We start from the raw sequence: 115,343 nt of genomic DNA, 5'->3' as shown, positions 1-115,343 counted from the left end.
GTCACCCGCGTCGCGCAGGGAGAGTTCGACAGCCTGTTCCCCGGCCAGCGCACCGAACCCATCAAGATGGTCATCGAGGGCGCGCAGGGTCCGACGCTCGGCGCGATCACCACGCAGGCGAACAACGCTCCCGGATTGATCGAGAAGTTCACTCCCGTCGGTGCCAGCAAGGACGGCGTCATCGTCTTCAAGGCCGGGTTGACCGATCGCAACGACTCGAAACCGGCCATCGACTTCCTCCGCAGCATCGACGTGCCGGACGGCGCGACGGTCATGATCGGAGGTACCCCGGCAATCGAGCAGGACTCGATCAGCGCACTCATCGACAAGCTGCCACTGATGGCCGTGCTGGTGGTGTTCATCGTGACGATGCTGATGTTCCTGACGTTCGGATCGCTGGTGCTGCCGATCAAGGCGGTGCTGATGACCGTCCTCGGCCTCGGTGCCACCATGGGCATCCTGACGTGGATCTTCATCGAGGGTCACGGGGCGGGGCTGATGAACTTCACCCCGGGGCCGATCATGGCTCCGGTGCTGGTGCTGATCATCTCGATTGTGTTCGGCCTGTCCACGGACTACGAGGTGTTCCTACTCTCCAGAATGGTCGAGGCACGCGAAAAGGGTGCCAGCACAAGCGAAGCCATCCGCATCGGAACCTCGCATACCGGACGCATCATCACCGCGGCGGCGCTGATCCTCATCGTCGTCACCGGCGCGTTCGCGTTCTCCGATCTGGTGATGATGAAGTACATCGCCTACGGCATGATCGCCGCTCTCATCATCGACGCGACGCTGATTCGCATGTTCCTCGTGCCCGCCACGATGAAGCTGCTCGGCGACGACTGCTGGTGGGCTCCGCAGTGGATGAAGCGCATTCAGCGCAAGCTCGGCCTCGGCGAGACCATCCTCGAAGACGAGCTGCTGCCCACCGGAGACGTGCCCGAACTCGCCCTCGCGGGCGGCGCACCCTCGTCGACCGTCGCACCCCCGATGCGTCCGACACCGCGCCGCGGTGAGCCCCTCACCGAACCCATTCCGGTGGTGGCACCGCACGGAGGCGGACCGATCCGTGCCACGCACGCCGCGAAGGAAGAGTCGCGTCGAAGCGTGACCGGCCGGCCGGCGACGCCACCCGAGCCGACCCGCGCGGCACCGACCACTCCCCCGAAGCAGGCCGAGCCCCAGCCCGATTCGGAGCAGCCGTACTCGTCGCAGCCGAACTCGTCGCAGGCCTATTCGCCCCAGGGTCGCTCGTCGCAGGCTTACTCGCCGCAGGCACCCGCGGCGCGTCCCACTCCGCCGCGTCCTGCCGAACCGCGCCCACCCGTATCCGGGCCGACTCGGGCTCAGCAGGTTCCGCCGCGTCCGCACGTCGAACCCGAACCGACTCAGGCAGCGGACATCGTTCGACCCGCTCCCCCGAGTGCCGCACCCGTACCCGAACAGTCGCCTCAACCGCCGAGTGCACCCCCGAGCCGTACCCGCAGCACGCGAGCGGGACGGGCCGAGGAACCGGATTCGCGATCCATCGAAAGTTGGCTGGCCGATCTGCGAGCCCCGAGCGCATCGCAGGCACCACGGCCGAGCACTCCGCGAAGCGAGTCGCTCAACAACGGCTCCCGCGGTTCTGACAGCCACACCTCGAATGGTCTCAGCTCGAACGGTCACAGCACCGGTGCCAACGGGTCGTCGTCCAACGGCTCGACCACCAACGGGGCTACTACCAACGGAGCCGCTACCAACGGAGCCGCTACCAACGGCGCTGCTACGAACGGGGTCGACAAGCACGGCACCAACGGCTCGGGCACCGGCACCCACGGCGGCACTGCTGCCGGAAGCAACGGTTTCGGGCGAAACGGCAACGCCGACAACGGGTCCGAACGCCGTGGCTCGAACGGAAACGGCATCGACCGCAACGGTTCGGACAGCAGTGGCTCCAACAGCAGTGGTTCCGTCAGCAGTGGTTCCGACCACCGCACTTCGGAACGACATGACACCGAAAGCAACGGCAACGGTGTCGGGGCCAGTTCGGAATCGGATCGCGAGGAGAAGCCGTCCGGTCGTCGTGCCGCTCCGTCCACCGAAGGCGGGGACAGTGGCCGCCATCGCGGCGGCGACAACGGCCAGGTGCTCAGTGTCAGCGAACTGTTGGCTCGGGAGCGCAACCGCTCACGCTGACGCGAGTCGTCACAGCCGGGAGGCACCCCTCCCCGGCAACGCGTGAATGGACCACTGCACACCGTCGAGACGTGTGCAGTGGTCCATTCACGCAGCGGGGGTCAGGAGGCAGCGGTGGTCAGGAGGTGACCGCTCCCTCTCGGTCCGCGAATACCTTGGCGTATCGGGTCCCCGCGATCAGCAGCAACAAGCCGACTGCGATGAAGGCGATGACGCGGAACAGGCCGTCCAGGGCGACGAGGTCGAACAGGAACAGTTTGGCGATGGAGGCGGCGGTCAGGGACAGTCCGGCCAGCAGAGCCAGGTGAGCGTGGGCGACACTCCGCAATCCGAAGGCCAGCAGGGCGAATGCGGCGATCATCCACTCGATCGTGGCGGCAGTGTGCCCGGCGGTGAATCCGGTGGTGTTGCCGCCGATCGAGGTTCCCAGGCTCACGGTGGCCGAGGTGAGGCCGTACAGGGCGAGCACTCCGGAGACGATGGCGAGGGTCTGCATTCCGTCGTCGAGGAGTTTCAGTTCGGTCAGGACATAGGCGAACGCGAATGCTGTTGCAGCGAGCAGTATTCCGCCGATGATGATGCCCGCGTTCCCGGCAGCGTGATCGGAGTCCAGGAGAGCCTCCGGCGGGGAGATCGAGACGAAGGTCAACGCACCGATCACACCGAACGCGCTTCCGATCAGGTACGCCAACGACAAGCGGGTGCGGTGGGCCGCGGCGAACAGCGCCAGGGCAACCGCGAACAGCACTACCGGACGCACGTCGACCGTCGTCGATTCGACTGCGGCCTGCAGCATTGCCACGGCACCGATGATCGAGACCGTGATGCGGGCATGCGCCGGTAGCCAGTGCACCAGCAACACGATCACCAGTGCCGCGGCCACCAGAACCAACTGCACGGTCACGGTGGTCCACCGATCGAACACGCTCGCCGAGATCAACAGCGGCAGCGCAGCCAGAGCCGTCATGACGGTGGCCACCACGTCGGAGACGTTGCGGCGCAGCAGTTCCAGAGACATGCTCATCCCGGACGCAGCCACCAGCAGGACGACGAGAAGCAGTCGATAGTCGGTCGGTTCGGACAGGTCGGTGCCGACCAGCGCTATCAGGACCGTGCCGACGAGGGGAAGGGTTCGGACGATCTGCAGCAGCGGCCAATCACGGCCGATCTGGGCCGGGAAGCTCGCAATGTAGGTGGCGATGAAGAACGCGATCAGGGCCAGGGTCGGACCGTCGGTCAGGATGGGGCCACACGCCGCGACTCCGGCGAGAATCAATACCGCCATCGGCTGCGACTTCCACTGCACTGCGAGAGCTGTTCCCGCAGCGGCGATTCCGAATGCAGCGATCAGGCCGATCACCGGATCGAGCCAGCCGTACAGGACGGACGTCGCCAGAACGTCGAGGTACAGACCCGCAATACCCGTAGCGGCCAGAGCAATTCCGCCGACGCGTCCTCCGGAGCGACCGAACACTCGCACACCGGCACCGATCAGTGCGAGGGAGAACACCCCGCCTGCGGCGACGCGCAGAGGCGGCCCGAACCAGCCGGCCTGTGCGGCCAGAACCAGCAGCATCACGACGCCGACGAGCGTGACACCCGCGCCTGCGACGGCGAGCAGGCGACTGATGACGCCGTCTCGTTGCCACCACGGCTCACGGGTCGGAGCGGGGGGCCGCGGCGCGACCACCGGCCCTCGCAACGGCGGGGCTGCCATGGACCGGCCGACCGCAGGAGGCGGCGTGACCGGAGGTGCCGACACCGGGCCGCGCGCGGCACAGGGCTGCTGCGGTGCAGGCATCTGGGGCGCCGAGAACGTCTGCGGAGGGACGGTCGGCACATACGACCGCGGCACCGGCTGTTGCCTGGCGGGAGCCGAAACGGGCACGGAAGTGGGTGCAGTACCGAGCTGCGACTGCAATGTCTGCAGGTCGACGGCCACCTGACGCATGTGGTCGCCCAAGGAATCGAAGCGGCTGGACAGGCGCGCGACGAGTTGCGGGTCCAGCCCGGAGTTCTGGGAAGAAGTCATGGGATAGATCCTGCGGGCCGGGCGGCTCGATAGCCTGAGTAGTGCTACCCGGATCCCTCGAGTAGTCCAGCCCGACTATCCGAAAATTTTACGGAACGAGCTACCGAAGGGGTGCTTGACGGTGAGGGAACCGAAGCGGACCTTCCCGGTGAGCACCACGTGCAGCGGTCCGTACGGCGGGCCGGTGCGCACCTTGTTGGTGACGGTACCTGCGACGGCCTCGGCACCGTTGACGTCGGCGGTGGCTTCGGTCGGGAGAATCAACGTGACCGAGCTGCAGTAGTCGTCGACGTGGATGTCGACGACCTGGCTGACCATGACGGCCTGCGTGAAGTCGAGTGTCACCGACGACAGCCGCGTCACCACGTTCAACCGGCGCGGTACGTTCCACGGGCCTTTGCGGGTGATGGTGGACATGCTGCCGCGCACCGTGTCCGGGGTACCGCCGCCGTGTCCCCAGTGCTCCTGCACGACGCGGCGCGGCGTCGGTTGTGGGGTGGGATCGGCGAAGGGTTTCGGCGACGGGAGGTGCTCGCCGGCGATCTGCATGCCCGGTAGATCGGCGAGCACCGAGTTCAGCTCGCCCCGGGTCTTCGACGCCAGAGCGGTGTCCATTCTTTCGGTGAACTCACCGAGCGACAACATGCCTTGGCCGACTGCTCGTTGCAGCAGCTGCCCGACGTGCTCGCGTTCGGCATCGGACACTCGCAGATCTCTGGCCTCCATGGGCCCAGGGTAGCGAAGTTCTCAGGCGGCGTGCCCGCGGAGAACCGACAACATTCCGTGTACCGATGCGGGCCAGCCGAACTCTTCGGCGCGTATTCTCGCCGCGATCCGGCGTCCGTCGGCCGGAAGTCGAAGCAGCCGTTGGATTTCCGCTGCGAAGCCGTCGGCGGTGTTGATCGAGGATCCACCGCATTGCGGGGTGACGATCTGGGCCAGTGCCGAGGTTTCGGAGACGACGACGGGTGTGCCCGCGGCGAGCGATTCCAATGCCGCGAGGCCGAATGTCTCGTGCGGTCCCGGCGCGAGAGCGATGTCGGCCGAGGCGAGCAGCTCGGCGACGGCCGACCTGCCGTCGACGAAGCCGAGGAAGTCGACGGGCAGCCCGCGGGCACGTCGTTCGAGGCCCGCTCGTCGGGGGCCGTCGCCGGCAATGACCAACCGAGCCCGCATACCCGAATCGCAGAGCGCGGCAAGCGAATCGATACTGGTCTCGACATGCTTTTCCACCGACAGTCGGCCGCAATGGACCAGCAGCCGGTCGGCGCTACCCAGCCATGCCGAGCGCGCGCCGGCTCGGCGTCGTCGGGGATGGAACAGCTCGAGATCGACGCCGAGCGGGACTCGATGGACGTTGGGCGTTCCGATTCGATCGAATTCCTGCTGTGCGAACTCGGTGGTGCAGACGACGGCGTCGTACGACTCGGCAGTGCGTCGGTTGGCCGCGTCGGCGAGGGACCGGGCGTACCGCATCGGCATCGTCTGAGCCAGCAGCCGGTCGAGGCGCTCGTGAGAGATCATCACGCTGCGGATGTCGCGACGAGACGCCCACCTGCCCATTCCGCGCAGGGTGAGCCGATCCGACACTTCGATCACGTCCGGACGTAGACCCGACGCGATCGAGGCCACTCGCCGCGGGTCGGCCACACGGTAGCCGCCGGTGAACGGAACTTTCGGCGCCGGCACCTCGACACGCGTCACTCCCGACTGCAGCGTCGTCTCACTCCACCGGGCACCCGGCACGATCAGCGTGACGTCGTGACCAGCGGCCACGTAGCCCGATCCCAGCTGGTCGACGGCCGTCCGCAGACCGCCGGACCGCGGCCCGTAGAAGTTCGCCAGTTGAACGATGCGCACCTGCTCAGTCTCTCCAGCCGGACGTCCACCCGATGCCACGGCGGTGGATGTTGACCGAACGTTCGGCGAATATCCGTGTGGAGACCGCTACCAGCGGGTACGTGAGAGCAATGCGAGTGACACTGCAATCCACCGGCGACGCCCCGGCACCCGAGGTCTGGGAGCGATACATGGACCCGACGATCTGGAAGACCTGGGCTCCGCAGATCATGGGCGTCGAATACCGGGGCGAACGCCTCGACTCCGACACCACCGGCCGAGTGCTGGGACCGTTGGGGGTGCCGATCGATTTCGAGGTGCACTCGGTGGATGAGCAGTCGTGGACGTGGGCGTGGTCGGCGTGGTTCCAGAACAGGGCCATCGGCGTGGATCTGGCTCATGGTGTCGTCTCCCGACCCAGTGGAACCAGGGCGTGGATCACCATCGACGGCCCGCTGCCGCTGGTTCTGCCCTACCTGCCGATCGCCAAATTCGCGCTCGGCAGGCTGTGTGCCCAGTAGGGGCTACTCGGACCGGGTGACGGTCTTCTCGTCGCTCTTGTCGGCCACCTCGGTCGGCTCCGGCGTCGGAAGCTCGGACTCCTCGCCCGACCCGTCCAGATGGCCGTCGAATTCGTCGATGGCCTCGGTGCGCTCGGCACCGGTCTGATCCTGGTCGGCGTCGACGCCCTTCGTGTGCTCGGCCGGATCGACTGTCGTGTCCACTGCTTCGTTGTCGGTCATGGGGTCAAGAGTGCCCGTCGGGCCGGGTCGCAAACCCCTACAGACCCTTTTCGATGGCGTACCGCGTCAATTCGACGCGGTTGGCCAGCTGCAGTTTTCGCAGTGTCGCCTGCACGTGGTTCTCGACCGTCCGGTGGCTGAGCGTCAAACGGGTCGCAATTTGCTTGGCGCTGAGCCCCTTTGCGACCAGCCTGAGCACCTCGGTCTCGCGCTCGGTCAACGTGGGGCGGGTATCGGACTCCGGCTCCGGTGACGACGACATCCGCCGGAATTCGCCGAGAACCAAACCAGCCAGACCCGGGGTGAACACCGCTTGTCCGGCTGCGGTGGCGCGGACGGCGTCGAACAGCTCCTCCGCCGATGCGCTCTTGACCAGGTAACCCGTCGCACCAGCTTTGATCGCGTCGAGCACGTCGCTGCGTTCCGCCGATGCCGAGAGCACCAGAATCGTGGATTTCGGGGACGCGTCCAGCACTGCGACGGTGGCATCGGCACCGTTCCCGTCGGGCAGATGCATGTCCATGAGGACGACGTCGGGAGTGGTCGCTCGGGCGCGGCGTCCGGCCGCGGCTACTCCGTCCGCGGTGGCGACCACCCGAAATCCGGCGGCCTCGAGATCCCGGGCGACGCCGTCACGCCACATGGGGTGATCGTCGACGACCATCACCGCGATCTCGGCGTTCGGATTCTCGTCGCCGGTCATCTCGCTCCTCTCGTTCGCGGAACCCGAATTTCCCATTCGGTGCCCTCGCCCTCTCCGGTGTCGAGTATCGCAGTACCACCGAGAGATTCGACCCGGCCGAGGATGGACTTCGAGACGCCCATCCGGCCCTCGGCCTCAGCGGCGGCGAGCCGTCCGGCGGGTATTCCGCGGCCGTCGTCACGAATGCTCAGGATCAGCTCTCCGTCGACGTCTTCGAGCAGTACGTAGGCCTTCGCATCGGCACCTGCGTGAAGCTCGACATTGGACAGGGCAGTGGTCACGACGGCAGCGAGTTCCTCGGCGACGTCGGATTCGACGAGCACCGGGTCGGCGGGAGTCGACACCGAGATCGACGTGCCGGCCTGAGTACGCAGCAGGGCGCGCACGTCGACGATCGATCCGGTGTGATCGTCTCGCGGAGCCGACTGTTCGGAGATCAGCACGCGTAGAGCGACTTCTTGCTCACCGGCGAGCTCCGCGAGTTCGGCTGCCGGCCCGCCTATTTCGAGACCTCGACGGCGGACGAGGGCCAGCACCTGCAGAACCCCGTCGTGCACCTGTCGGGCCAGCCGCTCCCGCTCCTCGGTGATCGCGGCCAACCGTGCCGCACTGCGCAATTCCTCGTGGGCGCGCCGGGCGGTGTTCGACGCCAACCCCAACGCGAGCCCGGCCGACAGCAGTACCGGGGCGGTGGCGTCCGACCACAGGTCGGTGTCGAACCTGTCTCGTACCAGGGCACTGACCAACGACATCACCACACCCGAGGCGATACCACCCTTGGGCCCCAACAGAATTGCGGCGGAGATGACGGCGTTGGTGGCCCACAGGGTTGTGGGCAGGGTCTGGCGGGTGCTGTACCAGTCGTAGTCGGCCACCAACCGCGTCGACGCCATCAGGGCGATCACGATGATCTGATCTGCGAGCACCACCTGCCAGCGCGGCAGGGTGGCCCGCGAGAGCAGGAGTGCCGAAGCTCCGGACCATACGGCCATCAGGGCGACCAACGCCCAACTCAGCCGCGGGTTGGTGTAGTTGTCGACGGTCGCGGCCTGATAGCTGACGGCGTACACGAGAGTGACCAGACGGAAGGCCTGCGAGGCCCGCCACAGCGGGCTGTCGGGATCGGCCGAGTTCAGCGTCGGCCGCACTCGGTCAGTCGTCCGCATCGGTCTTCGGGTCTGCAGTGTTCAGCTCCCCCTTGGCAAGTCGATCGGGCTCGGACGAACCGGGAGGAGTGTGCGGGTCGCTGGGTTCGGCCGAGTACAGCGTGTCGCTGACATCGAGTTCCTCGTACACCTCGTCGGGGTCGTCGGCGAGCAGCGACCGGACGGCGGTGTTCAGCACCGCGACGATCGGGACCGCCAGCAAGCCGCCCACGATGCCCGCGAGCAGAATGCCGACGGTGATGGACAGGACGACGGCCAGTGGGTGCAGCCGAACGGCGCGGCCGAGCAGAAGTGGCTGCAGCACATGGCCTTCGAGCTGCATGACCGCGATCACGATGCCCAGGGTGATGACGGCGGTGATGAGCCCCTTCGTCACCAGGGCGATGAACACTGCGACGAATCCGGTCAGCACGGCACCGATGATCGGTATGAATGCGCCGATGAACACCAGCGAGGCCAACGGAAGTGCCAGCGGTACACCGAGAATGGCGAGCCCGGCTCCGATGCCCACCGCGTCGGCTGCGGCGACGGCCACCGTCGCGCGGACGTATCCCACGAGCGACCCGAAACCTTGGATGCCGGCTGTGCGAATCTTCTTGCGCGCCTTCGTCGGTGCCAGCCGGGTGACGAACTGCCAGATCTGATCACCGCCGTACAGGAAGAAGATCAGCGTGAACAGCGTCAGCAGCGCCCCGGTCAGAATTTCGCCGATCACCGTCGCCGTGGTCAACGCCCCACTGGTGACGGCCTCCTGGTTGTCCTGGATAACCTTGACCAGATTGTCGGTCGCTTGCCGAATCTGGTCTTCGCTGATGTGCAGCGGCCCGTTGCTGAGCCACTCCTCGACGCTGTTGATCGATTGGGTGAACTGATCGCCCACCTGCGGCAGCCCCTCGATGAACTGCTCGACGATGAACGTCATGATTCCGGCGACGACGCCGATGCTGGCGATGATCACGATGATCACCGCAGCGACACGCGGCACTCCTCGACGCTGCATCCAGTCGACGATCGGCACCAGCAGAGCGGCCGCCAGCAGCGCCAGACCCAGCGGGATGACCACCGTGCTCAATTTGGCGATCACATAGGCAAAAGTGATGAATCCGGCAAACAGGACCAGCAGTCGCCACGTCCATTCCGCTCCAACCCGTACCAGCGGATGGACCGAATCTGCGGCCGAAGTGAGGCGCGGGGACGCCCCCGTACCTTGCGCCCGCAACTCGTCGGTGCTCACCCGCTAAATTTAACCTGTGCTGGCATCTTTCCGAGCGGTCTCGCTCACCCTGAAGAGTCGCTGGCCGCTCTATATGCTCTCGATGCTCATCGCCAATGTGTTCGGTGCCGTGCTCGTATTCGCCTTCGTTCGCTACGGTCTGCCCATTCCGGAGTCGCAATCGATCGTCGCCGATCGCGTCCGCAACGTGTACATCTTCGGGGCATACCTCGGTGTGGCGCTCGTGGTCAGCCTGATCTACGCGTACACACTGCTGCGCTCGGTCATCAGGTGGCAGCTCCGCGGCGGCCCGCCCACCCGCAAGGAACAGATGACGACGCTGCACGCGCCGCTGCGTCAGGCCATCGTGCACCTGATTCTGTGGATCATCGGCGGCATCATCTTCGTGCTGCTGACCATCGCGGAGATGCCGTCGCTGTCCATCGCCGTCATCGTCACCGTCGGCATGGCCGCCACCGTCACCTTCGGTTTCACCTACATGCTCGGCGAACGCATCCTGCGCCCGGTCGCCGCATTGGCACTGAGCGAAGGCCGCTTCGATCGCACGATGACGCCCGGCGTCGGTACCCGCATGGCCATGACGTGGGGACTGGGCACGTTGATGCCCGTCATCGGCATCATCTTGCTGTGTGCCACCCAGCTGACGACCGACCTGGTGTTCTCGCCGAACGCACTGGCCGTGGCCATCATCCTGCTCAGTGTGCTGGCCATCGTGCAGGCCTTCGTCCTGTCGATGCTCACGGCGAGCCAGATCTCCGACCCGATCAGCCAACTGCACAACGCCATCGAACGCGTGCAGCGCGGCGAGACCGACGTCGAGGTCGACGTGTTCGACGGCAGCGAGATCGGTCGCCTCCAGGTCGGCTTCAACCGCATGATGGAGGAATCCGCCGAGCGACGCGTCCTGCGTCAGCTGTTCGGCCAGCACGTCGGCGAGGACGTGGCGCGTCGAGCACTGCAGTTCGGTACCGAACTGGGCGGCGAGACACGATTCGTCGCCGTGCTGTTCGTCGACATGGTCGGATCCACCGCCACCGCGTCGGAACGCCCGCCGAGTGAGGTCGTGGTGTTGCTCAACGAGTTCTTCCGGGTGGTCGTCGACGTCGTCGGACGCCACCACGGCTTCGTCAACAAATTCATGGGCGACGCGGCGCTGGCGATCTTCGGGGCGCCGCTCGACCGTCCCGACGCTCCCACCGCGGCCTTGGCCGCGGCGCGTGAACTGCGTTTCGCTCTGGACGAGATCACCGGACTCGACATCGGCATCGGGGTGTCGGCGGGACTGGCCGTCGCCGGCAACATCGGCGCGTCCGAGCGCTTCGAGTACACGGTCATCGGAGACCCGGTCAACGAGGCGTCGCGGCTCACCGAACTGGCGAAACTGCGGCCCGGACGCGTTCTGGCATCCACCTCGGCCCTGTACTTCGCCGACGACGAGGAGCAGGAACAGTGGGAGTTGGGCGACCAGGTGCAACTGCGTGGCCGACGACGGGCAACCCACCTGGCCTGGCCGGTGGAGTATCCCGACTCCTCCTCGAGTGACGGTTAGTCTGACAGAATGCCCGACCCCAGCTCGACCAGCGGACCCGCAGCGCGGCGCCCGCGAAACCGGCTGAGATGGGTCAAGTGGATCGCCGCCATTGCCCTGGTCGCGCTGCTGGTGGGCGAGGCAATTTACCTGTGGCCACGGCTGCACGAATCCTGGACAGCAGTACGAGAAATCCATTGGGGCTGGCTGGCTGCGTGCGTATTTGCCCAAGCCGTGTCGCTCAGCGCGTTCGGCCGAGTCCAGAAGCAGCTGCTCGACGCGGGCGGCGTACAGGTGCGTCAACGCAAGTCCGTGGCCGTCATCTACGGCAGCACCGCAATGTCGCTCACTCTGCCCGCCGGCCAGGTGTTCTCGACGGCCTTCACCTACCGCGAGACCCGACGCTGGGGTGCGAGTCCGGTTGTCGCCTCCTGGCAGCTCGCCATCTCCGGCGTCATCGCTGCGGCCGGGTTGGCAGTGCTCGGCGTTGCCGGCGGACTGGTTGTCGGTAGTTCGTTCAATACCTTCACCGTGGTGCTCCCGATCATCGGCGTCATCGCGATCGTGGCCGCTGTCCGATACATCTCGAACCACCCGGAGTCCATCAAACAGTTCGCCCGCTGGGGTCTGCGCAAGTACAACGCGTTCCGCAACCACGATCTCGACGCCGGAGCCGAGGCCATCGACAAGGTCATCGGCCAGATCCAATCCGTACAGCTCGGCAAGCGGGACGGCGCGCTCACACTGTCCTGGTCGGCCGTGCACCGGCTCGCGGACGTCGCGTGCCTGGCGTTCGCGTGCTTCGCCGTCGGCGCAGATCCACGACTGTCCGGGCTGTTCATCGCATTCGCGGCGGGTAAGGCCGTCGGATCCGTTCCGCTCGCACCCGGTGGCCTCGTGGTCGTCGACGCCACCCTCATCGCGTTCCTGACCAGCGCCGCGTCCATCACCGCATCTCAGGCAGTGGCGTCGGCCCTGGTCTATCGCGGGGTCAGCTTCATCCTGGTTGCCATCGTCGGGTGGATCGTGTTCCTCGTCCTGTTCCGTAAGCACCAGCACGCCGATCTCGAATTCGACATCGCCCTCGAGCGGCAGGAGACCTCCGATCTCGGCCGAGCCGCCGAGCACGATCGCGACTCCAACGGCGATCCGGAGACCGCGTAGCCCCGTGCCGTTCGGTATGGCATCCGTCACTGTTCGTTCACCCGGAATATATACGGACCCCGGTCCGCTTGTGTACTATGAGTTTGAAACTTCAACCCAACAAGGAGTCCTCATGACCACCGCCATCGCGCTTCCCGAGCTCACCGCAGGCACCTGGGCCATCGATCCCACCCACTCCACCGTCGGATTCACCGTCCGCCACCTGGTGGTCAGCAAGGTCCGCGGCCGTTTCCAGAACTTCAGCGGCACCGTCACCGTCGCCGCCGACGGCACCCCGTCCGTCGACGCCGAGATCGACGTCACATCGATCACCACCGACAACGAGCAGCGCGACGGCCACCTCAAGACCGCCGACTTCTTCGAGGTCGAGAAGTTCCCGACCGCGACGTTCAAGTCCACCTCGGTCAAGGCCGACGGCGGAGACTTCGTCGTCACCGGAGACTTCACCCTCCACGGCGTCACCAAGTCCATCGACCTCAAGCTCGAGTTCAACGGCGTCAACGCCGGCATGGGCAACGGACCGGTCGCAGGCTTCGAAGCCAGCACCACCATCAACCGCAAGGACTTCGGCATCAGCATCGACATGCCCCTCGAAGGCGGCGGCGCAGTCGTCGGCGACAAGATTGTCCTGAACCTCGACATCGAGGCCGGCCTCCAGGCGTAAGTTTCACCCCCTCTACTCCTTCCGGATTGACCCCTCGCCTTCCGGATTCAATGCGCCTTTGTTGCAGTCCAACCGACTGAAACCCACATTGATCCGGACCTGGGGGCGGGATCCAGTGGCATCGAACGGCCCGCACCTGCACTCGTAGGCGCGGGCTGTTCGCGTCGGTGTCCTACAGTGGGCCGGTGAAGTTTCGTTCCCCGGCCGTCGCTGCCGTCCTCGATCTCGTCATGATCGTGCTATTCGCCGCGATCGGCCGTCGCAGTCACGACGAAGCCACCGCGCTGTCCGGCCTCTTCCGCACCGCGTGGCCGTTCGTCGTCGGTGCCGCTGTCGGCTGGATCGCTGCGTTCGCTCTGTACCGCAACAAGTTCGACGCGTTCCTCGTCGTTCCGACGGGCATTTTGGTGTGGGTCACCACGGTCGTCGGAGGCATGATCCTGCGCACGGCGACAGGTCAGGGAACCGCTACCGCGTTCATCATCGTTGCGACGATTTCCACCGCGGTTCTGCTGCTCGGCTGGCGCGCGATCGCCAGATTCATTCCCTCGGTTCGGTGACAGGGACCTTTTCGCGATAGGATCATTCACGGTGCGCCGGGAAGTCTGGTCGGCAATAGTTCTGTGCTGCGCACATGTCCGTCGACTCGGCGGACGCGCTCGGCACGACGTTGCTACCGAAAGGCGTTGTTCCCGTGTCTGATTCACCGATTCCCAAAGAGAGATTGCCGCTGTTCTCTCGCGGTTCCTGGTCCGAGGCCGACCGCATCGCACAGGTCTTGCGCAAAGAGACCGTCGGCGGCGCATTGCTTCTCGTTGCCACCGTGGTCGCGCTCGTGTGGGCCAACTCACCGTGGTCCGCCGCCTACGACACATTGATGAGCACTCGCGTCGGGCCGTCGGCTCTGCATCTCGATCTGACTCTGTCGACGTGGGCCGCCGACGGGCTGTTGGCCATCTTCTTCTTCGTCGTCGGACTCGAACTCAAACGCGAGTTCGTTGCCGGTGATCTGCGCGATCCGGCACGGGCGGCACTTCCGGTGGCCGCGGCGATCGGCGGAATGGTAGTTCCCGCAGTCATTTTCGTGCTGTTCAACCTCGGCACCGGGGATGGCGCTCTGCTCGGCTGGGCCATTCCCACCGCGACCGACATCGCGTTCGCCGTGGCCGTTCTCGCTGTGATCAGCACGCATCTGCCGACAGCGCTGCGAACCTTCCTGCTGACTCTGGCCGTGGTCGACGACCTTTTGGCCGTCAGCGTCATCGCGATCTTCTACACCGACGACATCAACTTCATTGCGCTCGGCCTGACGCTGATCCCGCTCGCGCTGTTCGCCGTCGCCGTGCAGATGCGCGTCCGCTCGTGGTGGGTGCTCATCCCGCTGGCCGTGGTGACGTGGGTGCTCATGCACGAGTCGGGTGTCCACGCCACCGTCGCAGGCGTTCTGCTCGGCTTCGCCGTCCCGGTGATCCGGAGCAAGGCGAACGGCGGCCCCGATGCGGGCCCCGGTCTCGCCGAGCATTTCGAGCACAAGATCCGACCCATCTCCGCGGGTATCGCGGTTCCGCTGTTCGCCTTCTGTGCAGCCGGTGTGACTGTCGGCGGCTTCTCCGGCCTGGCCAGCGCCCTGACCGACCCGATTGCCATCGGCATCATCGCCGGCCTCGTCATCGGCAAGGCCATCGGCATCTTCGGCACCACCTACCTGGTCTCGCGCTTCACCCGGGCCACCCTCGATGCCGGCTTGAAATGGCTCGACGTCTTCGGCGTCGCGATGCTCGCCGGTATCGGTTTCACGGTGTCGCTGCTGATCGGCGATCTGGCATTCGGTGAAGGAACAGAGCGCGACGATCACGTGAAGGTCGGTGTGCTGACCGGTTCGATCGTTGCCGCAACCATCGCGTCGATCATTCTGCGTACCCGCAACAAGGCGTACCGGGACTTCCACATCGAAGAGACCCGCGACGACGACCACGACGGAATTCCGGACGTGTACCAGCAGAAGAAGTAGACCGCGGCCGACATCTGGTCTGTTGCCACTGGTAAGGGGCCTCTACAGTTGTCGCCGTGATCGACATCCGGGTCCAGGCATGACCGACCCACAGCCGCTGGCCCGTCGACTGGGCCTTGTCGATGCAGTCGTCATCGGTGTCGGCTCGATGGTCGGGGCGGGAGTGTTCGCATCGTTCGCTCCCGCGTCGGCCGCAGCGGGTGCCGGCTTGCTGATCGGTCTCGCCATCGCGGCTGTCGTCGCGTTCTGCAACGCGACGTCGTCCGCGCAACTCGCCGCCCAGTATCCGACGTCGGGCGGGACGTACATCTACGGTCGCGAACAACTCGGTGAGTGGCCCGGCTTCCTCGCCGGCTGGACCTTCGTCATCGGCAAGACCGCAAGCTCGGCGGCCATGGCGATGGTGTTCGCGGCCTACGTCGCCCCTTCCGGCTATACGAAAGTCGTTGCGATTCTTGCCATTGTCGCGTTGACGGTGGTGAACTACTTCGGTATCACTCGCACGGCGCTGCTGACGAAGATCCTCGTCACCGCGGTGCTCGCCATCCTCGTCATCGGGGTGGTTCTGGGCTTCGCCGGCTCGCCGGGCAACGGCATCGGCGCTTCGGGATCCCTCACCGGGGACGGCTGGTACGGAATTCTGCAGTCCGCGGGATTGCTGTTCTTCGCCTTCGCCGGCTACGCGCGCATCGCCACCCTCGGCGAGGAAGTGGTGCGGCCCGAGCGCACCATTCCACGGGCCATCGTCTCTGCACTCGGCATCGCGTTGCTGATCTATGCAGCGGTTGCCGTGACATTGTTGACGGTATTGGGCCCGGACCTACTGGCCTCGTCGTCGGCTCCGCTGGTCGATCTCGTTGTGACGTCCGGGTATTCGTGGGCATCACCTGTCATGCGCATCGGTGCCGGACTGGCCGCGCTCGGAGCGTTGCTGGCCTTGATCGCCGGTATCGGACGCACGTCGTTGGCGATGGCCCGCCACCATGATCTGCCGTCGTATCTGACTGCGGTCCACCCTCGTTACTCGGTGCCGCACCGGGCCGAGATCACTCTGGCGGCGATCGTCAGTGCCGCAATCCTGCTAGTGGATCTTCGTGACGCCATCGGCTTCTCGTCCTTCGGAGTGCTGCTGTACTACCTCGTCGCCAACGTCAGCGCGTACACCCAGGGCACCGAACACCGACGCTATCCGCGCCCCCTGCAGGCGCTCGGAGCGCTCGGATGCCTGGTTCTCATTGCCACGCTGCCCTTGTCGTCGATCGCGATCGGCACCGTTGTGACACTGCTCGGCGTCCTCTACCGTCTGGTCCGGGTTCAGCGACTGTTCACTTGACGGCTGATTCGACAAGGGTCAATATAGACCAATGTCGAATCAAGACCTGACCTCCTCGGCCGGCGCATGCTGTTCGCCGCTCGTCCACGAACCGCTGACCGTGGACTGGGCCGGGGATCTGGCCCGCATGTTCAAGGCGTTGGGCGATCCTGTGCGCCTGCGGTTGCTCAGCCTCGTCGCCAGTCATGCCGGCGGCGAAGCGTGCGTGTGTGACATCTCCCCCGCTTTCGACCTGTCGCAACCGACGATCTCCCACCACCTCAAGGTGCTCCGCGAAGCCGGGCTGCTCGACTGTGAGCGACGCGGAACCTGGGTCTACTACTGGGTCGTTCCAGCTGCCTTGCAACAACTGTCGTCGGTACTCACCGCCGCGGACCCCACGGTGGTCACGGTATGAGCACCACCACGGACACCGCCGTCGTCGGCAAACTCTCCACGCTCGATCGGTTCCTCCCGGTGTGGATCGGTGTCGCCATGGTCGTCGGCCTGATCCTGGGGCGCATGGTCCCCGGGCTGAACGACGCGTTGTCGTCCATCTCCGTCGACGGGGTGTCGCTGCCGATCGCCGTCGGCCTGCTCGTCATGATGTATCCGGTACTGGCCAAGGTCCGCTACGACCGCCTCGACACCGTCACCGGCGACAGGCGACTGCTGATCGGATCGCTCGTTCTCAACTGGGTCCTCGGACCGGCGCTGATGTTCGCTCTCGCATGGCTTTTCCTGCCCGACCTGCCCGAGTACCGGACCGGCCTGATCATCGTCGGCCTCGCTCGATGCATCGCGATGGTCATCATCTGGAACGACCTCGCCTGCGGAGACCGTGAGGCCGCGGCCGTGCTGGTGGCGATCAACTCGGTGTTCCAGGTCTTCATGTTCGCCGTCCTCGGATGGTTCTACCTCTCGGTACTGCCCGGCTGGCTCGGCCTGGAGCAGACCACGATCGAAGCGTCGCCGTGGCAGATCGCGAAATCGGTGCTGATCTTCCTCGGAATCCCGCTGATAGCCGGATTTGCATCGCGCTTCTTCGGTGAACGCGCCAAGGGCCGCACATGGTACGAGGAGAAGTTCATCCCCAGGATCGCCCCGTGGGCTCTCTACGGGCTGTTGTTCACCATCGTCGTTCTCTTTGCACTGCAGGGTGATCGGATCACCTCACAGCCCTGGGACGTGGTGCGCATCGCGCTGCCTCTGCTGGTTTACTTCGCGGTGATGTGGGGCGGCGGTTACGCACTCGGTGCCGCCATGGGCCTGGGCTACGAACGCACTACCACCCTCGCATTCACCGCTGCGGGCAACAACTTCGAGCTCGCCATCGCGGTCGCCATCGCCACCTACGGCGCAACGTCCGGGCAGGCACTCGCCGGGGTCGTCGGCCCGCTCATCGAGGTGCCGGTCCTGGTCGGCCTCGTCTATGTCTCCCTCGCCCTACGGAAGCGGTTCTCCCCCAGCCTTTCCACGACCACGTCATCGAAGGATTCCTGATGTCCGACACACCCAGCGTCCTGTTCGTCTGCGTCCACAACGCCGGCCGCTCTCAGATGGCCGCCGGATTTCTGACCCATCTCGCCGGTGATACCGTCGAGGTACGTTCTGCCGGTAGCGCTCCCGCGGACACCATCAACTCGGCAGCGGTCGAGGCCATGGCCGAGGTCGGTATCGACATCTCGTCGCAGTCGCCGAAGATCCTGACCACCGAGGCCGTCGAGACGTCCGACGTCGTCATCACCATGGGCTGTGGCGACGCGTGCCCGGTGTTCCCTGGCGTGAGCTACCGCGACTGGGCACTGGCCGATCCGGCAGGAAAAGGCGTCGAGGCAGTCCGCCCGATTCGCGATGAGATCAAGCGTCGAATCGAAGAATTGATCGCCGAACTGGTTCCAGCGAAGCAGAGTTCGGCATCATGACGACACCCAGCGTGCTGTTCGTCTGCGTCAAGAACGGCGGCAAATCACAGATGGCGGCCGGCCTGATGCGCAAGGCCGTCGGCGATTCGGTCGAAGTGCACTCTGCCGGAACGAAGCCGGGCGGAAAGGTCAATGCACTCTCGGCCGAGGCGCTCCTCGAAGTCGGCGTCGATCTGTCGGGTGAAGTACCGAAACCGATCGACCCCGCTCTGCTCGCCCGGATGGACTACGTCGTCACCCTCGGCGGTGAGGCGAAGGTAGACGTGGTCGACGGCCCCAGATTCGAGAACTGGGACACCGACGAACCGTCCGAACGCGGTATCGACGGCATCGAGCGGATGCGTCTGGTGCGTGACGACATCGCGGGCCGCGTCGGAGAACTGGCATCCCGATTGCGCAGCGCGGAAACCTGATTCGAATGAACACCGAGGTGGTGGTGATCGGCGGTGGTCAGGCAGGACTGGCCGCCGGCTACTACCTGCGACGAGCCGGGCTGGACTTCGTCATCCTCGACAATCAGACGCACGCCGGCGGGTCCTGGCAGGACTACTGGCCGTCGCTACATCTGTTCTCGCCGGCCGAGTACTCGCGACTACCCGGTTGGCCGATGCCGCCGTGGCACAGCGGCTTTCCTCCGGCATCGCACGTCGTGGACTACCTGCGGGCGTACGAGAAGAAGTACGACTTGCCGGTGCACAGGCCCGTCGACGTGAAGTCCGTGCATCGTACGACCGAGGGCTATCGAGTCGACACCGACGGCGAGTCGTACGGTGCCGCAGCAATCGTCAATGCGACGGGAACGTGGTCTCGGCCGTTCTGGCCGAGCTACCCGGGTATGCGTGAGTTCGGTGGAACCCAGCTGCATGCCGCTGACTACCGAACGCCGGGTCAGTTCGTGGGCAAGCGAGTGGGAATCGTCGGCGGCGGAAACTCGGCTGCTCAGATACTTGCCGAGATATCCACGGTCGCGCAGACCCTGTGGTTCACCAACCGCGAGCCCAAGTTTCTCCCCGACGACGTCGATGGTCGGGTGCTGTTCGATGTCGCCAGCGATCGGTCCCGCACTCTGGCGGCAGGCGGTCCCGATACCGGCGGGGTCGCCGGTCTGGGCGACATCGTCATGGTCCCGTCGGTGCGGGAGGCCAAGGATCGCGGAGTGCTGCACGCCCGGCCGATGTTCACCGCGATCACCACCGACGGCGTCACCGACGGACATACGACGGAGAAGCTGGATGTAATCCTCTGGTGCACCGGATTCCGACCCGCACTGCGGCATCTGCAGCCGCTGCACCTGCAGACCGAAGGATCGGGAATCGTATTGGACGGCACTCATGTTCGCGGCGAACCGACGCTGGTGTTCCTGGGCTACGGCGACTGGACCGGCCCGGCCTCGGCGACGCTCATCGGCGTCGGCCGGACGGCACGTGCAGCAGTGGACACTCTAGTTCGACGAGGAAAGGTAGATCAGACATGAACGAATACCCCGTAGTGGTGGTCGGCGCAGGCCCCATCGGTCTCGCTGCCGCGGCGCACCTGACCGAAACCGGTTCTGCCGTCATCGTTCTCGAACGTGGACCGTCGGCCGGATCGGCGGTGTCCGAATGGAATCACGTGCGGCTGTTCTCTCCGTGGTCCGAGGTCGTCGACCCGGCTGCCGCCCGACTGCTCGAACCCACCGGTTGGACTCCACCGGACGGCGACACCTACGCCACCGGACGCGAATGGGTGGAGCACTATCTCGCGCCCCTCGCTGCTGTGCTCGGCGATACCGTCCGAGTCGACTGCGAAGTGGTCGGCGTTGCCCGCCGGGGACGCGACCGCGTCGTCGACGCCGGACGCGACACCGAACCACTGTCGGTGCATGTTCGCCACTCCGACGGCAGCGAGGAACGCATCCTCGCTCGCGCCGTGGTCGACGCGTCGGGCACCTGGGGATCACCGAATCCATTGGGCAGCGAGGGACTTCCGGCCATCGGCGAGAAGGCCGCCGCCGACCGCATCGACTACCGAGTCCCCGATCTGGCCGATCCGGCGATTCGCTCTCAGTTCGCGGGCAAGCACACCGTCATCGCCGGTAGCGGTCACTCCGCGCTGACCGCCATCATCACCTTCGCAGAGCTCGCCGCCGACGAGCCCGGCACGACGCTCACCTGGGCCGTGCGTCGAGGCGTCACCGCGGAGGTCTTCGGCGGCGGCGCGGCCGACGAACTCGCGGCGCGCGGCGCACTCGGCCAACGCGCGAAGAAGGCCGTCGACGACGGTTACCTCACCGTGGTCTCCGGATTTCGCACCGAAGCCGTTGCGGTGCAGGGTGATCGGCTCACCCTCGTGGGCGACGGCGGCACCCGTATCGAGAACGTCGACCGCGTCGTCGCACTGACCGGGTTCCGTCCGGACTTGTCGTGGTTGTCCGAAGTGCGCCTCGATCTCGATCCCACTCTGCAGGCACCGAAGTTCGTCGCCGAGCTGGTGGATCCGAACATCCACTCCTGCGGCTCGGTGTCACCACACGGAGTCGAGGAGCTCACTCAGCCCGAGCCCGGCCTGTACCTGGTTGGCATGAAGAGCTACGGACGTGCGCCGACGTTTCTGGCGATGACCGGATACGAGCAGGTGCGCAGCATCGCCGCCGAACTGGCGGGCGATCACGAGGGCGCGCGAAAGGTGGAGCTGACGTTGCCCGACACGGGCGTCTGCGGTGGAGCCGGCCTGTTCGACGAGCCCGACGCCCCCACGACCAGTGGATGCTGCGGTGTCTCCCCAGAAGCTGAGGCACAACTGATCTGAGTGTCCACTATTTCGTTCCAGAAGCGGGATCGCGCCTCCCGGCTGAAATGGTGGACACTCAGATCACCTACGACGTCAGCCGAATGCCTGGTACCCCAACCAGCCGGCGAGGCCGAGTCCCAGAATTCCGACGCCGACGCGGAGCACGATCGCCGAGATCACCTTGACGGTCGGTGGCCCGCAGGCACCGCCGACGAAGCAGCCGATTGCGAGAGCCAGAGCGGCCCACCAGTTCACGTGACCGGAGAACGAGAAGATGATCGCCGCAATGAGATTGGCGATGCCGAGGAAGAAGCTCTTCAGAATGCTTGCGCGCCAGAACGTATCGGACGTACAGATCAGCGCCAGGGCCAGGAAGATAACCCCGGCACCGGCTCCGAAGTAGCCCCCGTAGATGGCGACGGCGAACAGCGCCAGCGGGTACAGCGCCGGAAATTGCTTGCCGCCGGACAGCGTTCGGATTTTCGGCTGCAGCAGCAGTGCAATCGCAGCCATCGCGACCAGGAACGGCACGATGACCTCGAACGATCCCTCCGGAGTGACGAGCAACAGGATGGCCCCGGTGGTCCCGCCGAGCGCCGAGTAGACGGCGTAGCGAATCAGCTGTTTGCCGTCCTTGGCGAGTTCGGCCGACGAGCTCGTAGTGGCACCCACTCCGGCAGCGACCAGCGCGACGGTGTTGGTGACGTTCGCCGAGACCGCGGGAAGCCCTACCGCCAACAGCGCCGGATAGGACACGAGGGATGCGAGCCCGGTGACGAACCCGATGAGGCCGGCGAAGAACCCGGCCACCACCAGTAGTCCGAAATCGAGCACAGTCACCGAACAAAACTACCGTGCCTAACGATCGAGCCCCTATTCGACGGGGTTCGCCATCTCCTGCAGCAAGCGGCTCGTCATCCGCACTGCCTGATCCCCACCGTCGGCGTCCTCGATGTAGACGGCGAAGGCGACATCGCCGCTGGTCGCGAGCACGAAGCGATCATCGCCGCTCTCTCCTGCAAATCCCTGCACGCCGTCGAACGTATCGAGACCACTGCTGTTCGACGATGCGGCCACGATCTCACGCAGGCGGGCTGCAGCGTCAGGGCCCATGGGCTCGGCTGCGCGGTCTGCCACTGCAGTCTGCCCGGCGACGATGGCCGGCGTTGGCGCGCTGCCGCGGGAGATCGCTGCTGCCATCTGGGCAAGCCCGAACGGTGTCACCGTCGCCTCGGCTCCGGATGCGGTGGAGACGTTCCGAATACCGTCGATCGCGCTCCGGCTGTCGGCGGGGGTGCCGGTGTAGGCGTCGAGACCGGGCATCGCATAGTGGATTCCCAGACCCAATCGTGCTGCCGCGTCTTCCGCACTGTCGTCGCCGCGATCGGCCTGTACGGCTTTGATCAACTCCGACGCGGTGCCGGCCGGATAGGAGCCGGCGAACACCACGTCGCCCTGCTCGTTGGCGTAACTGTTCTGTGCCGCACCGAGAATCGCACCGGTCGACGTGGACACCGCCACGATCGACGCGGACGTACCCGCCATCACCACAGCGTTCTCGGCCGCCAGTTGGACGCGCGGATCGAGTGTTGCGTGCAAGTCCGGTCCGCCCGGTCCCTGGAATCCCACGCGTCGTTCACCGGTTCCGTCGACGGTGTAGGTGTCGACGGCCCAGCCTGCGGTGGCGTCGCGGCCGGATTGCCACGCGGCGCGCAGGGAGTCGAGCACCGGGGAGGTGATTCGACGGTCGTCGACGATGAGCTTCGGCTGCGGGGCGACCACCACTCCCGGCACCGCTCGCAGATCGTCTTCGAGAACGGCGAAGTCGTCGTCGCGCAGTGTCACTGCGGTGATCGGAGCTCCGTGGGCCGAATCGAGTTCCTTCAGTAGCGATTCGGAGGTGATCAGCGGCGCGACGACGTCGATGACATCGGCGAGTTGCTGAGCCGACGCCGCCGGATCACTCATCTGGGCGGGGTCGAGAGAGATGGCGTTGATGGTCCGCTCGCTCATCAGCACGTTGTTCGCGGAATCGAAGATCAACGGCGGAGCGGCGTCGGTGCGGGTGTAGCGAACCGACCCGCCCGAGGTCAGATCCGGAACGAGCGTGGCCGGATCCCACGCGATACGCCAGCCGACACTGAGCTTCTTGGTTGCGCCCTGAGCGCTGTACTTCCAGTCCTTGCCCTCGCCGAAATTCCAGGCGGACGCGAGCGTGAAGAATCCGCTCTCGTCGGAGAGATCCATGTACTGAGTCAGGTCGAAGTCGCCCGTCGATCTACCGTCGGCCGACAAACCGTCGAACATCTGATTCAGAGCTGCCGTCGCGGCGTTCGGGTACGTCGTCAGTGCTGCCGCCGCCGCGACATCGCGGTTGTCCAGCGCGTCGACGAATTTGGAGACCAATACCTCGGCCTCGCTCGGTGGGCGGTCGACCATCCAGAACACGGCCGAGACCGACAGCGTCGCCGATGCTGCAACTGCGACGAGGTAGCGACCGCGGACCTTGCGCGGGCCACGACGGACACGACTCATAGAACTCATGAGTCACAATATTCACTGTAGTCACACGAGTAACAAGCACGAGATTCATACAAGCCGGTCACGATTGAGATACGGAGTGGTCCGTTTACCTCGGGCTGTTACCTCAGAAAGCGTCCTGCAGCCTCGATGGCGGGCGCCGAACTTCCCGCGTTGTTCACGAAGACCGCGAACGCGAGATCCCCGGAGATCCCGACGAACCAGCCGTGCGCTCCTTCGTTGTTCGGCCCGAATTCGGCGGTTCCGGTCTTGCCGAGCAGCCCCGGAATGTCGTTCAGTGCCGTGGCCGTACCACCGGTGATGGTATCGCGCATCATGGCCTTGATCTGCTCGGTGACCTGTGGGTTCACCGCTGCCGGCTGCATGTTTCCCACGCCGGGCTTACCCGAGACGACCGTCGGCGGGAGCAATCCGTTGTTCGCGATCGACGACGCGACCAGCGCCATACCGAACGGCGACGCAGTCACCTGCCCTTGGCCGATGGCGGATTCGACGCGCTGCGCCGGGGTGTCGGCCGACGGCACCGAACCGGTGACGGTCGTCAGGCCCGGGGTCACGTAGTCGACGCCGAGGCCGTACTGCGCGGCCGCGTCGGTCAGACCGTTCGGCGGCAGGGCGACGCCGAGTCGGCCCATCGTCGTGTTGCACGATTTCGCGAAGGCAGTGTGCAACGGAACGTCGCCGAGCGCGAAGTTGTCGTCGTTGGGAATCTGACGTCCCTCGATGTTTTCCGTCGCCGGGCACGGCAACACCGTGTCGGGGGTGACGGCACCGGATTGCAGAGCAGCCGAGGTGGTGACCGTCTTGAAGGTCGACCCGGGCGGGTAGAGACCGGTCAGAGCAATCGGGCCTTCCGCATCCGCCGCGGCGTTCTGTGCGACGGCGAGAACCTCTCCGCTGGACGGCCGAAGCGCGACGATCGCAGCCTGCTGCGGCACCGACGCCAGGGCGTTCTCGGCCTTGATCTGCAACGCCGAGTCGACGGTGGTCGCGATGTCGTCACCGGTGGAGGCATCGCGACCGGCAAGCTGGGTGACGGTGTTGTCGGCAGCGACCGACTGGATCGCCCAGCCTCGATTGGCCGCCTGCTCCTGTTCCCACAGCGTCGTCAGGTCGCTGAGAACCGGCGAGACAAGATTGCGATCGGTGGCCAGCAGCCGAGTCTGTGGCGCCAGGGTGACTCCCGGAACGGCTGCGAGCTGCGCGCCGATGGGATCGATATCCGCCTGACGGAGCGAGACTACGGTCGCCGAATTACCCTGTGCAGCAGCAACAGACGACGCAACAGACTGGGCGGTGATCCCCGGAACGATGGATCCGACGAGAGCGGCGACGGCCACCGGATCGGCCGTCGCATCGACGTTGACGAGGGTGACGACCTGCTGCGACATGAGCTCGCCGCCGTTGGCATCGAAAACCCTGGGCGCGACCAGCGCGTCGGTCGGGGTGAATCGGACCGAGGAATCGGCCGTCAGTCCGGGGACCAAGATGGCCGGGTCCCAGGTGATCTTCCACCCTTGCGGAGTCTCTGCTGCGGTCGCAGACGTCGTGTAGTTCCACTCTTTCGGCTGGCCGTCCGGTTCCGCCGTGCCGTCGGTGGTGGTCGAGAAGCGCCAGCCGGCGTTCAGCGTGAACGTGCCCGCATCCTCGTTCGCGTCGACAGCCTCGAAATCGGGAGTGGCCGTCACCGTTCCGCCGCCGGACAGCCCGTCGTACAGCTGGGTGAGCGCGGCGCCCGCGCCCGCGGGATCGGTCGTCAGCGCGGCTGCCTGATCGATGTTCGAGCTGCTGACGGCGGCCGCGAACTGCTCGGCGACCGTCTGCGGCTGATCGGGCCCACTGTTTCCGCAGGCAGCGACCACCAGGGCCAGCACGGACACGATTGCGGCCAGAGTCGTCGGTCTTCTCGTTGTGCGCACGGAGTCGATCATGCCCCAGGCCTCCGACGAATCGGCGGTGGCGCGAACCCGAGATGGGGTGTAATCATGTAATCAGTATTACTGAACCTACAGAGGAGTCACCATGAAACCCAGTGGACGCTCGTTCGGTCGCCCCGGTGGCTGGCAGCACGCAGATGTTCCCGACGCCACCGATGCCGGCGACTGGTTCGGCGGCAGATTGCCCGACAGCTGGTTCGAGGGCACCGCGTCGGTCGAGGTGGATCGCGAAGAGATCGTTGTGGTCGGGACGTTGCCCACCGAGGAGGGCAGTTCACCTGCCGCCACCGAAGGCCGCATCGCCCGATTCCGAGAAGGCACACGGGCCGAGCGCATGCAGATTGCCGACGAGGCCGAGAAGCGCTACGGACGCAAGGTCGCCTGGGGCGTTCGGACCGATTCCGAGGTAGTCCTGTTCACCCACCTGGCCGTCCCGGTCATGACCCGCCTGCGTCAGCCCGAACGACGCGTCCTCGACACCCTCGTCGATGCCGGAGTCGCGCGGTCTCGTGCAGACGCTCTGTCGTGGGCCGTGAAGTTGGTCGGCGAGCACACGCAGGACTGGTTGGACGAACTGCGCGGAGCCATGTCGACAGTGGACGAACTACGCAAGAAGGGGCCCTCGGTCTAAATCGCTTGCGGATTGCCCACGTTCGGCATTAGCGTGGAGATCGCCTTGTTGCCCACAGATTCGGAGAGGCCATTGCTCTTCCAAAGGTTCTAGACGCCTGCAGTTCGACCGCACGCACACCTTTGGAGCATCCATGCCTCATTCATCTTCCCTCTCTGTCTCCGATCTGACGTTCTCCTGGCCCGACGGCGACCCCGTGTTCGACGCGTTGTCGGCCATCTTCCCCAGCGGCACAACAGGTCTCGTCGGATCGAACGGTGCCGGAAAGTCGACCCTCCTGAGATTGCTCGCCGGAGAAGTGACACCGCAGCGCGGTTCGATCTCGATGCCCGGCGTCCTGGGTTATCTCCGTCAGGACATCGCACTCGACCCCGAGCTCCCGGTGGATCGCGTGCTGGCCATCGATTCGGTCCGAAAGGCATTGCATCGCATCGAATCCGGTACATCTTCCGAGGACGATTTCGCCATCGTCGGATCGGCCTGGGACGTCGAGGAGCGCGCGCTGGCGTTGCTGAACAAGCTCGGTCTGGGCGGCTTCGTCGGCTCCCTCGACGACCTGGATCGACCGGTCGGCACGCTGTCCGGTGGCGAAGCGATGCTGCTGGCTCTCACCGCGCAATTGCTCGCCGAACCAGACGTACTGCTGTTGGACGAGCCGACCAACAACCTGGATCTCGTTGCACGAGAACGACTGTATGCGGCCGTGGACGGATACTCGGGGGTACTCGTCGTCTGCAGCCACGACCTCGAATTGCTCGAGCGTGTCGATACCATCGCCGAGGTCCGCGCCGAACGCAGCGGCACCTCCCGAGTACGCATGTTCGGTGGAAACTACACGCACTACCGATCGGTGATCGACGCCGAGCAGGAAGCCGCGCGGGCGAGCATCCGAGACGCCAAGAACGACGTGCGCAAGCAGGAACGCGAATTGGTCGACACACAAATCAAACTGGATCGCAGGTTGCGCTACGGCAAGAAGATGGCGGAGCAGAAGCGCGTACCGCCGGTCCTTGCGGGCCGACGCAAGCGGGCCGCACAGGAATCGGCCGGCAAACTACGCGGTACCCACAGCGATCGCGTCGACGATGCCCGGACGTCACTGTCTGCCGCCGAGGATCTCCTGCGCGACGATCGCGAGATACGCGTCGACCTGCCCGCAACGAAAGTCCATCCGGGACAGGTAGTTCTGACTCATGACGACGTTCACATCGTCGGTCCCGAACGCATCGCACTCGTCGGGCCGAACGGAAGCGGTAAGACCACCCTGCTGCGCAGTCTCGACACCGCCGAGGCCGAAGTGCCGTGGAAATACCTTCCGCAACGCCTCGACATCTTCGACGAATCACGCACCGTTGCCGAGAACATCGCCGACGTTGCCCCGCACGCCACCGCCGAACAGATCCGTGGACAACTGGCCCGATTCCTGTTCCGCGGATCCGACGCCGACGCCGACGCCGCCACCCTCTCCGGAGGCGAGCGACTGCGAGCCGCACTGGCACGAATCCTGCTGGCCGAGCCTGCACCGAAACTACTGATGCTCGACGAGCCCACCAACAACCTCGACATCACCAGCCGCCAACACCTCATCGACGCACTGAACACATTCGAGGGTGCACTGATCATCGCCAGCCACGATCGCCCGTTCCTCGACGCGATCGCCCCTACCCGCACCATCGACCTGACGCCGATCGCCCAGCCCACCGAGTCGGCCGAGTCGGCCGCGGAAACACCCACCCGGGAAACACCCACCCGGGAGGAGTCAATGTGACGTTCGGTGGCCTTTTCGGGGGTCAATGTCACGTTGAGTGGACTCGACGGGCAACAATCGCGGAGTGGAATACGCCTCGAATGCAGATGATGGGACGCAGATCGCATACACGGTGGTGGGGTCCGGGCCGCCGTTGTTGATGGTGCACGGCAGTTTCCTGACGCACACGATTTGGCGGACGTTCGGATATGTGAAGGCGTTGCGCGGGACTCGGCAGCTCATACTGGTCGACAGTCGCGGTCATGGCCGCAGCGAGAAGCCCCATACTCCCGACGCCTATGCCATGGCCAATATCGTCGGAGATCTGACGTCGGTTCTCGACGCGGTCGGCGCTCCGACCGTCGACTATCTCGGCTATTCGTTCGGTGCGCGGGCCGGTCTCGCGTTGACGGCGGCGAGGCCCGAACGCGTGCGTTCACTCGCGGTGGGCGGCGGTAGTCACGGCGCTCAGGCGGGAGCGTTCGACAGGCTCTTCTTCCCGGGCTGCGTCGACGTGTTGGAACGCAGCGGCATGGACGGGTTCCTCGAGGCGTGGAACGCGCACCGCATGTTCCCGATCGACCCGGGAACACGAGCGGTGTTCTCCGCCAACGATGCTCAGGCCATGGCCGCGTACATCCGCGCATGCGACGCCGATCCCGGCCTACCCGACGACGTCCTGCAGCACTTCACCCCACCGTCGCTGTTCTACGTCGGTAGCGAGGATCGAACCCGGCTGGGCGACACCCGTGCCGCTGCCGCCCTGGTGCCCGACTCCGAACTGCACATCGTTCGCGGGTTCGACCATGCGACGACGATGGCCGCATCGGCCGAGGTGCTCGATTTCCTCGAGCGGTTCTGGAGCAACTGAGCTCAGTGTCCACAATTCGCGTCGAGAATCGGGATCCCGCCTCCAGCAGCCAATAATGGGCGCTCACGTCACCTACGACAACCGACCCTGCCGGCCCCACCCACAACTGATCTGAGCGCCCACAATTCGCGTCGAGAATCGGGATCCTGCCGCGAGCAGCCAATAGTGGGCGCTCACGTCACCCACGACAACCGCCCCGCCGGCCCCACCCACAACTGATCTGAGCGCCCACAATTCGCGTCGAGAATCGGGATCCCGCCTCCAACAACCAATAGTGGGCGCTCACATCACCTACGACAACCGACCCTGCCGGCCCCACCCACAACTGAGCTCAGCGTCCACAATTCCCGTCCAGAATCGGGATCCCGTCGCGAGCAGCCAATAATGGGCACTCACCTCACCTCTTCAGCGCGGGGAACTGGTCGTCACGCCACTCGCTGTCCAGTGGTCCGACGGCCGCGTCCTCGCGGGCGCGCAACTCCACGCGGCGGATCTTGCCCGAGATGGTTTTGGGTAGCTCGAAGAACTCGATACGCCGAACTCGCAGGAACGGGGCCAGGTGCTCGCGGGCGTACTTCAAGATCTCGAATGCCGTGTTCTCGTTGGGTTCCCAGCCAGCTGCGAGCGCAACGTACGCCTTGGGGACGGCCAACCGCGTCTCGTCGGGAGCCGGAACGACGGCCGCCTCGGCCACCGCGGGGTGTTCGATCAGCACGCTTTCGAGCTCGAACGGGGAGATCTTGTAGTCCGAGGCCTTGAATACGTCGTCGGTGCGGCCGACGTAGGTGATGTAGCCCTCGGAATCCCGCGATGCGACGTCACCGGTGTGGTAGTAACCGTCGGCCATGACGGCAGCGTTGCGTTCGGGGTCGCCGAGATAGCCGGTCATCAGGTTGAACGGCTGCTGCGCCAGGTCGAGGCAGATTTCGCCCTCGTCGGCCAGTTCGCCGGTGGTGGGGTCGACGATGACCACGGGGACGCCGGGCAGTGGCCGGCCCATCGATCCGGACTTCAGCACCGCACCCGGCGTATTGGCAACTAGCGCAGTGGTTTCGGTCTGGCCGAAGCCGTCCCTGATGTTCAGGCCCCAGTCTTGCTGTACCCGCGAGATCACCTCTGGGTTGAGCGGCTCACCGGCACCGATTGCCTCACGCAGTGAACCACCCCCGCCGGCAAGGTCTGCCTGAATCAGCATGCGCCACACGGTCGGTGGCGCGCAGAACGTCGTCACCTCGGCCCGGCGGATCTGCTCGAGCAATGCCTTCGCGTCGAACTTGCCGTAGTTGTAGATGAAGATGGTCGCCTCGGCGATCCACGGTGCGAAGAAGCAGCTCCACGCATGCTTGGCCCAGCCCGGCGAGCTGATGTTCAGGTGCACGTCGCCCGGGCGTAGTCCGAGGAAGTACATCGTGCTCAGATGCCCAGCGGGATAGGAGATCTGAGTGTGCTCGACGAGTTTCGGCTTGCTGGTGGTACCGGAGGTGAAGTACATCAGCAGACGGTCGGTGGGTGCGGTGACGGACTCGAACGGCCTGGCCTCGACGGAGCGGGCATCCGAATAGTCGACCCAACCGTCGTGGGCGGTAGTGGCGATTCGCAGATAGTCTCCGGGCACGTCGTCGAATTTGCCGGTGTCCGAGGGGTTCACGATCACGGCGCGAGCATTGCCGCGCACTACTCGGTCGGTCAGGTCGGCGGGCCCGATCGCCGTGGTCGTCGGCATCAGCACCGCTCCGAGCTTCATCACCGCGAGCATCGACTCCCAGAGTTCCACCTGGTTGCCCAGCATCAGGATCACCGAGTCGCCGCGGCCGATTCCCTGCAATTCGAGCCAACGAGCCACCTGATCGGAGCGACGCGCCATGTCGTCGAAACTGTATTCGGCCTCGCTGCCGTCCTCTTCGACGATCCACAACGCGATGCCGTCGTTGCCACGGGCAATCGCGTCGAACCAGTCGATGGCCCAGTTGAACGTTTCGCCGAACGACGGCCATTCGAAAGTCGCTACCGCACGGTCGTAGTCGCCGTAGGTGTCGAGCAGAAGATCGCGTGCGTTTCTGAATGCCGTATATGCCGAGTCGACCATGTTTCCTCCTGCGCCTGTGATGCCCATCACCGCCACGGTAGGGGAGATGAACAATTCCTCGCTACCCCTGAACGGGGGTGGCAACTCGGCTAGCCTCGATCTCCGTGGCCATCCGATTCTTTGCGATCGCGTGCGTACTGGGGATCATTCACGCCGCGTTCTCCGCCTATTGGGCTGCAGGCGGTCGATGGCTGCTCGACACCGTCGGTGCCTTCGCCACGGAGTGGGCCGACTCCGAACCGGCAACGGCACGAACGGCACTGCTGGTGCTTGCCCTCGTCAAACTCGCCGCAGCAATTCTTCCGGCCCTCGCCTATCTGAACCGGCCGCGCCTGGCAGCACAGAACCGGACGAGGGTGCCGTCGTTGATCTTCGGCATATCCTGGCCCGGCTCTGTACTGCTAATTGTCTGGGGCGGTGCGTCGTTCATCGGAGCGGTGATCGGATTGGTCGTCTCGGACGAGAACCGATCAGTCAAGTACGGTCACCTGTTCTTCGACGGCATCTTCCTGCTCTGGGGCGCAGCGCTTCTGACGGCACTGATCCTGTCCAGAAAAGTCCCGTACCAACCGCGTTAGATGCGCTCCCCCGTCTCAGGGTGGAAGAGGTGGATCGCACCGTCGAGTCGCGTCAGCCCGATGCTCTCGCCGATCTTGGCCGGAGCTCGAACGGCCGAGCGGGCGACGAGTGAGACCGGCCCGCCGTCGAGCCCCTTGACCTCCGGGTCGTCGAGGTGTGCGTAGAGGTAGGACTCGCTGCCGAGTTCCTCGATCAGATCCACCTTGCCCTCGAAGCCTTCGCCGCCGCCCTGCACGATGCCGAGCTGCTCCGGGCGTAGCCCGACGGTGACGTTGTCGAGGCCGAGGCTCGCGAGCTTGGTCAGCTCGTCGCGTTCGAGCGGAAGCAGGAACGAGCCGATCTGAACGCCACCCGAGCCGATGGGAACCGTCATCAGGTTCATTGCAGGCGAGCCGATGAAGCCGGCGACGAATGCGTTGACGGGGTTGTCGTACAGGTCGGTGGGAGAGGCGAACTGCTGCAGTTTGCCACCGCGCAACACGGCAACGCGATCGCCCATGGTCATGGCCTCGACCTGGTCGTGCGTGACGTAGACCGTCGTGGTGCCGAGTCGACGCTGCAACGCCGCGATTTGCGTTCGCGTCTGGACTCGCAGTTTCGCGTCGAGGTTGGACAGGGGCTCGTCCATGCAGAACACCTGCGGCTCACGAACGATGGCACGCCCCATGGCAACTCGCTGACGCTGACCACCCGAGAGCTTGCCGGGCTTGCGATCGAGGTACTCGGTGAGGTCGAGGATCTTTGCGGCCTCGGCCACCTTCTTCGTGCGCTCCTCGAGGGACACACCACGCATCTTCAGGGCGAAACCCATGTTCTCCCCGACGGTCTTGTTGGGGTACAGGGCGTAGTTCTGGAACACCATCGCGATGTCGCGGTCCTTCGACGGCACACCCACCATGTTCTTGCCACCGATCTCGATGGCACCACCGTCGATCTCCTCGAGACCGGCGAGCATCCGCAGAGCAGTGGACTTGCCGGAGCCGGAAGGCCCGACCAGCACGACGAATTCGCCGTCCTGGATGTCGAGGTCGAGTGAATCGACGGCGAGCTTGTCGGCACCTTCGTAGACGCAGGATGCCTTCTTGTACGTGATTGCAGCCATGAGACTTTCTCCTACTTGATTGCGCCGAAGGACAGGCCGCGCACGAGCTTGTTCTGCGCGAACCATCCGGCAAGGACGACGGGAAGTGCTGCGAACGTCGCAGCTGCGGAAAGCTGGGCCCAGTACAGGCCCTGACCGGTGATGAATCCGACGAGGTACACCGGAATCGTCTGGGCCTGAACGGCAGTGAGGTTGACCGCGAAGAAGAACTCGTTCCACGAGAAGATGACGCAGATCAACGACGTGGCCGCGATGCCGGGCGAAACCAGCGGCAGGATCACCTCACGTACCGAGGTCCACAGTGACGCGCCGTCCATACTCGCGGCTTCGAGCAGCTCGCTCGGCACTTCGAGGAAGAACGATCGCATCATCCACACGGCGATCGGAAGATTCATCGCGGTGTACAGCACGACCAGAGTCCAGATGTTGTCGAGCATTCCGATGTCACCGACGATGACGTACAGCGGGACGATCGCGGCGACGACGGGCAGCATCTTGGTGGAGATGAAGAAGAACAGCACGTCCTTCGTCTTCTTGACCGGACGCAATGACAGGGCAAAGGCAGCCGGAACACCGAGCAGCAGAACGAAGATCGTCGAGACGACGGTCGCGAACGCCGAGTTCAGCAACGTCGTGCCGATGCCGCTCTCCAGGACCCCTCGATACTGATCGAGGGTCGGTGTGAAGAACAGCTTGGGCGGATCGGAGTAGGCGTCGGCCTCCTGCTTGAAACCGGTGAGGACCATCCACAGCACCGGGAAGAAGAACGCGATGCCTGCGACCCAGGCGACGAAAGACCAGATGGACCCCGGGCCCCACTTGCTCTTGCGCTTGATCGGCGCGGAAGAAGTTGTCTTGTCTACAGTTGCGGTACTCATCACGCAGCCTCCTCGGTTCCGCTGAAGCTCTTGAAGATCAGTCTCAGCGCCAGGGTGCTGACGATGATGGTGGCCACGACGGTGACGACGCCCATGGCCGCGGCCTGACCGATGTCGAAGCCGAGGAACGCTCGCTGGTAGATGTAGAACGGCAGGTTCGCGCTCGCCACACCCGGTCCGCCGGAGGTCATCATGTAGACCGCGTCGAAGGTGTTGACCAGATAGATGGCCCCGAGCACAGCGCCGAGCTCGATGAATCGGCGCAGATGCGGGAGGGTCAGCTCACGGAAGAGCTTGACCGGCCCTGCCCCGTCGACCCGTGCCGCCTCGGCGATGTCCTTCGGCATCGACTGCAGGCCGGCCAGGATCAGCAGCATCATGAACGGGGTCCACTGCCAGATCAGGTTCGCCATGACGGCGGGCAATGGGTAGCGCGAGACCCAGTCGATCTGATCGACACCGAACGGGCTGAGCGCGAAGTTGATCAGGCCGAAGACGGGATCGAACATCGTGGTCTTCCAGATCAACGCGCCGGCGACCGGGGTGATGAGGAACGGGGTGATCAGTAGGGTGCGAATCAGGCTGCGGCCGATGAACTTCCGGTCCAACAGCAGGGCCAGGAACAACCCGAGAACCACCGAGATGATGACGGTTCCGACGATCATGATCACCGTGTTGAGGGCGACCTCACGGAACTGACTGTCCTGGAAGACTGCCACATAGTTGTTGAGCCAGTTGAACTTCTGCGAACCCGGTCGCACGAGGTTCCACGACTGCGTCGAGTAGTACAACGTGAACAGGAACGGAACCTGGGTGACGAGAATGGCGAACACCATGGCCGGCAGCAACGGGCCGCGGCGACGCCACCCTTCGGCCTTGGAGATCGTCCTCGGTCTCGGTACGAACTCCTCGGAATCGGCCTGCGCCGATCGTGTTGCGGTGGTGGTCATCCCTGGTCCTCCTGGTACGTCTTACCGACCACTTCGGCGTATTGCTGCGCTTGTTCGAGCGCGTCGTGGACGCTGATTCGTCCTGCTACTGCGGCGCTGATCTGTTGACTGACACGGGTTCCGAGGTCCTGGAACTCGGGGATCGTCAGGAACTGCACTCCGGTGTACGGAACCGGATCCACAGTGGGATTGTTCGGATCCGCGCCGTTGATCGAATCGAGGGTGACCTGACCGTACGCAGCGGACGCCTCCTCGTATTCGGGAATCTGGTAGGTCGACAGACGGCTGCCGGGAGGCACTCGCTCCCAACCCAATTCGTTGCCGACCTTGTTCAGGTATTCCTTGCTGGTCATCCACGAGACGAACTTCCAGGCGTCGTCCGGATTCTCGGACGTCTTCGGGATACCGAGGGCCCAGGAGTACAGCCACCCGTTGTCGCCCTTGGCGGCCGACGGTGCCTTGGCGTATCCGATCTTTCCGACGACGTTCGACGACGTCGGGTCTTCGAGGACCGACACTGCAGATGTGGCGTCGTACCACATTGCCGTATTTCCCTGCGACAGTTGCGTTCCGCATTCGCTGAAACCGCTCGTCGCTGCGCCTGCCTGACCGTGCTCACGTACCAGGTCGACGTAGAACTGAACGGCCTGTTCCACCTCTGGGCTGTTGAGCTGTGCGTTCCAGTTCTCGTCGAACCACCGACCACCGAATGCGTTGATGACGGTATCCAACGGGGCAAGTACTTCACCCCAACCGGGCTTGCCGCGCAGGCAGATTCCCGATACGTCCGGGCTGTCGAGCTTCGCGGCGGCGTCGGCGACTTCCTGCCAGGTCGGCTCTTCCGGCATGGTGATGCCGGCAGCCTCCATCAGGTCCTTCCGGTACATCAGGAAGGAGGATTCGCCGTAGAACGGCACCGAGTACATGCTGCCCTCGTACGACAGCGACTCCTTCAGGGTGGGAATGAAGTCGTCCTCGTCGTAGCCCGGTGTTGCGTCGGCATACTCGGACAGGTTGGTCAGCCAGCCGTTCTCGGCCCACTGCGGGGTCTCGAAGTTGCTGATCATCACCACGTCGAACTCGCCGCCGCCGGTGGCGACCGAGGCGGTGATCTTGGCCCGCGCCTCGTTCTCCGACAGCGACACGAACTTCAGATTGATGCCGGGGTTCTCCGCCTCGAACTCCGGAGCAAGCGAAATGGCGTCGGACATCTGCGAATTGGAGACGATCGCGACGGTGATCGTCTTGCCGTCACCGTCACCACCGAACGAGCCGGCTCCGGCGCAGCCGGACAGCACCAAGGTTGTCGCAAGCGATGCCGCGACAGCCACTTTCGGTAAAACCCTCACTGAAATACCTTTCCATTGGAGGTCGCCGTTGCAGGAGCTTGCGCAACGAGCCAGCGTGCACTTTCGATGTCGGTCACCAGGATCGAGGCCAGTCCGCCGCGCAGAGCACCGAGGAGCGCCTCGTGTTTACGTTGCCCACCGGTGACGAGCACAGCCCGATCACACGCCCTGATGGCGTCGAGCCCCACCGACACGGTTCGGCCGGGGAGTGATCCTCCGGTATCGATGCCGTCGGCGTCGTAGAACCGTCCGCCTATCTCGCCGACTGCACCGAGGCGGCGCAATTCTTCGAGCACGTCGAGGTCGATGAAGCTGCCCTCGAACAAGGTGGTGGACGTGGAAACGGGACCGATGCCGTACATCATCACATCGGCATCGGTCCCGGCTTTGAGGGCGCGCGAGATCACGGAATCCTGCTCCAACGCAACGACTGTCGCCTGATCGGCGTACAGCGGCGCGTTGAGCCTGATGGGTGTCGCCTGCAGGTACGCAGCGCACCGTCCGAGTGTGTACTCGACACCGGTCTGATAGTCGGCAGAGGTGATGGAGCCGTCGAGTTGTACCACCGCAGCACATTTGGTGGATCGGGTCTTCAGCGAGCTCGCCACCGCCACCGTTTCGGGGCCCCAGGTGAACCCCAGGACGTCGCGATCCTTGAGTCGACGCGAGAGCAACGTCGCTGCCGCTCGGCCGAGGGATCCGTAGCCGGTGTCCGTGCCGTCGATGACGTCCGAGACGACCAACACCTCGGTGAGTCCGAACTTCGCTTCGAGCTCACGCTCGACGTCCGCGTGCACGGTGCCCTGCAGATCGTCGGGGACGTTGATTTCGATCGTCACGAGCCCCTGGGAACGAGCCCGCGCGACCAACCGTCCTGCAGTCGGGCGCGAGACGCCCAGCTTCACGGCGATCTCGGCCTGCGTCGCACCTTCGAGGTGGTACATGGTGGCGGCGCGCAGAGCCAGCCGGAGATCTTCTCCCGACCGCGCGGACTTCGCCCCGCCGGGCTCCGATCCGTCCATGACGCCTCCCTGACCAGTGAGCAAATGCTCAGCTCGTGTTCATCTGCTCACTAAGCTAACATTAAGGTGTGATCTACACAACACCCCCTCGCATTCAGCGGCCCGTGCCACAGTCCATGCAGGCCAGCGTGCTCACCGGCGTGCACGAGATACGAATGGAAGACCGGCCGGTGCCGACCCCAGCCCACGACGAGGTACTGGTCCAGGTCACCGCCGTCGGCGTGTGCGGGTCCGATGCGCATTACTACCGGGAGGGACGCATCGGCGAGTACGTGGCCGACGGCCCGCTGGTCCTCGGTCACGAGGCGGCCGGTGTGATCGTCGCGGTCGGCTCCGATGTGTCCGACGCCCGCGTCGGGCAGCGGGTGTCCATCGAACCGCAGCGTCCCGATCCGACCAGCGCCCAGTCGCGCGCCGGCCGCTACAACCTGTGCCCGGCCATGGAATTCTTCGCCACGCCGCCGATCGACGGCGCGCTGGCAGAGTACGTACTGATCCAGTCGGTGTTCGCCCACGACGTCCCCGACTCGATCTCCGACGAGGCCGCAGCACTGTTCGAGCCACTGTCGGTCGGTATCGCGTCGGCGCAGAAGGCAGGAATCACCGCCGGATCCAGCGTGCTCATCGCCGGCGCAGGCCCGGTCGGCATCGTCACCGCCCAGGTGGCCCGTGCTTTCGGTGCCACCGAGGTGATCGTCAGTGACATCGACGCACCGCGACGTGACAATGCCGCGAAACTCGGTGCGACGCGGGTGCTCGATCCAGCAGTGGAGGACGTGCGTGCGCTCGAGGTGGACGCGTTCATCGACGCATCGGGTGCAGCTCGAGCCGTCGTCGACGGTATTCATACTGTGCGGCCGGCGGGTACCGTCGTACTGGTGGGCATGGGCGGTTCGGATTACCCGCTTCCCATCTCACTGATTCAGAACCGAGAACTGGTTCTCACCGGCGTGTTTCGCTACGCCAACACGTGGCCGATCGCGCGCGAGCTCGTCCTGGCCGGTCGCGTCGACCTCGATGCTATGGTCACCGCGCGTTTCGGCCTCGATCGCGTCGAGGATGCCTTGAATGCAGACAAGCAACCCGGCAGCATCAAAGCCGTTGTGATTCCCGGTCTTTCCCAGAGCCCATCGAAGGAGACGAACGTATGAAGTTGAACTCGCGCAATCTCGACGACTTCATCGAGGACGTGGCCGTTCCCACCTACGCCCGTTCCGACGTCACCGTGGGCATCGTGCATTTCGGTGTCGGCGGCTTCCATCGAGCACATCAGGCGATGTACATCGACCGGTTGTTGCAACAGGGGCAAGGGTCCGAGTGGGGCATCTGTGGAGTGGGCGTACTTCCCGGAGACCGCCGAATGAAGGACGTGATGGAGGCGCAGAACTGCCTGTACACGTTGGCGCTCAAGCATTCCGACGGCACGTGGGACACCCGCGTCATCGGATCCATCGTCGAATATCTCTTCGCGCCCGACGACGCAGAGGCCGTCGTCGAGAAGATGGCCGCGGAGACCACGAGGATCGTCTCTCTCACGATCACCGAGGGCGGCTACAACTTCTCCGCGACGACGGGCGAGTTCGACGTCGAGAACCCCGCCATCGTCGCCGATCTCGAGGACGCGGCCGTTCCGGCAACCACATTCGGGCTCGTCGTGGAGGCATTGTCACGGCGCAAGGAACGCGGACTGAAGCCGTTCACGATCATGTCGTGCGACAACATCGAAGGCAACGGCCACATCGCACAATCGACATTCACCACCTTTGCCCGCCTGAAGGATCCAGCTCTCGCAGAGTGGATCGCCGCAGAAGGGGCGTTCCCCAACTCCATGGTCGACCGCATCACTCCGGTCACGACACCGGAAGTGATCGAGGAACTCTCGGCCCGCTACGCCATCGACGATCAGTGGCCCGTAGCCGGTGAGCCGTTCACACAGTGGGTGCTCGAGGACAACTTCACGCTGGGACGCCCGCCTCTCGAGGACGTCGGAGTTCAGGTTGTCGACGACGTCACGCCGTACGAGCTGATGAAGCTACGGCTGCTCAACGCCAGCCATCAGGCGCTCGCGTATTTCGGCTACCTCAGCGGATTTCGACTGGTGCACGAAGTCTGTCAGGACCCGCAGTTCGCCGCGTTCCTGCTCGCGTACATGGACGAGGAAGCAACGCCCACGTTGCAACCCGTTCCCGGCATCGACCTCGCCGAATACAAGCACACGCTCATCGAACGGTTCTCCAACCCGGAAATCCGCGACACCGTCGCCCGCCTGTGCGCCGAGTCCTCGGATCGAATTCCCAAGTGGCTGTTGCCCGTAATCCGCAAGAATCTCGAGAGCGCCGGTGAGATCACTCGCTCCACCGCAGTCGTTGCCAGTTGGGCACGCTACGCCGAGGCAGTCGACGAGGCCGGTGAGCCCATCGACATCGTCGATCAACTGAAGGATTCACTCGTTCCGATCGCGCAGAGTCAGCGAGAGAATCCGACGGCCTTCATCGCCAATCGCGCAGTGTTCGGCGATCTGATCGACAACGAACGTTTCGTCGCCGAGTACACGAAACAGCTGACATCACTTCAGAAGAACGGTGCGCGCGCGACCCTGGAGGCGCTCATGTCGACTCGCTGAATTTTTCGGTGTCTCGAACCTGACCGGAGACGATGACGGTATCGCCTGCGCCGATCACCGTGTCTGCCGTGGCGTAGGTGAACCCTTCACCCGGACGCTTGACTGCAACGACGGTCACTCCGTGCTTGGTGCGAATTCCACTCTCGCCCAAAGTTTTTCCTAGCAGCGAGGCCGGGGGCGACGTCTTCGCCATGGCAAAGCCGTCGTCGAACTCGATGTAGTCCATCATCCGACCACGTACCAGGTGAGCTACTCGCTTACCCATGTCGTGCTCGGGCCGGACGACGTGGTGGACGCCGATCTGGCTGAGAATCTTGGCGTGCGCGTTGCTCAGAGCCTTGGCCCAGATGGTCGACATCGACAGATTCACCAGAGCCGATGCGGTGAGCAGGCTCGCTTCGAGATTGGACCCGATGCCCACGACGGCGCGGTCGTACTCGTGTACCGAAAGTTGTCGCAACGACTCCTCGTCGGTGGTATCGGCCACCACAGCATGCGTCAAACGGTCTGCCACGCGTTGCACTACGGCCTCGTCGCTGTCGACGCCGAGCACCTCGACTCCCTGGCTCATCAGTTCCAGCGCCAGCGACTTACCGAAGCGGCCGAGACCGAGAACGACGACGACGTCGGAGGACGGTTTCCTAGCCAATGAACGGCCTTTCCGTGGGAAGCATATAGCGCCGACCGCGGTCGCGGGCGGCGAGAGCACTGACCAGAGTGATGGAACCGATGCGGCCCAGATACATCAGGACGATCAGAATCATCTGGCCCCAGCCGGGCAACTGTGCGGTGATTCCGGTGGACAGGCCCACCGTCGCGAATGCCGAGACGACCTCGAAGAGAAGCACGTCGAGGTCGAAGTTCGTACCGGCCAACAGCGCCACCACCGGCAGCATGATGAGGGCCACCCCGATCAACGCGACGGTCAATGCCTGACGTTGCACCCGAGGATCTATTCGACGGTCGAACACCGTCACCTCGCGGTCACCGCGGATTTCGGCCACGATGACGAACAGCAGCAAGGCAAATGTGGTGACCTTGATGCCGCCTGCCGTACCGCCGCTGCCACCACCGATGAACATCAGGACATCGGTGATCAAGAGGGTCGCGTTATCCACATCCGCGTAATCGACACTGTTGAAGCCTGCGGTGCGGGGCATGACGCCCTGGAACGTCGCGACGAGCATCTTGTCCCAGAACCCGAATCCGCCCAGGGTTCTCGACCACTCGAAAAGCAACACCACCGTCGGGCCGAGAACCAACAGAACAGCGGTGACGGACAACGTCATCCGGGTGTGCAAGGTCCAGCGCTTGCGAGAACGAACGCCGCGGGCACGCGATCGGGCACGACGGGCGATCTCGAACAGAACCGGAAACCCGATGCCGCCCAACACGACCGCGATCAACAACGGCACACAGATCCACGGGTCGGTGGCGAACCCGATCATGTTGTCGCTGAAGAGCGCGAATCCTGCGTTGTTGAACGCCGACACGGAATGGAAGATCCCCAGCCAGATCGCGCGGCCGAGGGGCTCGTCGTATCCGAAGAAGAAGCGCGCCGACAGACAGAGCGCGACGACGCCCTCGATGATCAGACTGGTACGAAACACACCCACGACGACGCTTCGAACGTCGCCCAGCCCGGATGTGCGTACCTCGGCTGCCGCATTCAACCTGCCCCGAAGACCGATCCGATCCGCCAGGAGCAACCCGACCAAGGACGCGATCGTCATGATCCCGAACCCGCCGATCTGAATCAGGCCGAGAATGACGCCCTGGCCGAGACCCGACCAGTACACCGGGGTGTCCACCACGATCAGACCCGTCAGGCTCACCGCCGAGGTCGACGTGAACAGCGCCTGCAGAATGCCGGTGTCGTTTCCAGGCACGGTGGCCGCCGGAACCATCAGGATGCCCGCACCGAAGAGTATGGCCACCGCGAAACCCGTTGCCATCACTCTGACCGGCGTCGGCCTGAAGAGCGCGAACCGTCGTGATGCCTGGTGAGCGTCTGTCACCCGGCAGACAGTACCGGTGGGACGAGCCGCTTCGCGGCACGTGCGCGGAACTTCGTAGCAGGGGTCGAGTTTCCGCGCACGTCAGCGCTCCACCGCCTACGGCATCAGTCGACCAAGCGCTCCCCGGTCACAGTGGAGAACAGGTGGGTGCGCTCGGCGGCGTAGGAGAGCGTGATCGTCGATCCGCGTTCCGGTGGGATGCGGCCGTCGGCGCGGACGACGATGGGCTGACGCGTGCCGTTGATATCGGCCTGGCCGTAGACGTAGGCGTCGGCTCCGAGTTCTTCGACGACGTCGATGGTCACTTCGAGGCCTGCCCCGGTGGTGATCTGCAGGTCCTCGGGCCGCACACCGAGCGTCACTGTGTTCTCGCCGATTCCGGCGATGGCGGAGCGGGGAACCGGAACCACTTCACCGCCGAAGCGGACGCCGCCGTCGACGAGCGGTAGCTCGAGCAGATTCATTGCAGGCGATCCGATGAAGCCGGCGACGAACACGTTGTTCGGGTGTTCGTACATGCGCCTCGGCGAGTCACACTGCTGCAGCACACCGTCTTTGAGGACGGCCACGCGATCGCCCATCGTCATGGCCTCGACCTGATCGTGGGTGACGTACACGGTCGTCGTGGCGAGCCTGCGTTGCAGTGCAGAGATCTGCGCGCGGGTCTGCACTCGAAGTTTGGCGTCGAGGTTGGACAGCGGCTCATCCATGAGGAACACCTGGGGTTTGCGAACGATGGCGCGGCCCATGGCGACTCGCTGACGCTGGCCGCCGGAGAGCGCTTTGGGTTTGCGGTCGAGGAATTTGGTGAGATCGAGGATCTTGGCAGCGTCCTCGACGCGGCGCTTGATCTCGGCCTTGTCCTCGCCGGCGATGCGAAGTCCGAATCCCATGTTCTCGCCGACCGTCATGTGCGGATACAGGGCGTAGTTCTGGAAGACCATCGCAATGTCTCGATCCTTGGGCTGATGGTCGGTGACGTCCTTGCCGCCGATGGTGATGGCTCCCCTGTCGACTTCTTCGAGACCGGCGAGCATGCGCAGCGACGTCGACTTTCCGCAGCCGGACGGGCCCACGAGGACGAGGAATTCACCGTCCTGGATGTCGAGATCGAGCTGGTCGACTGCAGCTTTGTCGCCGCCGGGAAACAATTTGGTGACGCCCTGAAATGCAACGGTGGCCATGATGGTGGTCCCTTCACCGGCAGGAACGTGCCGGACGATCCGAGTGAGATTCATGTATGTGAATGGATGCCAGAATGCTGACTTCGTTTAGAAGTATGTATTACTGTGATGCCCATTACAAGGTTTCCATCGAAGGAGTTCGAGAAGAATGACCGACACCGTTTCACGAGTGCTCATCACCGGGGCCGCAGGCAACATGGGGGCGATGCTCAGGCCTCTACTGGCGACTCCCGGCCGCACGCTGCGCCTGTTCGATATCACCGAGATCACCGACATCGATTCGGCCACAGAGGAATTCGTACAAGGTTCGGTCACCGATCGCGCTGCCGTGGCCGCCGCGGTGGACGGTGTCGATGCAATCCTGCACCTTGGGGGATTGAGCACCGAGGACTCGTGGGCCAACATTCTGTCGGTGAACGTCGACGGCACTCAGGCAGTCTTCGAAGCCGCTGTGGCGCAGGGGGTTTCTCGGATAGTGGTGGCGTCGAGCAATCACGCAGTCGGATTCTGGACGCACGACGAGGCAGGCGACTCGCCACTTCCGGGCGACGCCGTTCCGCGACCCGACGGATTCTACGGGTGGAGCAAGGCAGCGGTCGAAGCCCTCGGCCGGATGTACCACGACCGCTTCGGTATCGACGTCGTCAATCTGCGTATCGGTTCGAGCTTCGCCGCGCCGCCCAACTACCGCGGCCTGGCCACCTGGATGTCGCCCGCCGACACTGCGCGACTGATCGAGGCCTCACTGTCGGACAGCGCCAAAGGTTTTCACACCGTGTGGGGAATCTCGAAGAACTCGCGCGCATGGTGGTCGGGCAACGAGGGTGCGGAGATCGGATACCTGCCTCGCGACGACGCGGAACAGTTCGCCGAGCAATTCCTGGCCGAACACGAGTGGACGTTCAGCGATCCGATCCTGCAGCGAGTCGGCGGCGCGTTCTGTGATCACCCGCTCGGCCAACGGATGCGGTGATGCACCCTCTGCTCCACTCGACCACCCGGACTGCGGGATTCCGCGCCGAGGCCGGTCGAGTGGAGCACCCGTTGTCGACCCCTACGAATACGTTGTGACGATCGACCCCAGCGCATCGAGCTGGGGTCGATTGACGAGACCGAGGTGATAGAGGTGCAGCTCGTTCGCCCCCGCGTCGAGGGTCGCGGCCACATGCGCAGCGACCTCGTCCAGCTTCTTCGGCGGCAGTACCGATACGTAGGCACCGACGTCCACCCCGTCGCCGACGGCCGCGCGGGTTGCCTGCACCACCGACACCGTCTCGGCCGTTCCCGGCCAGGCCGACACGAGCACCGCATCGACATCGGCGGGCGCGGAGGCGGTCAACGCAGGCGAAGGCCCGGTCTTCCATGGATCCGGGTGACCGTGCAGCGTCACGCGTGCCGACGGCGCCTGTTCACGCACGGCGGCAAGCACTTCCGCGCGAAGGTGATCGGCGTCGGCGTGCCGGACGGCGAGCACCGCGTCGATCTCGTCGGCGGCCAACACGTCCGTGATCGCCGCACCGGCAGGCAAGGTTCCGGCCGACAGGGCGTCGACACCGTCGCGCAGCTTGTGCGTCACCTTCCCCGAGTCGACGCCTCGTTCGCTCCAGGCGTCGAGCTCCCGCTGTGTGCAGCTGATCGACATCAGCGTGTCGCCGATGCCAGGGAACGCGCCGTCCGTCTTCTCGTGTGGTCCGACATGAGCGAAGCCCAGCTGCCCGCAGGCCTCGACGGACACCCCGTGTACTTCGACGCCGCGGATCGCTTCGGCCGCGAGCGTGGCGCTGTAACGCACGATGTCGGGATGCCCTGGTGCGAGGGCATAGCGATAGGCATCTCCGAAACAGTTGACGACGGTCGCCTCGGGATGGGCGTGGCCGAGAATTGTGCTGTGTGTCAGCACGATCCACGCGTTCACCAGGAATCCGGCCTCCCGCAGCACACCCGCTGCCTCGCCGAACGCGTCCTCGGCACCGCCCCAGGCGGCCGTCCGCGCAGTGATCGTGTGCCCGGCCCAAGCGTCGGGACGAACCGGTCGATACAGCGCTGCGTGGTGGGCGTCGACCACTTTGTGCTGCGGATGCAGCGGGGTTGCCGCTCTGGTGGAGTGGTACGTCGCGGCAAGCGAGATCTCGTGCACCCCGAGTGTGTTGGCGCGTTCGACGAAATGCGGATCGCCCAGGACGTCCCAGGGGTAGGCGTGCGCGACGATGCGGTCGACGGTCATGAAGATCATCCTTCGATGGCTGATTTGTTCGATAGAGAGAACTGAGTTCACACATGGGAACACAATTCGAGCCCAACTGTCCACGATTCACGCGACGAGCAGAGATCCGGCGAGCCCTGGGGGCATTCGACGATCCTTCGCGTCCGCACGTGACCCGCGGTCGGACCTGGACACGCGATGGCATCTCCGGCGTGGAGCTGAACTGGGATGACACGTCCGCATGGCTGCTGACGCCCCCGGACGCAAAGACTCCACTGCCCGCGATCCTGCTCATGCACGGTCACGACGGGATGAAGTTCTACGGCAAGGAGAAGGTGGCAGAGGGCCCTGACGGCATGACACCCGACCTCGAGGAGTTGCGCAGGCGCGGATACGGCGGCAGCGCGCCCGCCGCCCGTCTGGTTGCAGCGGGTTTCGCAGTCCTGGTCCACGACGTGTTCCCGTGGGGCAGTCGCCGGGTGCCGTGGGAGGACCTCCCCGAGCGGGCTCGACGTGCCGGTGCCCAACTGGAAGGGCTGCCGAGATACGAGGCCGCCGCACGCGAGCACGAGCACGGACTCGCAAAAATGGCAGCGCTACGGGGCAGTTCATTGGCCGGGCAGGTGCTGAGCGAGGACCTGATCGCGCTGCAGGTAATGACGGAGTGCCCCGAGGTGGACGCACACCGCATCGCCACTGCCGGCTTCTCCGGTGGCGGAGTGCGCGTCGCACATCTACTGGCGTGCAGCGATCGCCTGCGGGCAGGAGTGATTACGGCATCGATGAGCACGTTCGCCGATATCGCGAACGGTCACGCGGACGACACCACCTGGTTGATGATCACCCCGGGCCTGCCTGCGGTGTGCGACTGGCCGGAGATCGCCGGGGCAGCAGCCCCGACCCCATTGTTGGTCCAATTCGCTGAGCTGGACTCCCATTTCGGCATCCCCGGCATGCGCGACGCCGAGGCATCATTGCGCCGCGACTACGGAGAATCGGAAACACTGTTCACACAATGGTTTTCGGAACCGCATCGATTCACCACGACCATGCAGGACGCGGCGGCCGGCTGGTTGAGCCTGCACGTGTGACCGGGAATGCTTGACAGCGCTTGTGACTGCCGTCATAGTTGGTCCAGAAATTCACATAGAAGACGCTCGTTCAGATATGTGAACAGACAAAACTTGCACGACCCGGCTCACTCAGGGTCGGAAGACATCCCGCCAGACCCGCTCGCCGGCTTTCCATCCGGCCCCGAACGCTTCGGAGCGTCCCCATGGTCACCACCACACCACCCCGGTCGGGAGGTACCCGCGCGTCCAGCGCGGCCATCCCTCCCGTTCGACCGAAACGCAAGCGCCGCATCTCGGCCCCGTACATCCTGATCGCGCCCGTCGTCATCCTGCTGGCAGTGTTCATCTTCTACCCGGTCGGCAGCGTCTTCTACTACAGCCTGCAGTTCTACAACCCGACGACGCCTTGGGACAACGGCTTTGCGGGCCTGGAGAACTTCAAGCTGATGTTCGCCGACGACCTGTTCTGGAACAGCCTCGTCGTCACCGCCAAGTGGGTGGGCGTGCAGGTCGTGTTCCAGCTGATCCTCGGCCTCGGACTGGCCCTGCTGGTCAACGAGGTGTTCCGCGGACGCGGCCTGGCCCGTGCCCTGGTGTTCTCTCCCTGGGCCGTCTCCGGGGTGCTCACCACCGGCATCTGGCTGCTCATCTACAACCCGTCGACGGGATTGTTCAAACTGCTGGGCAACATGGGCATCGGCGACGGTACCGCCGCGCCGATCGCCGATCCGGACACCGCGTTCTGGGCCACCAGCGTTGCCGAGCTCTGGCGCGGAGTTCCGTTCTTCGCCATTCTCATCCTGGCCGAACTGCAGAGTGCGCCCAAGGATCTGTACGAGGCCGCGAACGTGGACGGCGCGAACCGCTGGCAACGCTTCCGGTTCGTGACGCTGCCACACCTCAAAGCCGTGATTATTCTGTCCACCCTGCTGCGCGGGGTCTGGGAGTTCAACAACGTCGATCTTCTCTACACCCTCACTGCGGGCGGACCGGCCGACGTGACAACCACGTTGCCGCTCTACGTCTCTCAGCTCGCAACCACCGCGCAGGACTTCGGGTACGGATCGGCTCTGACCACCGTGGCCTTCGTGATCCTGCTCTTCTGCTCGATCCTCTACTTGCGCCTCAGCAAATTCAACAGCGATAAGGCCTGACGCACATGACCACTACCGCAGACCGTCCCGTCGTGACCACTCCGCCGCAGGACCACTCCGAGAAGGTGCGCGTGCATCGCGCAAAGCCCCGCGTGTTCAGCGTCGGCCTTCCGTTGGCCGTCTACCTGCTCTTCACCCTCGTCCCGTTCTACTGGATGATCGTCTTCGCGTTCCGGCCTGCCGGGTCCAATTCGATGCTCCCCTGGCCTATCACGCTCGACCATTTCGACACCGTCTGGAACACCCTCGGCTTCAGCTTCTTCTTCAAGAACAGCCTCATCGTGGCCGGCCTGTCTCTCGTGCTCACCACCTTCGTCGCGCTGGCGACCGGCTATGCGTTGGCACGCTTCAAATTCCGCGCCAAGATTCCCCTCGTGATGGCTCTGCTGTGCAGCCAGTTCGTCCCCGGCGCGATGCTGCTCATTCCGCTGTTCCAGGTTTTCCGCGAAATGGGCCTGGTGAACAACCTCTTCGGTCTCATCGTCGCCGATACCGTCTTCCAACTACCACTTGCAGCAATGCTGATGGCAGGCTTCATCTCTCAGATCCCCGTCGAACTCGAAGAGGCCGCGATGGTCGATGGCTGCTCGCGTCTGAAAGCCTTCCGAATCATCATGCTCCCGCTTCTGCGGCCCGGGTTGATCGCCGTCGGTTCCTTCGCATTCATCGGCAGCTGGAACAACTTCCTGTTCGGTCTGATGTTCATCAGTAGCCAGGACAAGTTCACTCTCCCAGTCGGTTTGAGCTACACGATCGGCTCCTACAACGTCGACTTCGGCGTCCTCGCGGCCGGCGGTCTGATCGCCGCAGTGCCCGTGGTCGCGGTCTTCGCCGTCATCCAGAAGTACCTCGTCCAAGGCCTCAGCGCCGGTGCGGTGAAGGGCTGATCATGACGTACGGAAAGAGAATCGACATGAATCGACGCACCCTGCTGCGCACCACCCTCGTCGGTGCGGTGGCCACGCTCGTGCTGGCATCCTGCAGTTCCGAGACCTCCCTGCCCGACGGTGCCCTCGGCGATCCGAACAGCGGAACCCTCACGTTCTGGGACAACAACGCCGGGCCTGATCGAACCCCGTTGTACGAGGAACTGATTCGACGCTTCGAGAACATCAACCCAGGCATCGACATCGAATACGTCGGTCTACCGTCCGACAGTGCCCAGCAGAAGTATCAGACAGCCCTCGCCGGTGGGTCGGCTCCCGATCTGGGCATCGTATCCACCGCGTACCTCGCACCGCTCGTTGCCCAGAGTGCCGTGATTCCGCTCGACGACTTCATGGCAGCCTCTCCGCAGAAGGACCAGTACGACCCGAAGATCATCGAGTCGGCGATGGAGTCCGGAGGCGGCGAGAACCTGTACGGTCTGCCGTTCACCAGTAACAACGCCACGCTGTGGTACCGAGCCGACTGGTTCGCGGAGGCCGGCATCGAGCCACCGGATACCTGGGACGAATTCTACGAAGCCGCAGACGAACTGACCGACAAGTCCGCGGGTCGTTACGGGTTCACCATCCGAGGCGGTGCCGGCTCGATCTACCCGTTGTTGCAGCACATGTTCGCCACCACCGGCATCGACAACTTCTTCGACGGTAGCGAATCCACCGTCAACCGGCCCGAGATGGTGGACGCCATCGAACGTTTTGCGGCCCTCTACGACGTCGACACACCTACCGCCGACGTCAACAACGGTTTTCCACAGATGGTCGCCAGCTTCGGCGGTGGTTCGGTTGCGATGATGCAGCACAACCTCGGATCACTGAGCAACCACCGCAAGGCACTCGGCGACAAAGTCGGTGCCGTTGCGCTTCCACTCGCGGACAACGGCGTCCGCACGGTGATGACCGATCCGTTCCCCTCCTACACAGTGTTCAAGAGTAGCCAGCACCAGGCAGCGGCCTGGAAGTTCCTCGAGTTCATGACCTCGCCGGATTCGCAGGCCTATTGGAACGAGAACGTCGGCCAAATCCCGGTCAATGCCACCGCCAGATCCGCACCGTCCTTCCAGACGATGCCATCGGTCCAGGCGGCCCAGTCCGCCCTCGACGATCCGAAGACCGTGCTGGTCACCCCGCCGGACTATCTACCCGATTTCGGAAAGATCGTGCAGGTTCAGATGCTCGGGCAGTGGCAGAAGGTGCTCATCGGACAGCTCAGCGCCCAGGATTTCGCCGACGACTTCGCCGAGAAGCTCAACCGTTCCAAGGCCAAATACGATGCCCGACAGGGTAAATAGGGGTTCCACTACTATGTCCAGCGTCATCACCGAGATTGCCGTCCAGGTCTTCAAGACCGAGGCCCGTACCGCCGTCGACTCCTACGGACATCGACACCCCGGACCGTCGATACCCACAACCCAGGCTTTGCTGCGCATCACCGATTCCGACGGAGTCAGCGGGCACGTGCTGGGCAAGACCAACTATCTGCGTGAAGATCAAGTGGAGCAGCACTTTCGGCCGGTGCTGATCGGTACCGACCCGCTGCATCGCGAGGAGATGGATCGCAAGTTCGCGATTCGACAACGCACCAGGGCCGTCGAGCTTCCCGAACACACCTGCAGCTACCTCGATCAGGCCCTGTGGGATCTGGCCGGCAACCGATTCGACACCCCGGTGTGGAAGCTGCTGGGCGGAGCCCGAAGTGAAGTCAAGGCCTACGCGAGCACCATGTGCGGAGACACCATCGAGGGCGGCCTTTCGAGTCCCCAGGAGTACGCGGATTTTGCTGTTGCACTGAAGAATCAGGGCTATCAGGGAATCAAACTGCACACCTGGATGCCACCCCTGGAGGGGGCTCCGAACCTGACTCGGGACATCGAGGCCTGCGCCGCGGTACGAGATGCCGTCGGGCCCGGGTTTTCGTTGATGCTCGACGGCTATCACTGGTACTCCCGCACCGACGCTCTCAAGCTCGGCCGCGAACTCGATGCGCTGAAGTTCGATTGGTTCGAGGAGCCCATGGACGAATTCTCGATGCGCTCCTACAAGTGGCTGGCGGATCAGATCGCCACACCCGTCATCGGTCCCGAAACCACACCAGGTCGGCATCGTTCGCGAGCGGACTGGATTGCGAGCGATGCCTGCGACATCCTGCGCGTCGGTGCGATGAACGGCGGCGGCATCACGCCTGCACTCAAGACGGTGCACATGGCCGACGGCTTCGGACTCGACTGCGAGATCCACGGCAACGGCGCACCCAACCTCGCGCTCGTCGGCGGTGCTCCGAACATCCAGTGGTACGAGCGCGGCCTGCTGCATCCGCTGGTGGACTACGACTGGGTGCCGCCGCATCTGAAGTCCATCGTCGATCCGATCGACGCGAACGGGATGGTCCAGATGCCCACCCGCCCGGGCCTGGGCGAGGACATCGACCTCGAGTACATCTCGAACAATCTGGTCGCCGAGTACTGATGTCCGTCCACAAAATTCGTGTCCGCGTATGAGCCGTCGTTCATCATGGGGGACACTGTCTCCATGGTGAACGATGTCACGGCAACAGCTGCGCCGGAGAGCCAGCCGGTGAAGTCCGCCGAACGCACGATCCACATCCTCGAGACCCTGGCCGCGTCTCCCGCCCGCATGAGTCTCGGCGAGCTCCAGGAGGCCTGCGGGTATCCGCGGTCGAGTCTGCATGCACTGCTCAGGACGCTGAAAGACCTCCGCTGGATCGAGGCCGACGAATCCGGTTCGCGATATGGCATCGGGACTCACGCGCTACTCACGGGCACGTCCTACCTGGACAAGGATTCCGTCGTCGGTCGGGCCGCAGCGGTACTGGAGACGTTGCGCTCGGACGTCCGGCACACCGTCCACTTCGCCCGGCGCGACGAGGATTGCGTCATCTACCTCGCCAGCCGCGGTTCCAAGCTCGAGGTGCGGCGCATGCACCGTGTCGGACGCAAGCTGCCGTGCCACGTCACCGCCCTCGGCCAAGCACTGCTCGCCGAACTCACGACCGACGAGGTGACACAGCTGCTGCCGAAGAAACTCGAGCGGTACACCGAGAACACCATCGTCGACCGTGATGCCCTGATCGCCGAACTCGCGCAGGTTCGCCGCCGCGGCTGGTCACTGGAGCAGGAGCAGGGCACCCCCGGCGTCGTCTGCATCGCGACCGTGGTGCCGTACCGAATTCCGGCCACCGACGCACTCAGCGTCTCCATGCCTGCCGAAGTCGCGTCGTACCCGGGCGAACTCGAACGCATCGCGGGCGTCCTCACCGACCATGCTGCGGCCTGGGCCCGAGAACTGCGAGCCGAGGGAGTGCGGTAGAGCCGCTTCGCGGCACGTGCGCGGAACTTCGTAGCAGGGGTCGAGTTTCCGCGCACATGCGCGTCAGCGCACCACTGCCTTCGCCACCGTCCAGGCCCGGCCCTGCTCGCTCAATGTGAATCCCAGCCCCGGGCGAGCGGACAGGTGCATCCGGCCGTCCCGCGTCTCGAGGTGCTCGTCGAACAATGGGTCCAACCAGTCGAAGTGCTCCACCCAGGTCTGCAGTGGGTACACCGCTGCGAGGTGCAGATGAATCTCCATCGCAAAGTGCGGGGCGAGCTGCACGTTGTGGTGTTCGGCCAGCCCGGCCAATTTCAGGAACTGGGTGATGCCGCCGATGCGGGGTGCGTCGGGCTGCAGGATGTCGACCGCGCCGGCCTCGAGGAGACGGACATGCTCGCCGACGCTGGCCAGCATCTCCCCCGTCGCGATGGAGGTGTCGAAATTCCTGGCCAGCATCGCATGACCCTCGGCGTCGTAGGCATCGAGTGGTTCTTCGATCCAGACGAGGTCGAACTGCTCGAGGATGCGGCACATGCGGTTCGCCGTCGGACGATCCCACTGTTGATTCGCGTCGACCATCAGCGGGACGTCGTCACCGAGGAACTCGCGTACCGCGGTGACGCGGGCGATGTCGGTGCGCCAATCAGGTTGGCCCACCTTCAGTTTGATACCGCCGATTCCGTTCGCGAGCGACCGGGCCGCGTTGTCCATGACCTCCTCGATCGGAGTATGCAGAAATCCACCGGAGGTGTTGTACGTCTGCACCGAATCGCGGGACGCGCCGATCAGCTTCGCCAGCGGTAACCCGGCACGCTTGGCTTTGAGATCCCACAGGGCAATATCGATCGCAGCGATGGCCTGTGTGGCAACGCCACTGCGGCCGACCGACGCTCCGGCCCACACCAACTTGGTCCAGACCTTGCCGATATCGTTCGGGTCCTCACCGATGAGCACCGGCGCGATCTCCTGGGCGTGCGCGAACTGGGCAGGCCCACCCGCCCGCTTCGAATAGCTGAAACCGATTCCCTCATGGCCCTGTTCGGTACGGATCTCGACGAACAGAAACACCACCTCGGTCATCGCCTTCTGTCGACCGGTGAGAACCTTGGCGTCGCTGATCGGATTGCGCAGCGGCAGCACGATCGAGGACAGCGTCACCTCGGAGATGCTGTCGACGGACGCGTCACCGGATGCGAGGGCCCGAATTGCCGCATCGGGCGCGGTGAGTCCGCTCGAGGGCTTGTCGATGTACGTTGTCATCTCACGTCTCCTGTGATTGCGAAGGGTGCTGCCTCACAGCCTAATTCGGGTTTCTATACGCGTCCAACACAATTCAGCGGGCCATCGATACGGCAAGTGCATTGATGTTCGACGCGATGTCGGCGACCCGGCCGACGAACGTGTGATGCGTGACGCCCGACGAGTGCGGCGTCATCAGCACGTTCTCCAGCTCGCGGAACGGCAGGGAACTGGGCTCACCACGCCCGTCCGGCCCCGGGTAGCTGTACCAGACATCGATGGCGGCGGCTGCAATCTCGTTGCGAGAGAGGGCGTCGAACAGTGGTTGTTCCTGGATCAGCGGGCCTCGGCCGACGTTGACAACGACCCCTCCGCTTCCCAGCCTGCACAGTTCCTCGGCACCGATCATGCCGCGGGTGTGCTCGTTCAGCGGTGCGGAAACCACGAGTACATCGGCGAACTCGGCAAGCTTTCCCAAATCCTGTGCATCCGAGACCCATTCGAGAGCCTCGTCCGAAGCCCGACCGCTCCCGGTGACGGCAGCACCGGTTGCCCAGTATGCCCGAAACAGCTGCCAGGTCTGCCGGCCGATGTGTCCGAACCCGACGAACCCGATCCGCGCACCGCTCAGCGACAACGGCTGCGGGATGGTCGGGTCGTACACGGACGTGGCAAACAATCCCGAGCGGAGGGCGCGGTCCTGCTGCAGGAACTTTCGTCGCAACATCACCGTTGCCGCGACGACGTATTCGGCAATCGACTGCTCGTGGTGAAAGTGTTGCACACCTGCACATCGGGCCGCATTCCGGATCGATCCACGTTGTCGGTACCGGCGCCGGCAACGTGAACCATCCGCAGCCTTGGGGCAGCCGCCCCCATGGCCGCGCTGAACTTGCCGCCGACATAGACGTCGGCGTCGTGGAGATGGGCGATCACGTCCTGCTCGTCGAAGGGAACGCTCCACACCACCTCGGCGTTCGCCGGTAGACCCGCCTCGAACTGCTCGCGATGCGGCACGACGTTGCGGTCACCGACGACGATCTTCATCGACGCACCAGAACTCGACGCACCAGAACTCATCGAACGAGGGCCGGTCGCTTGCTGTCGAACGTCCAGCCCTCGATCAGGTACTGCATGCCGATGGCGTCGTCTCGGGCCCCCAGTCCTTCCTTCTGGTACAGCTCGTGCGCCGCATCGATCTGCTCGAAGTCGAGTTCGACACCCAGACCCGGCTTGTCGGGCACCGTGAGGTAGCCATCCTCGATCGTGAACGGCTCCTTGGTCACTCGCTGCCCGTCCTGCCAGATCCAGTGGGTGTCGATGGCGGTGATGTTCCCGGGAGCTGCAGCAGCGACGTGCGTGAACATCGCCAGGGAGACGTCGAAGTGGTTGTTGGAGTGCGATCCCCACGTCAGGCCCCACGCGTCGCAGAGCTGCGCGACACGCACCGACCCGGCCATCGTCCAGAAGTGCGGATCGGCCAGCGGGATGTCCACGGCACCGGACCGGACGGTGTGGCCCATCTCGCGCCAGTCCGTCGCGATCATATTGGTCGCGGTCTGTAACCCGGTGGCCCGCTTGAACTCCGTCATCACCTCGCGGCCCGAGAAACCACCCTCGGGGCCGACGGGATCCTCGGCGTACGCCAGCACGTCACGCAGCCCTCGGCAGGTCTCGATCGCATCCTTCAGCAACCAGCCGCCGTTGGGATCCAACGTGATTCGCGCCTCGGGAAAGCGCTCGGCCAGAGCACGAACAGCGGCGGCCTCCTCGGGTGCCGGCAGTGCACCACCCTTGAGCTTGAAATCCTGGAACCCGTAGCGTGCCTGCGCAGCCTCGGCCAGGCGCACGATCGACTCCGGATCCATCGCCTCCTCGTGCCTGATCCGCAGCCAGTCGTCGGCTCCGGCCGCCTCGTCGGCGCTGCTCCGGTAACCGAGATCGGTCTTGTTGCGATCGGCGACGAAGAACAGGTAGCCCAGCGCCTGCACCTTCTCGCGCTGCTGCCCCTCGCCCAACAACGCCGCGACGCTGACGCCGAGATGCTGACCGAGCAGATCCAACAATGCCGATTCCACCGCGGTCACCGCATGAATGGCGATCCGCAGATCGAACGTCTGCGCGCCGCGGCCACCGGCATCACGATCTGCGAACGCGCGACGCATGGCGGCCAGCACCGCGTTGTACCGGCCGATGTTCTGCCCCTCGACCAGCACGCGCGCGTCTTCGAGCGTCTGCCGAATCGGCTCCCCGCCCGGCACTTCGCCGACGCCGGTGCGCCCGTCCGAGTCGGTGAGCACCACCAGATTGCGGGTGAAATACGGCGCGTGCGCGCCGCTGAGGTTCAGCAACATGTCGTCGTGACCGGCAATGGGAATGACACGCATTTCGGTGACGACGGGGGTGCTGGTGTGGACGACCATGCCCGACCTTTCTCGCATACCTCTGGTGATTTGGCTCACAGACGACAGTAGGGCCAGCTATCGATTCCCGTCCAACACCATCTGCGCATCGACTGATGCAGTCGAGGTATCGAGGACCGGCATCCACGCTCGAGTAGACGGCCAACGAGGCGATACCGAGACTGCATCAAACACAACATTTTTAGACTTGGACATGTATCGATCCGGCTCCTACGGTGGTGAGTTATGAGCCAGGTCACGGCCTCGGCGTCACTGCACGTACCGCACCACTGCCTTAGGAGTCACCCCATGACAGCGTCGACGACACAGTCCACCGACCTCACCGGTCGGATGATCATCGCCGGCGTTCCGGTTTTCGGTGCCGGGACGCAGATTCACGGAATCGATCCCGGTACCGGAGAGAATCTCGAACCCGCCTACGGCCACGGCGACGACTCGGATGTCGAGCGCGCCTGTGCCGCAGCGGCCGACGCCTTCGCCGACTACCGCGCTACCTCGTCGGACACTCGCGCACGGTTTCTCGAGACCATCGCCGACAACATCGCGGCCCTGGGCGACACGCTCATCGAGCGGACGGTCGCCGAGTCCGGTCTGCCGCTGGCACGCATCACCGGCGAGGTCGGCCGCACCACCGGTCAACTCCGTCTGTTCGCTTCGGTTCTGCGCGAGGGCAGTTGGAACGGAGCCCGCATAGACCCCGCCCAGCCCGAGCGCAGCCCGCTGCCGCGTGCAGACATCCGTCAGCGTCAGATCCCCCTCGGGCCGGTTGCTGTGTTCGGTGCCAGCAACTTCCCCCTCGCCTTCTCCGTCGCCGGTGGCGACACCGCCTCTGCCCTCGCGGCCGGATGCCCCGTAGTGGTCAAAGCACACGACGCCCATCCAGGAACGTCCGAGCTGGTCGCCCGCGCCATCACCGACGCGGTTATCTCCACCGGAATGCCCTCCGGCACATTCTCGTTGCTCTTCGGCTCCGGCCGCGGACTCGGCACCGCTCTGGTGACCGACCCTCGCATCAAGGCCGTCGGATTCACCGGATCGCGTTCGGGTGGAACAGCTCTCGTTGCTGCTGCGGCGGGTCGTCGTGAGCCCATCCCGGTGTACGCCGAGATGAGTTCCATCAACCCGGTGTTCGTCATGGACGGTGCACTCGCCACCCGTGGAGCCGAATTGGGCCGCGCGTTCGTCGCATCGCTGACGATGGGCTCGGGTCAGTTCTGCACCAACCCCGGTCTTGTCATCGCCGTCGACGGGCCCGGACTGCGGTCCTTCACCGAGGCAGCGACGACAGCGGTACAGGAATCCGCCCCCACCACGATGCTGACCCCGAACATCGCGTCGAGTTACGCGGACGGCGTCGCCACGCTGTCCGACGCGGTCACCGAGATCGCCCGAGGCACCGACACCGACGCCCCGAATGCCTGCCGCGCAGCGCTGTTCGACACCGATGCGGCCACGTTCCTCACCTCGGAGGCAGCGCAGGCCGAGGTGTTCGGCGCGTCGAGCCTCGTCGTGCGCTGTGCAGATGCCCAGCAGGTTCGGCGGGTGGCGTCACAGCTCGAAGGTCAGCTCACCGCCACCATTCATGCCGACGAATCCGATCATTCCGAGGCCGGAAAGCTGCTCTCGGTGCTCGAACTCAAGGCCGGCCGGATCCTGTTCGACGGATGGCCCACCGGAGTCGAGGTCGGCCATGCCATGGTGCACGGCGGGCCGTTCCCCGCGACCTCGGACTCCCGCACCACGTCGGTCGGATCGCTCGCGATCGAACGCTTCCTGCGCCCGGTCGCGTACCAGGACGTACCGAAATCGTTGTTGCCCAACGCCATCGCAGACGGAAATCCGGACGGCATCTTCCGCCGCATCGACGGCCAGCTCACCCAAGACTGACACACCCAACCTAGTTCTCGAGGAGACCCCCATGCTCGACGGAGTTCTGTTCTTCCCCGTCACCCCGTTCACCGCATCCGGTGAGGTCGATTACGACCTCCTGGCCGCTCACATCACGAAGGGTGTCGACGCGGGACCCGGTGGAGTGTTCATTGCCTGCGGCACCGGCGAATTCCACGCCCTCGAACTCGAGGAGTTCGGCAAGATCGTCCGTACCGCAGTCGACAGCGTCGCAGGCCGCGTTCCTGTCTACGCCGGTGCAGGCGGATCCGTCGCGCAGGCAAAGGCATTCGCACACGCGGCGAAGGCCAACGGAGCCGACGGCATCCTGTTGCTGCCGCCGTACCTGGTGACGATGCCGCAAGCCGGTCTCGTCAACTACACCAAGGCCGTTGCCGCCGCATCGGATCTGCCGCTGATCGTCTACAACCGCGGCAACGCTCGCTTCACCGAGGAGTCCGCCGTCGAGGTTGCGCAGCTTCCCACGGTCGTCGGATTCAAGGATGGCACCGGCGATCTCGACCAGGTCGGCCGCATCGTCCGCGCGGTACTGGACGCTCTGGAGCCGTCGGGCAAGCCCTTCCAGTTCTTCAACGGACTACCGACCGCCGAGGTCTCCCAGCAGGCGTACCGAGCGATCGGTGTCACGCTGTACTCCTCCGCGACATTCGCGTTCGCACCCGAACTGGCACTGGCGTTCTACCGCTCTCTCGACAGCGGAAACGAAAAGCTCACTGCCGCATTGCTCCGCGAGTTCTTCCACCCGCTCGTGCGCTTGCGCGACAAGGTTCCCGGCTACGCCGTCTCCCTCATCAAGGCCGGCGTGACGATGGAGGGCATCGAAGCAGGGCCGGTTCGCCCACCCCTGGTGGACATCAGCGCACCGCACCTCGAGGAACTCACCGCAATCGTTGCCGCCGGCCGGGCCGTGCTGGCAGACGAGCTTGCGGTGCACTGATGCAAGAACCGGTCCTGATCACCGGCGCTCGAATCACACCGATCGCCTTCGTCGATCCTCCGTTGCTCAACACCGTCGGCGTACATCAGCCGTATGCGCTCCGCGCGATAATTCAGCTGGACACCGACGCCGGTGTCGTCGGACTCGGTGAAACGTACGCCGACACTGCTCATCTGGCTCGACTGGAAGCGGCCTCCACCGCCATCTCCGGTCTGGACGTGTTCGCGCTCAACGAGATCCGAGATGCCATCGATGCCGTTCTGGGAACCCTGTCGATCACCGGCGGAGACGGCGTCGCAGGCATGATCACCACGGCCAGCACCACCGATCGGGTGTTCTCCCCGTTCGAGATCGCGTGCCTGGACCTGCAGGGCAAGGTCCTGGGTCGACCGGTGTCCGACCTGCTCGGCGGCAAGGTTCGGGACTCCGTTCCGTTCAGTGCGTATCTGTTCTACAAGTGGGCAGCTCATCCCGGCCAGGAGCCCGACGAATGGGGTGAGGCGATCGATCCGGACGGATTGGTTCGTCAGGCCCGAAAGATGATCGACGAGTACGGCTTCGGGGCCGTCAAGGTCAAGGGCGGCGTCTTTCCACCCGACGAGGAGATCGCCGGAATCAAGGCTCTTCGTGAGGCGTTCCCGGAGCTACCGTTGCGGTTGGATCCCAACGCCGCCTGGACTGTCGACACATCCATCCGGGTAGCCGCCGAACTCGACGGCATCGTCGAATATCTCGAAGATCCCACGCCCGGGCTCGACGGGATGGCCGAGGTCGCGCGCGAAGCCAAGGTGCCGCTGGCGACGAACATGTGTGTCGTTGCCTTCGATCACCTGAAGCCTGCCGTGGTGAAGGATTCGGTGCAGGTGGTGTTGTCAGACCATCACTATTGGGGTGGACTGCAGCGATCGAGGTTGCTCGCCGGAATCTGCGAGACGTTCGAGATGGGACTGTCGATGCACTCGAACAGCCACCTCGGAATCAGTCTGGCCGCCATGGTTCATCTCGCAGCGGCGACACCGAACTTGACCTATGCCTGCGACACGCATTGGCCCTGGAAGAACGAGGATGTCGTCGTGCCGGGGGTGTTGAACTTCGTCGACGGCGCAGTGGCCGTTCCCACCGGACCCGGTCTGGGCATCGAGATCGACGAGGACGCGCTCGCGGCACTGCATCAGCAGTACCTGGACTGCGGAATTCGTGACCGCGACGACACCGGATACATGCAGAGCATCGATCCGCGCTTCGAGAACACCTGCCCGCGTTGGTGATCGGACTCTACGTCTGCAGCGGCGCGACGATATTGGCGAGCATGGTCGCGATCGTGGCGACGACGATGCGTCGTTCTGCGGCGTAGCCGCTCTGGTACCAGGTCATGGCGGTGTGGCTGATGGCGCCGATGGCAGCGGTGGCGAGCAGGTCGACATCCAGATCGGGGCCCGACGGCACATCACCGGCCAACGTGCGGAGGTAGCCGAGCAGCAGGGTGCCGAATTGCTGCATCACCGTCAGATACGTCTGCTCCACGCGAGGGCTGACGCCGAGCACCTCCATCCACACCACCCGGGCGAGGTGCGGGTCCTCGACGACTCGGAAGAACGGTTCGAGCAAGTGTTCGGCCACCGCTTTCAGGTCGCCGTCCGGATCCACCTCGGCCATGGCCTCGGACACGGAGTCGGTCAGGCGTGCAATGCATTCCGCGTAGACGGCGAGCAGAAGATCCTCGGTCTTGTCGAAATACTGATAGAAGTGCCGGTCGGCGATCTTGGCCTCGCGGCACAGTCCACGGACGGTCGCAGCGCGGTACCCGACGCTGCCGAACACCCGCAGTCCCGCGTCCAGCAGCTGTCGCCGCCTGCGATCGTCGCGGTCGGCCGCGCTTTCACCGCCGTAGGCGCGGCCGGCCGCTTCGGACACGGTGCTCATGACCGCCGGGCATCCAGTTCGGCAGTCAGACGGATCAATTCGGCATCCCGCTCCATCGCGGCGTCCATGATCGGGTTGACGATGCCGCGCAATATCGAGATCGGGATCCAGCGACCGGGCACGGCGATGCGCGCCGCCCGGCGTCCGATGCCTCGTACGGCCACGCGGGCAAGCTTGTCCGGTGTGATCGGGCGGAGCAGTGGCGAGGGAAAGGACCGTGCGGTCATCGCCGTCGCAATGGTGTCGCCGCCGAACGCCACGTCGGCGATCGGCGTCGCCACCCACCCCGGATACAGCACTCCCGCTGTCGCTTTCGTGCCCGCGAGTTCCGCACGCAGAGCGCGGCCGAGTTGTTCCACCGCCGCCTTCGAGGCCGCGTACGGTGCGTTCGCCAGACCGTTGAGATAGGCGTACGTCGAGGAGGTGAGCAGCACGTAGCCCCCGGACTCGACGATGTGCGGCAGCGCCGCTCGCACCGTGTTCCACACACCGACGAGATTGACCCCGATGACTCTCTCGAACACACCATCGTCGACGGAACGGATCGTCGATGCCCGTGCACCGCTGGAGATTCCCGCATTCGCCATCACGATGTCGAGCGTGCCGAACGTCTGGATCGCGGTGGCAACCGCCGCGTCGAGTTGCTCTCGCACGGTGACGTCGGCATGGGCGATCGCTACGCGCTGGTTGCCCAGCTTCGCAGCAACCGATTCGAGATCGGTCGACTCCATGTCGACCAGAACGATCGAGGCACCGCGCCGATGCAGTGCTGCCGCCACAGCAGAGCCGATACCGCCTGCCGCCCCGGTGATCAGCGCTACCTGGCCCGAATGATTCTTCATGCCGACACCTCGTCCTTCGTCGTCACCGCGGTGGACGACCGGTGGATGTGATGGGCTTCCGGCCGAAAACGTTTGGCCCACCGGCGGAAAGTGAAGCTGAAGCCGGGGAACATGGCCACGACATGGCCGGACTTCGACTGGTACCAGCTATGGCAGCCGCCGTCCTTCCAGACGGTGCCGTCCATCTCGCGGTGAATCGTCTCGGTGTACTCCTGCTCGGCGACGGCGGTGACCTCGATGGCGGTCGCGCCCACCTGTCGGACGGCGTCGATGGCCCGCACGATGTACTCCATCTGCGCCTCGATGAGGAAGATGGCGGAGGTGTGCCCGATTCCGGTGTTCGGTCCGGTGACCACGAACAGGTTGGGGAAACCGGGAATCGTGGTGCCGAGGTAAGCGCGGGGGTAGGGATCCCAGACCTCGGACAGCGCCCAGCCGTCCCGCCCGATCACCGGATACGAGATGACCCCGTCGGTGGCGTCGTATCCGGTCGACCACACCAGCAGGTCGACGTCGACGTGTTCCCCCGAGGTGGTCACGATCCCGGTTTCGGTGATATCGGCGATACCGTCGTTCTTGTCGTGCAGGGTCACGTTCGCTTCTCCCAGAGCGGGATACAGCGTGTTGGAGAGCAGCACGCGCTTGCACCCGATGGTGTAGTCGGGGGTGACTTTCGCCCGAAGCTGGGAGTCCGGAACCTGAGACTCGATGTGCTTCAGGGCAGTCCGCTGGGCAACGGCTTTCAGCATCCGCCGCGAGTACTTGAATCCGATGATGCGGGTCTCGAGACTCCAGTAGATGCCGGCTCGCACCAGCCGTCGAATGGGCTCGAATCGCAGCAATTTTCTTTGCAGCGGCGTGAATTCGCGATCGTGACGCGGCATCACCCAGTGTGGCGTGCGCTGGAAGACGTGCAACGCCTCGACGTCGGGCTGGATCGCGGGGATCACCTGTGCGGCGCTGGCACCGCTACCGACGATGGCTACCCGTTTTCCGGCGTGATCGTAGGAGGTGTCCCAGTCGTTGGTGTGGAACTGCTTGCCGCGGAACGCCTCTCGGCCCGAGAATGGCGGGATCACCGGGGTGCTGAGCGGCCCGGACGCATTGACGACGAACTTCGCTGCGTAATCACCGCGCGATGTGGTGATCAGCCAGTGATCGGCGACCCATTGGATCTTCTGAACGTCGGTGTCGGCATGTGTGCGTTGCGGCAGCCCGTTGGACTCGAGCACGTGCTGGGTGTAGCGCTCGAGTTCCTCCCGCTCGGCGAACATGCGCGACCACTCGAACGGCTCGGAGGCAATGGAGTACAGGGGACTCTGCACGTCGACTGCCGCGCCCGGGTAGCGATTCTGCTTCCAGGTCCCACCGAGAAAGGGCCTTCGCTCGAGAATGACGAGGTCGTCGATACCGCGGTCGAGCAGGGCTTTGGCGGCGCATTGACCTCCGAAGCCGCTACCGATGATCACCACGGTGTGAATACGCATGTCGACGAACCCCTCCAGCACAAGATGCAATCCGATGTTGCGTGTCATCACATTAAAGTGATGACGCTCGATTCCGCAATGGTTCCGCGATTGCAGTCTCGTGAGTCAATGCCCGCTCGACAGCTGTCCGCTCAATCGACCGTGCCGTTCGGCCGAGGGCGCGTTCAGCCCGATGATCGTGGCGCGTTTGCCCTTCGCCTCGTACTTCGTCGTGATGGCATCGAGGGTCGCGACCGTGGACGCGTCCCAGATGTGGGCATCACTGAGATCGATGATGACGTTCTCGTGATCGCCCAAGTAGTCGAACTGGTAGATCAGATCGTTGCTGGACGCGAAGAACAGCTCGCCCCTCACCGCGTACATGCGGGTGTCCTCGTCCGGATGCGCTACGTCGACGACCTCGGTCAGGTGCGCCACCCGCCGAGCGAACAGCACCATTGCAGTGACGACGCCGACGATGACGCCGTACGCAAGATTGTGGGTGGCGACGGTGACGACCACGGTTGCCAGCATGACTGCTGTTTCGCTCTTGGGCATGCGCCGCAACGTCTTCGGGTGAATGCTGTGCCAATCCATCGTGCCGATCGCAACCATGATCATGACGGCGGCGAGTGCGGCCATCGGGATCAGCGCCACGATGTTGCCGAGACCAACCACCAGAATCAGCAGGAACACCCCGGCCAGGAACGTGGAGATGCGGGTCCGGGCACCCGAGGCTTTGACGTTGATCATCGTCTGGCCGACCATCGCGCAACCACCCATGCCACCGAAGAAGCCGGTGATGACGTTGGCTGCGCCCTGGCCCCAACTCTCGCGGGTCTTGTTCGAGTGCGTGTCGGTGACGTCGTCGACGAGCTTGGCGGTGAGCAGGGACTCGAGCAAACCGACGATGGCCATCGCGATCGCGTAGGGCGCGACGATGCTCAGCGTCTCGACGTTCAGCGGCACGTCGGGGATCAGCAGTTCGGGAAGGCTCGACGGCAGCTCACCTTCGTCGCCGACGTTCGGGACATTGAGCGCGAATACGACCGTGGCGACCGTCAGCAGGACGATGGCCACTAGCGGCGCGGGAACGACGGAGGTGATCTTGGGCAGCAGGAACATGATCAGCAGACCGACCGCCACCAGCGGGTAGACCAGCCACGGCACCCCGATGAGTGACGGGAACTGCGAGGTGAAGATCAGTATTCCCAGTGCGTTGACGAAGCCGACCATGACGCTGCGCGGAATGAAGCGCATCAACTTGGCGACACCGAGGACGCCGAAAACCACCTGCACGAGGCCGGCGAGGATGACGGTGGCGATGAAGTAGTCGAGGCCGTACTGCTTGGCGACCGGAGCGATGACCAGCGCAATGGCACCGGTGGCGGCCGAGATCATCGCGGGGCGACCGCCGAGGAAGGCGATGGAGACGGCCATCGTGAACGACGCGAACAGCCCGACTCGCGGATCGACGCCGGCAATGATCGAGAAAGCAATGGCTTCAGGAATCAGCGCCAGTGCGACGACGAGGCCGGCCAGCACCTCGGTCTTCAGCATTCGGGGGGACCGCAAGGCACCCATGACGGTCGGAATCCGCTCGGCGGAGTCGCTCATATCTCTCCATTCGTGATCGATGGATGGGACGTGCCGACGAACGGCCGGTCTCATCCACGGGTGGGCGCATCGCGGCGCCCGAAGGCTTACTCCGCGGAGCCCGATGGGCATCTCGCGCGTCCCACACACATCGGCGGGGAAGTACAGACAGGAACTGATCTCTACTCTTACGCAATAGTAGAGTTGACGCAAATCCGCGATCTACGGACCGGGGTGAACGCCAGGTCGGCAGTCCCCCGTAGCGTTGAGGTCATGTCTAGATCACCACGCCAACGCAGATCCCCCGCCGCACCTCGAAAGCGATCCTCCTCAGCGCTGTCGGCCGGGCACCTTCGCGTGATCGCGACGGGCGGTCTCGGCGAGATCGGCCGCAACATGACCGTCTTCGAATTCGACGGAAAGCTGCTCATCGTCGACTGCGGCGTGCTGTTCCCCGAGGAGCATCAGCCCGGCGTCGACGTCATCCTGCCCGACTGGAGTTGCATCCGGGATCGTCTCGACGACGTCGTTGCGATCGTGTTGACGCACGGGCACGAGGACCACATCGGCGGCGTCCCGTACCTGCTCCGCGAGCGTGGCGACATTCCCGTCATCTCGTCGCGGCTGACACTGCATTTCCTGGCCGCCAAGTTCGAGGAGTTCAAGGTCTCGACGAAGTTGATCGAGGTCGAGGCGGGGCAGACGCGTCAGGAAGGCCCGTTCGAGCTCGAGTTCATTGCCGTCAACCACTCGATCCCCGACGGTCTGGCCATCGCCATTCGTACCGACGCCGGGCTGGTGCTGCACACCGGTGACTTCAAGATGGACCAGTTCCCGCTGGACGGTCGGATCACCGACCTCCGTAGCTTCGCCCGCCTGGGCGAGGAAGGGCTCGATCTGCTCCTCGTCGACTCGACCAACGCCGAGGTGCCCGGGTTCATGGTCTCCGAACGGGACCTGGTCCCGGCCATCGAAAAGGTGTTCCGCGAAACGACGGGCCGCGTCATCGTCTCGAGCTTCGCCAGCCACGTGCACCGCATCCAACAGGTTCTCGACGCCGCACACGCGCAGGGCCGCAAGGTGGCGTTCGTCGGCCGTTCGATGGTGCGCAACATGAAGATCGCGACCGACCTGAGCTACCTCGACGTTCCCGACGGCCTCGTCGTGGACCTCCCGAAGCTCAACCGGCTCCCGGCCAACAAGATCACGCTGATCTGCACCGGATCCCAGGGCGAGCCCCTCGCGGCGCTGTCGCGGATGGCGTCGGGTGAGCATCAGATCAAGGTCGGCGACGGCGACACCGTGCTGATGGCGAGCAGCCTGATCCCCGGCAACGAGAACGCGATCTACCGCGTCATCAACGGCCTCGTCGACAAGGGTGCACGCGTGGTGCACAAGGGAAATGCAAAGGTGCACGTCTCCGGTCACGCCAGCGCCGGCGAGCTCGTCTACTGCTACAACATCCTCGAACCCGCCAATGTGCTTCCCGTACACGGTGAATCGCGGCACCTGCGTGCCAATGCCGATCTCGCAATCAGGACCGGCGTTCCTCGCGATCGCGTGATCATCGCCGAGAACGGAAGCGTCATCGACCTGTACGACGGCGTCGCGCAGATCACCGGCTCCGTCCCCATCGAACTGATCTACGTCGACGGCAGTGCCGTCGGTGGCGTGACGGAGGATTCACTGGCCGAGCGTCGCCTCCTCGCGAACGAGGGCGTGCTGACCGTCATCGCCATCGTCGATCCCGACACCGGGCTGCTGGTCGACGACGTCGACTTCATCGGACGCGGATTCGCCCACGAGGCAAACGCTTTCGACTCGTTGGCCAAGGCGATCGGCAAGACCCTCACACGCGAGAGCGACGTCAAGGTTGCCTCCCGCGAAAACATCGAGAAGCGCATCGTGCAGGAATCGGCCCGCTGGGCCAAGCAGACCCTGGGCCGCCAGCCCCTCATCGTCCCGGTGGTCGTGGACGGCTAGAACTGGGCGGTCAGATTTGGGCCGGTCAGATCTGGGCCGCTGCGCCGCGAGTCGACAGCACCTCGGTCAGCTCCTCGGCGTAGGCGAGCTGCCGCCGCAACGTGCGGCAGCTTTCCTCGGCCTTGGTGTGACACTCACGAACGAAGGCCGCGGCCGACGACCTCGCGTCGTCGGCCGCGTTCTCGTCGCCGAGAATGTCGAGGGATTCGAGTAGCTGTTTCATTTCGGCCAACGTGAAGTCGAGTGGCTTCATCCGGCGAATCACGAGCAGGCGTTCGACGTCGGACTCGGTGTAGAGCCGGAAGCCGCCGACGGTCCGAGCAGAGGGCGTGACCAGACCGACATCGTCGTAGTGACGAACCGTGCGAATCGACAGCTCGGTTCGCTGAGCTACCTGCCCGATCTGCATGTGTACGCCGTCGTCTGTCATGTGCCGCCTCTCTTCGCCCGACCAACCACCCTAGTCAGTGCTCGGCACCCAGGTTTCCACTGAGACGATCGTGCCGCTCGGTCGACGGCGCGTTCAGGCCCACGATCTCCACCGTCTTGCCCTTGGCTGCGTACTTGGTGGTGATGGCGTCCAGGGTCGCAACGGTCGACGCGTCCCAGATGTGCGACTCGGACATGTCGATGACGACGTTCTTCGGATCTCCGACGTAGTCGAACTGGTAGATCAGATCGTTGCTCGACGCGAAGAACAACTCGCCCTTGACGGCGTAGACGCGGGTGTCGTCGTCGGGATGTGCGACGTCGACAACCTCGGTCAGGTGTGCAACCCGCCTGGCGAACAAGACCATAGCGGTGATCACTCCGACCACGACGCCGTACGCGAGGTTGTGGGTGACCACGGTGACAGCGACGGTGGCCACCATGACGAGAGTTTCGCTCTTGGGCATGCGCCGCAACGTCTTCGGGTGAATGCTGTGCCAGTCGAAGGTGCCGACCGACACCATGATCATCACGGCGACCAATGCGGCCATCGGAATGAGCGCGACGATGTCGCCGAGACCGACCACCAGGATCAGCAGGAAGGTGCCGGCGAGGAACGTGGAGATACGGGTGCGGGCACCGGAGACCTTCACGTTGATCATGGTCTGGCCGATCATCGCGCAGCCGCCCATACCGCCGGTGAATCCGGTGACCAGATTCGCCACGCCCTGGCCCCAGCCCTCACGAGTCTTGTTGGAGTGCGAGTCGGTGATGTCGTCGACGAGCTTGGCCGTCATCAGTGATTCGAGCAGACCGACCAGGGCAATGGCCAGAGCGAACGGCGCGATGATCGACAGGGTGTCGAACGTGAACGGCACGTCCGGGATCAGGAACGACGGCAGCGAGGACGGCAGTTCACCCTCGTCGCCCACGTCCGGGACGGCCAGCGCGAAGACGAGCGTGACGGCGGTGAGAATCACGATGGCGATCAGAGGTGCCGGCACGACAGTGGTGAGCTTCGGCAGGAAGAACATGATGAGCAGTCCGACGGCGACCATCGGGTAGACCAACCACGGCACCCCGATCAGGTACGGCACCTGTGAGGTGAAGATCAGGATCGCCAACGCATTGACGAATCCGACCATGACACTGCGCGGGATGAATCGCATCAACTTGGCGACACCGAGGACGCTCAACACGATCTGCAGCACTCCGCCGAGGATGACCGCGGCAATGAGGTAGTCGAGGCCGTACTCGCGAGCCAAGGGGGCGACCACCAGGGCGATCGCTCCGGTGGCCGCGGAGATCATCGCCGGTCGACCCCCGACGATGGAGATGGTGACGGCCATCGTGAACGACGCGAACAGGCCGACGCGCGGATCGACACCGGCGATGATCGAGAACGAAATGGCTTCCGGGATCAACGCCAGCGCCACCACCAGTCCGGCAAGAACCTCGGTCTTCAGTCGCCTCGGTGAGCGCAACGCACCCAGCACCGAGACGTCTTCGACGGCGGTGCCGGGCACCTGGGCAGCTCGAGACACGACGACTCCGTTCGATGGTTACGAGGGACGACAACCGGGATGGGCGTCCACTCCGCGAGCAACTCTACTCTTACCGGAGGGAAGGTTACCAATCATCGAAGCACGGACCACGTGCGCTAGATTTATACGAAAAAGCACGCCGGAACTCCCAGCGCGATGCAAGGAATGAATCGATGTTCTCGCTCAACAGGCTGTCCTGTTTCATCGCCGTCGCCGAGGAATTGCACTTCGGCCGCGCCGCCGAACGTCTGCACATGACGCAGCCGCCGCTCAGCAGGCAGATCCAACAACTCGAGAGCGAAGTCGGCGTGCAGCTCATCGACCGCACGAGCCGGTCGGTGACCCTGACGGCCGCGGGATTGGCCTTCCTACCCGAGGCCCGACGCATCCTCGACCTCGCCGAGGGCGCACTGCTGACGGTGCGACGCGTTCCCACCGGAGACCTGGGGACCGTAATCGTGGGATTCACCGGGGCATCGGCGCATGCGGTGCTCCCGCAGCTGCTCGACGCCGCGCGCGAGAAGCTACCGGACGTGAAAATCGTTCTACGCGAGATGGTCTCGGCGGTACAGATGGAGTCTCTGGCCATCGGCGATCTGGATCTCGGGTTGGCCAGACCCCCGCTCAAGCGACCGGGCATTGCGTCCCGGCCGGTGCTGCACGAGTCGTTGATCGCGGCGATGCCCGAAGAACACCCGTTGGCCGAGAAGGACGAACTGTCGGTGGAGGACTTCGACGATCAACCGATCATCATGTACTCGCCCGTCGACGCCCGCTATTTTCACGAGCTGCTGATCAGCACCTTCACCATCGTCGGGGTCTCACCGCGCTACGTGCAGTACGTGACTCAGGTGCACACGATGCTGGTACTCGTTCGCTCGGGAATCGGCCTGGCCCTGGTACCCGAGTCGGCGTCGACCATGCGGCCGGAAGGCGTTGTGTTCCGGCCGGTTCGGACCGTAAAGGAACGCCCCGTCGAACTCGACGCGGCATGGCGCGTGGACAACGACAACCCGGCACTGCACCGCTTCATGACCGACGTGCTGCCGACGCGCGAGTGGGCGTGACGACTACCGCGGCGTCCCCACCGGCGGCTTGACGGCCGTCACCGGGCAATGTGCTTCGAGCAGTACGCGCTGAGAGATGCTGCCCATGAACAACTTTCCGACGGGCGATCGACGTCGGATGCCGATGACGACCAGCTGAGCCTGCTCGTCGAACGACAGGTCGATCAGGTTGTCGGCGTGCGAGCGGCCGGCCTCGTTGTCGTGAATCTTCGTCGTGACACCGACCGCCGACGCCTCCTCGCGAGCCGATTCGACGGTTGCAGCGAACTCGGTGTCTGCCGCGCTGTTGTCCTCGGCGACGATGAGCAGGTCCGTTCCGCGCATCTGGGCTTCGCGAAATGCGAAGGGCAACGCGCCTTTTCCTTCGGTGGTCGGCGAGTAGCCGACGACGACGGTCACTTCGTCACCGGCGTGACGAGGGAGCCGTCGGCCAGGAATCGATCGAGGTTCTCCAGTGTCAGTGCTTCCATGGCGGCGCGAGTCTCCACCGTTGCGCTGCCCACGTGCGGCAGCAGCACCACGTTGTCCATCGCGAGCAGGGCGTCGGGCACGTTCGGTTCGTGGGCGAACACGTCCAGGCCCGCACCGGCGAGCTGCCCGGAGGCGAGCAGTTCGATCAGCACCTCCTCGTCGACGACGCTTCCGCGGGCCACGTTGATCAGATAGCCCTGCGGTCCCAGCGCGTCGAGTACCGCGCGATCGACCAGATGGGCAGTTCCCGAGCCGCCCGAGGCGGCGACGATCAGTACGTCGACGCCCTCGGCGAGCGCTACAGGACTGGCCGCGTACGCATACGGTGAACCGTCGATCTCGTTGCGGTTGTGGTACGAGATGGGGCAGCGGAACGCGGTGAGCCGGTCCGCAATTGCAGATCCGATCCGGCCGAGCCCGATGATCCCGACTCGTTTGCCGGTGACCTGACGGGTCAGCGGAGTGTTGCCCTCGGCCGGCCAGCGGCCGGCCCGTACGAATCGCTCCGCGGACGAGAGCCCACGCACGGTGTCGATCACCAGGCCGACAGCAAGATCCGCGACGCAGTCGGTGAGCACGTCCGGGGTGTTGCTGACCCCGATGCCACGCTCGGTGGCCGCGTCGACGTCGGTGGTGTCGTATCCGACTCCGAAGTTCACGACGGCTCCGAGCTGCGGCAACCGCTCCATCAGCGCTGCGTCGACACCAGTTCGGCCGGAGGTGACGACAGCGGTGATCGACGGGCCGTGCTCGGCCAGGAACTGCTCGCGCTCGTCCCCGTCGGGCAAGGTCAGCGCGTCGTAGTCGGCAACCAGAGTGTCCATCAGGGACGGCTTCAGCGGCCCGACTCGGAGCACACGGCCCCCTTGGCGTGAATCCTGTTGCAACACAGACTTTTCCTGTTGACCGGTGGTCACCGTTGTTCTCCTCGCGATGTGGTGGAGCGTGCGCGTTTCCTGTACGGTATGCCGCTTCTCGGATACCTGTCCAACACGCAAATAACATGGACCGATACCCAAACGGCATAAACATGACCCTCAGCATGCAGGTAGACCTAACCCGTTTGGACGTTCGACCTGCTCAGAGGCGCTGAACTGCGAGCATCCGCACTGATCCAGCACGATTGTGACGTGGATAACGGGCCGAAACGTCGCTTTCGTCCGGTTGACGGTGGAGATCACCCACTCCTACCGTGTGTCTACCGTCACAGATCCGAATGCGGCTCGATGACGCGTATCCCTTTTCCCACTGGAGGCCACCATGAGCCCTGCACTCTCCGTGCAGCAGGGACGGACCCATCGCGTCGCCGCTATTGCTGTTGGCGCACTGTCACTTTCATTGATCGCAAGCGGCTGCACCGTCGCGAACTCGAGCAACGGAGCCGCAGCCCGCGCAGACACCCTGCGCATCGTTCTGCCTCAGGAACCGCCCACCCTCGAAGCCTGCGACGTATCGCTGACGTCGGTCGGAGTGGTCACTCGCTCGAACATCACCGAGCCGCTGATGGAGCGCAATCCGAGTACCGGTGATCTCGAACCGAAGTTGGCGGACTCGTGGGAGCAGACCTCGGACACCGAGTGGACGTTCGCCATTCACCCCGGCGTGACGTTCAGCGACGGCAGCCCCTTCGAAGCCGAGGATGCAGCGTTCTCCATCGACCGCACCGTCAACTCCGAACTGGGATGCAACGTCGAGGGATACGTCTTCGGCGACGCCGACCTGGTGGTGAAAGCCGTCGACCCGTTGACGCTGACAGTGCAGTCACCCGAGCCCGATCCCATTCTGCCGCTACGGCTCTCGTTCGTGGAGATGGTTCCGCGCACTTCGAGCTACACCGAGCGGGTACGCGAACCGATCGGCACCGGCCCGTTCGCGATCGAGCGGTGGGACTACGGCCAGAAGCTCTCCCTGGTACGCAACGAGACCTACTGGGGCCCGAAGCCCGAATACGCCAGGGCCGAATACCAATGGCGCAGTGAAGGCAGTGTCCGCGCGTCGATGGTGACCAACGGCGAGGCCGAGATCGCCACGTCGGTCGGACCGGAGGACGGTGCAGGCGACCTCGGCGTGGCCTATCCCAACAACGAGACCACGGCACTGCGCATGCAGGCCGCGCAACCGCCACTGGACGACATGCGGGTTCGGCAGGCGATCAACTACGCCATCAATCGCGACGGCATCGTCAAGGCGTTGTTCCGCGGACTCGGTTCACCTGCAGCACAGCTCATTTCCGAGGGCGTCGTGGGATACAACGAGGACCTGACTCCCTGGCCCTACGACATGGACGAGGCCAGGACGTTGATCGAGCAGGCCCGTGCCGACGGGGTTCCGGTGGACACCGAGATCCGTCTCATCGGACGCACCGGTCAGTTCCCGAAGATCAACGAAACGGTGGAGGTCATTCAGAACTCGCTGTCCAAGATCGGCATGAATGTCAAGATCGAAATGATGGACGCCGCAGGTACGGCCGAATACCAGGAACGTCCGTTCCCGAACGTCGGGCCGTATCTACTGGTGATTCAGCACGGCAACCAGGCCGGCGACTCCGCATTCACCGTCGATCAGTACTTCACCAGCGACGGATTCCAGAGTGCATACGGGACAGCGGACTTCGACAAGGAGATCGCCGCCGCCGGCGCACTCACCGGAGAAGACAGGCAGGCCGCGTACGCCCAGGTGTTCGCGGACGAACCGAAGGACATCATGCAGATGGCCTACATCGCACATATGAACGGGGTGCTCGCCAAGGCCGCCTCGGTCGACTACACGCCGGACTCGGCCACGGTCGACGAAATGCACCTGGCCGCGATGACGCGCGCCGATACCGAGAGGCCCTGACATGTTCAGATTTCTGCGCCGACGGATCTACACGAGCCTGATCCCACTGTTCGTCGTCCTGCTGGGCGTGTTCTTCCTCGCTCGTCTCACCGGCGACCCCACCAGCCTGTACCTGCCCGAGTCGGCCACCCAGGCGCAGCGAGAGGCGTTTCGCGCCACCAACGGCTTCGATCAGCCGGTACTGACGCAGCTACTGGACTACTTCAAAGGCGTCGTGCAACTCGACTTCGGGCAGTCGCTCCGTACCGGTGAGGACGCGTCGGCAATGGCATTGCGCGCCTTCCCCGCAACGCTGCAGCTCGCCTTCGCGACGATGTTCCTCGCCATCCTCGGCGCCGTGATCATCGGCTGCTGGGCTGCGTACCGACCGAACTCGCTGGCCGATCGCATCTCGAGCCTGCTGTCGATGACGGCCGCGTCCATCCCCGACTTCTGGTTCGCCATCATGGGCGTCTACGTCTTCGCCATCGTGTTCGGCTGGCTGCCCACCTCCGGTGTGGACAGCGGAATGCTCTCCTGGGTGTTGCCGATCGCCACGCTGCTCATTCGCCCGCTCGGAGTACTGACACAGGTGGTCCGCGGCGCGATGGTCTCGGCACTGTCTGCACCGTACGTTCGGCTCGCGAGAAGCAAAGGGGCAGGCGATCTTCGGGTCGTCACCCACCACGCTCTGCGCAACGCCGCGGCACCGGCGCTCACGGTCGCAGGTGACCTGATGGTCGGGCTCGTCAACGGCGCGGTGGTCGTCGAGGCCATCTTCGGCTGGCCCGGCATCGGAAAACTGATGATCGACGCCATCCTGCAGCGCGACTTCGCCGTTCTGCAGGCAGCCGTGCTGTTGACGGCGGTGAGCATCTTCGTGCTCAACATCGTCATCGATGCCTGCTATGCACTGCTCGACGCCCGGGTTCGCGACAAGGTGAAGGTCTAAGAACATGTCACTCGACTTCGAAGCACCGAAAACATCCGAGCCGGAGGATGTTCCACCGACGGCTCCGGTGGAAGCCCGCAAGGCGTCGGCCCCGCTGTGGAAGCTACTCCTGCGGGACAGGGTCGCCACCGTCGCTGCCGCAATCCTGGTGCTGGTCTTCCTCACCGCGATCTTCGGCCCGATGTTGGTCGGGGACGCCGCAACCGACCAAGATCTCGACCGCTCGAACCTGCCCCCGTTCACCCTCGACACCGGCTGGATGAACATCCTCGGCACAGATCCATTGGGGCGCAGCATGTTGGCCCGGCTGATCGTCGCCAGCAGAACCACACTCTCGGTGGCCATTCCGGCCGTGATCCTCTCGGCGATCATCGGCTCGTTCATCGGTATGTGGGCCGGCTTCCATCGCGGCTGGCGCGAGACCGCGGCGATGCGCGTCGCCGACGTCATCCTCAGCTTCCCGTCCCTGCTGATGGCCGTCGTCGTGCTCTACGTCTTCTCGCCCAGTGCCGCGAACATCGTGCTGGTCCTGACGGTCACGCGTATCCCGATCTACCTGCGTACCGCCCGCGCCGAGTCCGCAGAACTGCAGAGTCGGTTGTTCGTGGACGCTGCCCGTACGTTCGGCGCGAAGAGCGGATCGGTGATCAGACGCCATGTGGCCCCGATCCTGCTGCCGACCCTGCTCACCGTCGCGACCCTGGACTTCTGCTTCGTCATTCTCGCCGAATCGTCACTGAGCTTCCTGGGCATCGGCATTCAGCCGCCCGACGTCTCCTGGGGCCTGATGGTCTCGCAGGGCCGTACCTACCTGCAGACCGCCTGGTGGCTCTCCTTCTTCCCCGGCCTGGCCATCGTGCTGACGACCGTCTCGGCCACCGTGCTCGCCGCCTGGGCGCGCATTGCCACCGACCCGGCTCAGCGCTGGCGACTCAACGTCCCCCGCTCCAAGCGGTCTCGCCTGATCCCCGCACGAAAGGTCGTCTCATGAGCGCACCGGCTACCGCACCACAGCGACCGGACACCGGCAGCGTCGCCCTGGACGTTCGTGGCCTGACCGTCGATCTGCGGACGCCGTCGGGCGTCATCCGCGCCGTCGACAACGTCACCTTCAGCGCCCGCCGGGGCGAAACCCTCGCTCTGCTCGGTGAATCGGGCTGCGGAAAGTCGATGACGGCACAGGCCATCGTCGGGTTGCTCGAGCCGATCGCAGACATCACCGGCGGTTCGGTCGAGATGGGCGAAGTAGACCTGGTGACCGCCAAGACCAAGGTTCGACGCACCATCGCGGCTACCGAACTGGCCATCGTCTTCCAGGATGCACTGACGGCACTCAATCCCGTCTACACCGTGGGAACACAACTGGCCGAACCGTTTCGGATCCACCGGGGTATGTCGGCCAAACAGGCGCGGGTCGAAGCTATTGCGCTCATGGCCCGAGTGGGTATCCCCGAGCCCGAATCACGCGCCGACTCGTACCCGCACCAGTTCTCCGGCGGCATGCGTCAACGCTTGCTGATCGCGATGGCCGTGGCCCTGAGTCCGTCGGTACTGCTGGCCGACGAACCGACCACCGCCCTCGACGTGACCGTGCAGGCGCAGATCATGGCACTGCTCAAGGAATTGCGCACCGAGCACGACATGGCCGTCGTCCTGATCACCCACGACCTCGCTCTGGTGGCCGAAGAGGCCGATCGAGTGGCAATCATGTACGCGGGCAACGTCGTCGAAACCGGGTTGGTTTCGGAGGTGTTCGGATCGCCGCGCCACCCCTACACCAAGGGACTGCTCGACTCGGTCCCCGTGCACGCCGTCCGCGGCGAGGATCTCAAATCCATCGGCGGCACCCCGCCGGATCTGCACTCGATCCCCGACGGATGCGTCTACCAGGCACGTTGCCCTCTCGCCCGTGAGATCTGTATCAGTAGCCGCCCGCCGCTCGAATCCGTCGGCAACGGCCGCCTGTCGGCCTGCCACTTCCCGAACGAGGTATCGCGCAATGTCTGAGCAACTGTTGACCGTTCGTGGCCTGAACAAGACCTTCGACGTCGGCCGCGGGAAGCTACGCGCTCTGGACTCCATCGACCTCGACCTGCGGCGGGGCGAGACCCTCGGCCTCGTGGGCGAATCCGGCTGCGGCAAGTCCACTCTCGCACGCACCCTGATGATGCTCGAACGCCCGGACTCGGGCACCGTCGCCTTCGACGGCACGGATCCGTTCGCGCTCCGCGGCAAGGAGCTCCTCGCCTGGCGCCGCCGCGTGCAGATGGTGTTCCAGGATCCGTACGGTTCACTGAACTCACGCATGACGGCCGGGGACATCATCGGTGAACCATGGCGAACCCACAAGAGCCTGTACAAGACTCGACGTGACCGCTCCGCGCGGGTGCGCGAGCTGCTGCATCTGGTGGGCTTGCGACCGAGCGACGAGAACCGGTTCCCGCAGGAGTTCTCCGGCGGTCAGCGCCAGCGCCTCGGCATCGCGCGAGCTCTGGCACTGAACCCCGACGTCATCATCTGCGACGAGCCGGTGTCGGCTCTCGATCTCTCGGTCCAGGCCCAGGTGCTCAACCTGCTCAACGATCTGCAGAAGCAACTCGGCATCTCCTATGTCTTCATCTCGCACGATCTCTCGGTGGTCCGGCACGTCGCCGACCGAGTCGCGGTGATGTACCTGGGCCGCATCGTCGAATCCGGAGCCACCGAGGCAGTATTCGATCGGCCCGCCCACCCCTACACCGCAGCGTTGATGTCGGCCGCACCCACACTCGACGCGTCGAGCCGCGGCGACAAGATCCTGCTGAAAGGCGAGGTGCCGTCGCCACTGAATCCGCCGTCGGGATGCCGTTTCCGTACTCGCTGCTGGAAGGCGACCGACCTGTGCGCGAGCGACGCACCACCCGTCGCACACGACGCCGACGAGGCCGATCATGTTGCCGAATGCCATTATCCGCTCGTGGCAGGAAATCTCGGTCTCGTCGCCGCCGGAACATGACACTCACGCACCTGAGTGTCACCGGCTTCGTCGTCGTCGCGCTCGCGATCTTCTTCGCATCCGCGATGCAGGCGTCGATCGGCTTCGGCATGGGCATGCTGGCCGCCCCCATCGTGGCCATCGTCGACCCCGGACTGGTACCGGGAACGCTGATCATGCTCGCGGTCGTGGTCAGCGTGCTCGTACTGGTACGCGACCGGACGGCTCTCGATCTCTCGGGAGCCGGGTGGGCACTCGCCGGACGACTCCCCGGCTCGGTGGTGGGTGCGCTGCTACTGGTCCTGTTGCCCGAACGCGGGCTGGCGATACTGTTGGCACTCGTGGTCCTGGGCGGCGTCGCGCTGACGTCGTTCGGCTGGGTTCCGTTGCCGCACAGACGTAATCTCGTCGTCGCCGGGGCCGCGTCGGGAGTTCTGGGAACCGCCACCTCCATCGGTGGGCCACCGATGGCTCTGGTGTGGCAAGGCAACTCCGGAGCCGAACTCCGCAGCACGATGAGTTGCTTCTTCCTCGTCGGCTCGATCATCTCCATCGCGGTGTTGACGGTGGCCGGAGCGGTGAACAGCCACACCGCCACGCTGTTCGCGTTCCTGGCCCCGGCGACAGTTCTGGGGTTCCTGCTCTCTCGGGTGATCAACCGAGTTCTCGATCGACGACGCCTACGTATCACGGCAATCGCCGTCTCGGCCGTGGGCGCGATCGTGCTCGTGGTCCAACAAGTACTGGCCCTGACGTGAGTGAAGCGTCACGTGTTGCATCGGCTCCAGTGGGTAACCGGATCCGATGACTACGAACACCACGCGCGCGTTGATCGTCGGCGCCACCGGCATTTCCGGGCAGGCGCTGTGCCACGCAGCACTCGATGCAGGCTGGACCACCTACGGACTGAGTCGTAGCGGCAGTACCCCCGTCGACGGCGTCGTGCCGGTCGCGGCGGATCTGCTCGACCCGCAGTCCCTCGAGGAAGCGCTGAAGGACGTCCGCCCCGAGGTCGTGTTCTTCACCGCGTGGATGAAGAAGGACTCCGAGCAGGAGAACATCGAGGTCAACTCGGCGACCCTACGCAATGTGCTCGATGTTCTCGGCCCCCTCGATTCGGTGAAGCACGTCGCGCTGATGACCGGACTCAAGCACTACCTCGGCCCGTTCGATGCATACGGTGAGGCCGTGATGGCCGAGACGCCGTTCCACGAAACCGAGGACCGCCTCGACACCCCGAACTTCTACTACGCGCAGGAAGACGAATTGTTCGCCGGCGCAGACAAATACGGGTTCGGATGGAGTGTGCACCGCGCTCACACCGTCTCCGGTTTTGCCGTGGGCAACGCGATGAACATGATGCTGACGCTGTCCGTCTACGCGTCGATCTGTAAGGAACTGGGCGAGAAGTTCGTCTTCCCCGGCTCCGAAACCCAGTGGAACGGCTTGACCGACCTCACCGACGCCGACCTGCTCGCCGAGCAGATGCTTTGGGCCGCAACCGATGACAATGCGCACAACGAGGCCTTCAACATCGCCAACGGTGACGTGTTCCGCTGGCGCTGGCTGTGGCCGCAGCTCGCCGCGCACTTCGGCGTCGAGCCCGAAGGCTTCGACACCGAGCCGCGTCCTCTCGAACCCCGCATGTCCGACGCGGCTGCAGCCTGGAAGCGCATCGCGGAGAAGCACGATCTGGTGGAGAGCGATGTCTCCCGCCTCGCATCGTGGTGGCACACCGACGGTGACCTCGGCCGCGACATGGAATGCCTGACGGACATGAACAAGTCCAAGAAGGCCGGCTTCCTGGGCTTCCGCTCCACGCCCGATGCCATCGCCTCGGTGATCCAGCGTTACCGAGATGCGCGCCTGATTCCTTAGCGCGGCTGCGCCGCATGTGCGTGGAAACTCGACCCCTGCTACGAGTTTCCACTCACATGCGCGTAGCGCTCTCGCACCGCCGGCGTGGGGTCTGCCTCGTATGTCTTCGAGGTGGCCTGCGCCCAGGTCGGCGGTTCACTGGTCCCGGCCAAAGTCCAGGCTGCCTGGCGCGCTGCCCCGTCGGCGACGTACTCACCGGGCTCGGGTACGGCCACCGGCACCCCGAGAATTGCCGGGGCCAAGGCTCGGAGCGCCGCGGACTTGGCGCCGCCGCCGATGAGCAGTACGCGCCGCACGTCCACTCCCTGTGCACGCAGGTAGTCGATACCGTCGGCCAGTCCGCACAGCAGTCCTTCGACGGCAGCGCGAGCCAGGTGGCCCGGAGTCGAATTGTTCAGTCGTAGTCCATGAATCGCACCGGACGCATCGGGGAGATTGGGCGTCCGCTCGCCCTCGAAGTACGGCACCATCACCACACCGTCGCTCGTCGTCGACAGAGCCAACCGCGACAACTCGTCGTGATCGACGCCCAGCATTCGCGCCGTCGCATCGAGGACACGCGCCGCGTTGAGCGTGCACACCAACGGCAGCTGACGCCCGGTGGCGTCGGCGAATCCGGCGACCAGGCCCGAACCGTCGGCCGCGGCTGCGGTGGTCACCGCCGAGACGACGCCGGACGTGCCTATCGAGACCACCACATCACCGGGCTGTGCGTCGAGGGCAAGCGCCGCCGCGGCATTGTCTCCGGTACCCGGGCCGATCAGCGCCCCGGCGGCAGTGTGGCCTATCGCCTCATTCGGCGCAGCCACGCGGGGCAGCAGTGGGTTGCGGCCACGAAAGCCCAACTGCAACAGATCCGTTCGATACTCGTTCGTGGCCGCCGAGAAGTATCCGGTGCCGCTCGCATCGCCGCGATCGGTGGCCAAGGCGTCGAGCCCCGACGCGCCACCGAGCTGCCAGCCGATCCAATCGTGCGGAAGGCACACCGCCGCAGTGCGATCGGCGTTGTCGGGCTCGTTGTCGGCGAGCCACCGCAGCTTGGCGACGGTGATCGAGGCCAACGGAACCACGCCGACCGCGTCGGCCCAGGCCTGACCGCCGTCGCCACCGGTCTTCTCGCCGAGCTCCGCGATCAGATCCTCTGCCGCCTGGGCCGATCGAGTGTCGTTCCACAGCAATGCTTTACGAACCACGGATCCGTTGTCGTCGAGGCAGACCATGCCGTGTTGTTGCGCGCCGACCGACACCGCAGCGACATCGTCCAGCCCGCCGGCGGCGTCGACGGCCTCGTCGAGTGCTTCCTTCCACCGCTGCGGGTCGATCTCGGTGCCGTCGGGATGACCGGCGCGGCCGTGACGCACCAACTCCCCGGTGTCGGCATCGCGAACGAAAACCTTGCACGATTGGGTGGAAGAGTCGATTCCGGCAACGAGAGCCACGATGAGCTGGTCCTTTCGTACGCAAGTGTGACCTACGACCCTACCCGCGGGGCGTGGTCGCCTCGGTCACCAGCGTGCGTGCACAGGCGATGGCCTGCGGGGTGGTGTCGAAGACGTGTCGAGCGTCGTCGTCCTTGGTGGTGAACACGCCCACGGCTGCGAGGGGACGCAGGTGCTCGGGCTTGGCACCGGAGATCAGGACGGTGATGTGTCGGTGTTCGAGTTCGGTGATGGTGTCCTTGAGAACCATGGCACCGGTGGCGTCGATCGTGGTGACTCGGGACATGCGCAGGATCACCACCTTCACGTCCGAGACATCGGCGAGTTCGAGCAGGAAGCTGTGCGCGGCACCGAAAAACAGCGCACCGTCGATGCGGTACGCGACGATGTGTTCCCGCAGCAGGTCGCCTTCTTCCTTCGAGACCGCATCGAGTGTGTTCAACGGGACCTGCTCGACCGTGGCCGATCGCGCGACGGCCCGGAGAGCCAGGACGGCAGCGAACCCGACGCCGACCGCCACCGCCGTCACGAGATCGAAGACCACCGTGACGAGGAAGGTCGCCGCCATCACCACGGTGTCCCCGCGGCCGGCGCGGGTGATCGCCCGGATGGACGCGGTCTCGACCATCCGCACCGTGGTTGCGAGCAGCACTCCGGCCAGGGCCGCGAGCGGGATATCGGCGACCAACCCCGCCGCGGAGTACACGATGACGGCGAGGATCACCGCGTGGGTGAGGGCCGCGAGCCTGGTGCGGGCACCGGATCGAACGTTGACCGCAGTCCGGGCGATGGCACCTGTGGCGGGGATGCCCCCGAACAGGGGTGCGGCGATGTTCGCGAGGCCCTGTCCGAACAGTTCCCGGTCGGGGTTGTGGCGAGCGCCGACGCCCATCGAGTCCGCGGCGGTGGCGGACAGCAACGATTCCAGGGCAGCCAGAGCGGCGACGGCACACGCCGGGGCCAGCAACGCCGTCACGTCACCCAGGTGGAAAAAGCCCAGGCTCGGGGCGGACAACGACGACGGAATGGTGCCGATGCGGGCGATGTCCAGATCGAACAGCTGGGTGGCCACGGTAGCGGCAGCAACCGCGACCAGTGAGAACGGGATCTTCGGTGCCAGGCGGCCGCCGACGAGCATGACGATCGCGACGGCGATCGCCACAGCGGGGGTGAGGATGCTTGCATGCGCGACGAACGAACGGACTGCATCGAACGCGGACTGCCAGACCTTGTCGCCTTCCGCGTCCGTGATACCCAGCGCCGACGGAACCTGTTGCAGTGCAATGACAACGGCAATGCCCGCGGTGAATCCTTCGATGACGGGCGCGGGCATGTACCGCACAGCTCGGCCGATTCCTGCTACCGCGAGCACCAACAGAATGATCCCGGCCAGCAGCCCGACCGCGAGCACTCCCGTCGGCCCGTATTCGGCGACGATCGGGACCAGCACCACCGTCATGGCACCGGTCGGACCCGATACCTGAAACCGTGAGCCACCGAATACCGCGGCCACGACTCCCGCGATGATGGCGGTGGTCAGTCCCGCCGCTGCACCCAGCCCGGTGCTGACTCCGAATCCGAGCGCGAGGGGCAGCGCCACCAGCGCCACGATGAGGCCGGCGAGAAGATCCGAACCGGGTGCGCGTAGCGCGGGCTTCCACTCGCTCCACCTGGGTAGAAGGGCGGAAACCGCCCTCAGGGCGTCGTTCGTACGGGTGCGTTTCGTCGGTTCGGACATGCGACGCTTCCTGAAAGTTCATCGTTCTTGATCCAGTTGATTGCTAAGTTTAGCAAGTAATGAATCAGATGCGGCGAGATGCTGCACACCTCCCTCGACGGTCGGCTCAGGTGCGCGATCCGGACTCGCCGTCCAGCAGTTCTACCTGGTTGGCCACCACGCCGGTCAATATCTCCCGGGCCACCACGAGGAGGTCCGCCACTTTCGGCGACGTCAGCGTGTACGACACCGACAACCCCTCCCGAGTGCCCTCGATGAGACCCGCGCGACGCAGAATCGACAGCTGCTGTGACAGATTCGCCGGCTCGATGCCCACCTCGGGCAGCATCTCGGACACTGCGTGTTCGCGTTCGCTCAACAGTTCCAGCACTCGAATACGCGCGGGATGAGCCAACGTCTTGAAGAAGTCGGCCTTCATTCTGTACAGCGGTCGACTCGAATCCGTGGCCATGACGTCCTTCCGCTTCGCCGAGCACTGCGAAGCAGGCTACTTGCGAACACTAGCAATCAGCCACCGAGAAGGACGACCTCAGTGCCCCTGCCGAAACTCCGCTACCTTCACTGGCATGCGCGGAGAACCCGAGGAATCCACCGACTTCAGGCTGACCGTGGCCACCGCGGCCCTGGATCTGTTCTCGGTCAAGGGCTACGACTCGACGACGGTGGACGACATCGCGGTGGCGGCCGGAATCTCGCGTCGAACGTTCTTCCGGCAGTTCCGCGCCAAGGAAGACGTCGTCTTCGCCGATCACGAGATTCTGCTCGAACAGGTCGGCGCTTTGCTCGCGTCCAACACCGGCGACCCATGGCAGGCCGTCTGCGATGCCGCCCAGTTGGTGTACGAGCGATTCTCGGACTGGAAAGAGATGTCGCGGCTGCGATATCAGGTGGTGCATCGAATTCCCGCCCTCCGCGATCGCGAGATCGTCACCGTGTTCCGCTACGACCGTCTCTTCGTCGAATATCTGCAGCGGGCGCTACCCGACCACCCTCATCTGGAGATCCTGCAGTTCTCCGCCTCGGTGACCGCGACCCACAACTACTTTCTACGACGGATGATTCGCGACGGCCTGCCCACGTCCGTCACCGACTTGCGCGCAGCGTTGGCGCAGGTCCGCGCCCAGTCCTCCGGAGACGTCGTGGTCGCGACATTCCCGCGGGGCACGTCCGTGAACACCGTCGCCGACGCGTTGGCCCGCCACCTCCCCGAGTGACCCCCACCCAAGATGGCACTCAGTGCCGTCTTGGCGAGCCCCACCCTTGAATTGAGGCCGGTCCGGTCGTACACTGGGGTGAAGCTTGGCACTGAGTGCCCTTTCTGGGCAGTGCTGTACCCCCGACATCGCGAGGAGCGTGGCCGACATGGCCGGAAATCCCGACTTCGATCTCTACCAGTCACCCGAGGAGCACGAGGAGCTGCGCGCAGCGATCCGGGCCCTGTCGGAGAAGGAGATCGCCCCGTACGCCAAGGAGGTCGACGAGGACTCGCGCTTCCCGCAGGAGGCACTCGATGCCCTCAACGCCTCCGGCTTCAACGCCGTGCACGTACCCGAGGAATACGACGGTCAGGGTGCCGACTCGGTTGCCGCCTGCATCGTCATCGAAGAGGTCGCCCGCGTCTGCGGCTCGTCCTCACTGATTCCCGCCGTCAACAAGCTCGGCACGATGGGCCTCATCCTCAAGGGCTCCGAGGAGCTCAAGAAGCAGGTTCTGCCCTCGCTCGCAGGCGGCGCGATGGCGTCGTACGCACTGTCCGAACGCGAAGCCGGCTCCGACGCCGCCAGCATGCGGACCCGCGCGAAGGCCGACGGAGACGACTGGATCCTCAACGGCTCCAAGTGTTGGATCACCAACGGCGGCAAGTCCGACTGGTACACCGTCATGGCCGTCACGGATCCCGACAAGGGTGCCAACGGCATCAGCTCGTTCATCGTGCACAAGGACGACGAAGGATTCGTCGTCGGCCCCAAGGAGAAGAAGCTCGGCATCAAGGGTTCGCCCACCGCCGAGCTCTACTTCGAGAACTGCAAGATCCCCGGAGACCGCATTATCGGTGAGCCCGGTACCGGGTTCAAGACCGCGCTCGAGACTCTCGACCACACCCGGCCCACCATCGGTGCACAGGCCGTCGGCCTCGCTCAGGGCGCTCTCGACGCAGCCATCGCATACACCAAGGACCGCAAGCAGTTCGGCACGTCGATCTCGAGCTTCCAGGCCGTGCAGTTCATGCTCGCCGACATGGCAATGAAGGTCGAAGCCGCCCGCCTGATGGTCTACAGCTCCGCGGCACGCGCCGAGCGCGGCGAGAAGAACCTCGGATTCATCTCTGCCGCAGCGAAGTGCTTCGCCTCCGACGTGGCCATGGAGGTCACCACCGACGCCGTCCAGCTCTTCGGCGGTGCCGGCTACACCACCGACTTCCCCGTCGAGCGCATGATGCGCGACGCCAAGATCACGCAGATCTACGAGGGCACCAACCAGATTCAGCGTGTCGTCATGTCGCGGGCGCTGCTCAAATGAGCACCATCGAACTCGTAGGTGTCATCGGCGGCGGCACCATGGGTGCCGGTATCGCCGAAATGTGCGCCCGCTCCGGTAGCTCGGTGCTGATCCTGGAAACCAGCCAGGGCACCGCCGACGCCGCCGAAGCACGCCTGGACAAGTCGTTCGCACGGGCCGTCAAGTCCGGCCGCATCGACGCCGACGCGGCCGAGAAAGCCCGCGCCGCAATCTCGTTGACGCTCGACATCAACGATTTCGCCGATCGCGATCTCGTCATCGAGGCGGCACCGGAGATCGAATCACTGAAGCTGGATCTGTTCGGCAAGCTCGATTCCATCGTCAAGCCCGAAGGAATCCTGGCGACGAACACCTCGTCGATCCCCGTCATCAAGATGGCCAACGCGACGAAGCGACCCGGCCAGGTCGTCGGAGTGCATTTCTTCAACCCCGTACCGGTACTGCCGTTGGTCGAAATCGTCGTCAGCCTCCTCACCAGCGAAGAAACCGTCGACGCCGTCACCGATTACGCGGCGAACACCCTGGGCAAGAAGACAATTCGTGCGGGCGACCGTGCGGGATTCATCGTCAACGCATTGCTCATCCCCTACATGGTCTCGGCCATCCGGATGCTCGAATCCGGCTTCGCCAGCGCCGAGGACATCGACGACGGCATGGTCAACGGTTGCGCCCACCCCATGGGACCGTTGCGTCTGACCGACACCGTCGGCCTCGACGTCACCCTCGCGGTCGCAGAATCGCTGTACGCCGAATTCCGCGAGCCGCATTACGCTCCGCCCCCGCTGCTGCAGCGCATGGTGGACGCGGGAATGCTGGGTCGCAAGAGCGGCAAGGGTTTCTACACGTACTCCTAGCCCGCTGCCTTGCTTTTCCGGCACGCCCCCTTCCGGATCAATGCGGCATTCAGCTACTCCGAGTAGCTGAATGCCGCATTCATCCGTTGGCGGGGATGGTGTGAACTTGGGGGATGGCGTGAGCCAGGGAGAGACCCGACTCAGTTTGTTTGCGGGCGACTCTGGGCATTCGGCGTGGAGACGGAATCGAGCAGCAGGTTCCCCACGCAATGAATACCAGGTTCGGAGACGACCCCATCGTGAGTGATCAGTACACCTTCACCAATCCCGTCACGCAGTACCGCCAGGACGGATTCCCTGAGCAGCACCAGGATCCGCCCGGTCTCGCTGCCGATCTACAACCCCTGGCCGACCACGGCGAGCAGACGTACCGCGGGTCCGGACGGCTGACCGGCCGTAAGGCCCTGATCACCGGTGCCGACTCCGGCATCGGCCGTGCGGCCGCCATCGCCATTGCCCGCGAGGGTGCCGACGTAGTTCTCAACTACCTGCCGTCGGAGGAGAAGGACGCTCAGGACGTCGCCCAGCTGGTTCGCGACGCCGGTCGCACCGCCGTCCTGGCACCGGCAGACCTCACCGATGAGAAAGCTGCCCGCGCCCTCGTGCACACCGCCGTCGACGAGCTCGGCGGCCTGGACCTGTTGGTCAACGTGGCAGGCAAGCAACAGTTCGTCGAGGATCTGGCGGATCTCACGTCGGAGCAGTTCGACCAGACCTTCAAAACCAATGTGTACGCACTGTTCTGGATCATTCAGGAAGCGGTGCCGCACATGCCTGCCGGCTCGACGATCGTGAACACCAGCTCCATCCAGGCGTACACACCCTCGCCCGGTCTGGTGGATTACGCGACGACGAAGATGGCCATCAACACCATCAGCAAGGCTCTCGCGCAGCAGTTGGCACCGAAGGGGATTCGCGTCAATGTCGTTGCGCCCGGTCCGTTCTGGACTCCGCTGCAGGCCGCGGGCGGGCAGCCGACGTCGGCACTGCCGGAATTCGGCAAGGAAACCCCACTGGGCCGGGCCGGTCAGCCGGCCGAGATCGCCGGCGCGTACGTGTACCTGTCCTCAGCGGAATCGGGATACGTCACCGGAGACACCCTCAACGTCAACGGCGGAATGCCGACGCCGTAGTCGCCTTCGCGCTCTGCGTGAATGGATCATTCACACCCGTCTGGGCTCGTGAATGGTCCATTCACGCGTTCGGGAGGCGTCAGTCCTTCGGACCACCGGCTGCGTAGACGACCTGACCCGAGATGAAGCCGGCACCCTCGCTGACGAAGAACGACGCCAGGTGGGCGATGTCGTCGGGATGTCCGACGCGGTTGACCGGAATCTGCGACGCCGCAGCAGCTTTGAAGTCGTCGAACGACATTCCGACTCTCTCGGCGGTGGCTGCCGTCATCTCGGTTTCGATGAATCCGGGGGCGATGGCGTTGGCGGTGACGCCGAACTTGCCGAGCTCGATGGCGAGAGTCTTGGTGAATCCCTGCATGCCGGCCTTGGCCGCGGAGTAGTTCGCCTGACCGCGGTTGCCCAGGGCCGAGGTGCTCGACAGGTTGACGATGCGACCCCACTTGGCGTCGATCATATGCTTCTGCACTGCACGCGTCATCAGGAACGAGCCCCGCAGGTGTACGCCGAGCACGGAATCCCAGTCCTGCACCGTCATCTTGAACAGGAGGTTGTCGCGGGTGATGCCTGCGTTGTTGATCAGTACGGTCGGTGCACCGAACTCGCTCGCGATGCGGTCGACTGCAGTCTGCACCGACTCCTCGTCGGCCACGTTTGCGCCGATGGCCACTGCCTGCCCACCTGCGGCCTCGATCGCGCCGACGGTGTCGCTGCACGCGGCCTCGTCGAGGTCCACCACCGCGACGCCGAAACCGTCCTTGGCAAGCCGCTTCGCGACTGCAGCGCCGATCCCACGCGCACTACCGGTGACTATGGCCGTCTTGATCTGATCACTCACGAATATCTCCTGACACAACGCCGAATCGAATTACCTGTCATCTGTTTCTACCAACCCCGGCGGCGCAGTCAGTACGCAGCCACCGCTCCGTCGAGTGCTTTCTGCATTCCCTCTGCCACCACGCGGGTGATGTCGATCGGTTTCTGGGGCAGATCGGTGATAGGCGTATCGAAGTAGACGCTCGCCTGCTTCACTTTCGCCGAGCCGGGGCCGTAACTCAGTCCGATGCAGATCAACGTCGGTTCGACGCCGAGTTTGCGGGCCCGCATCGCGATGTGGCCGATTCCGCTGCCGACGTGTTGCACCGTCGTCGGATCCTCGAGGTTGCAGGTGCCTTCCGGGAACACCGCGAGGTCGTCGCCGCGCTTCATTCTTTCGGCACTGATGTCCATCATGCGGTTGCCTGCCGCGCTGACTGCCCGCATCCCGTGATTCTTGCCGCGAAAGACGGGAATGCCGCCCATCATGTCGATTCGCTTGCGCTGCTTGGGGTCCTGGAACAATTCGTCCTTCGCGAGCACTCTGGTGCGCCCGATCACCGGACGCAGCGGCGACGCCCAAGCCGCCGCTGCGAGGGTGTACGGATCACTCTCGGTGAGGTGATTGACCGCGATGAGCAGACGCGTGTTGTCGTACACCAGACGCCGCAGCTCCTCCCGGGCACCGTCGGAGTACGACACCCGCGGGCGGAAGCGTCGGGCGAGGGCGGCGTACGCCAGCCTCGCGACCTGACGATTCTGCTGATGACGCAGATAGAAGTCGTACACCGTCTCGTCGTTCTCGAGAATTACCGCAGGCCGCTCCATGAGCCGAGCCTAATGGTTCGAGCTGTGCCGCCGAGGCCGAGGCCTCATTCGTACCGCCTACCCGATGATCGCCTTGTATTCGGTGAAGATCGGCGCGTACTCGGGGCCGCAGTTCGCGATCGACCAGTCTGTGAGAAGGGTGAGGTTCTCGAACACTCCATTCATCGCGTCGAAGTCGCCGGCCGCACCCTTGGCGTCGGCCTCTTCAATGGCCTGCAGCCACGCCAACGGTTCCGGTGGGGCGACGGCTTGCAGCTCCGACTGGGTCACCGGGGCCTTCGCAGCGAGTTCTTCGGCCATGGATTCGGCCGTTTCGACACCACCGGCCTCTACCTCCCGCAGGTTGGTCAGACCCTGCGCCACCTGTGTGGCGTACAGCGTGCAGAAGTCCGACCCACCCGAATCCACTTCCACCGACTCCACGGATTCTGCGGCCGACGGCTCAGCCATGGTGGACGGGCTCTCTTCAGTGGACGAACACCCCGCGAGAGCGAAGAGAATTACCGCGCATCCCAAAGTCGATCGACTGTTCATCGGCGTTGCACTCCTCGTGAACCCTGCCTGGACGACCGCCAGTCTGCGCCTGTGTGCTCGGTTGTGCAGCGCTGTGAGCACCGCGAACGGTTCGAGCCTGCCTCACACCCGCGAGGAACCCATTGCCCGGATCCCGACGGCAAGTCCGACCGCCGCAGTGGCCGCGGCTGCGACGACACCTGCCATCACCGTCGAACTCGCGAAGTCTCCGGCGAACAGTGCACGTTCGGCGTCGACGAGATATCCGAGCGGGTTGATGTTCACCAGGAACTGCATCCACCCCGGTGCGGCCGTCAGCGGCAACATCGTGCCGGAGAGGATGAGCAGCGGGAACATCAACGTCTGCTGAATGGACCAGAACACCCAATCCTGGCCCCGCACAGCCAAAGCCAACGCGTAGGACAGTGCGCCGAGCCCGACGCCGAACACCCCGAGCAGCACGATTCCCACCGCGGCACCGATCGGATTCACGGACAACCCCAGCGGCAATGCGACCAGAACGATCAACACGGCCTGCGCAGCGAGCGGCACCATTTCTTTGAACGCCCGCCCGACGAGCAGGGCAGATCGCGGCAACGGGGTCACCAACATTCGCTCGTGAGAACCCTGCTGCAACTCGGCCAGCAGATTCGAGCCCGTCATGGAGGTGCCGAAGATGGTGATCATCGCGAGAACACCCGGCACGAACCAGTCCCAGACACTTCCGTCGCCGAGACCGGGGACATCGGTGAGCAGTGGGCCGAACAGAGCGAGCAGGATCAGCGGTTGGACGAGACTGAAGATGACGGTGAACGGATCGCGCACCATCGGCCGCAATTCCCGACCCATCACCAGAGTGCTTCCGGAGAGAACGTTCATCGGAGTTCTCCTGCCACGCTCGAGTTGTCGAGCGCTGCGGCACTTTCTCGAAGACTACGGCCGGTCAGTCCGAGGAACACGTCGTCGAGAGTCGGTCGGGTCATGTCCGCAGTATGTACGTGAATACCGTGTAACTCGCTCCGCCGCAACACTTCCGGAAGAACGACTTCGGCGCGTCCGACACGCAGGTTCAGCCGCGAACCCGATCTCGTGACGTCTCTGATGCCGTCAATGCCGTCGAGAAGCGGAAGGAGCGCCGACGCGTCGGACACGGTGAGAACGATCAGATCGCCTGCCAGTTCCGATTTCAGCGACGCGGCGGTGTCGTCGGCGATGACGGTTCCGTGGTCGACGACGATGACCCGCTCGGCCATCGAATCGGCCTCGTCGAGGTAGTGGGTGGTCAGAACGATGGTCGTGCCCATCTCGCGTCGCAGCCGGAGGATGTGATCCCACAGGTTGGCCCGACTCTGCGGGTCCATTCCGGTGGTCGGCTCGTCGAGGAACAGCAATGCCGGTCGATGCACCAGCCCCAGGGCAATATCGAGTCGGCGACGCTGTCCGCCGGAGAGCGTCGAGACGGTGCGCGAGCGCAGTTCGCCGAGTTCGAGTGCGTCGATCAATTCGTCTGCGCGAGTTCGTGATCGCTGACGAGTCATGCCGTAGCACAGGCCCTGCACGACGAGTTCGTCTCGCACGCGCTGGTTGTGTCCCGCGCCGTTGCCCTGCCCCACATAGCCGAGACTGCGCCGGACACTGTCCCGGTCCCTGCCCACGTCGAACCCCGCGATCCGGGCCGAACCCGACGTCGGTGCCAGCAGCGTGGTCAGCATTCGCAGCGTGGTCGACTTGCCCGCACCGTTGGGGCCGAGGAGAGCGACCAGTTCTCCCTCACCGATCGTCAGATCGATGCCGCGCACCGCCTCCACGGTCTTCTTGCCCTGCCGAAATGTCTTGGTCAATCCCGATGTTTCGATCATCTCGTGCGCCCCTCGTCGTATCGGTGAATCCGTACGAGAGGAGACGCTAGAAACGATCGCGGTCAGCTACGGTCCGCGATGCTCGGCGCGAGCGAACTAGCCGAACACCGGGAACTTGCGCTTGCTGGCGAGCTCGTCCATGCCGGCCTGAATACTGGCGCGGACCTCGTCGTATTTCGCGTCGACGTAGGCCTCGTCGTCACAGCGCGACGGATCGTGGTCCAGCTCGACCGGAGGCATGAACCGGGTTCGGATCTTGGCGGGCAACGGAATCTGCGGCAGCGCGGCAGGCGCGATGATCCACGGCAGCGAGATGGCGATGGGAAAGACCTTCAGGCGCGCAAACCTGTCCAGTCCGAGCGCTTTTGCGAGCTTGTCGCCTCGAATGAGCACCGGCATGGCGTCGGCCCCGCCCACGGTCGCCACCGGCACGATGGGCACACCCATCCGGATCGCAAGCTTGACGAAACCGGTTCGACCACCCAGTGTCGCCTCGTCACGCTTGCTCCACGGCCGCAGCGAATCGACCTCACCACCGGGCCACACGATCACGTCTCGGCCCTCGGCCAATGCGGTCGACATCGAGTCCGGAGCCGCCGGCAACACACCCATGGATCGAAAGACCTTGCCGATCAACGGAAATGCCATCAGCGCGTCGTGCGCAGTGCCGTGCAGGATTCGCTTGTCGCCGAAATGCCGCCACCACTGCGCACCCACCGTCCACGCGTCCCACACGAACGGCGCACCCGAATGCACTCCGACGACGAGAACCGGCGACTCGGGAATCGTCTCCCAACCGTCGATCTCCATCCGGAAGTAGCGATCCATCACCCCGTTCCAGAGCTTCTGCTGACGGTCCATCGCCACGGTGTTCTGATCGTCGAGATCCCAATTTCCTGCACGGTCGGCGACCACGGACCCGAGCCCCCCCGACGCCTTCTCGCGTCGCTCCTTCATCTTCAGCCGAGCCGCTGCGGCATAACGCTGCGCTTGCTCGCGTAAAGCGTCCTTCGAAGGCTTGTCGGAGCTGTCCCCACCCGTTACGTGATCCCCATCACTCATACCCGCACGGTACTCCACCGCGAACTCCAGGTCCGACGACCGTGCTCGGTATCCCCGCGCGGGCATCGAGCTGTCCGTTATGGTCGAATCTCCAGCCGAGTGAACGAGGTACACAGATGGATCCGATCGAACCGGCGTACGGGACGACTCCCCTACTCCTGATCGCCGCAGCAGCCGTCGCAGTTCTGCTGTTCCTGATCATGAAGGTGAAACTGCACGCCTTCGTCTCGCTGGTTCTGGTCAGCGCCGTCACCGCCGTCGCAGCGGGGATCCCACTGGCAGACGTGCCGTCGGCATTGCTCTCGGGCTTCAGTTCCACCCTCGGTTCGGTCGCTCTACTCGTCGCCCTGGGCGTGATGGTCGGCCGACTGCTCGAAATCACCGGTGGCGCTCAAGTATTGGCCGATACTCTGATCAACCGATTCGGAGCCAAGCGCGCACCGCTCGCCCTCGGTGTCGCCGCGCTGATCTTCGGCTTCCCCATCTTCTTCGACGCCGGACTCGTCGTCTTCCTACCGATCATCTTCACAGTTGCCAGGCGTTTCGGCGGGTCGGTGCTGCTGTACGCACTGCCGACCGCAGGCGCGTTCGCCGCGATGCACGCCATCGTTCCCCCGCACCCCGGTCCCGTCGCCGCCACGGAACTCCTCGGCGGAGATATCGGTTCGGTGCTTCTCGTCGGAGTTCCCGTCGCAGTCGTCTCCTGGTTCGTCGGCTCCTACCTGGTCGGTACCCAGCTCGGCAAACGATTCGTCACCGCGCCTGCCGACCTCTTCGCCGATGGCGCAGCCAACTCCGAAGAACACGACAAAGAGATGGCCGGCCTCCGCGACCCGGCCCCCAAGTTCGGTGCGGTGCTGTTCATTCTGTTGACACCGCTCGTACTGATCTCGCTCAACACCGTGGTCAACACTCTGACCACCTCGGGTGTGCTGACCGGAGACGAAACCTGGGCAGCGGCCCTGACTCTCATCGGTCAGACGCCCATCGCGCTGCTCATCACCTTGCTGTTGGCCCTGTTCATCCTCGCGCCCGGACGCTTCCCCGTGGCCGACGGTGCGAAGTACATGGACCAGGCCCTCGGACCGATCTGCTCGATCATCCTGATCACCGGTGCCGGCGGCATGTTCGGCGGAGTACTTCGGGCCAGTGGAATCGGCCAGTCTCTGACCGCCTCGTTGTCCGATCTCGGACTGCCGATCCTGTTGCAGGCCTTCCTGATCGCCACCGCGCTACGCGTCGCGCAGGGTTCGGCCACCGTGGCCCTGACCACTACCGCCGGGCTGATCTCGGTGCAGGTCGCCGAGCTCGATCTGAGCAATTTCAAGATCGCCCTGCTCGTGTTCGCACTCGCCGCCGGAGCGACCGTGCTCTCCCACGTCAACGATTCCGGCTTCTGGCTCGTCAGCCGCTTCTTCGGCATGGACGAGAAGACCACCCTCAAGACCTGGACCGTCATGGAAACGACACTGGGACTGGCGATCTTCGCCCTCGCGTCGCTGCTGTGGGTGGTGTTCTAGCGGGGTTCTCCTTGGTCGCCCTCGAGCACACATCCCCCGGACGGAAGCTCCAGAACGAGGACGTCGTGTCCCTCTCCGGTGACAACTGCGGTGAAGACCGTCTCCGCTCCATCAATCGACACCCACCAATTCATGTTGGCACCGCGCACACGCGGCACCTGCCGATACACCGCTCGTGCGTGCTCCACCACGGAGTAAGGGTGCAGCCTCCGAGCGGTCTCGATGACGGTACGACGGACATGGTCGAGATCGATCAGGTCGTCGTCGTCCGACAATTGCGACGGACGAAAGTCGATGAGTGCGAAAGGTATTCGGATGACCGGGAGCGTCCCCGCATGTGCCATCGATCCGTCGGAAAACTCGGGGTCACACCACTCGAGCACACCGTCCACAAACGTGGGTACTACGTCGTCGTATATCGGAGATCCGGACTCGACGCTGCGGTACAGAGCTGCGATGTACTCGGTCAGGGAGTCGAACCACGGCGCACCCTGGTCGGCGGAATCGTACGAAAAGTTGCGGATACATCCTCGACGCAAACCCGGACGAGTATCCACGTAGGTAGTTCCACCGGCGCCATCCTCGGCAAGCGGGACATAAGCAGGGACGAACATCTCCGCCGTCTCACCTGCTTGCTGGGCGCGAACGAGATCAGGCCAGTCATCGCCCAGATCATCGATCGGATGTGGATTTTCGAGGCTGAACGTGTGCCGGGCCAGAACTTCGTCCAACGACAATAGATTCGAATCCGGCAACACCGAGCCAACCGGGACGTGGTCTGTACCCGAGGGAACGTGCTGCCCGTCGTGCAGCCCGTAGAACTCGCGCAACTCATCCGGCCACGGGGTCGTCGCACGTTCGGCGGCTTCACGCTCACCCAGGGCCCGCGGAGCCCGAATCGACGCAGCGGTGACCGGCGCGCGCTCCTGGAGGGCCGCCATGTATGCCGTCCACACTTCAGTAAGAGTCACGACGCCAACCTAGTCGCGGGTGAGAGCTCCCGCCGAAGAGACCATCACTCGATTATGCTGCCGCTGTGAGCGATGCGAGTCAATCGTGAGTGACCGCATCCGGTTCGACGGAGTGCTCGAGCCGTTGACGTGGGGCAAGAACACGTACACGATCATCCGAGTTCCGACTCGATTGGTCGAGGCAGCGGAGCGGTGGCCGACTCGCCGGATCGACGGTTCGATCGACGGACTGAGTCTCAATCTCGGTCTCAACAAAGCAGATTCGACTGTGCTGTCCGGGTCGTTCGTCTACGTCGGTGCAGGTCTCCAGCGTCGGTTGGGCGTCGCTGCCGGTGATCTGGTGTCGTGCGAATTCTAACCGGCCGACCCCGATCTCGTTCCGGTGCCAGAGGATCTGGCGCGTGCGATGGAAGACGCGAGCTGCACGACCGTATGGGAGCGGAAGAGAGCAAGCGACCGGCGTCGGTTGTTGATGCCGATCGACAATGCTGCGCGACCGCAGACCCAAGCAGAGCGCATCACGCGACTGGTGAGCTCGTTGACGGAAAGTGAACAGACGGAGGGCTGACACCAAGGCCGGTCGTCACTGCACCGGAACGAGGATTCTCCACGCCCCCAGTGCGAGTGCGCCGACGGTGACGACGAGAAACAGTCCGACCCAGACGATGCCGGGCAGGAAAGTGAGCCGAGCCAGTTGATCGGCGTCGGAGTCCCGCGCCCGTCCGGCACTTCGGGATTTCTGCAGTTCGAGAACGGGGCGCGGACCGGCGATCAGCAGGAAGAACGTGATGAAGTACGCCGCAGCGACCTGCTGTTCCCCGGTACCCCACCAGGACACGACGAACAGCAGGCCACCGACGGTGACGAGAGACAGCAGTCCGTAGATGTTGCGAATCATCAACAGCATCAACGCAATCGAGATGATGCCGATCCACAGCACGGCCGAGGCTCGCTGTGTACCCAGTACCAGAGCGGCTCCGAGTCCGAGAAGAGACGGCCCGACATAGCCCGCAAAAGTCATGGCGATGACACCGAGACCGGTGGGCTTGCCCTTGGAGATCGCGACGCCGGACGTATCCGAATGCAGCCGAAGACCCATCAACTGACGCCCGGTGATCAATGCGACGAACAGATGCGCACCCTCGTGCGCGATGGTCACCACGTTGCGTGCAATCCGCCAGGTCTGCGGCAACACGACGATGACGAGCGCCGCCAGGGCAGCCACTTGGACGATCCACACGGGTGGATCAGGACTCACCGCGGAAATGCGGTCCCAGAATTCGTTCACACCACACCCTATGTGAGCGGAACTTCGTAGCAGACTACGAAGTTCCGCTCACATGGGTCACCTCAGGACGCGCGCGCCTCGGCCTTGGCGCGTTCGCGGGCCAGCGAGCGATCTCGCATCTCCTCGAACTTGGTGGCCTGACGTTCGAGGTCTTCGAGGAACGCGGCGAGTTCCTCGCGCTTGTTCTCACCGCGGGCGGTGAAGTCGTTGCGCTCGAACACTTGCCACTTGCGCAGCACGGGCCAGACGACGTCTTCGAGGTGCTGACGCAGGTCGTAGATGCCGTGCTTGGCCATCAACACACCGTTGCGGCGGAAGTTCGGCATGCCGGCACCGGGCATGACGAAGTTCGTCACGATGTCCGAGACGGCCTGCAACGTCTGATCCGGCGAGATGTCCATCGCTGCGCCGGTGATGTTGCGGTAGAAGATCATGTGCAGGTTCTCGTCGGCGGCGATGCGCTGGAGCATGCGGTCGGCGATCGGGTCGTCACAGACCTTGCCGGTGTTGCGGTGCGAGACGCGGGTCGCCAGTTCCTGGAACGTCACGTACGCGACCGAGTGCAACAGACCGACCCCTGCGCCGGCGGGCGACGCGTACCCGTTGGTCATGTGGATCATGCGGGCTTCTTCGAGGGCGACGGGATCGACGCCGCGGGTGACGACGAGGTAGTCGCGCATGACGATGCCGTGACGGTTCTCTTCGGCGGTCCACCGGCCGACCCACGTTCCCCAGGCACCGTCCTGGGAGAAATTCTCGGCGATCTCACGGTGGTAGGACGGCAGATTGTCCTCGGTGAGCAGGTTGGTGATCATCGCGGCCTGCGCGACGTCGGAGAGCTTGGACTGCTCCGGGTCGTAGTCCGTACCGCCGAGCGCGGCGAAGTTACGGCCTTCGTCCCACGGCACGTAGTCGTGGGGATGCCATTCGCGCGCCATCGAAATGTGACGGTTCACGTTGTCCTCGGCAGTGGGCACCAGCTCCTGCAGAAGCTCGAGCTGTGTCAGATCCCTGGCCATTCGACATGCCTCCTCGCATTGACGTCAGCTCACGAGCCTAGGTCGATACGGGCGACTATCACGAAGCCTCGCCGAAACTCTGTTACAGGTAGCAACCGTTCTTCGAGACCGGTCGTGCTCTGTCACAGCATCACGAATGAGCCGCTTCCATCCCGGGGAGGCTCGGCGAACGGAATACCCATCCGCGAAGGGCGAGGAATCGAGCGGCACCGACCAGACCGCTGACGGCGATCACAGCCAGAACTTGCACGTACGTGGCGGCGGCGGGAACAAGGAGGTGGACTGCGGCCAGCGCGGCGGTACTCAGACCCAGCCCGATCAGGGCGAGTCCTCCCGCTTCCCACTGGGTCTGGAACCAGCCGACGCGGTCGGCGGCGTGGAAGGTGTGGCGACGGTGCAACTCGTTGGCGAGAACGGTGCTCGCCGACGCTCCCGCCAGATTGGCGGGGAAAGATCCGAACGACGCGAGAGCGACGAACAGCAGTGCATAGACGCCGTTGCTCGATACCCCGACGATCACGAAACGAGCGAACTGCGCCCGCACAGTCTCACCGAACAGGCGTGCCCTGCAGTCGGGCACCGTAGGCGCTGACAGTGCTGTGCTCACGAGGTCTCCAGTTGTAGAACCGGAAGCGTCGACCGACGCTTCGAATCGATACAACTCCGCGTCTGCGCGAATCGGTGCCAGAGGTGACCGAGGTCTCAGACCTTCGAGGAACTTTCTTCCCGTTCACGCTTCTTGCGACCGAGGTCGATGTTCAGCTTGTCGGGCTTGATCGACGCGACGAACAACACCGCGACGAGCACGACCACCACGACGATGGTGATGACTACCACCGCGATGCCGAAAATTGCCAAAATACCGTTCATGTCCTGCCTCCCGTGTCAGGCAATACGGTACTTGTCGTAGACGGGCCGGTCCACGCCCGCCCCTACAGCCCGTTTCACTGCCGTCAGCTGACCAACCGTTCGACCGCGCGCATCGGCAGAGACAGCCAGGTCGGTCGATTGCGCGCTTCGTACAGAACCTCGTAGACCGCTTTGTCCAGTTCGTACGCGCGCAGCAGATCGGCTTCGTCGCGTGGATCATGGCCGGCCACCGACGCGTACCCGTCGAAGAAGGCCGTGATGCTCCGCGCGGCCCACTGCTCGGCGCGTTCCCGTAGCGCCGGGTCCTCCGGCAGGTCGACGAGCAGGTGGTTGGCGGCATAGTCGAACGACCGCAGCATTCCCGCGACGTCGCGCAAAGCACTGTCCATTTGTCTGCGCTCGTCCAGCGACTTGGCCGGCTCTCCCTCGAAATCGATGAGCAGCCACCGTTCGGGGGTCCCCAATACCTGCCCCAGATGCAGATCGCCGTGAATGCGTTGGACGGTGGTACTGCTCGACGCCTCGGCCCGTGAGATCAGGGCCGTCGCGGCGGGGATGTACTGGGCGATCTCCGGAACCACTCGCGCTACTCCGGAGATGCGCTCGAGGATCTCTTCGACGGCCGTCGATTCCACGGACCGTTCGGCGGTCCCCAAGACCGAGGCCAGGTCGTGGTGTACCTGCGCGACGGCAGCGCCGAGTCGATACGCGTGGGGAGCGAAATCGGCGGACAAATCCTCGATCGGCGTGGCGGGGGAATCGAACACCTCGCGCACGCTGGCCAGCGCAGTGGTCCATCCCTCGGCAGAATTCGCGGCGAAGTCCTGGATCATCCCCAGCGTGGTCGTCTCACCGCCGACCTGCGCTTCGAGCCACCCTCGCAGCGGTGCCACGTTGACGCTGCCGGCCTCGGCCAGCGCGCGGTGCAACTCGACGTCCGGACTGATTCCGGGCGGTACCTGACGAAACAGCTTGAGCAGCAGCAGATCACCGAGGATCACCGACGTGTTGGACTGCTCTGCACCCAGAACCCGACCGCGCATGCCCTGCGGCACGCTCGAACCGTCGACGACCTTGAATTCGATACTGCCCGTAAGGTTCTCATCGGAGAACGCGTCACCGTACAGGGCGATGATCTCCGGATCACGTAACCCGTCGAACACTGCCACCTCACCGGGCACCGGCAACAGCCACGGGCGTAGTTCCTCGGGTACCTCGGTGCGGAAACCGAGGGGCACCTGATAGGTCTGGGTCACCGACGTGCCGTCTTGGACGAGGTCCACCTCGACGAGCAGGTGCTCGGCGGCGAAATGCGGCTCGTCGTGCAGCACGTCCCGAGCGACGATCCGTACGGCACCCACCGTCGAACCCTTTGCGCCGAACCATCGTTGACCTGGCAACCACGACACCAGTGCGCCCTCGAGCAGGTGTCGAACAGCGTGTGCCGCGCTCGAGCTGGAACCGACCATGAGTATCTCTCGCCGCCTTCGGGGAGTTGCAGAGCGTGTGACCGTACCGTGTCCGAACCTACCCACTCGGGGCCGCCGTCACACCCCGGCAGCAAAGACACCCGAACGTTATGCAGGTCGTACGCCGGTGCATCGACATGCTCGTACAGTGAGGACATGTCCGCTCCACTGACCGCCCACATCGACGTGCATCGTGCCGGTGATCGACTGAAAACCCGTGTGTCCTGGCTCGACTCGAAGCACTCGTTCTCTTTCGGTCAGCACTACGACCCCGAGAACACCCACCACGGCCTGTTGTTGGTGAACAACGACGACATCGTCACTGCCGGGCAGGGATTCGAAACGCATCCGCACCGCGACACGGAGATCATCACGTGGGTGGTGCAGGGCTCTCTGGTGCATCAGGATTCGATCGGGCACTCCGGCATCATCTATCCCGGACTGGCGCAACGGATGAGTGCGGGCAAAGGCATCATGCACTCGGAGAAGAACGACTCCTGGAGTATCGACGGCAATCGGCACACCGAACCCGTCCGCTTCGTACAGATGTGGGTGATGCCCGACAGTCCCGGCACCGCACCGGGCTACGAGCAACTCGAGATCGACGACGAACTGCTGCGCGGCGGACTCGTCACCGTCGCGTCGGGAATGAACCGACACCGTGGTCAGGCGGCCATCGGCATCGGCCAGAAATCTGCCGCGTTGCACGCTGCGCGACTGACACCGGATTCGACCGTGACCGTTCCCGACGCACCGTTCGTGCACGTGTTCGTGGTCCGCGGCACCGTCTCGATGGAGGGTGTCGGAGAACTGTACGAGGGTGACGCGGTACGCATGAGTTCCACTGGCGGACAGCGAATTACGGCCTCGGAACCAGCCGAGATCCTGATCTGGGAGATGCACTCGCGACTGGGCGGCTGACAGGAACGCTCGATGACAAGTTGATCACGGGGGCACGTGGCGTCTGCGCGCACGACTGAGATCTGCATACACTCCGAGCGTTCACGATCGCCGATCTCGGAGGTATCAGACGTGTCGAATGACTATCCCCCGCCCGGAAACTATCCTTCACCCGGCGAGTACCCCCAGCAGGGCGGATATCAGCAGGGTGGATACGAGCAACAGCCGGTAGCGCCGAAGAACACCATCGGCACAGTGGCTCTGGTTCTCGCGATTCTCGGTGTGCTGTTCTCCTGGACCATCGTCGGCGGCATTGTTCTCGGCCTGATCGCGATCGTCCTCGGCTTCATCGGTCGGTCGAGGTACAAGAAGCGCGTCGCCACCAACGGCACCGTGTCTCTCATCGCGATCATTCTCGGTTTCGTGGCGACGGCTTTGTCGATCGTTCTCGTCGTCGTCGGCGTCGGCCTGTTCAATGCAGTCGGTGGACAGGACTTCACCGACTGCATGACCAACGCAGGCAGCGATACTGCAGCGCAACAGCAATGCGCCGACGAATTCCAGCAGAACGTCGAGAACCAGTACGGCGACTCGACACCGAACTGAGTCGCGGCCGATTCACTCAGCCGCGGACGTCCCGTCGGCGCAGCGCGATGCTTCCGGCACCGCCTGCGGCGGCGGCGACAGCGACGAGCCACAGCGAGGGCATTACCGAGAATTCTCCACCCGGCAGCTTGGGCAGGTGGGTGAACGGCGAGATGTCCTGTGACCACTGGGGCAGCCCGACCACCGCCCCGATCTGCCCCAGGGCAACGAAGCCGCCGAGGACCGCCCACAGGACGGTCGCGAATCGAGGGACAGCGCCGAACAATGCCACGCCGATGGCCGTCACCACCCACACGGCCGGGAGCTGAGCCAGAGCGCCGACCACGGCGGACGGCAGTTCGCGCGACATGTCGCCGGTTGCCGACCCGTACGTCAGCCCGATGGTGAGGCCGACGACCAGCAGTAGCCACACCGGGCCGAGGACGGCGAAGAGCAGATACCCCGCCGCCCACCGACGGCGCGAGATGCCGGTGGCCAGCACGATCTCGGCCAGACCCGACTCTTCCTCGCTGTGCAGACGTAGCACGGCCGACGCCGAGTAGGTCGCCACCATGATGCCGACCATGCTCAGCACGACGGCGATGAACGACTGTTCGATCGTGGTGCCGCCGAACTTGCCCAGTGCGTCGCTGATGGCGGCGCTGCTGCCGAGTTGATCGCCGATGCCGTCCGTGGACGACCCGATCGCGATACCGAACAGGGCGAGGCCGAGGGTCCAGACGACGGTGGTTCCGCGGGACAGTCGCCACGCGAGGGCGACGGGACCGGACAGCGACGGAACGGCAGCCACCCGGCCGCGGCGTTCGGCCCGCAGTCCACTGCCGAGATCGCGTCGATTCGCTGCCACGAACGCTGCGGCGACGAACGCCGTAGCGGTCGCCAGCGACAGCAACAGCGGCCACCACCGTTCGTCGGCGAACGGTCGCACCTGCGCCGACCACCCGATCGGCGAGAACCACGACAGGGTTCCCGAACCGATGTCGCCGATCGCTCTGAGAACGAACGCTGCGGCCAACACGCCGAGGGCATAGCCGCGAGCCGCGCGAGCCCCGGACGCCACCTGTGCCGCCAGCCCCGCGCAGCCGACGAACACCGCACCGACGACGACGATCGAGGCACCGAACGCGACGCTCCCGGCCACCGGCAGACCGGACGCCCACAGCGAGACGAACGACAGCATTCCCGTCGCCACCACACCGCCGCCCGCCAGCAGCACGGCCGCTGTCAGTCCTGCGAATCTGCCCACTGCAGTCGACCCGAACAGTTCGACACGGCCCGCGTCCTCCTCACCGCGGGTATGCCGAACGACGGTGAGGATCGCCGCCAACGGAACGAGGGTCAGCATCAGTCCAGCGCGCCACGACACCAGGGCACCGAGGTCGCTACCGAAGATCGGCCCCACGAGAGCCGCTTGCGCCGGCACTGCCTCGGTGCCGAGATAGAACGCTCGACGGTCTGCCGCCGTCGGATACAGCCCCTCGAAGCTGACCGCGTACAGCAGCGGGAGCGCTCCGAGCAGAACGACCCAGATCGGCAACACGAGTCGGTCGCGGCGTAGATACAACCGCAGCAATGCCACTGTGCCGCTCAGGCTGTTCATGCGTAGTACCTCAGGAACAGCTCTTCGAGAGTCGGCGCGGAGCTGATCATGCTCTGCACGCCTGCGTCGGCCAGGACGTGCATCACCGCAGCGAGCGCCTCGTTCTCCACCGTGCAGGTAATCGTGGACCCGTCCACGGTCACCCCGCTGACCCCGGTGAGCCTGTCGAGATCGCCGGGTACTCGATCCACAGTGAGGGTCATCGTCGTGCGGGTGAGGTGCCGCATCGACGCCAGGGTCCCGGTGTCCACCGTGCGCCCGTCCCGGACGATGGTGACCGAACTGCACAACGCATCCACCTCGGACAGGATGTGCGAGGACAGCAGCACCGTGACTCCGCGTCGCGCAGCATCTTTCACGCATTCGGCGAACTGCTGCTCCATCAGGGGATCGAGACCGGAAGTGGGCTCGTCGAGGAGTAGCAGCTCCACGTTCGATGCCAGGGCCGAGATCAGAGCGACCTTCTGGCGATTGCCTTTCGAATAGGTGCGACTCCGCTTTCCTGGGTCGAGGGAGAACCGTTCGATCAGCTCCGCCCGGCGGTCGGAGTCGATACCGCCGCGCATCCTGGCGAGCAGATCGATCACCTCTCCGCCGGTCAACGACGGCCACAGCGTCACATCTCCGGGAACGTAGGCCAGCCGTCGATGCAGCGCGACGCCGTCTGCCCATGGATCACCGCCGAGCAACCGGACCGTCCCCGACGTCGCGCGCACGAGACCGAGCAGTACGCGGATCGTGGTGGATTTACCCGACCCGTTGGGGCCGAGAAAGCCGTGCACATCACCGGTCTCGACGTGCAGGTTCAGGCCGTCGAGGGCCCGGACCGAACCGAACGTCTTCACCAGATCGGCGACTGCGATGGCGTCGGTCATTGCTCGGCCTCCAGATAGGTGTCCAAGATTCGGGAATCGGTGAACAATCCATCGGTGTACAGCTCGAGTGCCGGCAGCATGACCTCGTCGCCGAGCGCGCTCAGAGCCACATGGAAATCGACGTCCGGACCGGCCATCTGCACGTACAACAGCAGACCGCCCACGTTCTGGCGCGTCAGGAACCGGGCGCGCGCCGCGGGGTCGCGGCTGGGTGTGAATCGGCCGTCGCGTACTCCGTCGTCGAGGTACCGGACCGCGTCGTCGACCATGTGCTCGAACAACTCTCGGGCCAGCGCTCCGCCCGAGGAGAAGCTCCGCACGATGTAGGCGACGAGCGGTGCGTACTCGTCGATGCGAGCAAGCTGTTCCATCACCCCGGTAGTACCGGCCTTCGATTCGCGGATCGTGCGCAGGACGTACTCGTCGCACGCTGCCCGAAGTCCGTCCTTGGACCCGAAGTGGTGGTTGAGCAGCCCGGGTGAGACGCCGGCGGCGCTGGCGATGGACCGCACACCGGCGGTGAAACCCTGCATGCCGAAGACGTCGATCGCGGTGTCGCGGATCCGCGCGCGAGTGGTCAGATCCTCCGATGCTGAACGCATGTACAGCACATTAAACACCCGTTCAATCGAGCGCAAGAGTGTAAAGATGGATACATGACTTCAGTAGTGAACTCGGGCATCGATCTCAGCTACCAGGACGAGAACACACGCGCGCAGGACGACCTCTTCGTGCACGTCAACGGCAAATGGCTGGAGGACTACAGCATTCCCGCCGACCGCGCCGTCGACGGTGCGTTCCGGACGTTGTACGACCGCGCCGAGGTCGACGTACAGACCATCATCGAAGAATCGGCGGCCGCGAATCCGCCCGCCGGTAGCGACGCACAGAAGATCGGCGACCTGTTCTCGAGCTTCATGGACGCCGACCGGGCCGAACAGCTCGGCACCACCCCGATCGCCGACGAGCTCACCGCCGTTGCCGATGCGACCGACTTGGTTACGCTCGCAGGCGTTCTCGGCTCTCTGCAACGCACCGGAGTCGGCGGCGGTATCGCTCACTACGTCGACACCGACGCCAAGCGATCCGACCGCTACCTGGTGCACTTCAGCCAGTCCGGAATCGGCCTGCCCGACGAGTCGTACTACCGCCAGGACGAGTACGCCGACATCCGCACGAGCTACATCGCGCACATCGCGAAGATGTTCGCGCTCAGCGGCGTCGAGTACGACGCACAGACGGTGTTCGATCTCGAGCGAAAGATCGCCGCGGGCCACTGGGACGTCGTCGCCCGGCGCGACGCCGAGAAGAGCTACAACCTGGTCCAGTTCGACACTCTGGTGCAGAACGAGCCCGGATTCAATTGGACTGCATGGATTTCCGGCCTCGGTGGCACCACCGAACAGTTCGCCGAGATCGTCGTGCGCCAGCCACCGTTCGTCAACACGTTCGTGTCCCTGTGGACGTCGGAGGACATCGAGACGTGGAAGGCATGGCTCGCGTGGCGCGTCGTCCATGCCCGGGCCCCGTTCCTGACCAGCGCACTCGTCGACGAGAACTTTGCGTTCTACGGAACGACGCTGACCGGAACCGAGGAGAACCGCGAGCGCTGGAAGCGCGGCGTCTCGCTCGTACAGGACGTCCTCGGCGAGGCCGTCGGCAAGCTCTACGTCGAACGCCACTTCCCGGCGGACTCGAAGGCACGTATGCAGGTGCTCGTCGACAACCTCACCGAGGCCTACCGCCGCAACATCTCCGAGCTCGAATGGATGAGCCCGGAGACGCGCCGCAAGGCCTTGGACAAGCTGGACAAGTTCACTCCCAAGATCGGCTACCCCGACCGCTGGCGCGACTACTCGAGCGTCGTCATCGCCGCCGACGATCTGCTCGGCAACTACCGCCGCGGTTACGAGGCCGACTATCAGCGTGATCTCGACAAGCTCGGCGGTCCGGTCGATCGCGACGAATGGTTCATGACGCCGCAGACCGTCAACGCGTACTACAACCCCGGGATGAACGAAATCGTCTTTCCCGCAGCCATTCTGCAGCCGCCGTTCTTCGACGCCGAGGCCGACGACGCAGCCAACTACGGCGGGATCGGAGCCGTCATCGGGCACGAGATCGGGCACGGATTCGACGACCAGGGTGCCAAATACGACGGCGACGGCAACATGGTGGATTGGTGGACCGACAGCGACCGTACCGAATTCGGTAAGCGCACCACAGCCCTGATCGAGCAGTACAACGAATTCGAGCCGAAGGCACTGCCCGGCCACAAGGTCAACGGCGAATTCACCATCGGTGAGAACATCGGCGATCTGGGTGGCCTGTCCATCGCCGTCGCCGCCTACGAGATCTCGCTCGAGGGCAAGGACGCACCGGTGCTCGACGGCCTGACCGGGTTGCAGCGCGTGTTCTTCGGCTGGTCGCAGGTATGGCGCACCAAGGCACGAGACGCCGAAGCGATCCGTCGTCTCGCCGTCGATCCGCACTCGCCGCCGGAGTTCCGGTGCAACGGAGTCGTGCGCAATCTGGACAGTTTTCACGAAGCGTTCGACGTTCAGCCCGGTGATGCGCTGTACTTGGACCCGGGGAAGCGCGTCAAGATCTGGTAGCACGTGAGTGGAACTTCGTAGTCTGCTACGAGAAACCACTCACATAGGGCGGGACAACGGGGAGGACAGTCGGATGAGGGAATTCGTACGGTGGATCGCGGCGCACGGGGTCATCAGGTTCGGGGCCAAGCGTGCTGCGGCCGCCGGTGACCGGCAGGCCATGCTGGTCGCCGATCCGGCGACACGGGCAAATCCGACGCCGGTGTACGAGGAACTTCGGGCGACGGCACCGCTGGTGAAGACTCGGATCTCCAACATCACCGTGCATCACCGGGTGGCGTTCGCGCTGCTGCGCTCCGACGATTTTCGGGTCACCCAGCTGGGCGGCACGCTGCCGGCACCGCTGAAGTGGGTGGAACGCCACACCCGCTCCGGTGCCCTGCATCCGATCCTCCCGCCGTCCCTGCTGTCGGTCGAGCCGCCCGATCACACCCGCTACCGCAAGCTGGTGTCCTCGGTCTTCACCGCCCGGGCGGTCGCGCAGATGCGAGATCAGGTGCAGGAAACCGCGGACGCGCTACTCGACGAATTGTCCGACGGCAGCCCTGTCGTCGACATCGTCGACAGGTACTGCGCTCGCCTTCCCGTCGCAGTCATCGGCCGCATCCTCGGCGTTCCGGAGAAGGACAATCAGCGCGTCCTCGAATTCGGCGAAATGGCGGCACCCAGCCTCGACATCGGTATCTCGTGGAGCCAGTTCAAGCAGGTGGAGCGTGGCCTCATCGGTTTCGACGCGTGGCTCTCGCAGCACATCGCCGAACTTCGCCTCAACCCCGGCGACGACCTGATGAGCCAACTGATCGCCGCCGAGGACGAGGGCATCGGCCTGAACGACGAAGAGCTCAGGGCTACAGCAGGATTGGTATTGGCGGCCGGGTTCGAGACAACCGTCAATCTGCTCGGCAGCGGCATCCAACTCCTGCTCGATCATCCGGATCAACTGGCTGTGCTGCAACAGGATCCATCGCACTGGCCCACCGCGATCGACGAGATGTTGCGGATGGAATCTCCCGTTCAGCTGACAGCTCGGGCGGCCAAGCACGACGTCGTCGTCGAGGGTGTGCCGATCACGAAGGACTCACTGGTCGTCCTCGTGCTGGCCGGTGCCAACCGCGATCCGCTGGTGTTCGAGGACCCCGACCGGTTCGACGTCACCCGCGACAACGCGGGTAAGCACCTGTCGTTCTCCGGCGGACGCCACTACTGCCTGGGCGCAGCGCTGGCGAAGGCAGAGTCGGAGGTGGGTCTGAAGACGTTGTTCGACAGGTTCCCCCACCTGCGTTCGGCAGGCGAGGGAACCCGTCGCGACACGCGCGTATTGCATGGGTGGGCAACACTTCCGGTGGATCTGGGTGAACCCGTCAGGACAACCGCAGGCCGGTAGCGGAGTCGAAGAAGAACAGTTCGTCGAGCACCGGCTTCAACCGGACGGTCTCGGCGAGGGCGACCGACAGCTTGCGATCCACCCTCACCGAAATACGTCCCGAGGGCGTCGTCCACTGACCGTCGGCGTTGGGCGCCGAGGCGTACACGAACGACTCCGCACCCAATTCCTCGATCAATTCGACGGTGAGCCGGAGTCCACCCGCATGTTCGCCGACGAGCTCCCACGATTCCGGCCGAACCCCGACGACGACGCGGTTGCCCGCCGACGACGGAACAGGGATCCGAACGTCTCCGAGGACCGCAGCGCCCTCGTGCACGGGAGCGTCGACGAGGTTCATGCCGGGAGACCCGATGAACCCGGCGACGAAGGTGTTGACGGGGTTGTCGTACAGCTCCCGCGGTGCGGCGATCTGCTGTAACTTGCCGTCCCGCAACACCGCAACCCGGTCACCCATTGTCATCGCCTCGACCTGATCATGGGTGACGTACACGGTCGTGGTACCCAATCGCTTCTGCAGTCCGGCGATCTGGGCCCTCGTCGACACTCGCAATTTGGCGTCGAGGTTGGATAGCGGCTCGTCCATGCAGAACACCTTGGGTTGACGAACGATTGCTCGCCCCATGGCCACTCGCTGCCGCTGCCCACCGGAGAGCTTGCCGGGCTTGCGACCCAGCAGTGGCTCGAGTTCGAGCATCCTCGCGGCATCCAGAACGCGAGCCGCTGTGTCGACCTTGCTCATTCCCGCGTTTCGCAGTGCGAAGCCCATGTTGTCGCCGACGGTCATGTTGGGGTACAGCGCGTAGTTCTGGAACACCATCGCGACGTCCCTCGCCCGTGGGGCGAGCGAGGTGACGTCCACTCCGCCGATGTCGATGTGGCCGCTCTCGACGGATTCGAGGCCGGCCAACATCCGTAGACTCGTCGACTTTCCACATCCGGACGGCCCCACCAGCACGATGAACTCGCCGTCCGCTATGTCGAGTTCGAGCGTGTCGACGGCGAGAGAGTCCGCGCCCGGGTATCTGTGCGAGACACCCGCATAGTGAACGGTCGCCATTACTTCGGCAGCTTCGGGGTGATCTGGCGGTCGATGATCTGCTGCAATTGGTCCGAGATGGACGCGAATGTCGTTGCGACATCGGTATTCTGAAGAGCGATCTGCTCGAGACCGCTACCGATGATCTTGTCGCCACCGGGCACGAACACGCGGGCAGCGTCCTGGGATCGGGTACGCGCCAACTGGTCGACGGCTGTCTTCGCGTTCGGGTTGGCCTCGAGGAACGCGATTTCCGACGGGTCCTGCTGCGCCGACTTGCGGACCGGCATGTACCCGGTGTTCTGCGAGAAGTAGGCCGTGTTGGCACCGTTGGTGACGAAATCGATGAACTTGAGTGCGTTCACCTTTCGCTCGTCGGAGATCTTGGCCGGGATGGCCAGACCCGCGCCGCCGGTGGGGCATCCGGGCGCACCGTCGGTGGCCGGCAGGAAGGCCGTACCGAACTCGAACGCGGCACCCTTGGTGATGGTGGACAGGTCTCCGGTGGAGGCGATCGTGGAGGCGAGGATGCCCGCGGCGAAGTCGTTGGCGATGTCGTTGGAGACCGCCGCGTACTTCTTGGTGTGGATCATGTCCTGCAGGAACTTGCCTGCCGCAATGGTATTGGGGTCGTCGAACTTCAGCTCGAACTGATCGGAGTACGATCCGCCGAACGTCCAGATAGGTCCCTCGAACGTCCACCCGAGATAGTCGACGGCGTTGCCCCAGCCGTGGGCGAGCTTGCCGTTTCCGACGACGGCCTGGATGCGCGGACCCCACTCGTCGAATTCCTGCCACGTGGCCGGTCCGCGATCGGGCAGGCCGGCTGCCGACCAGACGGCCTTGTTGTAGTAGAACAGCGGGGTGGAGCGAGCGTACGGCAGAGCCCAGTGGCTCCCGTTCCAGTTGTAATCGGCAAGAAGCGAATCCACGTAATCGGACTGGTCGACCCCGGCCGCGGAGAAGTGCTTGTCGAGGGGCTCGATCGCACCGGTCAGTGCGTAATTGAACCACCAGACATCCGAGAGTACGACTACGTCGGGCACATCGTTGCCCGAGAGCGCCGCGTTGAACTTCTGCGACACCTCCTCGTAGTTCTTGCCGCCGTCGATGAGATTGACCGTCAGACCGGGGTTCTGCGCCTGGAACCGCGAAATCAGCTCCTTCTCGAACTCCTGGGACTTGCCCGGGTGGTTCGACCAGAAGTTGATGGTGTTCGCATCGCCTTCGACACCGCCGCCGCCGGACGAGCCCGATCCGGGACCGCTGCACGCCGCGAGGGCTGCGGCGGCCGCAGCCGCACCGGTGAGCGTGAGGAAGCCACGCCGATTGATGATGTGTGCCATGGTGTTCGACTCCTGATAGTGAGGTGGATCAGCCCTTGACCGCACCGGAGGTGAGGCCCTTGATCATGTGGCGCTGCAGGACGAGGAAGACGAGAAGAATCGGCAGAATGGTGAGCACTGTCGCGGCCATGACCGCTCCCCAGTTGGTGTAGCCCTCACTGTTCTGCAGCAACGTCAGGCCGACCGGGAGCGGAGCAACCGACGAGTCGTCGGACATCAGGAACGGCCAGAGGTATTCGTTCCATTCGGTGACGATGGTGATGATGGCGAACGCCACCATCGTCGGACCCGACAGCGGCAGAATGACGCGGAACATCAACCGCACCGGGCCCGCGCCGTCCATGCGCGCGGCCTCGATGATCTCCGGTGGCAGCGACAGGAAGTGGTTACGCATCAGGAAGGTTCCGAATGCAACGCCTGCCAGCGGAATGATGATGCCCTGAAACGAATTTCGCCAACCGAGCTCGGAGATGAGCGAGTAGTTGGAGATGACGGTGATCTGGTTGGGCACCATCAGTGCGGCAATGATGACGAGGAAGACGATGTTCTTGCCCGGGAATCGCAGAAAGACCAGGCCGTACGCACTGAGCACACCGAGGACGAACTTGATCGACGCGACCGCCGTGGTGATGACGATCGAGTTGCGCAGGTACGTGAAGAACGGCACCTCCGTCGTCGCCTCGTTGTAGTTCTGCGGATGAAAGCTGCTGGGCCACCACGTGACCGGTTGAACATAGATGTCGGGTCGGTCCTTGAACGAGGTGACCAGAATCCAGAACAGCGGTAGGCCGATCATCAGCAGGACGGCCACCATGGCCGCGTAGCCGAGGACGTTCGCGCTGCGACGCGTGCGCTGAGGGTCCCGACTGAGCGAAGGCTTTTCCGGCACTGCGGCATCGGGCTTGCTCACCAAGGTCATCGCTGATCGTCCCGATCCATGATTCGTACCTGTACGAGAGTGACGATCAACAGCACGAGGAACAGGATCGTCGCGACGGTCGCCCCGTAACCGGCCCGGAAGTTACGGAACGTTTCCTCGTAGACCTGGTAGACCATCGTGGTGGTGCCGGTGGCCAGTGGGCCACCGCGCGTCATGACGTTGATGATGTCGAAGACCTGAAGGGAGTTGAGCAACACCGTGATCGAGAGGAAGAACGTCGTCGGACGCAGTTGCGGTAGAAGCACTTTGCGGAACGTGGTCCAGCGGCCGGCCTGGTCGATCTCGGCCGCTTCCATCAATTCCTTGCGCACGCCCTGCAGCGCCGCGAGATAGATGACGAAGGTGTAGCCCAGGTTCTTCCACAGGTAGGTGACGGTGATCATGACCATCGCCCATTTCGGATCCTGATAGAAATCCGGGACCGCACCGAGGCCGAATCTGCGCATCAGGTCCTGCACGAGCCCGAAGTTGGGATCGAAGACGAACTGGAATGCGATACCGATCGCGGCACCGGAGATCACGTACGGCGCGAACACCGCGGAGCGAACGAAGTTGCGGCCCCGCAGTTTACGATCGAGCAGCAGCGCGAGAATCAGGCCGAGCACCAACGAGCCGACGACCGCGGCCACGGTGAACACGACAGTGTTGCCGACGATCTGCCACGTGTCGTCACGGGCGGCCCATTCGCGGTAGTTCTCGAATCCGACGAACGTGGACGTGGGCGAGGACAGGTTCCAGTCGAAGAACGAGAACTGGAAGTTCTCGACCAACGGGCGGTACGTGAAGACCGCCAACAGAACCAGGTTGGGGCCCACGAGAATCAGGAACAGTGCGTAATCGGTCCACGGCCGCGAGAAGAAGCTCTTCTTGCCTGCCGTGGGCAGCACTCGTTCGGTTGTTGCACTCACCGCGAGGACTGTGCTCAGTCGCGGCTAACGAATGGTGAACGCGGCCCCAACTGGTGCCGTCACGTAGACCAACCTATGTGAGTGGAACTTCGTAGCAGGGGTCGAAGTTCCACTCACATGCGGCGAAGCCGCTCTAGCGGTTCCAGTCTCCGAGGCCGTCGGATCCGCTGAGGGTGCCGCCGTCGGTGTTGACGACGATGACGGGGTCACCCTTCTGGGCGTTCTCGAAGAACCACTTGCCGTCTTCGGTGCTGACGTTGAGGCAGCCGTGCGAGGAGTTGGAGTAGCCCTGCTGCGACTCGGACCACGGTGCCGCGTGGACGAAGATGCCGCTGTAGGAGATGCGCGTGGCGTACTCGACGTACGTGCGGTAGCCCTCTTCGGAATCCACCGGCACCCCGTAGGTGGAGGAGTCCATGTACATGTCGCGGAAGCGCTCGCCGACGATGTAGGTGCCGTTCGGGGTTTCGTGGCCGACCTTGCCCATGGAGGTGGGCATCGTGCGAACGACCTCGCCGTTGCGGGTGACGGTGATCTGCTTGGTGTTGTCGTCGGCCGTGGTGATGATCGAGTCGCCGGTGGAGAACTCGGCTTTCGCTCCGCCTGCTTCGACCGTCACCTGGGTGTGCGCCGGGTAGAACTCGTTGGGCAGCCACCGCACCTGCGTGTCGTTGATCCAGTAGAAGTGGCCGTCCACGGACGGGTTCGTGGTAACGCGGATGGCGCGCAGTGCGGCGTCGCGATCTCCGATGGCCTCGTCGAAGCGGATCGCGATGGGCTGCGCCACTCCGACGACCTCGCCGCCGGACGGGCTGATGCTGGGGTCGGCGAAGTTCGCCGGGGCCAGCGGTGCCACCCGTTGCTGTGGGGCGGGTGCGGGTGCCGCCGGGTCCGAGGATCCGGGCAGGCCGGGGATCGACACGTCGGGGCCACCCGGCCACAGCGGAGCCGCCTGGGCAGATCCGAATGCTGCAGAGGCGGCGAGCGCCGTACCTGCGAAAATTGCCCCGATGCGGGCGAACCTGCGAGTGCGAACCTGAGTTGCCATGTGACCCGACCATCCTTCGTACTGCGTCGTGATGCCCAGTAGCAGTGCTGCCGCGGGGCAACGCCCATTAACACATACCACCCGGACTTTTGCTAATCGGATATTGCCGAAAACGACGACGGAATCCACGACGACGAGTAGCTTCCCGCCACCCGAGCCCCTTCTTCGAGCCGTAGGTGTCGATCGTCTGCGAACGGGTATGTCGCATGCAACGTACTCCGTCCAGCCACCGGCGGTTTCCACAACGGGCTCGAGGTCCGGTGTCCGAAAGGGTGGCTCGTGACTGTCGATACCAGCACTCCAGTCCGTCGCATCGTCGTCGTCGTGCCCGCACACGACGAACAGGATCTGCTCGACGCCTGCTTGAATGCCCTGGCGAAGGCCGCACGTCGCGTCGCCGACGTCGCCCCGGTGACGGTATCCACGACGGTCGTTCTCGACTCGTGCACCGACGGTTCGGCGAGTATCGCGGCGCGTCACCCGTCCGTGTCGGTCGTGACGGTGGCCCATCGCAACGTGGGAGCCGCGCGGGCGGCCGGATTCGCAGCGGACCTGAACGGCGGTCTGGGCCGCGCCGACACGTGGTACGCCACCACCGACGCCGACTCGACGGTGGGCGAGCAGTGGCTGGTGGGGCATCTGCGGCACGCCGCCGAGGGTGCCCGGGCCGTGGTCGGGACGGTGTCGGTGCGATTCGAGGACCGCATCGTCGACGACGAAGCACTCCGCTCCTCCTATGACGCTCAGTACGTGAACGAGGCGGGCCATCCCCACGTCCACGGTGCCAACCTGGGTGTTCGGGCGACGGACTACTGGGCGGTCGGCGGGTTCGCGCCGCTCGCCACCGGCGAGGATCACGACCTGGTCCGTCGTCTGGAGCTCGGCGGCACCGTGTGCCGCCGAGTGTGTGACATTCCGGTCGATACTTCGGGCCGCCTGCGTGGCAGAGCACCCGACGGTATGGCCGGCTTCCTTCGTTCTCTGGAGCCTTCTGCATGACCGACACCGGATTCGTCGACACCACCGATCGGACCACCGATCTCGAGTCGGCGTTGCGCGCGCAGTTTCTCGCGTTCGAGGCGGACGGACGGTTGGATCTGGCTCTCCCCGGCTCGGGGAACACAGATCACCGGTGGCAGTCGCTGGCTGCGCTCGGCCGACACGACACCGTTCTGGGCCGCTGGGCCGAGGCACATACCGACGCGATCGCGATTCTGCACGAGCTCGACGGCCCGACGCCCGAGCGTGGTCACGTCTGGGGCGTGTGGGCTGCGGAACCCCCGGCTCCGATTCTCGAAGCGGTGCGCGGCGATTCGGGGTGGCTCCTGTCCGGGACCAAGCCGTGGTGTTCGGGGGCGTCCGTCTGCACCCACGCACTCGTGACCGCTCGCGTCGACGGCGAGCCGCGATTGTTCGCAGTGGATCTGACTCATCCGGGTGCTGCCCCGGTGCCGAACACGTGGCATGCCGTCGGAATGCGCGAGAGCGACTCGGGCTCGGTCGAATTCGATCGTGTCCCCGCGGTCGTGGTCGGTGGACCGACGGACTACCTGACCAGGCCGGGCTTCTGGCATGGGGCGATCGGAGTGTCGGCCGTCTGGTTCGGTAGCGCCTGCGCAGTGGCCGACACCCTGCATGCGGCCGTGCGCTCGCGTCCCGACCCACATCGCGCTGCTCACCTCGGTGCCATCGCATCGGCTCTCGGAGCCGCGTCGAGTGCCCTGACCACTGCGGCGGCCGAGGTCGACGCAGATCCGTTCGACCGCTCCGGCCGCGCTCGGATCCGTGCTCGCATCGTGCGCGCCGTCGTCGAGGATGCCGCCACGCAGTGCATCGACCGCGTCGGGCGAGCGCTCGGTGCCGGCCCGCTGTGCGCAGATGCGGAGCATGCTCGACGCGTCGCCGACCTCACCGTCTATCTGCGACAGAGCCACGCCGAACGCGACCTCGAAGCCCTCGGACACGACATCGCACAGGAAGACAACCCTTGGTAGAGAACGCATTCGACGCCGACGTCGACCTCGGTACCGCCGAATCGGACTGGCTGTCCGCAGATTGGTCCATTCCCGGTCTGCACTGGAGCGACGTCATCACCATGGTCGTCGTGGCACCCCATCCCGACGACGAAGTACTGGGCGTCGGTGGGTTGCTGTCGATGGCCGCAGCCGCAGGCGTCGACGTACGGGTCGTCGCGGTCACCGACGGTGACGGTTCGCATCCGGGATCTCCGACGGTGTCGGCCGAGGACCTCCGCGCCCTGCGGCCCGTCGAGTCCGAGCGTGCCCTCGCCGAACTGGGCATCGTTCAGCCGCCGACGCGGCTGCAGTTCACCGACGGCGAGGTCGAGCGGCACGAGGACGCTCTGGCCCGCGCGCTGGTACCGCTGCTCGACGCCACTCCGGGTACCTGGTGCCTGACACCGTGGCGCGGGGACGGCCACCCCGATCACGAAGCCACGGCGCGTGCCTGCCTCACCGCGGCCGCCGTCGTGGGGATACCGGTGGTGGAATATCCGATCTGGATGTGGCACTGGGCAACTCCCGAACACCGGGCGGTGCCGTGGTCACGCAGTCGACGCATCGACCTGCCCGCGCACGCCGTCGAGGCGAAACGGGCGTCGATCGAGCGTTTCGAATCTCAGATTCGACCGCTGTCCGATCACCCGGCGGATCGCGCAGTGTTGCCACCGCACATCCTGACGCGGTTCCGACGTCCGTTCGAAGTCGTCTTCGCATGAGTAGGCTGTCCGCATGAGCTTGAGTCCGGAATACTTCCGCGATGTGTATGCCGCGCACGAGGATCCGTTCATGCTCGACAGCAAGTGGTACGAGCGTCGCAAGTATGCCCTCACCCTGGCATCGCTGCCCAAGCCGCACTATCGACTCGGCCTCGAACCCGGTTGCTCGATCGGTGTGCTCACCGAACAGCTCGCTGCCCGCTGTGAGCATCTGGTGTCGACCGACGTGGTGCAGAGCGCACTCGATACGGCTCGCGCGCGCGTAGGCGAGAGTGCTGCAGTCGATTTCGCACTGTGGTCCCTCTCCGACGACGTATCTGCGTTACCGAATCCCCACGAGAAGTTCGATCTGATCGTCGTCAGCGAGGTGGGCTATTACCTCGACGACGACGACCTGGCGGCCGCCATGAGCCGCATCGTCGGGCGGCTGGAGGCCGGAGGCACACTGGTGGCCGCGCATTGGCGTCACGACGTGGACGACTATCCCATCTCGGGCGACCGGGTTCACGAGATCATCGCTGCCACAACCGGACTGGCTGCACTGAGCCGCTATCTGGACGAGGACGTGCGGATCGAGGTGTTCATCGCCACCGATGTTCCCGCCGTATCGGTCGCCAGCACCGACGGACTCGACGTGCGATGAGGCCCGAGGCCCCGGTCGCTATTCGGTGGACTTCGCCGCGTCGTCGACCAACTGCACGGCGAGATCGGCCAGCTTGACGTTGGTGTCCTGAGAGAGCTTGGCCAGCAACGCGAACGCCGCCTGCGAATTGAGGTTGTAGCGTTCCATCAGCATGCCCTTGGCCTGCCCGATCAGATCCCGGCTGGTCAGCGCGGCCCTGATCTGCTGTTCTTCCCGGGCGCTGGAAAACGCGATGGCCGCGTGCGCAGCGAACAACGAACCGATGGATTCGGCCTCGGCCGAGAACGCGCCGGTTCGCGTCGAATGCAGGTTGAGTGCGCCGAAGTTGAACCCCTCGACGTAGAGCTGAAAGCAGATCATGCTCTTGACCCCGAGCGCAGACGCTGCATCGGTGAACTGTGGCCAGCGGGTCTCGCTGTCCATGTCGTCGATACGGATGGTCGTCTGTTCGATCGCCGACTCGAGGCAGGGCCCCTCGCCCAGCTGCTCCTGAATCTTGTCGCAGTGCCCGGCAACTTCTCCTGAAAGGGCTGCGCTGTGCACGAACTTGCCCTGCATGACCGTCGTGATGGATGCGTACTCGGCATTGGGGACCTGAGCGACCGCGGCCTCGGTGATCGTGGCCAGGACGCGATCGGGATCGGAATGCTGACGCCGCAGCTTCTCGGCCACCTCGGCCAGCCGGCGACTCAGCTGGAAGTCGCTAACCCGCGGGAGGGCGCCCGACGCGTTCAGTGTCTGCTCGCTGATGGTGGTCACCTCGTCCTACTGCTGCACTCTGCCCGCGACTGCACTCTGCCCACTAATGCACAGGGGGCGTACCCGGTATCGGCGGATGCCGACAACACAGGATACGCCCCTGGG

Annotated in this window: 108 protein-coding genes and 1 pseudogene (1 of these 109 running past the window's edge); 54 read left to right on the top strand and 55 right to left on the bottom strand. The window is 64.6% G+C overall.

What is annotated here, in order from left to right; genetic code table 11:
• Positions 1-2,178, top strand: the 3' portion of a protein-coding gene (locus tag CH285_RS07890) for an MMPL family transporter (protein ID WP_094643592.1). Its footprint begins 1,233 nt before the window's first position; the window shows 2,178 of its 3,411 coding nt (coding positions 1,234-3,411); the start codon falls outside the window, past its left edge; it ends in the stop codon at positions 2,176-2,178.
• A 118-nt stretch (positions 2,179-2,296) separates the two neighbouring features.
• Here CH285_RS07890 and CH285_RS07885 read toward each other — a convergent pair whose 3' ends face one another.
• From CH285_RS07885 to CH285_RS07875, 3 genes are all read right to left on the bottom strand, one after another.
• Positions 2,297-4,210 (bottom strand): DUF2339 domain-containing protein, encoded by a 1,914-nt coding sequence (locus tag CH285_RS07885; RefSeq protein WP_094643593.1) that lies wholly within the window; start codon positions 4,208-4,210, stop codon positions 2,297-2,299.
• 75 nt (positions 4,211-4,285) lie between these two features.
• Positions 4,286-4,936: a DUF1707 SHOCT-like domain-containing protein gene (locus CH285_RS07880; RefSeq protein ID WP_032369502.1), complete on the bottom strand. Its 651-nt coding sequence runs from the start codon at positions 4,934-4,936 to the stop codon at positions 4,286-4,288.
• A gap of 21 nt (positions 4,937-4,957) precedes the next feature.
• Positions 4,958-6,070: a glycosyltransferase gene (locus tag CH285_RS07875; RefSeq protein ID WP_094643629.1), complete on the bottom strand. Its 1,113-nt coding sequence runs from the start codon at positions 6,068-6,070 to the stop codon at positions 4,958-4,960.
• 110 nt (positions 6,071-6,180) lie between these two features.
• Here CH285_RS07875 and CH285_RS07870 point away from each other — a divergent pair, with 110 nt between their 5' ends.
• A complete protein-coding gene (locus CH285_RS07870) occupies positions 6,181-6,570 on the top strand; it encodes a hypothetical protein (RefSeq protein WP_032387598.1) in 390 nt (129 codons plus the stop codon).
• A 3-nt stretch (positions 6,571-6,573) separates the two neighbouring features.
• On the opposite strand, the gene CH285_RS07865 is transcribed toward CH285_RS07870, so the two are convergent.
• Genes CH285_RS07865 through CH285_RS07850 form a run of 4 tightly spaced genes read right to left on the bottom strand, consistent with a single transcriptional unit; the run spans position 6,574 to position 9,895 of the window.
• Entirely contained in the window at positions 6,574-6,792 is a 219-nt protein-coding gene (locus CH285_RS07865; RefSeq protein ID WP_094643594.1) for an autophagy-related protein 2, read from the bottom strand.
• A gap of 37 nt (positions 6,793-6,829) precedes the next feature.
• Positions 6,830-7,456 (bottom strand): response regulator, encoded by a 627-nt coding sequence (locus CH285_RS07860; RefSeq protein WP_027495360.1) that lies wholly within the window; start codon positions 7,454-7,456, stop codon positions 6,830-6,832.
• Between the two features lie 35 nt (positions 7,457-7,491).
• Positions 7,492-8,661 (bottom strand): MacS family sensor histidine kinase, encoded by a 1,170-nt coding sequence (gene macS, locus CH285_RS07855; RefSeq protein ID WP_032367106.1) that lies wholly within the window; start codon positions 8,659-8,661, stop codon positions 7,492-7,494.
• Positions 8,648-9,895, bottom strand: a complete 1,248-nt coding sequence (locus CH285_RS07850) for an AI-2E family transporter (RefSeq protein ID WP_373454725.1) — start codon at positions 9,893-9,895, stop codon at positions 8,648-8,650. The genes macS and CH285_RS07850 overlap by 14 nt, the downstream gene beginning before the upstream one ends.
• A 73-nt stretch (positions 9,896-9,968) precedes the next feature.
• Between CH285_RS07850 and CH285_RS07845 the strand changes: the two genes are divergently transcribed.
• The 12 genes from CH285_RS07845 (at position 9,969) to CH285_RS07790 (ending at position 21,286) form a co-directional block, all read left to right on the top strand.
• Positions 9,969-11,444: an adenylate/guanylate cyclase domain-containing protein gene (locus CH285_RS07845; RefSeq protein ID WP_032367437.1), complete on the top strand. Its 1,476-nt coding sequence runs from the start codon at positions 9,969-9,971 to the stop codon at positions 11,442-11,444.
• A gap of 9 nt (positions 11,445-11,453) precedes the next feature.
• On the top strand, positions 11,454-12,587 hold the full coding sequence (locus CH285_RS07840) for a lysylphosphatidylglycerol synthase transmembrane domain-containing protein (RefSeq protein ID WP_032390258.1): 1,134 nt from the start codon (positions 11,454-11,456) through the stop codon (positions 12,585-12,587).
• A gap of 112 nt (positions 12,588-12,699) precedes the next feature.
• Positions 12,700-13,251 (top strand): YceI family protein, encoded by a 552-nt coding sequence (locus tag CH285_RS07835; protein WP_032367108.1) that lies wholly within the window; start codon positions 12,700-12,702, stop codon positions 13,249-13,251.
• 185 nt (positions 13,252-13,436) lie between these two features.
• Positions 13,437-13,811 (top strand): DUF3054 domain-containing protein, encoded by a 375-nt coding sequence (locus CH285_RS07830; protein ID WP_032406050.1) that lies wholly within the window; start codon positions 13,437-13,439, stop codon positions 13,809-13,811.
• Positions 13,812-13,945: 134 nt separating this feature from the next.
• Entirely contained in the window at positions 13,946-15,262 is a 1,317-nt protein-coding gene (gene nhaA / locus CH285_RS07825; RefSeq protein WP_032406211.1) for a Na+/H+ antiporter NhaA, read from the top strand.
• A gap of 79 nt (positions 15,263-15,341) precedes the next feature.
• A complete protein-coding gene (locus tag CH285_RS07820) occupies positions 15,342-16,595 on the top strand; it encodes an APC family permease (RefSeq protein WP_032406049.1) in 1,254 nt (417 codons plus the stop codon).
• Positions 16,596-16,626: 31 nt separating this feature from the next.
• Entirely contained in the window at positions 16,627-16,992 is a 366-nt protein-coding gene (locus CH285_RS07815; RefSeq protein WP_027495352.1) for an ArsR/SmtB family transcription factor, read from the top strand.
• Positions 16,989-18,077 (top strand): ACR3 family arsenite efflux transporter, encoded by a 1,089-nt coding sequence (arsB, locus tag CH285_RS07810; protein WP_094643595.1) that lies wholly within the window; start codon positions 16,989-16,991, stop codon positions 18,075-18,077. The genes CH285_RS07815 and arsB overlap by 4 nt, the downstream gene beginning before the upstream one ends.
• Positions 18,077-18,499, top strand: a complete 423-nt coding sequence (locus tag CH285_RS07805; RefSeq protein WP_032406046.1) for an arsenate reductase ArsC — start codon at positions 18,077-18,079, stop codon at positions 18,497-18,499. Before arsB ends, CH285_RS07805 begins: the two co-directional genes overlap by 1 nt.
• Positions 18,496-18,912 (top strand): arsenate-mycothiol transferase ArsC, encoded by a 417-nt coding sequence (locus CH285_RS07800; RefSeq protein WP_032406045.1) that lies wholly within the window; start codon positions 18,496-18,498, stop codon positions 18,910-18,912. Before CH285_RS07805 ends, CH285_RS07800 begins: the two co-directional genes overlap by 4 nt.
• 5 nt (positions 18,913-18,917) lie before the next feature.
• The gene (locus CH285_RS07795; protein ID WP_094643596.1) at positions 18,918-19,973 is read left to right on the top strand and encodes an ArsO family NAD(P)H-dependent flavin-containing monooxygenase; all 1,056 of its coding nucleotides are present in this window, start codon (positions 18,918-18,920) and stop codon (positions 19,971-19,973) included.
• The gene (locus tag CH285_RS07790; RefSeq protein WP_032406043.1) at positions 19,970-21,286 is read left to right on the top strand and encodes an FAD-dependent oxidoreductase; all 1,317 of its coding nucleotides are present in this window, start codon (positions 19,970-19,972) and stop codon (positions 21,284-21,286) included. Before CH285_RS07795 ends, CH285_RS07790 begins: the two co-directional genes overlap by 4 nt.
• Positions 21,287-21,361: 75 nt before the next feature.
• Here CH285_RS07790 and CH285_RS07785 read toward each other — a convergent pair whose 3' ends face one another.
• From CH285_RS07785 to CH285_RS07775, 3 genes are all read right to left on the bottom strand, one after another.
• The gene (locus tag CH285_RS07785) at positions 21,362-22,108 is read right to left on the bottom strand and encodes a sulfite exporter TauE/SafE family protein (protein WP_032406042.1); all 747 of its coding nucleotides are present in this window, start codon (positions 22,106-22,108) and stop codon (positions 21,362-21,364) included.
• A 33-nt stretch (positions 22,109-22,141) separates the two neighbouring features.
• Positions 22,142-23,812, bottom strand: a complete 1,671-nt coding sequence (locus CH285_RS07780; protein ID WP_441344195.1) for an NTF2-like N-terminal transpeptidase domain-containing protein — start codon at positions 23,810-23,812, stop codon at positions 22,142-22,144.
• 98 nt (positions 23,813-23,910) lie between these two features.
• Entirely contained in the window at positions 23,911-25,740 is a 1,830-nt protein-coding gene (locus CH285_RS07775) for a penicillin-binding transpeptidase domain-containing protein (RefSeq protein ID WP_032406041.1), read from the bottom strand.
• Between the two features lie 91 nt (positions 25,741-25,831).
• Here CH285_RS07775 and CH285_RS07770 point away from each other — a divergent pair, with 91 nt between their 5' ends.
• The 3 genes from CH285_RS07770 (at position 25,832) to CH285_RS07760 (ending at position 28,995) form a co-directional block, all read left to right on the top strand.
• On the top strand, positions 25,832-26,377 hold the full coding sequence (locus CH285_RS07770; protein ID WP_032369511.1) for a hypothetical protein: 546 nt from the start codon (positions 25,832-25,834) through the stop codon (positions 26,375-26,377).
• 133 nt (positions 26,378-26,510) lie between these two features.
• On the top strand, positions 26,511-28,145 hold the full coding sequence (locus CH285_RS07765; protein ID WP_094643597.1) for an ABC-F family ATP-binding cassette domain-containing protein: 1,635 nt from the start codon (positions 26,511-26,513) through the stop codon (positions 28,143-28,145).
• Positions 28,146-28,182: 37 nt separating this feature from the next.
• Positions 28,183-28,995: an alpha/beta fold hydrolase gene (locus CH285_RS07760; RefSeq protein ID WP_373454724.1), complete on the top strand. Its 813-nt coding sequence runs from the start codon at positions 28,183-28,185 to the stop codon at positions 28,993-28,995.
• Between the two features lie 397 nt (positions 28,996-29,392).
• Here CH285_RS07760 and CH285_RS07755 read toward each other — a convergent pair whose 3' ends face one another.
• On the bottom strand, positions 29,393-31,108 hold the full coding sequence (locus tag CH285_RS07755) for an AMP-binding protein (RefSeq protein WP_373454723.1): 1,716 nt from the start codon (positions 31,106-31,108) through the stop codon (positions 29,393-29,395).
• Positions 31,109-31,185: 77 nt separating this feature from the next.
• On the opposite strand from CH285_RS07755, the gene CH285_RS07750 reads away from it, so the two are divergent.
• Entirely contained in the window at positions 31,186-31,659 is a 474-nt protein-coding gene (locus CH285_RS07750) for a DUF3995 domain-containing protein (protein WP_217900696.1), read from the top strand.
• On the opposite strand, the gene CH285_RS07745 is transcribed toward CH285_RS07750, so the two are convergent.
• From CH285_RS07745 to CH285_RS07725, 5 genes are read right to left on the bottom strand one after another with little or no spacing between them, the layout of a single operon-like run.
• Positions 31,656-32,762, bottom strand: coding sequence for an ABC transporter ATP-binding protein (locus CH285_RS07745; RefSeq protein WP_094643598.1), 1,107 nt, complete (start codon positions 32,760-32,762; stop codon positions 31,656-31,658). The genes CH285_RS07750 and CH285_RS07745 overlap by 4 nt on opposite strands.
• An 11-nt stretch (positions 32,763-32,773) precedes the next feature.
• On the bottom strand, positions 32,774-33,640 hold the full coding sequence (locus CH285_RS07740; protein ID WP_032369513.1) for a carbohydrate ABC transporter permease: 867 nt from the start codon (positions 33,638-33,640) through the stop codon (positions 32,774-32,776).
• Positions 33,640-34,590, bottom strand: coding sequence for a carbohydrate ABC transporter permease (locus tag CH285_RS07735; protein ID WP_032367121.1), 951 nt, complete (start codon positions 34,588-34,590; stop codon positions 33,640-33,642). The genes CH285_RS07740 and CH285_RS07735 overlap by 1 nt, the downstream gene beginning before the upstream one ends.
• A complete protein-coding gene (locus tag CH285_RS07730; RefSeq protein ID WP_441344194.1) occupies positions 34,587-35,939 on the bottom strand; it encodes an ABC transporter substrate-binding protein in 1,353 nt (450 codons plus the stop codon). Before CH285_RS07730 ends, CH285_RS07735 begins: the two co-directional genes overlap by 4 nt.
• On the bottom strand, positions 35,936-36,961 hold the full coding sequence (locus CH285_RS07725) for a sugar-binding transcriptional regulator (RefSeq protein WP_032367122.1): 1,026 nt from the start codon (positions 36,959-36,961) through the stop codon (positions 35,936-35,938). Before CH285_RS07725 ends, CH285_RS07730 begins: the two co-directional genes overlap by 4 nt.
• Before the next feature lie 116 nt (positions 36,962-37,077).
• Between CH285_RS07725 and CH285_RS07720 the strand changes: the two genes are divergently transcribed.
• Positions 37,078-38,112 (top strand): NAD(P)-dependent alcohol dehydrogenase, encoded by a 1,035-nt coding sequence (locus CH285_RS07720; RefSeq protein ID WP_032369514.1) that lies wholly within the window; start codon positions 37,078-37,080, stop codon positions 38,110-38,112.
• The gene (locus tag CH285_RS07715; RefSeq protein ID WP_032369515.1) at positions 38,109-39,584 is read left to right on the top strand and encodes a mannitol dehydrogenase family protein; all 1,476 of its coding nucleotides are present in this window, start codon (positions 38,109-38,111) and stop codon (positions 39,582-39,584) included. Before CH285_RS07720 ends, CH285_RS07715 begins: the two co-directional genes overlap by 4 nt.
• Here the strand turns inward: CH285_RS07715 and CH285_RS07710 are convergent.
• The 3 genes from CH285_RS07710 to CH285_RS07700 all read right to left on the bottom strand — a co-directional run bounded on the left by CH285_RS07710 (position 39,568) and on the right by CH285_RS07700 (position 42,786).
• Positions 39,568-40,233, bottom strand: a complete 666-nt coding sequence (locus tag CH285_RS07710) for a potassium channel family protein (RefSeq protein WP_027495332.1) — start codon at positions 40,231-40,233, stop codon at positions 39,568-39,570. The two genes, CH285_RS07715 and CH285_RS07710, sit on opposite strands and share 17 nt — an antisense overlap.
• Complete coding sequence (locus tag CH285_RS07705) at positions 40,226-41,539, bottom strand: TrkH family potassium uptake protein (RefSeq protein ID WP_032369516.1); 1,314 nt, start codon at positions 41,537-41,539, stop codon at positions 40,226-40,228. The genes CH285_RS07710 and CH285_RS07705 overlap by 8 nt, the downstream gene beginning before the upstream one ends.
• A 167-nt stretch (positions 41,540-41,706) precedes the next feature.
• Positions 41,707-42,786, bottom strand: coding sequence for an ABC transporter ATP-binding protein (locus CH285_RS07700; protein WP_027495330.1), 1,080 nt, complete (start codon positions 42,784-42,786; stop codon positions 41,707-41,709).
• A 148-nt stretch (positions 42,787-42,934) separates the two neighbouring features.
• Between CH285_RS07700 and CH285_RS07695 the strand changes: the two genes are divergently transcribed.
• Positions 42,935-43,759: an NAD-dependent epimerase/dehydratase family protein gene (locus CH285_RS07695; RefSeq protein ID WP_027495329.1), complete on the top strand. Its 825-nt coding sequence runs from the start codon at positions 42,935-42,937 to the stop codon at positions 43,757-43,759.
• An 81-nt stretch (positions 43,760-43,840) separates the two neighbouring features.
• On the opposite strand, the gene CH285_RS07690 is transcribed toward CH285_RS07695, so the two are convergent.
• A complete protein-coding gene (locus CH285_RS07690) occupies positions 43,841-45,010 on the bottom strand; it encodes a hypothetical protein (RefSeq protein WP_230597480.1) in 1,170 nt (389 codons plus the stop codon).
• A gap of 149 nt (positions 45,011-45,159) precedes the next feature.
• Between CH285_RS07690 and CH285_RS07685 the strand changes: the two genes are divergently transcribed.
• From CH285_RS07685 to CH285_RS07660, 6 genes are all read left to right on the top strand, one after another.
• Positions 45,160-46,080: a hypothetical protein gene (locus CH285_RS07685; protein WP_255032459.1), complete on the top strand. Its 921-nt coding sequence runs from the start codon at positions 45,160-45,162 to the stop codon at positions 46,078-46,080.
• Between the two features lie 185 nt (positions 46,081-46,265).
• Positions 46,266-47,216 carry a carbohydrate ABC transporter permease gene (locus tag CH285_RS07680; protein WP_048317892.1) on the top strand — a complete coding sequence of 317 codons (951 nt, stop codon included), beginning with the start codon at positions 46,266-46,268 and terminating at the stop codon, positions 47,214-47,216.
• 5 nt (positions 47,217-47,221) lie between these two features.
• The gene (locus tag CH285_RS07675) at positions 47,222-48,103 is read left to right on the top strand and encodes a carbohydrate ABC transporter permease (RefSeq protein ID WP_027495325.1); all 882 of its coding nucleotides are present in this window, start codon (positions 47,222-47,224) and stop codon (positions 48,101-48,103) included.
• A 26-nt stretch (positions 48,104-48,129) separates the two neighbouring features.
• A complete protein-coding gene (locus CH285_RS07670) occupies positions 48,130-49,452 on the top strand; it encodes an ABC transporter substrate-binding protein (protein ID WP_027495324.1) in 1,323 nt (440 codons plus the stop codon).
• 13 nt (positions 49,453-49,465) lie between these two features.
• On the top strand, positions 49,466-50,626 hold the full coding sequence (locus CH285_RS07665) for an enolase C-terminal domain-like protein (protein ID WP_027495323.1): 1,161 nt from the start codon (positions 49,466-49,468) through the stop codon (positions 50,624-50,626).
• Positions 50,627-50,689: 63 nt separating this feature from the next.
• Entirely contained in the window at positions 50,690-51,487 is a 798-nt protein-coding gene (locus tag CH285_RS07660; RefSeq protein WP_027495322.1) for an IclR family transcriptional regulator, read from the top strand.
• A gap of 63 nt (positions 51,488-51,550) precedes the next feature.
• Here the strand turns inward: CH285_RS07660 and CH285_RS07655 are convergent, their stop codons facing one another.
• The 3 genes and pseudogenes from CH285_RS07655 to CH285_RS07645 form a co-directional block, all read right to left on the bottom strand.
• A complete protein-coding gene (locus tag CH285_RS07655) occupies positions 51,551-52,750 on the bottom strand; it encodes an L-talarate/galactarate dehydratase (RefSeq protein WP_032374782.1) in 1,200 nt (399 codons plus the stop codon).
• 73 nt (positions 52,751-52,823) lie between these two features.
• Positions 52,824-53,776 (bottom strand): annotated as a pseudogene (locus CH285_RS07650) (2-hydroxyacid dehydrogenase).
• Between the two features lie 29 nt (positions 53,777-53,805).
• Positions 53,806-55,152 carry an enolase C-terminal domain-like protein gene (locus CH285_RS07645; protein WP_052067120.1) on the bottom strand — a complete coding sequence of 449 codons (1,347 nt, stop codon included), beginning with the start codon at positions 55,150-55,152 and terminating at the stop codon, positions 53,806-53,808.
• A 288-nt stretch (positions 55,153-55,440) separates the two neighbouring features.
• Here CH285_RS07645 and CH285_RS07640 point away from each other — a divergent pair, with 288 nt between their 5' ends.
• The 3 genes from CH285_RS07640 to CH285_RS07630 are packed head-to-tail and all read left to right on the top strand — an operon-like array spanning position 55,441 to position 59,265.
• A complete protein-coding gene (locus tag CH285_RS07640) occupies positions 55,441-57,039 on the top strand; it encodes an aldehyde dehydrogenase (NADP(+)) (protein ID WP_032390269.1) in 1,599 nt (532 codons plus the stop codon).
• 31 nt (positions 57,040-57,070) lie between these two features.
• A complete protein-coding gene (locus tag CH285_RS07635) occupies positions 57,071-57,997 on the top strand; it encodes a 5-dehydro-4-deoxyglucarate dehydratase (protein ID WP_032374779.1) in 927 nt (308 codons plus the stop codon).
• Positions 57,997-59,265 carry a glucarate dehydratase family protein gene (locus CH285_RS07630; protein WP_032390270.1) on the top strand — a complete coding sequence of 423 codons (1,269 nt, stop codon included), beginning with the start codon at positions 57,997-57,999 and terminating at the stop codon, positions 59,263-59,265. Before CH285_RS07635 ends, CH285_RS07630 begins: the two co-directional genes overlap by 1 nt.
• 7 nt (positions 59,266-59,272) lie before the next feature.
• Here CH285_RS07630 and CH285_RS07625 read toward each other — a convergent pair whose 3' ends face one another.
• Genes CH285_RS07625 through CH285_RS07610 form a run of 4 tightly spaced genes read right to left on the bottom strand, consistent with a single transcriptional unit; the run spans position 59,273 to position 63,845 of the window.
• On the bottom strand, positions 59,273-59,920 hold the full coding sequence (locus tag CH285_RS07625; RefSeq protein WP_032390271.1) for a TetR/AcrR family transcriptional regulator: 648 nt from the start codon (positions 59,918-59,920) through the stop codon (positions 59,273-59,275).
• Positions 59,917-60,762: an SDR family NAD(P)-dependent oxidoreductase gene (locus CH285_RS07620; RefSeq protein ID WP_032369524.1), complete on the bottom strand. Its 846-nt coding sequence runs from the start codon at positions 60,760-60,762 to the stop codon at positions 59,917-59,919. Before CH285_RS07620 ends, CH285_RS07625 begins: the two co-directional genes overlap by 4 nt.
• Entirely contained in the window at positions 60,759-62,297 is a 1,539-nt protein-coding gene (locus tag CH285_RS07615; protein ID WP_255032458.1) for a flavin-containing monooxygenase, read from the bottom strand. The genes CH285_RS07620 and CH285_RS07615 overlap by 4 nt, the downstream gene beginning before the upstream one ends.
• Before the next feature lie 57 nt (positions 62,298-62,354).
• Positions 62,355-63,845 carry a SulP family inorganic anion transporter gene (locus tag CH285_RS07610; RefSeq protein WP_094643599.1) on the bottom strand — a complete coding sequence of 497 codons (1,491 nt, stop codon included), beginning with the start codon at positions 63,843-63,845 and terminating at the stop codon, positions 62,355-62,357.
• A gap of 252 nt (positions 63,846-64,097) precedes the next feature.
• Here CH285_RS07610 and CH285_RS07605 point away from each other — a divergent pair, with 252 nt between their 5' ends.
• Entirely contained in the window at positions 64,098-65,807 is a 1,710-nt protein-coding gene (locus tag CH285_RS07605; RefSeq protein WP_052067123.1) for a ribonuclease J, read from the top strand.
• Between the two features lie 25 nt (positions 65,808-65,832).
• On the opposite strand, the gene CH285_RS07600 is transcribed toward CH285_RS07605, so the two are convergent.
• Entirely contained in the window at positions 65,833-66,237 is a 405-nt protein-coding gene (locus CH285_RS07600) for a MerR family transcriptional regulator (RefSeq protein WP_027495311.1), read from the bottom strand.
• Positions 66,238-66,271: 34 nt separating this feature from the next.
• On the bottom strand, positions 66,272-67,780 hold the full coding sequence (locus tag CH285_RS07595; protein WP_027495310.1) for a SulP family inorganic anion transporter: 1,509 nt from the start codon (positions 67,778-67,780) through the stop codon (positions 66,272-66,274).
• A 173-nt stretch (positions 67,781-67,953) separates the two neighbouring features.
• Here CH285_RS07595 and CH285_RS07590 point away from each other — a divergent pair, with 173 nt between their 5' ends.
• The gene (locus CH285_RS07590; protein WP_032369526.1) at positions 67,954-68,847 is read left to right on the top strand and encodes a LysR substrate-binding domain-containing protein; all 894 of its coding nucleotides are present in this window, start codon (positions 67,954-67,956) and stop codon (positions 68,845-68,847) included.
• Positions 68,848-68,850: 3 nt separating this feature from the next.
• Here CH285_RS07590 and CH285_RS07585 read toward each other — a convergent pair whose 3' ends face one another.
• Positions 68,851-69,246: a universal stress protein gene (locus CH285_RS07585; protein WP_032367133.1), complete on the bottom strand. Its 396-nt coding sequence runs from the start codon at positions 69,244-69,246 to the stop codon at positions 68,851-68,853.
• Positions 69,243-70,142 (bottom strand): 2-hydroxyacid dehydrogenase, encoded by a 900-nt coding sequence (locus tag CH285_RS07580; protein WP_176458496.1) that lies wholly within the window; start codon positions 70,140-70,142, stop codon positions 69,243-69,245. Before CH285_RS07580 ends, CH285_RS07585 begins: the two co-directional genes overlap by 4 nt.
• 436 nt (positions 70,143-70,578) lie before the next feature.
• Between CH285_RS07580 and CH285_RS07575 the strand changes: the two genes are divergently transcribed.
• The 7 genes from CH285_RS07575 to CH285_RS07545 are packed head-to-tail and all read left to right on the top strand — an operon-like array spanning position 70,579 to position 77,939.
• Complete coding sequence (locus CH285_RS07575) at positions 70,579-72,156, top strand: ABC transporter substrate-binding protein (RefSeq protein WP_032390273.1); 1,578 nt, start codon at positions 70,579-70,581, stop codon at positions 72,154-72,156.
• 1 nt (position 72,157) lies between these two features.
• Positions 72,158-73,087 (top strand): ABC transporter permease, encoded by a 930-nt coding sequence (locus tag CH285_RS07570; RefSeq protein ID WP_032377499.1) that lies wholly within the window; start codon positions 72,158-72,160, stop codon positions 73,085-73,087.
• Positions 73,088-73,091: 4 nt separating this feature from the next.
• Positions 73,092-74,078: an ABC transporter permease gene (locus CH285_RS07565; protein WP_032387567.1), complete on the top strand. Its 987-nt coding sequence runs from the start codon at positions 73,092-73,094 to the stop codon at positions 74,076-74,078.
• Positions 74,075-75,094, top strand: coding sequence for an ABC transporter ATP-binding protein (locus CH285_RS07560; RefSeq protein ID WP_032390274.1), 1,020 nt, complete (start codon positions 74,075-74,077; stop codon positions 75,092-75,094). The genes CH285_RS07565 and CH285_RS07560 overlap by 4 nt, the downstream gene beginning before the upstream one ends.
• On the top strand, positions 75,087-76,082 hold the full coding sequence (locus CH285_RS07555; protein ID WP_027495302.1) for an ABC transporter ATP-binding protein: 996 nt from the start codon (positions 75,087-75,089) through the stop codon (positions 76,080-76,082). Before CH285_RS07560 ends, CH285_RS07555 begins: the two co-directional genes overlap by 8 nt.
• Positions 76,079-76,819: a sulfite exporter TauE/SafE family protein gene (locus tag CH285_RS07550; protein WP_080731235.1), complete on the top strand. Its 741-nt coding sequence runs from the start codon at positions 76,079-76,081 to the stop codon at positions 76,817-76,819. Before CH285_RS07555 ends, CH285_RS07550 begins: the two co-directional genes overlap by 4 nt.
• A 46-nt stretch (positions 76,820-76,865) precedes the next feature.
• A complete protein-coding gene (locus tag CH285_RS07545; protein WP_032390275.1) occupies positions 76,866-77,939 on the top strand; it encodes an SDR family oxidoreductase in 1,074 nt (357 codons plus the stop codon).
• A gap of 38 nt (positions 77,940-77,977) precedes the next feature.
• On the opposite strand, the gene CH285_RS07540 is transcribed toward CH285_RS07545, so the two are convergent.
• The 3 genes from CH285_RS07540 to CH285_RS07530 all read right to left on the bottom strand — a co-directional run bounded on the left by CH285_RS07540 (position 77,978) and on the right by CH285_RS07530 (position 81,567).
• Positions 77,978-79,378, bottom strand: a complete 1,401-nt coding sequence (locus CH285_RS07540; protein ID WP_032390276.1) for a xylulokinase — start codon at positions 79,376-79,378, stop codon at positions 77,978-77,980.
• Between the two features lie 40 nt (positions 79,379-79,418).
• Complete coding sequence (locus tag CH285_RS07535; RefSeq protein WP_032390277.1) at positions 79,419-81,116, bottom strand: SulP family inorganic anion transporter; 1,698 nt, start codon at positions 81,114-81,116, stop codon at positions 79,419-79,421.
• Between the two features lie 106 nt (positions 81,117-81,222).
• Positions 81,223-81,567, bottom strand: a complete 345-nt coding sequence (locus CH285_RS07530) for an ArsR/SmtB family transcription factor (RefSeq protein WP_027495297.1) — start codon at positions 81,565-81,567, stop codon at positions 81,223-81,225.
• Positions 81,568-81,682: 115 nt separating this feature from the next.
• Here CH285_RS07530 and CH285_RS07525 point away from each other — a divergent pair, with 115 nt between their 5' ends.
• The 4 genes from CH285_RS07525 (at position 81,683) to CH285_RS07510 (ending at position 85,623) form a co-directional block, all read left to right on the top strand.
• Positions 81,683-82,330, top strand: coding sequence for a TetR family transcriptional regulator (locus CH285_RS07525; protein WP_027495296.1), 648 nt, complete (start codon positions 81,683-81,685; stop codon positions 82,328-82,330).
• Positions 82,331-82,478: 148 nt separating this feature from the next.
• Positions 82,479-83,636 carry an acyl-CoA dehydrogenase gene (locus CH285_RS07520; protein ID WP_027495295.1) on the top strand — a complete coding sequence of 386 codons (1,158 nt, stop codon included), beginning with the start codon at positions 82,479-82,481 and terminating at the stop codon, positions 83,634-83,636.
• Between the two features lie 5 nt (positions 83,637-83,641).
• A complete protein-coding gene (locus tag CH285_RS07515) occupies positions 83,642-84,490 on the top strand; it encodes a 3-hydroxybutyryl-CoA dehydrogenase (protein WP_283548657.1) in 849 nt (282 codons plus the stop codon).
• A 209-nt stretch (positions 84,491-84,699) separates the two neighbouring features.
• Positions 84,700-85,623: a glucose 1-dehydrogenase gene (locus CH285_RS07510; protein WP_080730209.1), complete on the top strand. Its 924-nt coding sequence runs from the start codon at positions 84,700-84,702 to the stop codon at positions 85,621-85,623.
• A 79-nt stretch (positions 85,624-85,702) separates the two neighbouring features.
• Here the strand turns inward: CH285_RS07510 and CH285_RS07505 are convergent, their stop codons facing one another.
• From CH285_RS07505 to CH285_RS07480, 6 genes are all read right to left on the bottom strand, one after another.
• Positions 85,703-86,461: an SDR family oxidoreductase gene (locus CH285_RS07505; RefSeq protein WP_032367143.1), complete on the bottom strand. Its 759-nt coding sequence runs from the start codon at positions 86,459-86,461 to the stop codon at positions 85,703-85,705.
• 68 nt (positions 86,462-86,529) lie between these two features.
• Positions 86,530-87,267, bottom strand: coding sequence for a lysophospholipid acyltransferase family protein (locus CH285_RS07500; protein WP_032390279.1), 738 nt, complete (start codon positions 87,265-87,267; stop codon positions 86,530-86,532).
• A 57-nt stretch (positions 87,268-87,324) separates the two neighbouring features.
• On the bottom strand, positions 87,325-87,717 hold the full coding sequence (locus CH285_RS07495) for a hypothetical protein (RefSeq protein WP_032390280.1): 393 nt from the start codon (positions 87,715-87,717) through the stop codon (positions 87,325-87,327).
• A 186-nt stretch (positions 87,718-87,903) separates the two neighbouring features.
• The gene (locus CH285_RS07490) at positions 87,904-88,659 is read right to left on the bottom strand and encodes an ABC transporter permease (RefSeq protein ID WP_032387558.1); all 756 of its coding nucleotides are present in this window, start codon (positions 88,657-88,659) and stop codon (positions 87,904-87,906) included.
• A complete protein-coding gene (locus CH285_RS07485; protein ID WP_027495289.1) occupies positions 88,656-89,639 on the bottom strand; it encodes an ATP-binding cassette domain-containing protein in 984 nt (327 codons plus the stop codon). Before CH285_RS07485 ends, CH285_RS07490 begins: the two co-directional genes overlap by 4 nt.
• A gap of 96 nt (positions 89,640-89,735) precedes the next feature.
• Positions 89,736-90,701, bottom strand: coding sequence for a lysophospholipid acyltransferase family protein (locus CH285_RS07480; protein WP_094643634.1), 966 nt, complete (start codon positions 90,699-90,701; stop codon positions 89,736-89,738).
• Positions 90,702-90,817: 116 nt separating this feature from the next.
• Here CH285_RS07480 and CH285_RS07475 point away from each other — a divergent pair, with 116 nt between their 5' ends.
• Positions 90,818-92,221, top strand: coding sequence for a GntP family permease (locus tag CH285_RS07475; protein WP_032367146.1), 1,404 nt, complete (start codon positions 90,818-90,820; stop codon positions 92,219-92,221).
• On the opposite strand, the gene CH285_RS07470 is transcribed toward CH285_RS07475, so the two are convergent.
• A complete protein-coding gene (locus CH285_RS07470) occupies positions 92,218-93,192 on the bottom strand; it encodes an SMI1/KNR4 family protein (protein WP_141214952.1) in 975 nt (324 codons plus the stop codon). The two genes, CH285_RS07475 and CH285_RS07470, sit on opposite strands and share 4 nt — an antisense overlap.
• Before the next feature lie 85 nt (positions 93,193-93,277).
• On the opposite strand from CH285_RS07470, the gene CH285_RS07465 reads away from it, so the two are divergent.
• Together CH285_RS07465 and CH285_RS28650 are read left to right on the top strand one after the other, a co-directional pair.
• A complete protein-coding gene (locus CH285_RS07465) occupies positions 93,278-93,550 on the top strand; it encodes a DUF1905 domain-containing protein (RefSeq protein ID WP_032369541.1) in 273 nt (90 codons plus the stop codon).
• Between the two features lie 24 nt (positions 93,551-93,574).
• Positions 93,575-93,760, top strand: a complete 186-nt coding sequence (locus CH285_RS28650; protein ID WP_080729129.1) for a YdeI/OmpD-associated family protein — start codon at positions 93,575-93,577, stop codon at positions 93,758-93,760.
• A gap of 15 nt (positions 93,761-93,775) precedes the next feature.
• Here the strand turns inward: CH285_RS28650 and CH285_RS07455 are convergent, their stop codons facing one another.
• The 5 genes from CH285_RS07455 to CH285_RS07440 form a co-directional block, all read right to left on the bottom strand.
• On the bottom strand, positions 93,776-94,480 hold the full coding sequence (locus CH285_RS07455) for a M50 family metallopeptidase (RefSeq protein WP_032369542.1): 705 nt from the start codon (positions 94,478-94,480) through the stop codon (positions 93,776-93,778).
• A gap of 62 nt (positions 94,481-94,542) precedes the next feature.
• Entirely contained in the window at positions 94,543-95,499 is a 957-nt protein-coding gene (locus tag CH285_RS07450) for an acyl-ACP desaturase (RefSeq protein WP_027495283.1), read from the bottom strand.
• Between the two features lie 130 nt (positions 95,500-95,629).
• The gene (locus CH285_RS07445) at positions 95,630-96,106 is read right to left on the bottom strand and encodes a GtrA family protein (RefSeq protein WP_052068738.1); all 477 of its coding nucleotides are present in this window, start codon (positions 96,104-96,106) and stop codon (positions 95,630-95,632) included.
• Between the two features lie 95 nt (positions 96,107-96,201).
• Positions 96,202-96,369 carry a hypothetical protein gene (locus CH285_RS27820; RefSeq protein ID WP_167326956.1) on the bottom strand — a complete coding sequence of 56 codons (168 nt, stop codon included), beginning with the start codon at positions 96,367-96,369 and terminating at the stop codon, positions 96,202-96,204.
• An 83-nt stretch (positions 96,370-96,452) separates the two neighbouring features.
• On the bottom strand, positions 96,453-97,838 hold the full coding sequence (locus tag CH285_RS07440) for a maltokinase N-terminal cap-like domain-containing protein (RefSeq protein WP_094643600.1): 1,386 nt from the start codon (positions 97,836-97,838) through the stop codon (positions 96,453-96,455).
• A 156-nt stretch (positions 97,839-97,994) separates the two neighbouring features.
• On the opposite strand from CH285_RS07440, the gene CH285_RS07435 reads away from it, so the two are divergent.
• Together CH285_RS07435 and CH285_RS07430 are read left to right on the top strand one after the other, a co-directional pair.
• Positions 97,995-98,759 (top strand): pirin family protein, encoded by a 765-nt coding sequence (locus CH285_RS07435; RefSeq protein ID WP_032382365.1) that lies wholly within the window; start codon positions 97,995-97,997, stop codon positions 98,757-98,759.
• Between the two features lie 111 nt (positions 98,760-98,870).
• Positions 98,871-99,344, top strand: coding sequence for a DUF4190 domain-containing protein (locus CH285_RS07430; protein WP_230597483.1), 474 nt, complete (start codon positions 98,871-98,873; stop codon positions 99,342-99,344).
• Positions 99,345-99,360: 16 nt separating this feature from the next.
• On the opposite strand, the gene CH285_RS07425 is transcribed toward CH285_RS07430, so the two are convergent.
• Genes CH285_RS07425 through CH285_RS07415 form a run of 3 tightly spaced genes read right to left on the bottom strand, consistent with a single transcriptional unit; the run spans position 99,361 to position 102,421 of the window.
• Positions 99,361-100,944 (bottom strand): ABC transporter permease, encoded by a 1,584-nt coding sequence (locus tag CH285_RS07425; protein WP_255032455.1) that lies wholly within the window; start codon positions 100,942-100,944, stop codon positions 99,361-99,363.
• Positions 100,941-101,819 (bottom strand): ABC transporter ATP-binding protein, encoded by an 879-nt coding sequence (locus tag CH285_RS07420; protein ID WP_094643601.1) that lies wholly within the window; start codon positions 101,817-101,819, stop codon positions 100,941-100,943. Before CH285_RS07420 ends, CH285_RS07425 begins: the two co-directional genes overlap by 4 nt.
• Positions 101,816-102,421, bottom strand: a complete 606-nt coding sequence (locus CH285_RS07415) for a TetR/AcrR family transcriptional regulator (RefSeq protein ID WP_094643636.1) — start codon at positions 102,419-102,421, stop codon at positions 101,816-101,818. Before CH285_RS07415 ends, CH285_RS07420 begins: the two co-directional genes overlap by 4 nt.
• Positions 102,422-102,475: 54 nt before the next feature.
• On the opposite strand from CH285_RS07415, the gene CH285_RS07410 reads away from it, so the two are divergent.
• Both CH285_RS07410 and CH285_RS07405 read left to right on the top strand, forming a co-directional pair.
• Positions 102,476-104,434, top strand: coding sequence for a M13 family metallopeptidase (locus tag CH285_RS07410; RefSeq protein WP_094643602.1), 1,959 nt, complete (start codon positions 102,476-102,478; stop codon positions 104,432-104,434).
• Between the two features lie 73 nt (positions 104,435-104,507).
• A complete protein-coding gene (locus CH285_RS07405; protein WP_027495274.1) occupies positions 104,508-105,818 on the top strand; it encodes a cytochrome P450 in 1,311 nt (436 codons plus the stop codon).
• Here the strand turns inward: CH285_RS07405 and CH285_RS07400 are convergent.
• From CH285_RS07400 to CH285_RS07380, 5 genes are all read right to left on the bottom strand, one after another.
• The gene (locus tag CH285_RS07400; RefSeq protein WP_094621809.1) at positions 105,796-106,878 is read right to left on the bottom strand and encodes an ABC transporter ATP-binding protein; all 1,083 of its coding nucleotides are present in this window, start codon (positions 106,876-106,878) and stop codon (positions 105,796-105,798) included. The genes CH285_RS07405 and CH285_RS07400 overlap by 23 nt on opposite strands.
• Entirely contained in the window at positions 106,878-108,203 is a 1,326-nt protein-coding gene (locus CH285_RS07395; RefSeq protein WP_032369547.1) for an ABC transporter substrate-binding protein, read from the bottom strand. The genes CH285_RS07400 and CH285_RS07395 overlap by 1 nt, the downstream gene beginning before the upstream one ends.
• Before the next feature lie 28 nt (positions 108,204-108,231).
• Complete coding sequence (locus CH285_RS07390) at positions 108,232-109,122, bottom strand: carbohydrate ABC transporter permease (protein WP_032369548.1); 891 nt, start codon at positions 109,120-109,122, stop codon at positions 108,232-108,234.
• A complete protein-coding gene (locus CH285_RS07385) occupies positions 109,119-110,051 on the bottom strand; it encodes a carbohydrate ABC transporter permease (protein ID WP_176458489.1) in 933 nt (310 codons plus the stop codon). The genes CH285_RS07390 and CH285_RS07385 overlap by 4 nt, the downstream gene beginning before the upstream one ends.
• Before the next feature lie 133 nt (positions 110,052-110,184).
• A complete protein-coding gene (locus tag CH285_RS07380; RefSeq protein WP_032369549.1) occupies positions 110,185-111,099 on the bottom strand; it encodes a L,D-transpeptidase in 915 nt (304 codons plus the stop codon).
• A gap of 279 nt (positions 111,100-111,378) precedes the next feature.
• Here CH285_RS07380 and CH285_RS07375 point away from each other — a divergent pair, with 279 nt between their 5' ends.
• Genes CH285_RS07375 through CH285_RS07360 form a run of 4 tightly spaced genes read left to right on the top strand, consistent with a single transcriptional unit; the run spans position 111,379 to position 114,479 of the window.
• On the top strand, positions 111,379-112,098 hold the full coding sequence (locus CH285_RS07375) for a glycosyltransferase (RefSeq protein WP_032369550.1): 720 nt from the start codon (positions 111,379-111,381) through the stop codon (positions 112,096-112,098).
• A complete protein-coding gene (locus CH285_RS07370) occupies positions 112,095-113,093 on the top strand; it encodes an acyl-CoA dehydrogenase family protein (protein WP_032369551.1) in 999 nt (332 codons plus the stop codon). The genes CH285_RS07375 and CH285_RS07370 overlap by 4 nt, the downstream gene beginning before the upstream one ends.
• Complete coding sequence (locus CH285_RS07365) at positions 113,087-113,836, top strand: PIG-L deacetylase family protein (protein WP_032369552.1); 750 nt, start codon at positions 113,087-113,089, stop codon at positions 113,834-113,836. The genes CH285_RS07370 and CH285_RS07365 overlap by 7 nt, the downstream gene beginning before the upstream one ends.
• 13 nt (positions 113,837-113,849) lie before the next feature.
• Entirely contained in the window at positions 113,850-114,479 is a 630-nt protein-coding gene (locus CH285_RS07360; RefSeq protein ID WP_032369553.1) for a class I SAM-dependent DNA methyltransferase, read from the top strand.
• A gap of 18 nt (positions 114,480-114,497) precedes the next feature.
• On the opposite strand, the gene CH285_RS07355 is transcribed toward CH285_RS07360, so the two are convergent.
• Positions 114,498-115,238: a GAF and ANTAR domain-containing protein gene (locus tag CH285_RS07355; protein ID WP_080729130.1), complete on the bottom strand. Its 741-nt coding sequence runs from the start codon at positions 115,236-115,238 to the stop codon at positions 114,498-114,500.
• Between the last annotated feature and the right edge of the window lie 105 nt (positions 115,239-115,343).

Source organism: Rhodococcus sp. 05-2256-B1, assembly GCF_002258465.1.
Classification (GTDB): domain Bacteria; phylum Actinomycetota; class Actinomycetes; order Mycobacteriales; family Mycobacteriaceae; genus Rhodococcoides; species Rhodococcoides fascians.
Note: the sequence above shows the minus strand (reverse complement) of the source record. Positions and strands in the feature narration are given on the sequence as shown.

What these genes read in the sequence shown, in the direction of transcription:
- CH285_RS07590 (WP_032369526.1), top strand. Translation starts at nt 67,954, where the DNA reads ATGTTCTCGCTCAACAGGCTGTCCTGTTTCATCGCCGTCGCCGAGGAA.
- CH285_RS07610 (WP_094643599.1), bottom strand. Translation starts at nt 63,845, where the DNA reads ATGAGCGACTCCGCCGAGCGGATTCCGACCGTCATGGGTGCCTTGCGG.
- CH285_RS07725 (WP_032367122.1), bottom strand. Translation starts at nt 36,961, where the DNA reads ATGGACGGATCGGAGCCCGGCGGGGCGAAGTCCGCGCGGTCGGGAGAA.
- CH285_RS07490 (WP_032387558.1), bottom strand. Translation starts at nt 88,659, where the DNA reads ATGAACGTTCTCTCCGGAAGCACTCTGGTGATGGGTCGGGAATTGCGG.
- CH285_RS07790 (WP_032406043.1), top strand. Translation starts at nt 19,970, where the DNA reads ATGAACGAATACCCCGTAGTGGTGGTCGGCGCAGGCCCCATCGGTCTC.
- CH285_RS07600 (WP_027495311.1), bottom strand. Translation starts at nt 66,237, where the DNA reads ATGACAGACGACGGCGTACACATGCAGATCGGGCAGGTAGCTCAGCGA.
- CH285_RS07820 (WP_032406049.1), top strand. Translation starts at nt 15,342, where the DNA reads ATGACCGACCCACAGCCGCTGGCCCGTCGACTGGGCCTTGTCGATGCA.
- CH285_RS07780 (WP_441344195.1), bottom strand. Translation starts at nt 23,812, where the DNA reads ATGAGTTCTATGAGTCGTGTCCGTCGTGGCCCGCGCAAGGTCCGCGGT.
- CH285_RS07550 (WP_080731235.1), top strand. Translation starts at nt 76,079, where the DNA reads ATGACACTCACGCACCTGAGTGTCACCGGCTTCGTCGTCGTCGCGCTC.
- CH285_RS07500 (WP_032390279.1), bottom strand. Translation starts at nt 87,267, where the DNA reads ATGGAGCGGCCTGCGGTAATTCTCGAGAACGACGAGACGGTGTACGAC.
- CH285_RS07775 (WP_032406041.1), bottom strand. Translation starts at nt 25,740, where the DNA reads ATGATCGACTCCGTGCGCACAACGAGAAGACCGACGACTCTGGCCGCA.
- CH285_RS07655 (WP_032374782.1), bottom strand. Translation starts at nt 52,750, where the DNA reads ATGACAACGTACATCGACAAGCCCTCGAGCGGACTCACCGCGCCCGAT.
- CH285_RS07380 (WP_032369549.1), bottom strand. Translation starts at nt 111,099, where the DNA reads ATGGCAACTCAGGTTCGCACTCGCAGGTTCGCCCGCATCGGGGCAATT.
- CH285_RS07885 (WP_094643593.1), bottom strand. Translation starts at nt 4,210, where the DNA reads ATGACTTCTTCCCAGAACTCCGGGCTGGACCCGCAACTCGTCGCGCGC.
- CH285_RS07755 (WP_373454723.1), bottom strand. Translation starts at nt 31,108, where the DNA reads ATGGGCATCACAGGCGCAGGAGGAAACATGGTCGACTCGGCATATACG.
- CH285_RS07545 (WP_032390275.1), top strand. Translation starts at nt 76,866, where the DNA reads ATGACTACGAACACCACGCGCGCGTTGATCGTCGGCGCCACCGGCATT.
- CH285_RS07400 (WP_094621809.1), bottom strand. Translation starts at nt 106,878, where the DNA reads ATGGCGACCGTTCACTATGCGGGTGTCTCGCACAGATACCCGGGCGCG.
- CH285_RS07360 (WP_032369553.1), top strand. Translation starts at nt 113,850, where the DNA reads ATGAGCTTGAGTCCGGAATACTTCCGCGATGTGTATGCCGCGCACGAG.
- CH285_RS07865 (WP_094643594.1), bottom strand. Translation starts at nt 6,792, where the DNA reads ATGACCGACAACGAAGCAGTGGACACGACAGTCGATCCGGCCGAGCAC.
- CH285_RS07390 (WP_032369548.1), bottom strand. Translation starts at nt 109,122, where the DNA reads ATGACCTTGGTGAGCAAGCCCGATGCCGCAGTGCCGGAAAAGCCTTCG.
- CH285_RS07840 (WP_032390258.1), top strand. Translation starts at nt 11,454, where the DNA reads ATGCCCGACCCCAGCTCGACCAGCGGACCCGCAGCGCGGCGCCCGCGA.
- CH285_RS07415 (WP_094643636.1), bottom strand. Translation starts at nt 102,421, where the DNA reads ATGCGTTCAGCATCGGAGGATCTGACCACTCGCGCGCGGATCCGCGAC.
- CH285_RS07635 (WP_032374779.1), top strand. Translation starts at nt 57,071, where the DNA reads ATGCTCGACGGAGTTCTGTTCTTCCCCGTCACCCCGTTCACCGCATCC.
- CH285_RS07535 (WP_032390277.1), bottom strand. Translation starts at nt 81,116, where the DNA reads ATGTCCGAACCGACGAAACGCACCCGTACGAACGACGCCCTGAGGGCG.
- CH285_RS07715 (WP_032369515.1), top strand. Translation starts at nt 38,109, where the DNA reads ATGAAGTTGAACTCGCGCAATCTCGACGACTTCATCGAGGACGTGGCC.
- CH285_RS07450 (WP_027495283.1), bottom strand. Translation starts at nt 95,499, where the DNA reads ATGGCCAGGGATCTGACACAGCTCGAGCTTCTGCAGGAGCTGGTGCCC.
- CH285_RS07745 (WP_094643598.1), bottom strand. Translation starts at nt 32,762, where the DNA reads ATGGCTGCAATCACGTACAAGAAGGCATCCTGCGTCTACGAAGGTGCC.
- CH285_RS07425 (WP_255032455.1), bottom strand. Translation starts at nt 100,944, where the DNA reads ATGAACAGCCTGAGCGGCACAGTGGCATTGCTGCGGTTGTATCTACGC.
- arsB (WP_094643595.1), top strand. Translation starts at nt 16,989, where the DNA reads ATGAGCACCACCACGGACACCGCCGTCGTCGGCAAACTCTCCACGCTC.
- CH285_RS07860 (WP_027495360.1), bottom strand. Translation starts at nt 7,456, where the DNA reads ATGGTCGTCGACGATCACCCCATGTGGCGTGACGGCGTCGCCCGGGAT.
- CH285_RS07575 (WP_032390273.1), top strand. Translation starts at nt 70,579, where the DNA reads ATGAGCCCTGCACTCTCCGTGCAGCAGGGACGGACCCATCGCGTCGCC.
- CH285_RS07480 (WP_094643634.1), bottom strand. Translation starts at nt 90,701, where the DNA reads ATGAGTGATGGGGATCACGTAACGGGTGGGGACAGCTCCGACAAGCCT.
- CH285_RS07370 (WP_032369551.1), top strand. Translation starts at nt 112,095, where the DNA reads ATGACCGACACCGGATTCGTCGACACCACCGATCGGACCACCGATCTC.
- CH285_RS07675 (WP_027495325.1), top strand. Translation starts at nt 47,222, where the DNA reads ATGACCACTACCGCAGACCGTCCCGTCGTGACCACTCCGCCGCAGGAC.
- CH285_RS07670 (WP_027495324.1), top strand. Translation starts at nt 48,130, where the DNA reads ATGAATCGACGCACCCTGCTGCGCACCACCCTCGTCGGTGCGGTGGCC.
- CH285_RS07570 (WP_032377499.1), top strand. Translation starts at nt 72,158, where the DNA reads ATGTTCAGATTTCTGCGCCGACGGATCTACACGAGCCTGATCCCACTG.
- CH285_RS07420 (WP_094643601.1), bottom strand. Translation starts at nt 101,819, where the DNA reads ATGACCGACGCCATCGCAGTCGCCGATCTGGTGAAGACGTTCGGTTCG.
- CH285_RS07705 (WP_032369516.1), bottom strand. Translation starts at nt 41,539, where the DNA reads ATGGCAACGGGTTTCGCGGTGGCCATACTCTTCGGTGCGGGCATCCTG.
- CH285_RS07625 (WP_032390271.1), bottom strand. Translation starts at nt 59,920, where the DNA reads ATGAGCACCGTGTCCGAAGCGGCCGGCCGCGCCTACGGCGGTGAAAGC.
- CH285_RS07405 (WP_027495274.1), top strand. Translation starts at nt 104,508, where the DNA reads ATGAGGGAATTCGTACGGTGGATCGCGGCGCACGGGGTCATCAGGTTC.
- CH285_RS07880 (WP_032369502.1), bottom strand. Translation starts at nt 4,936, where the DNA reads ATGGAGGCCAGAGATCTGCGAGTGTCCGATGCCGAACGCGAGCACGTC.
- CH285_RS07395 (WP_032369547.1), bottom strand. Translation starts at nt 108,203, where the DNA reads ATGGCACACATCATCAATCGGCGTGGCTTCCTCACGCTCACCGGTGCG.
- CH285_RS07690 (WP_230597480.1), bottom strand. Translation starts at nt 45,010, where the DNA reads ATGACCGTCGACCGCATCGTCGCGCACGCCTACCCCTGGGACGTCCTG.
- CH285_RS07765 (WP_094643597.1), top strand. Translation starts at nt 26,511, where the DNA reads ATGCCTCATTCATCTTCCCTCTCTGTCTCCGATCTGACGTTCTCCTGG.
- CH285_RS07770 (WP_032369511.1), top strand. Translation starts at nt 25,832, where the DNA reads ATGAAACCCAGTGGACGCTCGTTCGGTCGCCCCGGTGGCTGGCAGCAC.
- CH285_RS07520 (WP_027495295.1), top strand. Translation starts at nt 82,479, where the DNA reads ATGGCCGGAAATCCCGACTTCGATCTCTACCAGTCACCCGAGGAGCAC.
- CH285_RS07525 (WP_027495296.1), top strand. Translation starts at nt 81,683, where the DNA reads ATGCGCGGAGAACCCGAGGAATCCACCGACTTCAGGCTGACCGTGGCC.
- CH285_RS07835 (WP_032367108.1), top strand. Translation starts at nt 12,700, where the DNA reads ATGACCACCGCCATCGCGCTTCCCGAGCTCACCGCAGGCACCTGGGCC.
- CH285_RS07565 (WP_032387567.1), top strand. Translation starts at nt 73,092, where the DNA reads ATGTCACTCGACTTCGAAGCACCGAAAACATCCGAGCCGGAGGATGTT.
- CH285_RS07665 (WP_027495323.1), top strand. Translation starts at nt 49,466, where the DNA reads ATGTCCAGCGTCATCACCGAGATTGCCGTCCAGGTCTTCAAGACCGAG.
- CH285_RS07695 (WP_027495329.1), top strand. Translation starts at nt 42,935, where the DNA reads ATGACCGACACCGTTTCACGAGTGCTCATCACCGGGGCCGCAGGCAAC.
- CH285_RS07700 (WP_027495330.1), bottom strand. Translation starts at nt 42,786, where the DNA reads ATGGCCACCGTTGCATTTCAGGGCGTCACCAAATTGTTTCCCGGCGGC.
- CH285_RS07815 (WP_027495352.1), top strand. Translation starts at nt 16,627, where the DNA reads ATGTCGAATCAAGACCTGACCTCCTCGGCCGGCGCATGCTGTTCGCCG.
- CH285_RS07435 (WP_032382365.1), top strand. Translation starts at nt 97,995, where the DNA reads ATGTCCGCTCCACTGACCGCCCACATCGACGTGCATCGTGCCGGTGAT.
- CH285_RS07720 (WP_032369514.1), top strand. Translation starts at nt 37,078, where the DNA reads ATGCAGGCCAGCGTGCTCACCGGCGTGCACGAGATACGAATGGAAGAC.
- CH285_RS07735 (WP_032367121.1), bottom strand. Translation starts at nt 34,590, where the DNA reads ATGACCACCACCGCAACACGATCGGCGCAGGCCGATTCCGAGGAGTTC.
- CH285_RS07560 (WP_032390274.1), top strand. Translation starts at nt 74,075, where the DNA reads ATGAGCGCACCGGCTACCGCACCACAGCGACCGGACACCGGCAGCGTC.
- CH285_RS07555 (WP_027495302.1), top strand. Translation starts at nt 75,087, where the DNA reads ATGTCTGAGCAACTGTTGACCGTTCGTGGCCTGAACAAGACCTTCGAC.
- macS (WP_032367106.1), bottom strand. Translation starts at nt 8,661, where the DNA reads ATGCGGACGACTGACCGAGTGCGGCCGACGCTGAACTCGGCCGATCCC.
- CH285_RS07510 (WP_080730209.1), top strand. Translation starts at nt 84,700, where the DNA reads ATGAATACCAGGTTCGGAGACGACCCCATCGTGAGTGATCAGTACACC.
- CH285_RS07605 (WP_052067123.1), top strand. Translation starts at nt 64,098, where the DNA reads ATGTCTAGATCACCACGCCAACGCAGATCCCCCGCCGCACCTCGAAAG.
- CH285_RS07580 (WP_176458496.1), bottom strand. Translation starts at nt 70,142, where the DNA reads ATGGACACTCTGGTTGCCGACTACGACGCGCTGACCTTGCCCGACGGG.
- CH285_RS07630 (WP_032390270.1), top strand. Translation starts at nt 57,997, where the DNA reads ATGCAAGAACCGGTCCTGATCACCGGCGCTCGAATCACACCGATCGCC.
- CH285_RS27820 (WP_167326956.1), bottom strand. Translation starts at nt 96,369, where the DNA reads ATGAACGGTATTTTGGCAATTTTCGGCATCGCGGTGGTAGTCATCACC.
- CH285_RS07740 (WP_032369513.1), bottom strand. Translation starts at nt 33,640, where the DNA reads ATGAGTACCGCAACTGTAGACAAGACAACTTCTTCCGCGCCGATCAAG.
- CH285_RS07800 (WP_032406045.1), top strand. Translation starts at nt 18,496, where the DNA reads ATGACGACACCCAGCGTGCTGTTCGTCTGCGTCAAGAACGGCGGCAAA.
- CH285_RS07645 (WP_052067120.1), bottom strand. Translation starts at nt 55,152, where the DNA reads ATGGTCGTCCACACCAGCACCCCCGTCGTCACCGAAATGCGTGTCATT.
- CH285_RS07530 (WP_027495297.1), bottom strand. Translation starts at nt 81,567, where the DNA reads ATGGCCACGGATTCGAGTCGACCGCTGTACAGAATGAAGGCCGACTTC.
- CH285_RS07805 (WP_032406046.1), top strand. Translation starts at nt 18,077, where the DNA reads ATGTCCGACACACCCAGCGTCCTGTTCGTCTGCGTCCACAACGCCGGC.
- CH285_RS07495 (WP_032390280.1), bottom strand. Translation starts at nt 87,717, where the DNA reads ATGGCTGAGCCGTCGGCCGCAGAATCCGTGGAGTCGGTGGAAGTGGAT.
- CH285_RS07680 (WP_048317892.1), top strand. Translation starts at nt 46,266, where the DNA reads ATGGTCACCACCACACCACCCCGGTCGGGAGGTACCCGCGCGTCCAGC.
- CH285_RS07485 (WP_027495289.1), bottom strand. Translation starts at nt 89,639, where the DNA reads ATGATCGAAACATCGGGATTGACCAAGACATTTCGGCAGGGCAAGAAG.
- CH285_RS07640 (WP_032390269.1), top strand. Translation starts at nt 55,441, where the DNA reads ATGACAGCGTCGACGACACAGTCCACCGACCTCACCGGTCGGATGATC.
- CH285_RS07795 (WP_094643596.1), top strand. Translation starts at nt 18,918, where the DNA reads ATGAACACCGAGGTGGTGGTGATCGGCGGTGGTCAGGCAGGACTGGCC.
- CH285_RS07475 (WP_032367146.1), top strand. Translation starts at nt 90,818, where the DNA reads ATGGATCCGATCGAACCGGCGTACGGGACGACTCCCCTACTCCTGATC.
- CH285_RS07410 (WP_094643602.1), top strand. Translation starts at nt 102,476, where the DNA reads ATGACTTCAGTAGTGAACTCGGGCATCGATCTCAGCTACCAGGACGAG.
- CH285_RS07620 (WP_032369524.1), bottom strand. Translation starts at nt 60,762, where the DNA reads ATGAAGAATCATTCGGGCCAGGTAGCGCTGATCACCGGGGCGGCAGGC.
- CH285_RS07870 (WP_032387598.1), top strand. Translation starts at nt 6,181, where the DNA reads ATGCGAGTGACACTGCAATCCACCGGCGACGCCCCGGCACCCGAGGTC.
- CH285_RS07845 (WP_032367437.1), top strand. Translation starts at nt 9,969, where the DNA reads ATGCTCTCGATGCTCATCGCCAATGTGTTCGGTGCCGTGCTCGTATTC.
- CH285_RS07440 (WP_094643600.1), bottom strand. Translation starts at nt 97,838, where the DNA reads ATGGTCGGTTCCAGCTCGAGCGCGGCACACGCTGTTCGACACCTGCTC.
- CH285_RS07615 (WP_255032458.1), bottom strand. Translation starts at nt 62,297, where the DNA reads ATGACACGCAACATCGGATTGCATCTTGTGCTGGAGGGGTTCGTCGAC.
- CH285_RS07660 (WP_027495322.1), top strand. Translation starts at nt 50,690, where the DNA reads ATGGTGAACGATGTCACGGCAACAGCTGCGCCGGAGAGCCAGCCGGTG.